Below are 101,866 nucleotides of genomic sequence, written 5' to 3'. Positions count from 1 at the left end.
GCAACTCCGGCACCATCCACTCTTGCACCTGCAGGAGTATCAAGCTGTCTGTCCCAATCGTCACATACGCCATCGTTATCAGCATCTCCTTTTTTACATACTTCGATATCCTGGTTTTTATTAGCCAATACATCCAGTTTGTAATAGATTTCCTGAAGCGGGTCATGCCACATTAAATGAGATTCATGTTTTCCAAGTTTAACAGAAAGACCTAAAGTAGCATTGAAGAAGTTGTCGGAAACCTGCTCAGAACGCTTATTGATAGCGCTGTATTTATCTCCTCCACCGTCAAATTCATCATCACCGGTTACCACATACATTAATCTACCTTCAATATCGATTCTTCTGTTCACTTTGAATTTAAGACCTGTACCAGCCTGGAAGAACATAGAACCTAATTGGAAAGGTTTGATTTCAGTCATTAATGTCTGCTTGTTACTTCCATCTTTTTGATAAGCTCTGTACGCAATGGTACCGATACCTGCATATCCGTGAAGTGCCCATCTGTAAGGAGAGTGGTTATCCACTCTTCTTAAAAGGTTTGAGAAGTTAATATCTCCTAAGATAGAGATTGCGTCATACTGAGTTCTTGCTCCTACTGCTGATGCATCTGGTGCTGCATTTTTAGTATTGAACCATCCTTGTCTGGTTTCACCTCTGTCATACTGTAAATTGATCCCAAAAGCATGAGTAATAGCTTTATCAATACTTACATACGCTGAATATCCAAAAAGGTTTTTACCATTACCATTTTTGATCGAGGTTAAATCTGCTGACTGAAGAAGTGGAACACCTGCTCCTACGGAAATAGACCAATCGTTAAATCTTTTAGATTGATTGGTGAATGGGGAAACATTAGCAGATCCCGAAGAAAATGTATTAGGATACTCTCCTTTTGAAACTGCCGTTGAGTCTTGTGCATAAGTGGCAGAAGGAATTGCCAAAGCTAATGCAACAATTGCTAAACTTAATTTCATCGTGTATTATTATTTGAGTTCTTTTTGAAAAAAGAAGTTTAAGTTTGTTTAATTATTTAACTGGACATCCGTTGTTTTCAACAGGTCCTGGTACAGTTACACACTTGTCGTAAAGGTCAATAACGCCATCCAGATCCATATCCAAAGCAACTCCGGCACCATCTACTCTTGCTCCTGCAGGAGTATCAAGCTGTCTGTCCCAGTCATCACATACTCCATCATTGTCTGCATCTCCTTTTTCACAAACAACAAGGTCAGTACTTGCGTTTTCAAGAACGCTGGTTCTGTAGTAAGCTTCCTGAAGCGGGTCATGCCATGCAAGGTGAGATTCGTGTTTACCTAATTTGAAGGATACACCTAAACTTACTGTCCATGCATTATCTGATCTTCTTGAATTCAGCATATTATATTTTGAACCTGGAGTGGAAGGATCATAATCATTAGGATCTGCCCATCCGCCACCATCGAATTCATCATCACCACTGATGATGTACATGGTTCTTGCCTCAACGTCAATAAGTTTTGAAACATTGTATTTTATTCCCAAACCTCCCTGATAGAAGATAGAGTTGATATCAATGTCTTGCTTAATAAACAAAGGTGTTCTTCTTGGAGTAGTGCTCCATCTGAATTCGTCGTTATCATGGAGTGATGTTCTGAATCCCTGAACCCCAATACCCATATACCCATGGAAAGCCCATCTGTATGGAGAGTGGTTGTCTACTCTTCTGAATAAGTTCGAGAAGTTGATATCCCCTAATAAAGAGATGTTGTCAAATTGTGTTGTAGCAGTAGCTATTCCTGATTTCACACCTGCAGCACCGGGAAGCTGGGCTGTCTGTTTCGTTTCTCCTCTCATATACATAACGCTTAGTGCGAATGTATGTGTGATTTGTTTGTCTACGCTGATGTAAGCATTGTAGCCCCAATTGGTCTTATCCTTGCGGATAGATTTTAAATCGGAGTGTACCATAAATGCAGGACCACCTCCAACAGAAATAGACCAGTCTCTGAAGCGTCTGGCTTTATTGTCAAAGGGTTGTACATTAGCGGAACCTGAAGAGAATGTATTAGGATACTCTGTGGAAGAGTTTACTGTAGTGCCGCTGTTCTGTGCAAATGCAGCAATTGGCAATGACGTAGCCAATAATAATAAACCTAATTTCATACAATATGTTTTATGTTTTAAATAAAATCTTTTAATAATATTCTGGAAAAATCCCTTTCAAAAAGATGTTTTTTATGAGGGATTTCTAACCTTTCTGATTTAAAATTTAACTCATTATACTTAATGATATCAATATCTATTATCCTGTCCGTATAACCTCCGGATACTTTTGAATCATTAATTCTTCCCATCTCAACTTCTATATTCTTAATACAATCAAGCAGTTGAATTGGTGAAAGATGTGTGAATATTATTGCTGCAATATTACAAAAAATATTGGAACTGGCAAACTCTACAGGGTCAGACATTAAAAATTCGCTGGTTTGTGAAATGTGATTTCCGGCTTCATTGATCTTCTTTAATGCAAGCTCTACATTTTTTTTTTGCTCTCCTAAGTTACTTCCCAGTAACAAAACGACCTTATGCTGCGACATATTAGAAAATTGATTGATTTATGAGAAGTTTCTTTAAAAATGTTTTGGCAAATATAGTAGCAATTATCATACTTTGCGCTCTGTTTTTCATCTTTTTCATTATGATGCTTGTGTTCAGTGCGATGGGGAATGATAAGTCGGTGGCGGTAAAAAAGAACTCCGTTCTTACGATTAATTTAAAGACCAATATCATCGATAGCCCTACTGAAGAAGAGATGGGATTATTCGGTTTAGGTGCCCAAAATAAAAGTATCCTTATATATGATGCATTGGAAGCTATCAATAAAGCAAAAACTGATGATAATATTAAAGGAATCAGTATAGAAACTGATTATTTATCTGCAGGACTTACTCAGATTGATGATCTTAGAAATGCCATTGAAGATTTCAAGAAAAGTGGAAAGTTTGTGTATGCCTATGGAAATGGAGTATCACAGTCTGCTTATTATTTAGGATCTGTTGCTGATCAATATTATCTGCATCCTGCAGGAATGGTAGAATTAAAAGGTCTTTCTACAGAAGTTACTTTCTTCAAGGATTTTGCAGATAAATACGGGATTGGAATTGAAGTAATCCGTCACGGTAAATTCAAGTCTGCGGTAGAACCTTTTTTAAGAAATGATATTTCTCCTGAAAATAAAGAACAGTTAAGTACTCTTCTGAATGACCTTTGGAAAAATACTTCCAATAAAATGGCGGCTTCAAGAAAAATTGATACTGCTCAGTTCAGAATGATTACAGATAGCTTATATGGAATGATTCCTGAACAAAGCTTAAAATATAAACTGGCAGATAAGCTGATCCAGAAATCAGAATACGAAGATCTTCTTAAGGCGAAGTTAAGTGTGAAGGATAAAGAAAAACTGAACAAGATTTCTTTAACAAGTTATATCAATTCTTATGCGGATGAAGATAGATCGGGTGAAAAGATTGCAGTACTTTATGCTTCGGGATCTATTAATAATGGAGATGACTACAATGATATCCATTCTGAGAAATATGTAAAATACATTAAAAAACTTCAGGAGGATGATAAAGTGAAAGCGGTTGTGTTCAGAATCAACTCTCCGGGAGGAAGTGCCAATGCTTCAGATGAGATCTTATTTGAATTGCAGCAGCTGAAAAAGAAAAAACCACTGATTGTTTCTTTTGGGGACTATGCGGCATCAGGCGGATATTATGTAGCAATGGCTGCAGATAAAATTTATTCAGAGCCGAATACACTCACTGGTTCTATCGGAGTGTTCGGGGTAATGCCTTACTATAAAGATATTGCTGCTAAAAACGGGATTCGCGCAGATATTGTTTCTACCAATGCCAACTCTATGTATTATTCCGGATTAAACGGAGTGACCCCTTACGGAGTCAATATGATGACAAGAAGTGTAGAAGGTACTTATAAGAGATTTGTACATTTTGTGACTCAGAACAGAAAGAAAACTTTTGAACAGATTGATAATGTAGGAGGCGGTAGAGTATGGAGTGGTGTTCGTGCCAAGCAAATTGGATTGGTAGATGAATTGGGTACGTTAACAGATGCTGTGAAGTTTGCAGCACAGAAAGCAGGATTAAAATCATACCACGTAGAAGCTTTCCCTAAGAGAATGACTCCGTTTGAACAAATTTTCAAAGACCTGAATGAAGAGGATGTTTCTGCCAGAATTATCAAGAATAAGATAGGGAAGTCCAACTATGAGATTTTACAGCAGATTACAGATAAAAAACTACAGTCTGAGGTGAAAATGGAAATGCCTTATCAGATCAGAATCAACGACTAACTAAATTTTATATTGTACACAAAAATCCCGGACCTGAAATTTCAGATCCGGGATTTTATTTTTTTATAAGCCCTAAAATCAGCTTTTCTTTGTTGCCATTCCGTAAATCCAGAGAATGATTAAAGCACCTCCGATGGAGAGAATCCAGCTTCTGGGATTCCAGAATGAAGTGACATCTCCCCAGTGTAAAACGTAAACTCCTATAGCTCCTCCTACAAATGCTCCCAGAATTCCCAGGATAATAGTGATAAGCCATCCTCCTCCCTGAGTTCCCGGCATGATCATTTTAGCGATAGCACCTGCGATAAGACCAAATAGGATCCATGTTATAATTCCCATAGTTGCAAATTTTTTTATTGTTAATATTTAAAAAATGATTTGTTGCTAATATAAGGGAAAACATGATATAAATCATCTTTTCTTGAAGAATGAGTCTACAAATTCCGTACCATTAAAAAGTTGTAAATCCTGCATTTTTTCGCCTACACCAATGTACTTCACCGGAATTTGGAATTGATCGGAGATCCCGATAACAACACCTCCTTTGGCTGTTCCATCCAATTTAGTTACTGCTAAAGCATTTACTTCTGTTGCCGCTGTAAACTGTTTTGCCTGTTCGAAAGCATTCTGTCCTGTAGAACCGTCAAGTACCAGCAGAATTTCATGAGGCGCATCAGGAATCACTTTCTGCATTACTCTTTTGATTTTCGAAAGCTCATTCATCAGGTTGATCTTGTTGTGAAGTCTTCCTGCGGTATCAATGATGACAACATCAGCATTTTGTGCAACGGCACTCTGTACAGTATCAAAGGCTACTGAAGCGGGGTCTGATCCCATTTCCTGTTTTATAATAGGAACACCCACTCTTTCGCTCCAGATAACAAGCTGGTCAACCGCAGCCGCTCTAAAGGTATCAGCTGCTCCAAGAACTACTTTTTTACCTTCCGATTTGAACTGATGAGCCAGTTTTCCGATGGTGGTTGTTTTTCCCACTCCATTTACTCCTACTACCATGATGACATATGGTTTTTTGGAAGTATCTATATTTCCCGTACCGGCATGTGGATTTTCAAGCAATAATCCCGAAATTTCCTCACGAAGAATTTTGTCAAGTTCGTTAACGCCTACATATTTATCTCTGGCAACACGTTCTTCAATTCTTTCAATAATTTTGATGGTGGTAGAGGCTCCTACATCGGAAGCAATCAGTACTTCTTCCAGATCATCCAGAACTTCATCATCTACTTTGCTTTTGCCGACTACGGCTTTTGTCATTTTTTCAAAGAATCCCTGGCTGGATTTTTCCAATCCTTTATCTAAGGTTTCTTTTTCTTCCTTTTTGAAAATATTTTTAAACCAACTCATAGTTTTAGTTTATTCTTATTTATTTTTAATCACTGCTGTGGCTTCTACTTCTATAAGCACATCATCTCTGAAAAGCCTGCTCACTTCTACAAGGCTGCTTACGGGAGAATTTTGAAGGTTGACATGCAAATCCCTTACTTTTCTGAAATCAGGTGTTTTTTTGATGTCTGTGGTATAAATTACCAGCTTGATAATGTCTTTTCCTGTGCCTCCATATTCCTTCAGGATATTATCAATATTCTTGAAAACCTGCTGCGTTTGCTCTTCAATTGTATTTCCTACAAGATGACCCTCAGAGTCCAGAGGAACCTGTCCGGATAATAAAATCATTTTAGAATTTCCACAGTCAATACTTACTGATTGCGATAATCCTTTAATGTTGAAAACTTTTGGCGAACTTTTATATTCTACAGTATTCATTGTTTTTTGACTGAATGAAAATAGAAAAGTTGCTGTGCAGGCCAGAACAAGTATCTTTTTCATACTTTACTGATTAATAATCTGGTGAGCAAAGATAGCAAAAAAACTACCCAAAAACAGGAGTTGTTTTTTTATATGTAAACAAAGTCTTATTATTTTTATTCACTGATATTCAGCATCAGGAGTTTTTATTACGGCCTGATAGATAAACTGATTACCATTATAATTCAAATTCGTCTCCCAGACGTGCGATATTAAATCCTTTTTCAATAACCTGTTTACTCTGTCTGCTATCCGGATTTAAAATTTTATTGGTATGATTAAAATGGATAAAGAAAATTCTTTTTTTATATTCAGGTGACAGGTTTTTAAACAATTCCATACTCTCCACTACAAACGGGTGTGGAATATCGTCAATATTTCTGTATCCTATTTCTTCCGAGTCATAGAATGTACCATCCAGAAATGCATAATCTACTGTTTTTATCAGATCTGTAATACTGTATTTCCACTTATTCCATTTATCTATATCCGGAATGAATAACGCTTTTTTATGAGGCCCTTTAATAATGAAACCCACTGTTTCAGAATATTCATCACGGTGGGGAACCTGTATAGGAGTAACTTCTAAATGAGAGTTCACCCCTATTGGTGTTTCATTCTGTATCTCATAGGGAATAATATTCTGCAAACGGACCAGCTGAGACCATGGTCCACTGGTTTCAAAGAACTTCTTAAGCCGTGGCATAGTATATACAGGAACAGCTTTGGAATTCATACCTTCTTTTCCCAAGAACATAAGACCTGTATAATGTCCGATATGTGCATGCGTGATAAAGATACCATCAGGTACGGCTTTCTTTGGATCTGCTGAATGCTCCATCAATAATTGCAGTTGCTGAGTGAAATCCGGGGTGGCATCGAAGATATAATTTTTCTGCAGTTCGTTGTCGATGACTCCCAAGGAAGATACTTTCCTGTCCTGCCGGGGATGTTTCCAGAGATCCATACAGCATTCTTTACGGCATCCGATCTGAGGGGAGCCGGCATCCTGTACATTTCCCAGAATAATAATTTTTACATTCGCCTGAGAACTGCTTTTCCCGTGAATTGTTTGGGAATGGCAGGGAGATCCGATAAATAATATCGCGGAAAATAAAATAAAGAATTGCTTCATAATGTGTTTTTTTATGAAACGAATATAACAAAAAAACTACTCAAAAAAATGAGTAGTTTTTTTATATTGTAAACAAAGTACTGATTATTTTTTTAAATAACCGTCTACTTCGTCAGCATTCATTACTTTTTCTTCGAAAACGTAAGCTCCTGATTTAGAAGACTTAACCATTTTCACCACTTTAGTCATCTTCTTAGACTGACCGCTTTGTAGGGTTGCTACTACTTTCTTTGCCATGGTAAGTTATTATTTATAAATTACTTAATTTCTTTGTGAAGGGTAGATCTCTTAAGAACAGGATTGTATTTTTTCAATTCCAATCTTTCTGTAGTGTTCTTTTTATTTTTTGTAGAAATGTATCTAGACATTCCTGGCATACCACTTTCTTTGTGCTCTGTACATTCAAGGATTACTTGAACTCTATTTCCTTTTTTTGCCATGATTTATTAATTCTTTTTAATCAATCCGTTTCTAGTAGCTCTTTCAATAGCTTCCTCGATTCCAATCTTGTTAATCACTCTCAATCCATGAGCTGATACTTTCAGTGTAACGTGCTTATCTTGCTCCGGAAGGTAAAACTTCTTCTCTAATAAGTTAATTTCAAAACGACGCTTCGTTTTGTTATTAGCGTGAGAAACGTTGTTACCAACCATTGCACGCTTTCCTGTTATTTGGCAAATTCTTGACATATCTCGATGTTCTTATTTGTATAATATTTGAGAGTGCAAAATAACGAAGAATTTTTTAGATAGACAAATCTTTTGGAAAATATTTGTAAATAAGTGGCTGATTAATAATATTGAATTTTTAAAATAGCAGAACCCTTGGGATACAGCAGATAATCGGTGCTGATATATTTCATACAGCCTTTTTTTTACCCGGAGAATTTAATAACTTATCTTTGTTTTTAATTAATCTAAATAAAAACAACTATGAAGAGGATCTATATTTTATTATCTATGGTACCAGTTAGTCTAATGGCTCAGAACTTTACTGAGGTGCAGACCAGTATGAATAATTTTTATTATTCTGCAGCTGATATCACAGATATAGACAACAATGGTACACTGGATATTGTGTTCAACGGAGCGATAGACTCTGACGGGGACGGAAATGTAGACAGTACCTATAATGAAGTGTATCAGAACAATGGTACAACCTTATTGCCGTTTGCAGGGTTGGGAGCAGATGTGACCCATCTTGGAGATATTAAGTTCATAGATTATAATAACGACGGTCTGATGGATATTATTTCTACAGGACTCAGCTATATGGATGTTGTTAATTATAAACAATACCGATTCAAAAATACAGGTTCCGGATTTGTAAAAGAAGCAGAATTGCCGGGTAAAATTTACGGATCTCTGGAAGTTTTTGATTTTAACCATGACGGGAAACCGGATTATGCCATTAATGGAACTCAATACGCTCACGGAGGAGGTTTTGGAAATAGTCTGGATTATTACAAAAATACGGGTGCCGGTTTTGACCTTACAGAAAATTGGGTAGATGGAACTCAGAGCGGAAGTTTTAAAGTAGTAGACCTTAATAATGACAACCTGCTGGATCTTGTGATTATCGGATCAGACATCAATGGAGATGCAGTATCCAAAGTGTACATGAACCAGGCCGGGGTTTTGACTCCTACACAGGATCTTGCATCTGTCGCGGTGGGAAAAATAGATTTTGCAGACTTTAATGCAGATGGTTTTCAGGATATTGTAGTGATTGGAAGCGATCCAAATGATGAACCTTATTTTGCTGTTTTAATGAACGATGGTACCGGGACATTAACTCCTCAGACAATTGCAGTAAACGATATTTCAGATGTGGCACTGAGTGTTGGAGATTTGAATAATGACGGCTATTACGATTTTATTATTTCAGGGAATGAAAATTACAACGCTGTTGTGAAAACCTATATCTATAATGTTTCCAATCATACATTCAATGAAGGAACGGTAACGGGGGTTACTGCCCTTGGAGGTCCGGGGCTGGTACAGCTTTTTGATTTTAATAATGATCATCATCCGGATATTTTATTGGGTGGATTTGATTGGGCTGCTTCTGATCTTCCTTCCCTGACTAAAGTATTTAAGAATAATTCTACAGCAGCGAATGCAAAACCTACAGCACCCACTCAATTGAATCTGACTAAAAATGGAAACCGTTTTAATTTTACCTGGAGTGGGGCATCGGATGATAAAACTCCGGTGAATGCTTTGCGTTATGAAATTACCGTAGGATCTACACAGGGAGCCCATGATATTGCAAAATATGTAGTAACAACACCATCATGGTTTCTTGAACTTGATCCTTCCATTCAAAATGTATACTGGAGTGTGAAATCTATTGATGCTTCAAAAGTATATTCTGATGCTTCCACACAGGGTGCGTTGGGAACGGCTGAGATCAAATCTGAAAAGCAGCTTGTTATCTATCCAAATCCAACATCAGATAAAGTATATATCAAAGGAGAAAAAATTTCGGAAGCTGAAATGTATTCGATGGAGGGGAGAAAACTGAATATCAGTGTGAATGGGGATCAGTCTATTGATGTTTCTCATTTGCCTAAAGGAGTCTATTTATTAAAACTGAAGATAAAAAACGAAATAACCACCAGAAAACTTACGATTAAGTAATTGAATCAATTCTATCTTCTATTAATGAGAAAAGCCAGGCGTCCAGCTGGCTTTTCTCTTTTTTAGTCTGAATATTTTACGTATTTAAAGCAAAGTAAAACTTCATAAAATAAAAATATGCGTAATCTGTAAATCTGCGAGAAAATATAAGGCTCGCAAATCTTGCAGATTACGCAGATCTTGTGTAATTCGTGCGTAAATTTGTGCAATTAGTGTTTAAAAACTAAGCTTTCTTTGTTTTCTTTTTAAACCATTCAATCAGATAATAAAATAATAAAAACCCTAACGCAAATATGGAAAACCTTGAAAGAAGGTCACCTGCTCTGGTATAAAATGTCATTGTGTCATAGAGGTTTACCTTTGCAAATAAAGCCGTCTGGTCACCATAGAAAGTGTCGGCCGTTATCTCACCTTTAGCATTGATGTGTGCAGAAATTCCGCTGTTGGCAGCACGTGCAATTTCTCTTCTGGTTTCAATAGCTCTCAGTTTAGCATAAGATAAAAGTTGTTTGTGCCCTTCTGTAACGCCCCACCAGGAGTCATTGGTCATAATACCTAAGAAGTTAGCTCCTTTTTTTACATAGTCTGTTACAAATTCACCATAGATACTTTCATAGCAAATGATAGGGGCCAGTTTTCCTTTATTGTAAGGATTTGAAAAGGCAACTCTTTCTTTATCCGTTCCCAAAGAAGCTACTGTTCCTCCCAGATTCAGCATAGCATCTCCAAGCAATGGTTTTAAAACATTCATATAAGGGAATATTTCAACACCTGGCACCAATTTTCCTTTGTGGTAAGCCTGTACTTTCTGATGAGGTACCAATTGAATGGCGGTGTTGTAGCTGCTCACCCAAACACCGTTATTAATCTGATACGCTTCTTTAGGTAAGTCGGAAGGATTATAAAAGAATCGGTGTGAAGAAATTCCTGTTGCAAAAACAGATCCTGGGTGACTGGACAAAAATCCTTTGATATTATTGAGAAGTAAACTCTTTTCAAAAGCTGTCTCAGAAATAGATCCTCTTCCGGGTAAAGCAGTTTCCGGGGCAATATAGTAATCAATTTTACCTGTTGAATTTTTTTCAGCAAGAGCTAGTAAATCCTGTTGTATGGTCAGACTGTCTTTTGAATACTTTTCAGCATAAGGATCAAGATCCGGTTGCAGCATCAGAACATTAACCTGTCCGATTGGTTTTTCATCAAAATTATTGTATTTGATCACAGAAATAATCATTGGTAGAGCAATTAAAACTCCAATAATAGCCGAATTTTTGATCAAATCTTTTCTCTTTCTTCCGGCTTCCCATGTTCTTACTGTGTAAAAAATAAGTACGTTAATCAGCAGAATCCAAAAGCTTCCTCCGGTTGCTCCTAAAGTGTCATACCATTGGATCAGTTTTGGGTAGTCTGAAAATACATTCCCAAGGTTCAGCCAAGGCCAGGTAAGTTCCCATCCTAAATGAAATTTTTCAAAACTCATCCAGATGGCAATCAAAAATCCTAATCCCCAATACGTTCCCTGAGCATTTTTGTACCAGTGATAACATTGGAATACCAGAGAATATAAAAAAGAATTAACCAGTACCGGAAATAAAACAGCCATCAGAGAGTGGCTTCCGTCAGGGTTTTTGGAACCATACAGCCATCCTGTAGTGACTACGTTCCAGATCACAAAACATAAGTAGGATAATCCGAAGACCACCCAGCTTTTCCTTTTATAATCTGAAAATTTTGAAATTCCATGCTCCATCATCAAAAGAGGAACAAGAGCGAAAAATATAAAAAACGGAACTCCATAAGTTGGCCATGAAACCGACAGCAGCATTGCTGAAATAAGTGTAAGTAGAACGTATTTCATTAAATTATTTTAATACACAAATTTAATGTTTTTGAAATGAATATATTAGCAGTTCGATGTTAAAGAAAATTTATAAAATCATTATTGTTCCGTATACTCTGTTTTTGCTCTATCTGATGTTCTTAGGAATGGGCAGATTTCAATATGAGGAAAATCTCATCACGGTAGAACCTGTCTTTTCTACCATAAAATTTATTCAGGGGCCTAATAAGACGATAGATATTGTGAGGATTGTTTTGGGGAATATCATGATGTTTATTCCTTTTGGATTTTTGGGTTGGGTCATTCCCGAACTGAGAAAACTGAAACCGTTATTATTTGGTTTTATCTCATGTATCGTTATTGTAGAAGCACTTCAATATTTTACCAGAATGGGAATATTTGAGGTAGACGATATCATCCTGAATACTTTTGGGGTGTATCTGGGATGGAAGATTTGCGGATTGATTGAAAAAAGATTTAACGATTAAGTTCCTTTGCACGCTTTTCGGCGTTCAGAATTCCCTGTTTCAGAATTTCTTTAAAACTGTTTTCTTCAAATGTTTTTAAAGCAGCTTCAGTAGTTCCGCCTTTGGATGCAACGTCTTTAATCAGTTCTTCAAGATTCTTTTCTGAATTATTGATGAGATGATAAGCGCCCAGCATGGTTTGTTTTACAAAAAGTTTGGAAAGATTTTCTTCAATTCCCATTTCAATACCTGCTTTAATCATAGCATCGATGATATAATAGAAATAAGCTGGCCCACTTCCTGAAAGGGCGGTTACACCATCGAGAAGTTCTTCATTCTCCAGATAAACCGATCTTCCTGTGCTGTTTAATAATCTTTCAATATTGATTAACTGGCTGAAAGAAATTCCATTGGCTGCGGTATATCCTGTGATTCCCATTCCCAGAAGGGTAGGAGAGTTAGGCATTGCTCTTACAACAAGCGGATGATTCAGTAATTTCTGGATTTTTTCAATATTGATTCCCGCCATGATGGATAAAATCATCTGGTTTTCTTTGAAAGTAAATTGAATGTTTTGGGCAACGGTTTGAAAATCCTGAGGTTTTACAGCGATAATAATCAGATCAGCATCGATATCTTTTACTTCTTCAAAAGTGGAAATTTTAGATTTGGGAAATTCTTCAGCTATTTTGGTGATTTTTTCCTGACTTCTGATAATCAGGTGAAGATGTTCAGGTTTGATCAGTTCGTACTTCAAAAATGATTTTGAAAAAGAAAGCCCCATATTTCCGGCTCCAAGAATAGCTATTTTCATCGCAAATTGTAATTTTTAAGCTAAAATAATGATTTTTTGGTGATGTATTGTAATTGAATAAGTTGAATGCTGTTAGAAAATGTAATGACGTGTAAAATTGCTGACTATGCTACTTATAAGGTTCTGTAAAGTATAATATTCTCGCCGATTTAGGAGATTATGCAGATTTTTTTCTTGGAGATCTGCGTTATCTGCGAAATCTGTGAGAAATTACATTATTAAAAAATATACATTACTTAATTTTATCACACATGAAATCCTTGCGACTTTGCGTTTATCTAACACTTACAAATAATAAGAACTAAAAAAGACTGAATTCATATGAATCAGCCTTTCTATATTTTAAAATTAAATAATATTCACTTCCCGTTCAAGTTCTATTCCGAACTTTTCTTTCACGGAATTGATGATCTCTGTAGAAAAATCAAAAATTTCTTTCCCTGTAGCGTTTCCTGTAGCATTGATAATTACCAGAGACTGCAGTTTGTGTGAAGCTACATTCCCGATCTGCTTTCCTTTCCAGCCACATTGCTCAATCAGCCATCCGGCGGGAACTTTTACCCTATCTCCATTCGGGTAACCCTGAATGTTTTCAAATTGCTGTTTTAATGCTTCAAACTGAACCAAAGGAATAGTAGGGTTCTTGAAAAAACTTCCGGCATTTCCAATTTCTTTAGGGTTTGGTAATTTGCTTTGTCTTATATTGATTACAGCTTTGGATACATCCTGAATGGTAGGATTTTTAATGCCAAGATTTTCCAGTTCAGATTTGATAGCTCCATATTCTGTCTTGATATGGTGATTTTTTTGAGTAAGCTTAAAAGTAACTTCCAGAATAACATATCTGCCTTTTCCTTCCTGTTTGAAAATAGAATCCCTGTATCCGAATCTGCATTGTTCAAGATTGAAAGTTTTCAGTTCAAGATTTTCTAAATCCAAAACCTTACAGCTTACAAAAATATCTTTGATCTCTGTTCCATAAGCTCCTATATTCTGCATAGGAGAAGTTCCTACATTTCCGGGAATTAAAGAAAGATTTTCAAGGCCGCCATAATTTTTTTGCAGGCAGAACATCACAAATTCATGCCAGTTTTCCCCAGCTTTTGCAGTTACCCATACTTCATTATCATTAATGCTCTCTTCAGAAATTCCTTTTAAATTGAGTTTAATTGCAAGTCCCTCAAAATTTTTGGTAAGAAGAATGTTACTTCCGCCTCCTAAAAAAAGAAGCTGAAGAGATTGTTTTTCCGCGAAAGTAAGTGCCTCTTTTAACTCATCAATGGTATTGACTTCAGTAAAATATTTGGCTTTGGCTTCAACACCGAATGTGTTATAGGGTTGTAATGAAAAATTTTCCTGCATGTTTTATTTATATTCTTTGGGAAGAATCTTGTCTAGTTGTTCTTTAAGTTGTTGGAGCTGTTTGTAATGTATGGTATCTGCATAAGCATTCACATAGATATGTGATTTTTTGGGAGTCCGGATCTGGAAGGTTTCATCTATTCCGTCTACAGACTGCTGGCTGGGAGAGCTTTTGATATGGTCAAGATCTGTAATATTGACGGATGATACCAGCTTTTTCCATATTTCCGGATTGATGGCAGATGCCCATGCCTTATGGGTTTTATTGGCTGTCATTCCTTTTTCTGCAAAAACAGAATCTTTTGTAGCTTTAATAATCCTGTAGTTTCCGAGATTTCCTTCAACATCAGATACACTGATGAAGGTTATTTCGTGTGGATTTTTAGGGGAAACCGGCTGTTCTGTCTTTTTGGAGTCACAGGAAAAAAATGCCGACAGCAAAAGAATCGAAAACAGGATTTTCAGATGGAGTTTTTTTGTTGTCGGCATAAGATGTATTTTACAGACTGAATTCTTCTCTGTACTTCTTTAAAGCTTCTTTAAGAATTTCAGCACTTCTTTTTAAATCTTCTTCTTTCAGAACGTAAGCAATTCTTACCTGCTTTTTACCTAATTCAGGATCGCTGTAGAATCCTCCTGCAGGCGCCACCATGATGGTTTCGTTATTCAGAGAATATTTCTCAAGCAGCCACTGAGCAAATTTTTCAGTATCGTCTACCGGAAGTTCTGCAACACAGTAGAAAGCTCCTCTCGGCTTAGGGCAGATTACTCCAGGAATAGCGTTTAAAAGATCTACCAATACATTTCTTCTGTGGGTATATTCTTCTCTTACGGCTCTGATATAAGGACCGTCATTCTGGTGTGCTGCTGTTGCTGCAATCTGTCCTAAAAGAACCGGGCTTAATCTTGCCTGTGCAAAAAGCATCGCCGCATTACGGATCTTGTTGGAACGTGTCACCATACATCCGATTCTTACGCCACACATAGAGTAACGCTTGGATTCTGAGTCAATGATGATACAGTTTTCTGCTAATTCAGGGAAATCAAGCATTGAGATCTGTTGTTTTCCATCATAAACGTACTCTCTGTATACTTCATCAGAAATGATTACGATATCATATTTCAACGCAATTTCTGCCAGTTTCTGAAGTTCCTCACGGGTATAAAGATATCCGGTAGGGTTTCCAGGGTTACAGATAATGATTGCTCTTGTTTTTTCTGTAATTTTTTTCTCGAATTCTTCAACAGGTGGCAAAGCAAAACCTGTATCAATTGTAGAAGGAACCGCTACTACATTCACATCAAATGTGCTGGTGAACCCGTTGTAATTGGCATAGTAAGGCTCAGGAATAATCACTTCATCCCCTTCGTCGCATAAAGTAGAAATGGCAAAGTTCAGGGCTTCAGAACCTCCGTTGGTAACAATAAAGTTATCAGGAGTAAGATCGGAGAAGCCTAAAGAATGGTAGTACTCTGTAAGGGCTTTTCTGTATTCAATATTCCCTTCAGAAAGCGCATATTCCAATACTTTTAAATCGATGTTTTTTAAAGCATTTAAAGCTGTTTCCGGAGTTTCAATATCAGGCTGTCCGATATTAAGGTGATATACTTTTATTCCTTTTTGTTTTGCTTGTAACGCAAAGGGAACCAGTTTTCTTACCGGCGATGGCGGCATATGCAGTGCTCTGTTTGAAATATTCGGCATTGTTCAAAAAATTTGTATGACAAAAATAGGATTTAATTTCTCAATAATAAAATTAAGAGCCAATTAAGAAGAAGTTCACTCCTTTTTTATATTCTCTTTAGAATCTGCTTATTTTAATGGTTTTTGATGTTGATATTCTATCTATTTTAAATAAATGTTGATTTTTTATTAAAAATAATAATTTTGTATTGTTATTTTTCCTAAATTTCGCCACAAATGTGATTAAAATGGTAATAAATTTATTTTCTAGAGTGGTGCCTGCCGCTGCTCTATTCTCGGCCAGTGTAATGATGGCTCAAAATTTTCAGACAATGCCGGTTTCTTCAGGGTATACGGCAGACGTAATTGCTAATGGAATAGGTTCCTCAACAGTTTCAACAAACAATGATGTAGATGGTGTTTCTTACGCTTTTGTAGCTAAAGATTTCCAGCTAACTTCCACAAGTGCAGCCATTACGTATGGTATTCCTGTTGACGGGGTTATCAATTCTGTAGTGGGAGCCACTCCGGGATTAAGCTTTCAGCTGGCAAGTTTAAATGCAAATAATTCTTTACGATTAGCTGCTATAAATGATGTCGGGACTCTGGCATTTACAACACCCAAACCTGTAACTAAACTGTATATGCTTGCTGTGAGTGGAAGTGGTACTTCTACGGTAAGTGCAGTGGTAAATTTTACAGATGGGAGTTCGCAGACGTTTTCAAGTATCAGTCTAGCGGATTGGTATGGAGGATCTAACTTTGCTATTCAGGGAATAGGAAGAATTAAAAAACCCGGGGCTACTCCAGGTGCTGGTGATGATGTTCCTTCTCCTGAGGGGGGAACGAACCCAAGGTTATATCAGATTGAGCTGGCAATAGATGCTGCCAATCAGGTAAAACCAATACAAAGTGTAACTGTTACCAAAGCTAGTGGTTCAGGTTTACCTAATATTTTTGCTTTTTCAGCAGATGTATATTCAGACTGTGCTCCGCCGGTATTGCAGGCAGTTTCAGGAATCACAGCTAATTCTGCTTTAGTTTCATGGACAGGTAGTGCTGCCAGTTATGATGTATACCACAGTACCTCAAATACAACACCATCAAATTCCGTAACTCCTACTTATCCCGGAGTAGCAGGAACAAGCACAACGATAGGCGGTCTTAATTCAAATACTACCTATTATTATTGGGTAAAATCCAACTGTAATACTGCAACGAGCCAAAGTGTATGGTCTTTTGCAGGAACATTTAAAACGGCTTGTTCTACTTTCACGGTTCCATATACAGAGAATTTTGATACAACAAGTACAGGTTCCTCATCCAATACCAATGCTCCAAGCTGCTGGGCATATCTGGAAAGTGCATCATTTGCAGGTTACGGCTATGTAGCAGCCTCCAATAGTTATTCAGCACCTAATTCTTACTATATGAATAACTCAAGTGGAACTACAGGTAGCCAAATGTTGGTTGCACCTCCTACGATCAACCTTTCAGATGGTACGAAGCGTGTGAGATTTTATGCAAAAGCGGGGGGAAGCAATTATACATTGTTAGTGGGAACACTATCAAATCCTGCTGATCCCAATTCTTTTACACAAATTGGAGCTCCTATTGCTTTAACAACCACCCACAGCCAATATACGGTTAATATTCCTGCAGGCACCGATTTGCAGTTAGCATTTAAACATGGTTTAGGAGGTTCTTCACGTTCTATTTATATTGATAATATTACCGTTCAGGAAATTCCTTCCTGCCTTGAACCAACGGCACTTACGTCATCAAACGTAACAATGAACTCAGCAACAATCGGTTGGACAGCACCAGCTTCAGTTCCTGCAAACGGATACGAAGTATATTACAGCACAACCAATACAGCTCCTGATGCTACAACGGTATTGAATGCTACCAATTCTGTAACTTCTACTACTATTTCTGCGCCATTGAGTTCATTATCTGCTGATACGAACTATTATGCATGGGTAAGATCTGTATGCAGTGCCAGCGACAAAAGTATCTGGAGTGAAGTTATTGCATTCAGAACAGGGTATTGTCTGCCTTCATCCACTTCTCAGAATTCATGGCTTTCTGATTTCAGTTCTACAGGAGGACTTGTCGACATGGCTTATTCGTCAGGTTCAAGTGTTGCAGGCGGGTATCAAAACTTAACTACAAGCAATAACAAAATAATCAATGCTCCGGGATCCAGTACTTCAGTATCTTTTACTGCCGGCGGTCCTACATGCGGAATCGGGGTTTGGGTAGACTGGAATAATAATTTGACTTTTGAAGCTTCAGAGAGAATGTTTGTTACCAACACTTATATTACAAGTACTTCGGGATCTATCACTGTACCTGCAGGAACACCTCTGGGAACTTATAGAATGAGAGTGGTGACTGATTATAACAGTACAGCACCTTCAAACCCTTGTACTGCTATTTCAAGAGGAGAATTTATTGATTTTACATTTGAAGTAGCTACTTCTTTATCAACTTCTGAAACGAATTTGAAGAAAAAAGAAGTGAGTGTATATCCTAATCCTTTCAAAGATGTGCTTCATATTGCAGACATCAAAGATGTTAAATCTGTAACAGTTACGGATGTAGCAGGAAGAGTAGTGAAAACTATTGACAATCCAACTAATGAACTTCAGTTAGGTGAATTAAATACCGGTTTATACTTAGTAACGATGAACTTTAAAGATGGTTCAAAATCAACAGTAAAAGCCATTAAAAAATAAAATTTTTTGAGTTAATAATTTCTGTAGGCAGTTGCATTCGTGTAGCTGCCTTTTTTGTGATTAGTTTAACTTGCTTTTTTTTTAATATTCCGGTTTTTAAGAGGTAAATTATTTCTTTCTTTAGAGATTTATTATTGAGAATAAGTAAATAATATTCATTACATGTTTTTTAAATGTTAATAATTTTAGTTTTTTTTCAGCTATTTTTTACAATTTAAGTCGATATGTAATTTATTGTTTTGTGAAATAGCTTTTTTATTAGTGGTTTTTTACTTTTGGACTATATAAACACAAAAACCTCTCACTATGAAAAAAAAACTATTTTTAGAAAAGCTTTCATGTCTTGCTGTATTCTCTACCGCTGTAATGCAGGCTCAGAATTATCAAACCATGCCGGTTTCTTCAGGCTTTACAACCGATGTCATCGCTAACGGGATGGGTTCTTCCATGATGAGTACAAGCAGTGATGTAGATGGAGTTTCTTACGCTTTTGTAGCTAAAGATTTTCAGTTGACACCCACAAGCCCAGCTATTACGTACGGTATTCCTGTTGATGGCATTATCAACTCTGTAGTTACAACAACTCCGGGACTTAGTTATGTTTTAGGAAACTTAAATGCGAATAATTCATTAAGACTGGCTGCTGCCAATGATAGCGGAACTCTTACGTTTACAACTCCTAAAGCTGCTTTTACATTGTATATGCTTTCAACCAGCGGTAGTGGAACATCTAAAGTGAATGTAACAGTTAATTTTACGGATGGAAGTAGCCAGGTATTTTCCAATATAAGTCTTTCTGACTGGTATGGAGGATCCAATTTTGCCATCAAGGGAATTGGAAGGATTAAAAGAACTTCAGATGGTTTAGAATCCAGTACTTCGGATCCAAGATTGTATCAAAATGCATTGGCAATAGATGCAGCCAACCAGGCGAAACCAATACAAAGTGTGATGATAACCAAAGCAAGTGGCTCGGGCTATCCTAATATTTTTGCTTTTTCAGTAAACGAAAATACGCAGCTTAGTACCGCTGAAGCAAATGGTCTTAAAACAAGAGATATTTACCCGAATCCTTTTAAAGATGTTTTTCATATTAGTGATATAAAAGGTGTTAAAACTATAACGGTTACAGATGTGGCAGGAAGAGTAGTAAAAACTATTGACAATCCAACTAATGAACTTCAGTTAGGTGAATTAAATAACGGTTTATACTTAGTAACGATGAACTTTAAAGATGGTTCAAAATCAACAGTAAAAGCCATTAAGAAATAATATTTTTTGAGTTAATAATTTCTGTAGGCAGTCGCATTCGTGTGGCTGCTTTTTTGTGATAATTTTCTAAAATAATTGTATTTTAGAAAAAAATAAAAAAATGCAGATTCAGTCAGTTTCTATAGAAGATTATATCTCAAAAATTCCTGAAGAAAGACAGGAAGCTTTTAAAAAGCTTTTTGATACCGTGAACAATAATCTCCCGAAAGGTTTTGAAGAAGCCACCAATTACGGGATGATTGGTTGGGTAGTTCCTTTGGCAACATTTCCTGCAGGATACCACTGCGCGCCCGGGACACCGCTGCCATTCATCAATCTCGCTTCCCAGAAGAATTTTATAGCATTGTACCATATGGGGCTGTATTCAACACCGGAACTTCTCGACTGGTTTGTGGCAGAATATCCTAAACACTCTAAAAAGAAACTGGATATGGGAAAATCCTGTGTACGCTTCAAAAAAGCAGAAGATATTCCTTTTGAGCTGATCGCAGAACTCAGCAAAAAAATGACTGCAGACGATTGGATTAAAATTTATGAATCACAGTATAAGAGATAAAAAAAGTCCTGAAATCTATTTGATTTCAGGGCTTTTTTTATGCTGGAGGCTTGAAGAATGAAGCTGGAAGTAATATTTGTGTTTTTAGAATTACTGATTGCCATTTGATAATTTTTTGAGTTTTTAAAAATTATTGATATTTATATACAATTTTACATTAATACTGCTACCCTCTGTCATTCTGAATGTAACGTAGTGAAATGAAGAATCTAAGATTTACATGGGATTTATCCTTCGTCAGAATGACAATGGTGTAAAATTGTATATAGTCACCAGACTAATAAAATGATTTTCATCTATCCATCGATCTCCAGAAACCTCCGTCCTCCAGCTTTTCATCTTCCAGTTAAAAACGAATATCCCAGATCCCGGCTTTCCGTTCAAGCTCAATCAAAGCAGCTGCATTGTCTGCAAGAGCCTGATAGTAATCTTTTCGAACATTATTATAGGTTCTCTGGGCATTCAGAACTTCAAGGATAGAGCTTTCTCCTCTTTTGTAGCTGTAGGTAATCCCTTCCAGAATACTTTGTGCTTCTGAAAGCATGCCGTTATGGAATTGTTTGAGCTGTTTCTGAGTGGCTGTATATTGTTGATAGGCCTGCATTACTTCAGCTTTTATACCTTGCTCAATTTGTTTGTATTCAACTTCAGCCTGCGAATGAGCCATTTCTGCTATTTTCAACCCGGCATTTCTCCTGTTAGAAAATTTTAAAGGAATACTAATACCCATTTTTACAGCATTTACAGTGGGGGAAGGAGCAATTTCGTTAGTAGCCTCGGTATGACGTTCTGCTCCGGCGCTGATGCCAAGATCTATGACCCGGTTGGCTTTTTCAAGATTGATCTGGCTTTTGGCAACTTCCGTATTTTGTTTGGCTGCCAATAGATCTGCTCTTTCATTCAATGCCTGAAGAATCAGATCATCAATGCTGAAATCTCTGTTGAAGGTATTAAAATCTCCGGCAACAGCTCTTCCCGTTATTTTGCCGTCTCCCAGGAATATTGACAAACCGGTGATCGCCTGTTGTGCTGCACTTTCTGCCTGATATACCTCATTAAGCAAAGAAGCGGCTTCCAGTTTACTCTGTTTGGAAGTGACTAACGTTATCGTTCCTAATTTGTAACGGATACTGTCAGATTTTGCGAGTTGCTGCATATTTTGATAAGAATCCTGCTGTACTTCAAGCAAAGCTTTGGATTTTAAAGCATCAATATATCCTAAACTGGCATCTGCACGGAGATTCCTGAAAAAATCCTGCAACTGTATTTTGCTTAGTTCAGATTGGTTTTTGGCCAGATTAACACGAGCTTTTCTTTTTCCACCCAGTTCAAGTGTCCAGCCGATGGAGGCTCCATAGACATACCCCATATTCTGATTCACTCCGTTATTGTTGGTTTCCATTTCCAGTTGAGGGTCAGGAAACATATTAGCAGTTTGGATAGCCGCTTCGGCCATACTTACGTTATATTTCTGCGAAGCGTAACCAAGATTCTTATTTCCCACAAGACTCAGGTATTCTTCAAATGGTAAGACCTCTTTTTCCTGTGCCTTCATGCTTGTAATACTAAACAATACTACAGATAATATGATGATTTGAACTTTAATTTTCATCTGATTCCAAATTTTGTTTTTCGCTTCGGCGTTCAGCCATAAAATAAATAGCTGGCAGCACGAATAGGGTTAAAATAGTAGAGAACATCAATCCATAGACGATTACAGTTGCCAGTGGACGTTGTACATCAGAACCGATTCCTGTGGCCAATGATGCCGGGAAAAGCCCGATTACAGCAACCGTTGCGGTCATCAGAACAGGTCTGAAACGGTCTTTTGCCCCTTTAATGGCAGCGTTTTTCAGTTCATATCCTTTTTTACGCAGGTCGTTGATGTGAGAAATCATAATGACTCCGTTCTGGATGGCAACTCCGAAGAGTGCGATGAATCCTACTGCAGAAGAAACATTCAGAGACATACCCCTTATATTGAGTGCCAGCATTCCGCCAAATAAAGCCAGTGGAACAATAGACATCAGAACCAAAGCCTGTCTGAAATCTCCAAAAGCACCATATAATAACAGGAACATAATAGCTAATGCCAATGGAACAATAAATGCCAGTCTGGAATAGGCTCTGTTTTGATTTTCAAACTGTCCACCCCATTTGATCTGGTATTTCTCGTGATCGTATTGGATCTCTTTTTCAATTTTATCCTGTGCATTTTTCAGGAAGGAAGAAAGATCAGTACCTCTAAGATTCAGCTTTACCGTAAGATGTCGTTTATTCATTTCTCGGGTAATGGTGCTTTCTCCGGTACTTAATTTCACTTCTGCGACCTGTGATAAAGGGATTTTTGCTCCTGAAGCTGAGGTCAGCATCAGGTTTCCGATTTTGTCAGGTGTGTCGCGGCTGTCTTCTGTATAACGGCATGAAATATCATAGACCTTATTGCCGATAAAGATCTGGGAAATGGCTTTTCCGCCTAATGCGACTTCAATAAGGTCGGCTACATCAGCTACATTCAAACCATACTGAGCGATTTTATCTCTGTTGGCAATAATCTGTAATTGAGGCAATGGCGGTTCCTGATCAATGGCAAGGTCTGCCGAACCCGGAATTTTATTTAAAGTAGACAATACATTATCTGCAATTCGTCTGGTTTCTTTGAAATCTTCCCCATACACCTTTACCACCAGTTCACTGTGGGCTCCGGAGATTTTGTCCATCACTCCATCAATCATAGGCTGTGAAAAACCTACAGTGAATCCCGGCATATCTTTATAATCAGCGGCGAGTTCTTTGATGAGGTCTGCTTTTGTTTTTCCTGCAGGCCATTCGCTATAAGGTTTTATTCCGACAGAAACTTCAAAATGGGAAGCCGTCCAAGGATCGGTACCGTCATCGTTACGTCCTGCCTGAACCATCATATAAGTAATTTCAGGATGTTTTAAGGTACGGGCACGTAAAGTATCACTCATTTCTTTTGATTTGGCTAAAGAAATTCCGGGAGGCAGCTGTACCTGAAGCCATATAGAACCTTCATCCAGCTCGGGAAGAAAATCTTTTCCAACATGCCAGGAGAGAATTCCGGCAGATACTAAGACAATCATAATAGGAATGATTACCTTTTTAGGAGTCTGCATTATTTTTTCAATACTTTTTCCATAGGCTGTGCTTAGCTTTTCCAGCCATTTATTATGATAGATTTTCTGTGGTTTACGATAGATCACATAAGCCAACCCGGGGATCAGAAGCAATGCTACGGCAAGTGCTCCTAATAATGCATATCCTACAGTAAAAGCCATGGGAGTGAATAATTTTTTCTCTACTCTTTCAAATGCGAACAGAGGCAGATAAGCCGTAATGATAATAATAGTGGAAAAGAAAATAGGCTTGGCCACTTCAATCACTCTTTGGGTAATGGTTTTTTCTTCCAATGTCTCTTCAGAATTTTCTTCTCGTTTCTTCAGAATGGTTTCCAGCATGACGATGGCTCCGTCTACAATGATTCCAAAATCAATAGCTCCCAATGAAAGCAGATTGGCGGGAATATCTGTGAACTGCATTAATATAAAAGCAATTAATAAAGAAAGCGGAATGGTAATAGCCACCAGTAATGCTCCGCGCCAGCTTCCAAGAAATACAATCAGTACAATAATAACCAATACAATTCCTTCGGTAAGCGTATGGGAAACGGTAGTAAGCGTTGTTTTGACAAGGTCTGTTCTGTCCAGAAAAGGATGGATCTTTACTCCGGGAGGAAGTGTTTCATTATTCAGTTCTTCAATAGCTTCATGAACCCCTTCTAATACTTGTGAAGGATTTTGGCCTCTTAATAAAAGTACGATTCCTTCTACACTTTCAGAATAATTGCGGTTTCTGTCGGTATAGCCAAGAATTCCTTTCCTTTCCAGATTTCCGTATTTCAATATTCCTACATCATTCAGGAAAACAGGAACTCCATTCTGGGTTTTGACTACAATTTTTCCAAGATCATCCAGGTCTTTTACCAAACCTATTCCGCGGATTACATACGCAAGATTTCCACGGGGAAGCATACTTCCTCCGGCACTCACATTATTTTTGGAGATTGTTTCTGTAACTTCTGACAAAGACAGTCCGTATTGTTCAAGCTTATGCGGATCAAGCTCAATCTGAAACTGAGTGGTAATTCCTCCGAAATTGGTGACATCAGCAATTCCTGAAACCTGTTTGATACGGGGAATAATCACAAATTTTTGTAAATCCGTAAGTTCCCGCAGACTATGGTTATTACTTTCGATAATATAACGGTACACTTCGCCGATAGGAGAGGTGAGAGGATCTAATCCGGGTTGTGCACCATAAGGAAGCTCCACATCTGTCAGCCTTTCCTGAATACGCTGTCGTGCCCAGTAATCGTCTATGCCATCATCAAAAACAATGGTAATAATGGAAAGGCCGAAAGTACTTTTGCTTCGCATCACATGCATTCCCGGAAGTCCGTTCAGAGATCTTTCCAACGGAATGGTAATTTGCTGTTCTACTTCTTCGGCAGCCAAACCCGGAACTTGTGTTACCACCTGAGAAGTAACATCGGCAATATCGGGATAGGCTTCAATGGATAGTCTGGTCCAGGAATAATATCCGAAGAACCCCAGCAAAAGGAAGAGAGCAAGCATCAGCCATCTCTTCTGTATAGAGATTGTTAGTAATTTCTTCATAGTTTTTCATTTACATTATTTCGCATCCAACATATAAATTCCTCCTTCAGTCATGATGGTTTCTCCGGTTTTTAATCCTGATATAATCCTTACTGTTTTCTGATCAGTTTCTCCTGTTGTCACGGGACGTTTTGCATATTGATTCTTACCTGTTTTTAACCATACATACTGGGAATCATCCTGCTGCATCAAAGCGGTTACAGGAATCATCACTGTCTTTTCCGGAGTTGTTGAAAAGTTGACTGTAGCGTACATGCCCGGCTTTAGCTTTCTGTCCGGGTTGTCACATTCAATAAGAACTTTGATACTTCGGGTATCTTCGTCTACAATTTCATTGATGTGGTATACTTTCCCGGTAATATTCCTGTCGGGATAGGCACTTACTTTTACAGAAACCTGATCTCCTTTTTTGACAAAACGGATGTCTTTTTCTTTTACATCACCGGAAATCCAGACTTTGGATAATTCTGCGATGATCATTACCGGATCTGCATCTCCTTTCAGATACTGGCCGTTGACAATTTTGTTGGAAATAATTTCTCCGTTAATGGGTGCTCTTACCACAAGAGGACTTCCTATTCCTCCTCCCTTACTGTTATAAACCTTCAAGGCAGAAGAAGCATTGGAGAGGGATGTTTTTTTATTTTTAAAATCAGTCTCTGCTTCGTCCAGTTCTTTCTGAATACCCACTCCGTGTTTTACGAGATCCTTCTGGCGTCTGTAATTTTTTTCGGCAAGCCGTACATCGTTCAGTGCATCGGTATAATCCTTTTGAACCGAAAAATAATCTGAGGAAAGGATTTCAAAAAGGGGACTTCCGGCAGAAACATTTTGTCCAAGCTGAATAAAAGATTTTGTAATTCTTCCGGAAAAAGGACTGGCAATTTCTGCATAATGATTGGGAATGGCCTGGATTGTTCCTGCTGAAACGACACCATCACTGTGCTCCTGTTCAGTAACGACCTGTGTTTTAATTTTTTTGAAAACAGGATGGGTTTCCGGAACGGTAACCTGATCATTTTTTAAGAGAAGATCCTGATCCTGCGGAGTTTCATTTTTGGAATTTTTACAAGAGGTAACAATTGTCAAAAGTACCATTGTTAAGACTGTTTTTTTCATATAAGTTATTTATAACCATTATTTATATCTATTAGATTCGCTGGCTGTAATTTTTGTTATTAAAGCCACTGCCCGAATTTTCTGATAAACCATTGCTTGACAAACTGGGTTAAAACACAATATCCTGTAAGAATTCCTATTAAATAAAGGAAATAGCTTAGAGGCAGAGGCTGCATTTTGAGATATACGGCCATTGGACTAAAGGGAATCAGAATTCCGATCAGCATGATTAAACTTGTTAATGCAACGACTGGTGTGGCGGCCCAGCTTTGGATAAATGGAATTTTTTTCGTTCTGATAATGTGAACAATCAAGGTTTGGGATAATAAACCTTCCACAAACCAGCCCGTCTGAAACAAACCTTGTTGTTCCGGAGTATTGGCTTTGAAGATAAAAAACAGAATTGCAAAAGTCACATAATCGAAGATGGAGCTCAAAGGACCTATGTACAACATGAACTTTTTAATACTTCCGGCATCCCATTTTTTGGGTTTTTCCAGAAAATCTTTATCCATTGTATCCCATGGGATGGAAGACTGTGATACATCATACAGTAAATTCTGGGTCAAAATCTGCAGCGGAAGCATGGGCAGAAACGGAAGCAATGCACTGGCCCCAATCATACTGAACATATTCCCGAAGTTGCTGCTGGCTGTCATTTTGATATACTTCACAATATTCCCGAAAGTTCTTCTTCCGTAGATTACGCCGCTTCGAAGAACCATCAGATCTTTTTCCAGCAAAATAATGTCTGCGCTTTCTTTGGCAATATCTGCTCCGGTATCTACAGAAATTCCCACATCTGCTTCCTTGATGGCTGCTGCATCATTAATGCCGTCTCCCATAAAACCAACGGTGTGACCTTTTGATCTTAATATTTTTACAATACGCTGCTTTTGTAATGGACTTACCTTTGCAAAAACAGAGTAGAGATCCATATCCTTACGAAGCTCATCATCACTCATGTGCTCCAGTTCATCCCCCAGCATAATGGTGTTGATAGGAATTCCTACATCATGACATATTTTTTTAGCCACAATATCATTATCTCCGGTCACTACTTTTACTTCTACTCCTAGTTTGTGTAAGGCCTTGATGCTAGGTTCTGCAGATGGTTTGGCAGGGTCGAGAAATCCCATGAATCCTGTAAGCGTAAGGCTATTTTCATCGGCCACAGAATAATTCAGTGGGTGATCACCATCAAATTCACGAATGGCAATCAATAATACACGAAGTCCTTCGGCATTCAATTTTTCGGACATTCTGATAATCTGCTGCTTCATAAGATCATCCAACGGAACACTATTGTCATTCTCAATATGCAGACTGCGATCTTCTCCGGGATCTAAGGCATATTGACATAAAGGAAGCATTTCTTCCACGGCACCTTTGCAGATCATGAGATGTTTTCCTTTAGAGGTATTCAGAATCACAGACATTCTTCTTCTTTCAAAGTCAAAAGGAATCTCATCCACTTTTTGATACAATTCATCAGCCCTCATCAGATTGTGAACTTCGGCATGATCCAGAACAGCCTGATCTAAGAGATTTTTGAGACCGGTTTGATGAAAACTGTTGAGGTAGCCCCATTTCAATACTTCATCGTCTTCAATACCTCGAACGTTGAGGTGGGTTTCCAGTAGAATTTTGTCCAACGTAAGGGTTCCTGTTTTATCCGTACACAGGATATCCATAGCTCCGATATTCTGGATGGCATTGAGTCTTTTAACGATCACTTTCTTTTTACTCATATTGACTGCACCTTTGGCAAGATTAGCCGTAACAATCATAGGAAGCATTTCAGGAGTCAATCCCACAGCTACAGCAATGGCGAACAATAAAGCCTGCATCCAGTCTCCTTTTACCAGTCCATTAATCAGGAAAATAATAGGAGTCATGATCAGCATAAATCTGATCAGCAGATAGCTCACTTTATTGACTCCGATATCAAATGCAGTCTCCGGTCTTTTAGAAGCCAGACTTCTGCTGATGCTTCCGAAATAAGTGAAAATACCGGTATTGGCTACAACAACTGTTGCTGATCCGCTCACGACATTCGTACCCATAAAACAGATATTCTGAAGACCGAAAGGATTACGGTATTGGGCATCTTTGATGGGAAGTGCATTTTTCTCAACCGAAAGGGCTTCTCCCGTAAGAATGGATTCGCTGATGAAAAGATCTTTGCTTTTAAGAATTCTGCAATCAGCCGGAACCATATCACCTGCGGACAGAATAATAATATCTCCGGGAACAATTTCAGTGATTTCTATTTCTTCGCTTTCATTGAATTTCCTTTTGGTGAGACAGCTTGTTTTTACCATCTTTTTTAAGGCTTCTGCCGCTTTGTTGCTTCGGAATTCCTGAATGAATCTTAAAACTGTACTGAAAAGCAGCATCACCGAAATAATAATACTGGTAGTGAAATCTTTTTCACCCACAGGGACAAGAATAGCATCAATGAATAATGAAATGATGGCAATGCAGGCCAGGATATAATTAAATGGATTGAAGAATGAATGCGCAAACTGTTTTACCCATGAGGACGCTTTTTGCGTAGCAATTTCATTCTTGCCATAAATTTTCAGACGGTCTTTTACAGTGTTTTCGCTGAGTCCTTCTTCTGAGGTTTCCAGCAGGGCATACACCATTTTTTCATTCTCGGCTGCAGCTTCTTTCAATTTTACAAGAGCTGCAGAATTGAGATTTTTGTTTGAAGATTTTTTTAACATTGCTTCAAGGGTTGTTTTTACTGTTACAAATCGTTTTCGGTACCTATAATTTCCCAGCTTACTTTGATGACTTTATCTTCAATTGTCAGTCTGCTGGCTGTTTTTTCCATGAAACTGTCCTGTGGAGTAGAAGCATGTACTTCTGCTGTAATGATGGCGTTTTCAGGCAGGCCATTGTCATCACTGGTAAGAGATTTCAGCAATACTTTATCATTTCCGCTCAGAGACTGCATAAGTTGTACACGGACGTGATTTTCCACTTCACTTTTGCACTTGATGCTGAGAAGATATTCTGTATAATGGTTTCTGCTGTTGATATTGTTCCCCAGCTTGACGCCTAAAGGTCGGAGGATGATATGGGTGAGGATAATAAATCCGCTGGTAATGGCTGCTTCCACGGGAAATCCCATAGCACTGAGAGCTCCTACAGATGCAGAACACCAGATGGTAGCTGCGGTATTGAGTCCTCTCACGGTGAGACCGTCTTTCATGATAACGCCTCCTCCTAAAAAGCCGATTCCGCTTACGATATAAGAGGCTATTCTGCCTGTAGCATCCCCTCCGATTCTGATAGAAAGAAGAACGAATGCTGCAGAGCCAAGACATACCAGGGTATTAGTACGAAGACCCGCACTTTTCTGGCGCCACTGTCTTTCAAAGCCAATGCTGGCACCAAGGGCAAATGCGGTAAGGAGACGAAGAGTAAATTCTAATGTAGTCATAACTTTTCCTTTTGTTATAAAGCTTTTCAGCTGTACGGGAAAAGTGGGTACAACTAAAGCTTTTAAGATTGATAATTACTGTAGGGATCTGAGTCCATATGCTTTATTTTTTACTGTGCAAAAGTAAAACTGACTGGTTTTTTTTACCGTTAGAAAAGCTTTAGAATGTTATTAGAAAGTCATTAGAGAAAATTTCTTTCTATTTTTTTGAAGATTCTGCAAGAAATAGGTATGTATTATATCCTATTAATATGTGTAATATGTGTAAACTGTACCCATGATAAGAGATAAAATTTCAATACATTTGGAGGCTGGTTTTTGTAGAGCGAATTTTACAATTTGCCATATGAAATAAAAGCTTGTTTAATCCCGGAGACTTCTTTCCAATATCTTTTGAATTATATATTTTAGAAATGAAAAAATCAAACTTAGCAATACCAGCTACGCTTTTAGCGATTATCTGTGTGCAGGGAGGTGCTTCCATTGCAAAGCAGCTTTTTCCTGCTATCGGAGCTATTGGTACGGTTACTTTAAGAATTGTACTTTCTGCGGTTTTGCTTACGTTGATTAACCGCCCGAAATTTTTACAATTCGACCGTCAGAAATGGAAATACTGTGCGATCTATGGAGTTGGATTGGCTGCAATGAATCTTATTTTCTATATGGCGATTCAAAGGATTCCGTTGGGATTGGCGGTTACGGTGGAATTTGCCGGACCTTTATTTCTTGCTTTGGCATTGTCCCGAAAGTTGTTAGATGTAATATGGGCATTGCTGGCTTGTGTAGGAATTCTGCTGATTGTTCCATGGAAAAGTGATCATGTAGATCTATTAGGACTAGGACTTGCCTTTCTGGCGGGGATTTTCTGGGCACTTTACATTATCATGGGTGGAAAAGTTTCCAAAATAATGGATGGAAAAGATGCGGTTACCACAGGGATGATTTTTGCAAGTCTTGTGATTATTCCTTTTACAATATGGGATGGAGCTGTTTTTAATATTACCCCGACGATTTTCATGAAAGGGCTTGGTGTAGCTATTCTTTCGAGTGCTTTACCCTTTTCATTGGAAATGATGGCCTTGAAAAAACTTCCTGCAAAGACTTTCAGTATTCTGATGAGCCTGGAACCTGCATTTGCAGCGCTTTCCGGATTGGTTTTTCTTGCTGAAGAATTATCTTTTTTACAGTGGATTTCTATTGCCTGCGTGATTACAGCGAGTATAGGGACGACTGTTTTCAATAAGAAATCTCTTTCTCATGATTGATGGAAATTTTAAACCATTAAGTTAATTAAGGTTTTAAGAAGCATTAAGATTCAAATAAATTTGAATGAAGCTTTTGATCCATTATTGGGTAATAAACTCTACCGTAAAAACCGTTTTATTCTGTTCTGATATCACAGAGATTTTTGCATGGTGAAGGTGAATAATTTTCTCAGTGAGAAATAATCCTATTCCGTGGCCCTTTTCCTGTCTGGACGTTTCGCTTCTGTAAAAAGGTTCGAAAATATGCTGTAAATCTTCTTTATCAATAGTATTTCCGGTATTGGTAAAATTGATTGTAAGAATTTTTGAATTGGTATTGACATCAATCAGGCAAGTATGTTCCGGTGAATATTTGCAGGCATTATCAATAAGATTGTTGAAGGCCACCTGAAGAAGATATTCATTTCCCTGAATGATAAGCTGATGCTCTTCTAAGGAATCTTCTATGTTCAGAGAAACTTTGTACCTTGAATTTTCTTTGGTGATTTTAGTGTAAGATTCCAGAAGAACTTCATCAAGACGTACTTCCGAAAAACTGATCTCATTGGGATCATAGCTTGCTTTGGCAAGATCCATTAAACTATTCGACAATTTTACCATATTTCGGGCATCTTCCAATGCATATTGGATGGTTTCCTGGTATTCTTCTTTGGTTTTATCTTTTTCTGAAGCCAGCTCCAACTCGGTAATAATGGCGGATAAAGGAGTTCTCAGCTCGTGGGATATATTGGAAACAAAATGTTTTTGCGAATCAAAAGAATTTTCAAGCCGTTCCAGCATTCCATTGAAATTTTGAGCAAGTTCATTCAACTCATCTTTTTCCTTTGTTGTTTTCAGACGCAATTGAAGTTTTCCGGCTGTAATTTTTTTAATCTGAATGACCATTTCACTCAACGGACTCAATGCTTTTTTGGAAAGAAATATTCCAGCCAAATAAATTAATATTAAAATAATGAAAAATGAAATAATACTGATGGTAAGAAGGTGTGTGAGATAATCATATCCGTATTGATCATAAGCTGCTGCAGTTACTGCATAAGTTTTTCCCTCATAATGGTAGGTCATCCCGATCACCTGCAAATCATTTAAAAAGAAATTGATTTTCTTTTTTTGGAATATCTGAGCAAGCATTTCCGGAGTCTCCTTTACATAATCTACCTTGGCATCATCATGATAAATCAATTGCTTATTGAAATTATAAATGGCAACCTGAACTTCATTTAATGTTCTGGTATTGTTTTTATAAAGCTTATGCATTTCCTGCTCGGGAAGTGAGCTTCGGAAAAATAAATCAGCCTTGGCAATCGCTTCGTTCTGAAGTTCGCTGTAAAAAGATTTTTCTCTGGCTTCTTTGGATGAATAATAGATCGAAATACTGTAAATACTTACAAGCATTGCAGTGATTAAGGTAAAAAGCAGGGTAAGTCTGGTTCTTATTTTCATCCCGATATTTTTAGTTTATCTCATTGATTTACTATACAGTACCTGATTCGTAATCTTTTTTCAGAATAAATCCCATCCCGGCTTTGGTGTGGATCAGTTTGGTTTCAAAATCTTTATCTATTTTCTTTCTGAGATAATTGATATACACATCAATAAAGTTAGTGCCCGTATCAAAATGGGTTTCCCATACTTTTTCCGCAATTTCAGTTCTGGAGAGAACCCTTTCGGAATTTTCCAGCATGAATTTTAAAAGATTAAATTCTTTTGGGGTTAATTTGATAGGCATTTGATCACGGCTCACGGTTTTCTGTTCCAGGTTCATTTCAATGCCTTCATATTTGAGAGCCAAAACTTTTTGATGTAACTGTTGTGAAAAACGTTTCAACAGTACTTTTATCCTTGCTACCAGTTCCCGCATTTCAAAAGGCTTGGTGAGATAATCATCTGCTCCGGCATCAAATCCTTCCAGCTTGTCATCAGTAGTTCCCAGTGCAGTAAGCATAATGACAGGAAGATTGGGTTTTAAAGTTTTGATCTCATGGCAAAATTCAAGACCATCTTTTTTGGGAAGAATAATATCGGTCACTACCAGATCAAAATTTGTCTGTAAAGCCAGTTTCAGGCCTGTGACCCCGTCATAAGCCGCAGTGACCTCAAATTCAGCTTCCTGAAATCCCTTTGCAATCAATTTTGAAAGCCTGTCGTCGTCTTCAACTAATAAAATATGGGGCATAAGATTCTTGGAATGTTTGGGTTGGTGTGAGGAATAGATCAATATTCCCACAAATGTAATGAATTCTATTTTGTAATTTTGGTATCGAAAAGTATAATAGAATGTCTGAATGTAAAACATTTTTTAGCAAAAGAATCAAAGAAATGATGGTTACTGGATGGTTGTCCTGTTTAATGGTTTTGTTGATCCAGTGTAATCATTCTTATCCAAGCAATGTTAAACTTAAAAATGGTGACCTTCTTTTTGTGACAGCCAAGGAATCGGGACTTTCCGGAGCAATTAATAATGTAACTCAAAAACAAAAGACAGCTTCATTTGATCACATAGGAATTCTGGAAAAAGAGGGCAACCGGATGTTTGTTCTGCACGCTGCTCCCAAAGGCGGTTCTCAGAAACAGGATTTGAAGGATTTTATTAAAGAGCAGAAAGAAGAAGGGCAGCAGGTGATTGTTTACCGTTTAAAACCGGAATATCAGAAAGCAATTCCTGAAGCCGTTAAAAAGGCTAATTCCATGTTGGGCAAACCATACAATTTCAATTATATTCTGGATGAACAATCCTATTACTGTTCAGATTTTGTAGAAAGATCTTTTCGGGCGGAAAATATTTTCAAACTGGAACCGATGACGTTTATTGATCCGAAAACAGGAAAAACGAATGCATTCTGGGAAGAATTTTACACCAAGAAAAATCTCAAAGTCCCTGAAGGAGAGCCGGGTTGCAACCCAAACGGACTGGCCGGTTCTGACAAATTGGAAAGAATAGGAAATTTTTAAATATAAGAAGAAGCTGAACAGGCTTCTTTTTTTTATGTTAAATTTTTAAAAATATTAGTCTACTAATTTGGTGGACTAATATTTTTTTATATTTTTGTCACAGATTTAAATGCAGAACGCAATATGATCTGACAATGTTTAACCCAAAAATGTTTAGCAATGATTACACCTAATCCCGGCCTGCAGGTTTTGCAAAATAAAATAAGCCTGCCTAAAAAAGAATTATTACTGGAAATAGAGTTGAATGGCAAAATGAAATTTGAACATTTAATGAATACCATCTATAATCAGTTTGGAATTTGCCATAGAGTGTTATCTGCTAATGTAGAGTACGTGAACGGATATAGTTTCGGTTCGGTACAGTTATATATTAATGTTAATTCAGATGATTTTCAGCAGCTTGAAGTCTATCTGAATAAAAATAAACTTATCAATACGACGGTAGAATATACCTGCAGAACCTATTTTTAAGTGAGATTCATATAGTTTTAATTACCAAAGTGTCCGGTTCTTTTACCGGGCACTTTTTATTTTTTACAAAAGAAGATGATAAATACATTAAAAAAGATCAATTGTTAACGGGGACAAAATTCCCCTCCTCTGGAGGGGTGGCGAAAATTCAAAGAATTTTTGACGGGGTGGTAAAACAAAAAAAGCGCTCAGATTATCTGAGCGCTTTTAAATGAAATTCTTTACTTATCCCTTTATTTAATACTTAAGATTAATAATTAATAAAGGTTTTCTTATTGATAACCCTTCGACAGGCTCAGGGTGACAGCCCTACTACCAACCGAAATTTTAAGTGTCGTCAGGCTGAGCCTGTCGAAGCTATTGGTAAATGGATTAGCTCAATAAAATAATTTTAAATTCTTTCGATGTCAGCACCAATAGCTCTCAGTCTTCCATCAATATTTTCATATCCTCTGTCGATCTGCTCGATATTGTGGATAATAGATTTTCCTTCTGCAGAAAGTGCTGCAATAAGAAGGGCGTTTCCAGCTCTGATATCCGGGGAAACCATCGTAGTTCCTCTTAACGGAGCTTCCTGGTTTAATCCGATTACCGTTGCTCTGTGCGGATCACATAAAATAATCTGAGCGCCCATATCGATTAATTTATCCACAAAGAATAATCTGGACTCAAACATTTTTTGGTGAACAAGGATACTTCCTTTCGCCTGAGTAGCTACTACTAAAATAATAGATAATAAATCCGGCGTAAATCCTGGCCAAGGCGCATCCGAAATCGTAAGGATAGAACCGTCAATAAATTTCTGAATTTTATAATGCTCCTGAGCAGGAATGTAGATATCATCACCGCTTTGCTCAAGCTCAATTCCTAATTTTCTGAAGGTATTCGGGATCACACCAAGTTGGTTCCAGTTTACATTTTTGATGGTGATTTCAGATTTTGTCATGGCCGCAAGACCAATCCAAGATCCGATTTCCACCATATCCGGAAGCATTGTGTGCTCTGTTCCTCTAAGGTAGTCAACCCCTTCAATCGTAAGAAGGTTGGATCCGATTCCTGAGATATTGGCCCCCATTCTGTTCAGCATTTTGCATAATTGCTGAAGATAAGGTTCGCAGGCAGCGTTGTAGATTCTTGTTTTTCCTTTTGCCAAAGCTGCTGCCATTACAATATTAGCCGTTCCGGTAACAGAAGCTTCTTCCAGCAGGATGAATTTTCCTCTTAATTCTTTAGCTTTTAAAGAATAGAAATATTCCTCTTCATCATAATTGAATTCAGCACCTAATTCAACAAGTCCCTGAAAGTGAGTGTCCAATCTTCTTCTTCCGATTTTATCACCACCCGGAGTCGGCATATACGCTTCTCCATAACGGGCAAGCATTGGTCCCATCAGCATAATGGATCCACGTAATTTTGCTCCGTCCTTTTTGAACTCGTTAGATTTAATATAATCAAAATTAACCTGGTCAGCCTTGAAAGTATAATCTCCCTGTCCGTTTTTAGTAATTTTTACCCCAAAATCTCCAAGAATTTCAATCAGTCTGTTCACATCATGAATATCCGGAATATTTTTGATTCTTACTTCCTCGTCCGTCAGAAGAACCGCACATAAAATTTGTAGAGCCTCATTCTTGGCTCCTTGTGGAGTTATTTCACCCTGCAGTCTTTTTCCTCCTCTTATTTGAAATGTTCCACTCATTATTTTCTGTTTTTATGATTGTTGTTATGCCTTCTCTTGTTAGGCTGGTTATTATTGTTTTTATTATTGTTGTTATTCCTGTTGTTATTGTTATTATTTCGGTTGTTGTTATTGCTTGTGTAATAGATTTTACTCTTTTCAAGAGAATCTATTCCGGTAAGATCCAACCTGTTTTCAGACAGTTCTTTCAGGTGGCGGAAAATTACATCATCCGTCACATGTTCTTTATTATAGACATTATAAGACTTCTTCATATTGTTGGCAATCACTTCGATAAGGGCTTCTTTTTCATCGCCCGTTTCCAGTTCGATTGCTTTTTCTATCAATTGAAGAATACTTTTTCCGTAGAACTTAAAGTCACCTTGAAGTTTTGGATATTCCATTCTTTTTGGTTTTTCTGCCAGTTCTTCCATTGTAGGGAAGGGATAAGGAGAATCTACATCCAGATCATGATTAGCAAGAATATAAAGATGGTCCCAAAGTTTATGTTTATAATTTTCCTCGTCGCGAAGTTGTGGGTTTCTCTGACCCATAAAATCGATGATTGCCATAGCCATTTCATTCCTTTCCTCTTTGGTAGGAAGTTCTTTGCAGCGCTCAACCAACTGTTGTATAATTCTGCCATATTCCGGCATATGAAGCTGAGTTTTTTGGGTATTGTATTCCATAGTATGCAAATATATGGATTAAAAGAAAAATTGTCTCGGGATTCTTAAAAATTTATGATTTTTTAATGAAAAAATTTGAATACCTTTCTTATTGATTTATTGTGGAAAATGAAAATATTTCCCTTTCATTTGAATTTGTTTTTAATAAAATCGTATCTTGTTTAATAGATTGATAATTAATTAAAGCGATGAAAAAAACAAACTTTTTCCTTTCCCTGCTGGCTTTAGCATTAGTAAGCTCATGTAGAACCAGTGATGAATTGACAACTGAACCTACCAGACAAGAAGAGGTTCACAACAAAACAGTGAATGTTACCCATCATGATGGACGCCCTTTCAGTACAGGAAACGGTTCCGGTTCTGCACAAAGTAAATTTACAGCCGGACCAGGTGGCGGAGTTCTGATGCAAGGTTTTTACTGGGATGTTCCGGAAGGGGGTAACTGGTGGAATACCGTTAAAGACAAATTAACCGCATGGTCTACCGCCGGAATTGGAGCTGTATGGTTACCTCCAGCATCAAAAGCTCAGAACGGGGCTTATTCTATGGGATATGATCCTACCGATTATTATGATTTTGGAGATTTTAATCAGAATGGAAGCACAGAAACCCGTTTCGGATCCAGAGCCGAACTGGAAGCATTGATTACCAAAGCGCATGCTGAAAATATGCAGGTGTATGCAGACATTGTAATCAATCACAACAGTGGCGGGCAGTCTGAAGCCAATCCTTTTACGGGAACGAATACCTGGACTAATTTTTCAGGAGTGGCATCAGGAAAATTTCAGAGAAATTATAATGACTTTTATAAAAATGCTTACGGAAATAATGATGAAGGGGCATTTGGCGGCTTTCCGGATTTATGTCATGCTAATCCTCATGTGCAGGACTGGCTTTGGGGAAGAGATGATTCCGTGGCAAAATATTATAAAAACGTGATGAAATTTGATGGCTGGAGATTTGATTATGTTAAAGGATTCGGGCCATGGGTAGTCAATACCTGGAATTCAAAAGTAGGAGGGTTTTCAGTGGGAGAATTATGGGATTCCAACGTCAATACATTAGAGTGGTGGGCAAATAATGCGAACAGTTCCGTATTTGACTTTGCTGCTTATTATAAAATGGATGAAGCCTTTGATAACGGAAACTTAAACGTTCTGAATGATGATATGATGTGGAAAAGAAATCCATACAAAGCAGTTACTTTTGTAGCCAATCATGATACCGATATTATTTACAATAAAATGCCGGCCTATGCCTATATCCTAACCCATGAAGGTTATCCGACCATTTTTTACAGAGATTATGAAGAATGGTTAAACAAAGAAAGACTGAATAATCTGATCTGGATTCATAATAATAAAGCTACCGGAACCACTTCCATTCTGTATACTGATAATGATGAATATATTGCAAGACGTAACGGCTATAACGGTAATCCCGGACTTGTTGTCTATATCAACACCTCTTCAAATTGGCAGGAAAGATGGATAGAAACAAACTGGAGCAGTCAGCAGATCAAAGATTTCACAGGAAACTCAAGCTGGTATCCAACCACTCAGGGAGATAAATGGGTGAAAATCCAATGTCCGCCAAATTCATATTCTGTGTGGTCGCTGAATTTATGAGTAATGAGCAATCGGTAATGAGTAATGGTAAATGATGAATGATAAAGCTGATAAGCGACTTTTATTTAGATTGTTTTTTATTAAACATTAAACATTAAACAAGAAAAACTATATGTCTTATTTATCATTCCGTAGAAATCTCTACAATGTATTATTTTTAATACTGCTCGTTGGAAATTTTTACGGAATGATATTTTTATATAAAGTTGAAAGAAAACTACACCTGAATAAACTTTTTCTTCTGATGCTGATCCGGTAAATAACATTTCTGATTGGCCAGTTTCATCCTGTTTCTTGAAATGACATCATACATCTTATCCCTTAAAAATGCAGGCATTATTTTCCCAATAAACGAAAGTTTATAAACTCCTCCCAGTAAATTGGCAATTTCCAGCACTGCTCTTGATTTGATCTGATAATACCGTCCGGGTTTCCAAAGATACATCGTATTGAAGACATTGGTTTCCAGCCCTCTTTCTGATAAAAACTGCTGTCCGAAATCAGATTGAAGAGAAGCAAACATGAATTGGTCTTTTTTGTCTCTCTCCAAAATCCATTGCACCCAGAAATTACAAACTCCGCAATCTCCGTCAAAAAAAACAATATGCTTATTTTTCCAATTTTCCATGACATTATTTATTAAACATGATTCCTCTTTCTGTATCTTCTTTCACTTTTTTGAAATATTGTACAAGATCTGTACGCTGCTCATCCGACAGTTTGGCATCCTGATGACCTAAATAATAAGATTCCAGCGGCATTTCTTTTTTCTCTACCATTTCTATACATTCCTCCAGTTTATGAAGCTGTCTTTTAGGTTCATATACTGCAAAGGTAGAAAAATTAAGATGTTTCCTGCCTTCATCAATATGATTTTTTACCCACCACGAAGTTGGGGAAATACTGCTATACCATGGATACGTGGTTTCATTGGAATGGCAGTCATAGCAAGACGTTCTGAGGGTACGGGCAATTTTTTCCGGCGTATTTTTAATTTTTATAAAGTCCATTCCCGGAGTAAGCGGTGGATTTGTTTTATCAATAGGGAAAAACTGGATGATGATAAAGGCAACAAGAATCACAACAATTATTTTTTTCATAGCAGATGTTCATATTTGGTCCATATAAAGGTAGTTAATTTATTTTTAGTGGGAGAAAGATGGAAGCTGAGAGAGGGAAGAGGGAAGTGCTTTTAGAAATTGCTGGAATAGCGTGGTTTTTCAGAAATGATCAAATTGTTTTTCATGAGGCGATTAAACTTCCTTCTTCCAGTCTCCAACTTTCTTTCCCCTTTAAAATTCTTACGTTGAGTAATTCTAAATTGGGCTATATACTGCTGTTTTTATTTAAGTTAATTTGAAAAATGACTAACTTAATACCACAATTATGTCTTGGTACTGTGCCGTTGAAAATATCAATATATAGTTTTTGACTATCATTGAAATAAAAATTAATAGATTGTATTTATCGATCAAACGTTGTAGGTTTGTCATGTTCTTACAACAGAAAATTGAAACTGTATTAATCAACATAAAAAATAAAATAAACGACAATGGAAAAAGATTTGAATGACATCAGTAAATGCCCGTTTCATAACGGAACAATGAAGAAGAGTGTAGCAGGCGGTGGAACCCAGAATTCTGATTGGTGGCCGGATCAGCTCAGAGTAGATCTTCTGCGTCAGCATTCTTCCCTTTCAGATCCTATGGACAAGGATTTTGATTATGCCAAAGCATTTGAAAGCCTTGATCTGGAGGCTGTAAAAAAAGACCTTCATGCATTGATGACAGATTCTCAGGATTGGTGGCCGGCAGACTTTGGTCATTACGGACCTCTGTTTATCCGTATGGCGTGGCATAGTGCCGGAACCTACCGTGTAGGCGATGGAAGAGGTGGAGCCGGAGCAGGACAACAGCGTTTTGCACCCTTAAACAGCTGGCCGGATAACGTAAGTCTTGATAAAGCAAGAAGATTATTGTGGCCCATCAAACAAAAATATGGAAGAAACATTTCATGGGCAGACCTTTTGATCCTTACCGGAAATATTGCTCTTGAATCCATGGGCTTCAAGACATTCGGATTTGCGGGAGGACGTGCAGATGTCTGGGAACCGGATTCTGATGTATATTGGGGATCAGAAAAAACATGGCTGGGAGGAGATTTACGTTATGCGCACGGCTCGGAAGGAGTTGTAGAAGGAAAATCAGCAGTTCTTCCTACCGATGATAATGCAGATGGAGACATTCATTCCAGAAATCTTGAAAATCCATTAGCTGCGGTACAGATGGGACTTATTTATGTAAACCCTGAAGGTCCGGACGGAAATCCAGATCCTATTGCAGCCGCTAAAGATATCCGTGATACTTTCGGACGTATGGCGATGAATGATGAAGAAACCGTTGCTTTGATTGCCGGCGGACATACTTTTGGTAAAACCCATGGAGCAGGTCCTGCAGATCACGTAGGAAAAGAACCTGAAGGAGCTGGAATTGAACAGCAGGGACTTGGATGGGCGAGTACTTATAAATCAGGAAGCGGAAGAGACGCTATTTCCAGCGGGCTGGAAGTAACCTGGACAGAAACTCCTACCCAATGGAGTAATTATTTCTTTAAAAATCTTTTTGAAAATGAATGGGAATTGACAAAAAGTCCTGCCGGAGCTCACCAATGGGTAGCTAAGGATGGAGCTGATATTATTCCTGACGCATTTGATGCTGACAAAAAGCATAAACCAACCATGCTTACCACGGATCTTTCCTTGAGACTGGATCCTGTTTACGAAAAAATTTCAAGACATTTTTATGAAAACCCGGATGCGTTTGCTGATGCTTTTTCAAGAGCGTGGTTTAAACTGACGCACAGAGATATGGGACCACGTGCCCGTTATTTAGGTCCGGATGTACCACAGGAAGAACTGATCTGGCAGGATCCTATTCCGGAAGTAAATCATGAACTGGTTGACGGAAATGATGTGGAAGCATTGAAATCAAAAGTTTTAAATTCAGGATTAAGCAATGCTGAATTGATTTCTACAGCCTGGGCTTCCGCTTCTACATTCAGAGGAAGTGATAAGCGTGGCGGGGCCAACGGAGCCAGAATCAGACTGGAGCCTCAAAGAAACTGGGAAGTCAACAATCCTTCACAATTGAATAAAGTATTAAACGTACTGGAAGGAATTCAAAAAGAATTCAACGATTCTCAGAGCGGAGGTAAAAAAATATCATTGGCAGATCTGATTGTTTTGGCAGGTAATGCGGCAGTAGAAGTGGCTGCCAGAAATGCTGGTCAGGACGTAAAAGTTCCTTTTGCTCCGGGAAGAATGGATGCTTCTCAGGAACAGACCGATGTAGAATCTATGGGATACCTTGAGCCTGCAGCGGATGGATTCCGAAATTATTTGAAAAGAAAATATACGGTCTCTACGGAATCTTTACTGATTGATAAAGCACAGCTATTAACCCTTACTGCCCCTGAATTGACTGTATTGATAGGAGGTATGCGTGCTTTGGATACGAACTTTGACGGTTCAAAACATGGCGTATTCACCAGCCGTCCGGGTGTTCTTACCAATGATTTCTTTGTGAATCTTCTGGATATGGGAACTCAGTGGAAAGCAATGTCAGACGATAGAGAATTGTATATCGGAACTGATCGGAAAACCGGTCAGCCAAAATGGACAGCAACCCGTGCCGATCTAGTTTTCGGATCCAATTCTGAATTGAGAGCCGTGGCTGAAGTATATGGAAGTGCAGATGCACAAGGTAAGTTTGTGAAAGACTTTGTGGCAGCATGGACGAAAGTGATGAATCTGGACAGGTTTGATCTGATCTAATAAGTGAAAATGAAAATAAGCAAAGGCAGCATTTATGGCTGCCTTTTTTATTGATCTCAATGTCGATAATACAAAGATTTTACTCTAAATGTCTTAATCATTATATCTACGAATGAGGTTGTTTCTTTCTAGAGTTTGTAAATTTGAGTGCCATTAATGAAAGAGACTAAAAGAGATGAAAACAAAAGAGCTTATCAATAATGTTGTTTCAATTACCCTAAAAAATAAAAAATAATTTGAGGGTATATTGGTAGATATATCAGATGATTGGTGTTATATAAAATATATTCCTGTTGATTATGTGGTGGATGGTTTTGTACTGATAAGCCGAAGGTATATTAAAAACATTCAAAGATCAGATGAGTATGACTTTAAAGAAAATATACTGAGATTAAAAGGAGCGATCACTGAAAAAAGTGTTGAGCTAAATATTGTTGATAATATAAATTTGTTATTGGATTTACAGTCTAAAATTGAACGTATTCAAATTGAGCTGAAATATCCTCATACATGTTATATTGGTAAAATTGATCTTGTTAAAGATCATTCATTTAAAGCGAGATTATTAAGTCCAAAAGCAAACTGGTTGTTAATAGAATCTTTTCTGTATAAAGAAATACGGGCTATTTATTTTAATAACGACTATGTTAATTCTTTACAACTGGTGTTACCTCCCATTTCCTCTGCTGGCGCGAGCGTCTCGCTCGTGTCCACAAATAATAAATAGCCCCAAGTGGTTATTGTTTTTATAAACAGTTCAAATAATGCCGACAAGCTGAGAATAAGGCTAACACTTTAGTAGAATATGTAAAAGAAAAACAAAAAACCACCCTTAAAAAAGGATGGTTTGTAGACCCACAGGGATTCGAACCCCAGATGACTGAACCAAAATCAGTAGTGTTACCGCTACACCATGGGTCTGTTTCTATGCCGCGAAATTATAGAATTTATTTTAAATATGAAAATCTAAATTAAAGATTAATTAACATAATAGGTGGGCGGATCGCTTTATGTATTGATATCCAAATAATTATTTTTCAATAAAATTTTTTAAAAAAATCTTCTTCTACCCATAAACAGTAGATTTGTGGATATATTTGTTAGATTGAAAAAGCAGGGTTTACATTAATTTATCCGATGGATAATAACATCAAGCCTCCTTCTCCCAGCTTCCATCTGTTAAATAATAAAACCCTATCTTTGCAAAAAATTGGGCTCCAAAAGTTGGAGTAACCCATTAATAACATATCCTGAGCAAAGCAAAAGGATTATTAAACATTTTTTATGTCAAATATTGTCGCGATCGTTGGACGTCCCAACGTTGGAAAATCCACGCTTTTTAATCGTTTATTAGAAAGAAGAGAGGCTATTGTAGATTCTACAGCTGGTGTTACCAGAGACCGTCACTACGGAAAATCAGACTGGAACGGAGTAGATTTTACGGTAATTGATACCGGAGGTTATGATGTAGGTACAGATGATATCTTTGAAGAGGAAATCCGTAAGCAGGTACAATTAGCGGTGGATGAAGCCACTTCTATTATCTTTATGATGAACGTAGAAGAAGGGCTTACCGATACAGATCACGAAATCTACAGACTTCTTAGAAGATCCAACAAACCAATTTATATCGTTATCAATAAAGTAGACTCTGCGAAGGAAGAACTTCCTGCAACAGAATTCTATCAGTTAGGAATTGATAAATATTACACACTTTCTTCTGCAACAGGTTCCGGAACAGGAGACTTGTTAGATGATGTTGTGAAAGATTTCCCTACTACAGAATATAAAGATCCTTTCGAAGGTCTTCCTAAAATTACCATTGCAGGTCGTCCAAACGTAGGAAAGTCTACCATGACCAATGCTTTATTGGATGTTGAAAGAAATATCGTAACCGATATTGCAGGAACTACCAGAGACAGTATCCAGACTTTATACAACAAATTCGGACACGAGTTTGTATTAGTAGATACAGCAGGGATGAGAAGAAAGTCTAAGGTAAACGAAGACCTTGAATTCTACTCTGTAATGAGATCGATCCGTTCTATCGAATATTCTGACGTCGTGATCATCATGGTAGATGCTACACAGGGATGGGAATCTCAGGATATGAACATCTTTGGTTTAGCTCAGAAAAACAGAAAAGGAATTGTAATCCTTGTGAATAAGTGGGATTTGATCGAAGACAAGCAAACCAATACAATGCGTGATTTCGAAAAATCAATCAAAGATAAAATTGGTCAGTTCCAGGATATTCCAATCCTATTTGTTTCAGCTTTAACGAAGCAGAGAATTTTAAAAGCTGTAGAAGTGGCCATGGAGGTTTATGAAGACCGTAAGAAGAAAATTAAAACTTCAAAACTGAATGAAGTAATGCTTCCGATCTTCGAAAATACACCGCCGCCGGCATTGAAAGGAAAATATATCAAAATCAAATATTGTGTTCAGCTTCCTACGCCGTCACCACAGTTTGTATTCTTCTGCAACCTTCCACAGTATGTGAAGGAACCGTATAAAAGATTTACTGAAAATCAGTTGAGAAAACAATTCGGGTTTACCGGAGTTCCGATTGAAGTGTATTTCAGACAAAAATAATAAGAACTACTGTTCACAAAAACTCCGGCAAGCTTCGCTTGCCGGAGTTTTTTATATCATCAGAGCAGACTTTCTCTTTCTGCCCGATCTTTCAATTCGTTTTTTAGTTGTAATTTTGCAGCAATTAATATCAATTAACTGAAATTAAAAATAAATTTTTCATGCTTACTATTTTATCGCAACACTTTTCTCTGGTCAACGAATGGATTAACGAACTTAGAAACGTTACGATCCAACATGACCGAATGAGATTCAGAAGGAATATGGAAAGAATCGGGGAGATTGCCGCTTTTGAAATCAGTAAAGGACTGGAGTATAGAGAAGTTGAAATTCAAACTCCTTTAGATACAATAAAAAGCAGAGAAATTGCTGTGCAACCGGTTATTACAACCATTTTAAGAGCAGGAGTTCCGTTATTCGAAGGAATTCTTAACTATTTGGACAGAGCAGACTGTGGTTTTGTAGCGGCATACAGAAAACACGATGCCAACGATTATTTCTCAATCAAACAGGATTATCTTACCTGTCCAAACATTGAAGGTAGACCTTTGATCGTAGCAGATCCCATGTTGGCAACCGGAGCTTCTCTGATTGAAGCGATCAAAGACTTGCTAACCAACGGAAATCCAACCCAGCTTCATATCGTAGCAGCCATTGCTTCAAAACAAGGCGTTGAAACAGTTCAGAATGCTTATCCTGAAGCACATATCTGGGTAGGAGCCATTGATGAACATCTGACTTCAAAAGGATATATCACTCCTGGATTAGGTGATGCCGGAGATTTGAGCTACGGAGAAAAACTTCAAAGATAATTTAAGAAAGATTCCAGAAATCTTTTAGTAAATTCAATAATAAATCAGGTCGTACTTTATCCATAGGATGCTTTGTATCCGGGAGTACGGCCAGTTTTGCGTTGGAAAGGCTTCTGTAAACTCTCATACTCTCTTCCAGCGTTACCATATGATCTTTATCACCCACCATGATTTGAACCGGAGTGCTAATTGTAGCAAAATTATGTTCCAGAGGAGGATTTTTACCTAAATCAACCATTAAATCAGCAATAGCCGGAAGAAGTTGTTTCCACTTTGCTCCGTGTTGTGATTCTAAAAGCTGGGCATACTGCGGAATTTTTTCAAGAATAACATCCGGATTAAGCATTTTGCTTTCTTTTAAAGCCTGTTCTTCAGTCCAGTCGAACTTTGTGCCCAGTGTTATCACAGAATTTATATTGTCAGGATTTTCCATGGCGTAGCAAAGTGCAACATAACCACCCATGCTGTGCCCGAAAATTGATACATCAGTTAAGTTATTCACTTTACAATAATCGGATAATTCCTGAGTATATTTTTCAATAGTAATACCGTCTGCGGGAAGTTCCTGATTTCCATGTCCTGAAAATAAAGGGGTGTGTAAGGTGAAATATTGGGACAATGCACTCAGATAAGGTTTGAAAATGTCGCTGTGACCTAAAGCTCCGTGCAGTAAAAGCAGATTTGACATAGTTGTGTAGTTTCCGGAAAATTAGGAAAAAGAATTGAATCATGAAAATGGATTGAGTAAGAGAGTGAGAGTGTTTTAGAGTGGGAGAGTTGTAGATTTTGAGAATATTTTTGAAGATGATCTCCACACCTCGCATCCTGCATCTCACCAGCCCGGAACTCGGACCTCGCTCCCTGAAACTTGTATCAAACATCTTCAGCCATTACCAAAACACTCACTTTATTATTCCCTGCATTTAAAATCTCCCAGGCAATTGATGAAACCGTATTTCCTGTGGTGAAAACATCGTCAATCAGTAGAATATGCTTCCCGGTAATAGATTGGGTAATGGAGAACATATGAGTAGATTCCAATCTATGCTTCTTATCTTTTAATGCCTGAGCTTTGGAATAATGATTTCTTTTGACTAATTCATGATCAAACGGGATATCATAAAATTCTGATAATGTTTCTGTGAATAAATGAAGTTGATTATATCCTCGCTCGCGGAGTTTCCTTGGATGAAGCGGAACACTTACTAAAAGATCAGGATTCTCATCTCTGAAATCAAGGCGATCTGTAGTCCAGTCTGCCAGAATTTTGCCTGTTTTTTCCCGGTTCCTGTATTTAAGATCGTGAATAATCTTTCTGCTTAAACCTTCCTTTTCAAATTGTATTAAAGCAAACGCGTTTTCAACCGGAAATAATAAACTGCATTTTTCCTTAACAGGGTTATTTTCAAAATAATTGTAATGGGTAAAATGAATCTGGCTGAAGCAAAGATCGCATACCAAAAGTTCAGGATCGATGATTCTGTTGCAGTGAATGCAACGGTTCGGAAACAAGACCTCTAATATCATAGTGTGTTTTTACTAAGATATGAAAATAATTGTCAATTTTTGCTTCGGAAAGTCAATAGTGAATTATTATTAATGATGACGTTCGCAAAGGTTTGTCAGTTTATCTCGTATATCGTTCACAAAGACATTTCATTGAGCAGAGAAAGGATTTTTTTGTTGCTGAGTGAAACGCCATAGCGATCGGAAAAGTTATAAATAGTATAGAAACTTTGCAAACTCCGCGTTTAGAAAAATAAGCTACCCGTAAATATCAGAAGCAAATCGATTATTCACAAACCCGGATCCCGCACCTCGCACCTTACATAAAAATTCACAAGCGAAGCGTATTGACAATTCACCATTCACGTTTAAACATCTTCAAACGTCTTTCTAATCTTCTCTACAGAATTTTTCATACTCAGATTAAAATGTTCCTTTTCCAATCTTACGGGCGGTGCCTGCCTCACTTCACAATCCGCAATACTGCAGGATTCGCAGGTAACCCCTACATTAATGGTTTTTAAAGAAGGAGATTTGATAAACCCAATTTTTTTAATGGTTTGAGAATTCAGTAAAATGCCCAGGCAGTAACTTCTGTTGCTTCCATCTGAGAAAGGATTTTTTTGTGAGGTAGAAATTACCAGATAGCTTATTCCCTGATCTTTATAGTGAGAAATCTGAGCATCTGTCAGGGTTTCATTTTCTTTTAAATCACCAAGATTTTTTACCGCAATCCATCTTCTGCAGTAATGTTCGTTCATTGCATTGGCGTGAGGAGCCTGTTGATGGTTAAGATGCAGCTCTTTTAAAATCTGAATTTTATCTGAATTTTTCTTTTTTACCAGGCATAAGTAAAAAAGATCCTTGATTCCCATCTCAGCCGAAAGGATGTTTGTAAGGCGGTAATAGAAGGTTTCAGGTGAATGGGTGAAGCTATTAATCAGACTTTCGAAATTTTTAGGATCCCATTTATTTTGCTGGAAGAATTCCGAAGTCTTTTCAATAACAGGTTCTTTTGAAATAAGTAAAGCTCCTGCAAAATAAGAGGCATAAAAATTATTCAGAATTTCCTCAAAACTTCCAAAATCCAGCCATGAATACGTATTGGGACGATTTTTTAATTCCAAAACATTAAACCCTATTTCTTTCGCAAGGATAAAAGTTTTCTGATCCTTTTCCAGTTTTTGATTCAGAAGTAAAAGTTTTTTCTCCGGAATAAAAAGAGAACGCAGGTTATCCAGGGTTCCATATTTTTCAAAATCTTCAGACTGAATGATGTAACTGAATTTTTCTGCAAGAATTTTCTCCAGAATGTCAGACTTCAGGCTTTTCCCGATTTTTAAGTGATTTTCCTTGGTAAACAGACCAACTTTTTCCTCAATTTCCGGAAAATAATTATCGTACAATTCCTGAAATGACCTTAATACGGCAAAATAAAATCTCTCTTTTCCAAGGTTATAATTCTGAGAAATTTCGATCAGAGCATTGATGAAAGCCGTTACTTTTTTTGGAGCATCGCTGATAATGCTGATAAGGTTATTCTTATTGATCCCAAACAGCTCCAAAGGAACTTCTTTGAAAAAATCAGACTGAAGAATTTCGTTGAAGGGAGCCAGGCTTTTATCCAGCTTGGTAGAAACCAGATCATCGAAAGTACAGCTGAGTGCTTCAGAAAGTTGAATAATTTTATCGTGCTTGGGATATTTTTTTCCGTTCTCAATTTCGTTGAGGTAAGATTTTGATAATCCTGTCTTTACAGCAAGGTCCTGCAGAGACCAGTTTTTCTTTTGTCTCTGCTGCTTCAGTTTTAGCCCGAAAACTGTTTTGATAAAGTCGCTTTCTGAATTCATTACTCAAATATAAATAATTAGATGCGATTATTCGCATAATAATTTTTAAATAAATTTAGCGAACGTTCGCTATTTGTGAAAATTTTTATTTATGTTTGTAATATCAAATCACAAAATCAATATGTTATGGAAACCAAGACTCAGTTAGAAATAAAGTCGCAGAAGCAGTTTGAGGAAATATTTACTACCGATTTGACAGATTTTCTGATTTCGCTTCATCAGAACTTTAATCATAAAAGACTTGAACTTTTAGAAGAAAGAAAAAAGACACAGCAAAATTTTGATAGAGGTAATCTTCCTGAGTTCTTGAAAGAAACAGCAGAGATCCGAAAAGGAAATTGGGTATGTGCTCCACTTCCTGAAGATATGTTGGATAGAAGAGTAGAAATTACCGGCCCTGTTGATCGCAAAATGATTATCAATGCCCTGAATTCCGGTGCTTCTACGTTTATGGCCGATTTTGAAGACAGCAGTTCGCCGGTTTGGGAAAACTGTATCCAGGGACAGATTAATCTTTCTGATGCTATTAACCGAAAGATAGATTTTGTTAACGAAAAAGGAAAAGCGTACACTCTTAATGAAAAAACGGCTGTTTTACAGGTTCGTCCAAGAGGGCTTCATCTTCCGGAAAAACATATTGAAATCAACGGAGAAAAAGCTTCCGGATCACTGACTGATTTTGGAATCTATTTTTTCAGAAATGCAAAACAGCTTTTGGAAAACGGGAGTGGCCCTTATTTTTACCTTCCGAAATTAGAACACTATAAAGAAGCCCGCTGGTGGAATGAGGTTTTTGTTTTTGCACAAAACTACCTTGGAATTTCGGAGGGAACTATTAAAGCTACTGTTTTAATAGAAACCATTACCGCATCATTTCAGATTGATGAAATTTTATTTGAATTAAAAGAACACAGCGCAGGATTGAATTGCGGAAGATGGGATTATATTTTCTCCTACATTAAAAAATTCAGAAACCTTCCCGAATTTATTGTTCCGGACAGAGATCAGGTGACCATGACCTCTCCTTTTATGAGTGCTTATTCAAAAAGAGTGATCGAAATCTGTCATAAAAGAAATGTACATGCAATCGGTGGAATGGCAGCTCAGATTCCTGTAAAAGACGATGACGAAGCCAATAGAAAGGCTTTTGAAAAAGTAAGAAATGACAAAGAAAGGGAAGTGAAAAACGGTCATGATGGAACCTGGGTAGCACATCCGGCATTGGTACCTGTAGCAAAAGAAATTTTTGACCAGTATATGACTTCTAAAAACCAGGTCGATAAAAAATTTGAATACCATATAACAGAAAGCCAGCTGCTGGAAATCCCCAAAGGAGATATTACCGAAAAAGGAGTCCGAAAAAATATCAATGTAGGAATTCTTTACCTGGAAAGCTGGCTGATGGGAACTGGCGCAGCCGCCATTTATAATCTGATGGAAGATGCAGCTACTGCGGAGATTTCAAGAACACAAATCTGGCAATGGCTGAAGAACGAAGCTGTATTGAGTGATGATAGAACATTAACCCGAAGTATGGTGTTGCAGTGGGAAAAAGAAGAAATGGACAATATTGAAAAGTATGTAGGAGAAACCCGTTTCCAGAATGGAAAATTCAATCTTGCCAAAGAACTTTTCAATGAATTGATTTTCTGTGAAAATTTTGAAGAATTTCTAACCCTTAAAGCATACCCTTTTATCTAGTTGGAGAGTGAGAGAGTAGAAGTGTCCGAAAGTTTGAGAATCATATCTCGTACCTCCGAACCTCCGAACCTCGTAACCCGAACCCCAAAATCTAATCAAACAAAATCCAAATATTATGAAAACAAGACAAGAACAGATCCAGGCTATTGAACAAGATTGGCTGACGAATCCACGTTGGAACGGTGTAAAAAGACCTTATACAGCAGAAGAAGTTTTAAAACTTCGAGGTTCTTATACCATTGACTACACTATTGCGACAGAAATGTCAAAAAAATTCTGGGATAAACTGAATACTCAGGATTATGTGGCAGGACTTGGTGCATTAACGGGTAATCAGGCGGTACAGGAAGTGGATGCCGGGCTGGAAGCCATATATCTTTCAGGATGGCAGGTGGCTGCAGATGCCAATCTATCTGGGGAGATGTATCCTGATCAGTCATTGTATCCGGCCAATTCAGTGCCTGCTGTGGTAAAGAAAATTAATAATGCCTTATTGAGAGCGGATCAGGTGCAGTCTGTAAGCGGCACAGGAAATAAAGAATATCTTGTGCCTATCATTGCAGACGCTGAAGCGGGCTTTGGAGGTAATCTGAATGCTTTTGAACTGATGAAACAGATGATTGAAGCAGGAGCAGCTGGTGTCCATTTTGAAGATCAGCTTTCTTCTGCCAAAAAATGTGGACATTTAGGCGGAAAAGTATTGGTGCCTACTCAGGAAGCAGTAAATAAACTGATTGCAGCACGTCTGGCTGCCGATGTATTAGGTGTTCCAAGCCTTATAATTGCAAGAACAGATGCGGATGCAGCAGATTTACTGACTTCTGATATTGATGACAGAGACAAGAAGTTCGTGACAGGAGAAAGAACTTCCGAAGGATTTTACGTGGTAAGAAATGGAGTAGAACAAGGCATCGACAGAGGTCTGTCTTATGCACCCTACGCAGACCTGATCTGGATGGAAACCTCGAATCCTGATCTGGAGCAGGCCAGAAGATTTGCAGAAGGAATTCATGCGAAATTCCCGGGAAAAATGCTGGCTTATAACTGTTCGCCTTCGTTCAATTGGGCAGCAAAGCTGAGTGTGGAAGAAATGTCGACTTTCCGCGAGGAGCTGGCTAAAATGGGATACAAATTCCAGTTTATTACCCTTGCAGGATTCCATGCATTAAATACGGCTATGTTTGAACTGGCATTAGCTTATAAAGAAAGAGGAATGGCCGGATATTCTGAACTTCAGGAGCGTGAGTTTGCATTGCAGCAGAAAGGATTCAGAGCGGTAAAACATCAGTCTTTTGTAGGAACTGGTTATTTTGATGAGGTGCAGAATATTGTTACCAACGGCTCTTCAGCTACAGTGGCAATGAAAGATTCTACAGAAACGGCACAATTCCATTAGTTATTTTCCATATTTTTTTGATGTGAAACCTTCTCGTCTGTGGGGAGGTTTTTCTTTTGTTTAAAGCTGTTTTGGCCTCTTTTTGTGCTGTAAATATTTCAAAATACTAAAGAAATAAATACGACATGATAAGTAATTGAAATTTGAATTATATTTGGGGCTGAAAAAATATTATTACAAATGAATTTAATTAAAGTACTTTTTATTACATTAGGATTAACCCTTACAGCAAATGCTGCAAAAGCCCAACAAAAGATTGGAAGTGTGAATACTGATGATATTTTTGCAAGTTTACCTGAAGTAAAAACAATAAGTGCAACTGTGGATAACCTGACAAAAACCAAACAGACTGAAATTGAAAAGTTAATCGGTGATTATCAGACCAAACTGAAAGCAGCACAGGATAAAGAAAAAACTCTTAGTGAAGCTAACAAAGAAGCAGTAACTAAAGAACTTATTGCAGCACAAACAGAATTACAGACTCTGGGTAAAAAAATTGAAGAATCGAGAACACAGGCTGCTAAAGATATTTCTGCAAAACAAAATGAATTGTTTACTCCGCTTCAGCAAAAAGTAAAAGCTGCTATTTCTGCGGCTGCTAAAGAAAGAAGTATCAATTATGTTTTTGATATTGCATCCCAGGAAGCTAATAATCTTGTGTACAACGATGGAAGTGAAGATATCACAGCACTTGTAAAAACTAAATTAGGAGCTACAGCAACGCCTGCAAAATCTGCTGGAAAATCTAAATAAGAAATTCAATATACTGAATATTGTAACGGAATCAGAACTTATGATTCCGTTTTTTTATGCATAAAAGTGTGGGATTGAGTGAAGAAAGTTTTGTTTTAAAATGATACATTTGAGTAAACTTTCAGCAGAATGAATTTAATGTACGAAAAACAGATCAAAGTAACAGAAGATCATATTGATCAGAACAACCATGTAAACAATGTACAATATGTGCATTGGGTGGAAGAAGCAGCTGCAGAGCATTGGGATCTTCTGAAACAACAAACAGAATATGTAAACGATGCCTGGATGCTTCTGGATCATCATATCCGATATAAAAAACAGGTTTATCTGGGTGATATCATTACGGTAAGAACCTATCCTCTGACTCCCGAAGGAGCCAAGCAGCCAAGAAAAGTTGAATTCTATTGCAATGACGAACTTGTGGTAGACTCAAGTACGCTTTGGATTCTGTTTGATCCTGAAACCAAAAAAATAAAACGCCTGGAAAACGACTGGCTGGAGAAGTTTTTTAATTAGAACAAGGTGTAGAGTAAAACAATTTTAACTTGTTAAAAATGGAATTTGAGTATAAAAAGAATAAAATTGTAGGCAATTTGATATTGGGGTATTTTTATCTGTGTTTTACTGTTTTTATTTCTGGTGCTATTGTACGTAAAATGATTCTGGACTGGAATGAACTTTCATTATCAAAAATATTTTCATTTGCTGTTCCGGTTTTACTGTTTTCTTTTCTTACTTATCTCTTTTTGGGAACAGCAATAATCAGAAAAAAATATTATTTGCGAAATTTAAGGGAAGAAGTTAAAATTGATCCTTTAGAAAAGCAAATCATCGTATTGGATAAACAGAGCCAAAAAGAGAGAAAAATAGATTTTGATAAAATTAAAGCCGTTGAATTGTATTATTCATGGAACTCAAATGCCTTTTCATCAGATCTGGGATATTCTAAAATTGTAATTGAGGATAATGCTGAACCTATTTTGATTACTCAGAATAATATCAACCAATACTATATTTATAAAGCTTTTAAGAATAAAGTAACTGTAAATAAATCAAAATTTGCAAATAATTTATAAAGAAATGATTTGAGCCAGGCCTCTTAGGCTGTTGGCTCTGAATTTGTAGCTTATCGGATGACAATTATCAATCAAAAACTAAATATACATGAAACTCCCTTATTCACTGGCTTTACTCTTGTTAAGCATAATAGGCTATGGCCAGGAAAACCCTTACTGGTTTACAGATGATATCAAAAAAAAGATGGCAGATTCCACCCAAGGTCAATCCTGGAGAAGCCAGATGGCAGCAACATACTACTCAATAAGCGGACAATATAAACCGGCATTGGAAAGTTGGGATGAGACTTTTGGACGTGTAAAAAAGTTGAGTACTGCAGATAGCCTGAGATACACAAAATTAATCCCTGTCAATGCAAAAGATTATATCTTGGAAAGAGCTGTTAATGAGCAGATTATCATTATTAACGAAGCTCATCATAATGCCAGTCATAGAAATTTTGCCTCTTCCTTACTTCAAGGGTTGTATGACAAAGGCTACAGATATTTGGGACTCGAAACTTTAGCAAGTGATTCTTTAAATACTGCAAAATTTGCTACTCTCAGTAGCGGATATTACTCCAAAGAACCGGAATTCGGAAATTTTATCTACCATGCTTTGAAAATTGGATTTACACTTTTCCCCTACGAAGCAGAAGGAAATAACAAAGAAAGAGAAATTGGAGAAGCAAAAAATATCTTCGATTTTATGCAGAAAAATAAAGGAGGCAAATATCTCATCTACTGCGGTTACCAGCACGCTTATGAAGGTGTTCATAAATCCTGGGAGAAAACAATGGCGGGAAGATTATCAGACTTAACAGGTGTGAATCCGTTTACCATTGATCAGACTCAGTTTTCTGAAAAAAGTAACCTGAAGTATAATGAACCGCTTTTAAGATTGACAAATAATAAGGTTCCTGTTGTTTTAAAAGATGAAAATCAGGGAATATACAATGGGGAAGACAAAGAGTTGTATACTGATATTAAAATCATTCATCCTGTTACAAAATATATCAAAGGCAGACCAGATTGGATGTTGAGTGAAAACCGAAAGTTTTATAAAATTCCAGATTCTAAAGTTTCCAGTTATCCGGTTTTGGTTTTTGCTTATAGAAAAGGTGAATTTAAAAAAGAAGGAATTCCTGCTGATATCATTGAACTCAATACTTCCCAAGACAGTCGTTTTTTAATCCTGGATAAGGGAAATTATGAAATTGTTATCAAAGACAAAAAGTACAAAGTCATTAACAGATTTGAAAAAACGGTGAAATAATGTTTGAAGTAACAATTTTTCCTTAATGTAATTCAATAAGAGCCACAGCTGTTTTTACTAAGGAAACATCAAACAAACATCTCCATGAAGCTTTCTATTTCAACAATATTATTTTCAGGTTTTTTTCTAAAAAGAATATTTTAAAATCGCTGTAATAGAAACAGTCTTTTCTGTATTAAGCTGTTTTATCCTATCTTTGTACTATGATACGTATTACAAAAATTTTTACATTCGAAACGGCTCACGTGCTTTACAACTACGATGGGAAGTGTAAAAATATGCATGGACATTCCTATAAGCTGTTTGTAACAGTGAAGGGAAAACCGATTAATGATATTGAAAATCCTAAAAATGGAATGGTGGTAGATTTCGGAGATATCAAAAGTATCGTAAAATCTGAGATCGTGGACGTATGGGACCATGCGGTTCTTGTGAATGCGCTGTCTCCACATAAAGAATTGGGAGATGACCTTGAGCAGAAAGGACATAAAGTAATCTATTGCAGTTTCCAGCCGACTTGCGAAAACATGTTGTATGCTATTGCAGCTAAAGTAAAATCAAGACTTCCCGAAGGAATTTCTTTAGCTTATCTTAAACTTCATGAGACAGAAAACTCTTATGGAGAATGGTTTGCAGAAGATAATCAATAATTTTTCACAAAACTCAGAAGGTGTTAAAAACAACAATTAATTTAGAACCTGGAAAAAAAGTATACTTTGCTTCAGATCAGCATTTTGGGGCTCCTACACCCAAGGAAAGCAAGGTGCGTGAAGAGAGATTTATACGGTGGATGGATGAGATCAAGGAAGATGCTCAGGTTTTGTTTTTAATGGGAGATCTTTTTGACTTCTGGCATGAATGGAAGCATGTTATTCCTAAAGGATACGTTCGTGTACTTGGGAAAATTGCAGAATTGAAAGACAGAGGAATTCATATTTATTTCTTTGTCGGGAATCATGATCTCTGGATGAAAGATTATCTGGAAGAAGAAATCGGATGTACCGTATTCTATCAGAAACAATATTTTGAAATGGGAGGGAAGCAGTTTCTGCTGGCTCATGGAGATGGCCTGGGACCTGGAGACAAAGGATACAAAAGAATGAAGAAACTATTCACCAATCCGGTAGCACAATGGTTTTTCAAATGGCTTCATCCTGATATCGCGATGAAAATTGCATTATACCTTTCCCAAAAAAATAAAATGATCTCCGGAGAAGAAGACAAAGCTTTTCTGGGAGAAGATAAAGAGTTTCTGATTATTTATTCCAAAGAAAAGCTGAAAACTCAGAAAATCGATTATTTCATCTATGGTCACAGGCACCTGCCAATGGTACTGGATCTGGAACAAAATGCAAAATATATCAACCTTGGAGACTGGATTTCCTATTTCACTTACGGGGTTTTTGAAAAGGATTTTGAACTCAGAACTTTTGAGAAATAAAGCAAAAAAAATTACCCCTAAAAAGAGGTAACTTTCGAACGGGTGGAAAAACCCACTCTTGTTTTTAATCCATATTCCGGATAAGTCATTGCAATAAGTCTACCAAAATAGGTCTTATGCATTAAAAAATTATTAAAAAAATATTCTATCTCTATAATTGCCCTGCAGCCGGGGATTAAGAAACTCAAAAAATTATGGAACTGAAAAATATATTCAACATACAGACTGAACAGGATTTCCTGAATGCATCATTGAAAACATTTCGTTATCAATATGAAAATGTTGAAATATACCGGAAGTTCGTTGATTTTCTGAAGGTGAATCCCGATGAGGTCGATAGCCTGGTGAAAATTCCGTTTCTTCCTATCGAAATGTTTAAAAATCATCAGATTCTGGATAAAAATGTCGCTGCCGATCTTTTCTTTCAAAGCTCAGGAACAACCCAGATGAATCTTTCCAAACATTTCATCGCAGATCCGGAACTTTATGAAGAAAGTATTTATAAAAGTTTTGAACAATTTATCGGAAAACCGGAAGACTTTATATTTCTGGGCCTGCTTCCAAGCTATCTTGAGAGACAAAACTCATCACTGATCTACATGGTAGATTATCTGATGAAGAAGTCTGCCAAACCGGAAAACGGATATTTTCTTTATAATCATGCTGAGCTTTTTGAGTTATTAAATACACTGCAGAATAAAAAAGTTATCCTTTTTGGAGTTTCCTTTGCCTTATTAGACTTTCTTGATTACTGCCATGCTGAGCAAAACGATGAATCCCTGAATTTCCCTGAAAACTTAATCGTAATTGAAACCGGAGGGATGAAAGGACGAAAGGAAGAAATGACCAAGGATGAATTGTTGAAAATCTTGCAGGAAGGTCTTAAAACAAACAAAATATATTCAGAATATTCCATGACAGAACTGCTTTCACAGGCTTATTCTCTTGGAAATAATGAATACGAATGTCCAAACTGGATGAGAATCATGGTTCGGAATGCTGAAGATCCGTTGGCTTACGAAAAAGAAGGCCGCACAGGAGCTATTAATATTATTGACCTTGCCAATACGCATTCCTGCTCATTTATAGCCACACAGGATTTAGGAAAAATAATCGGGGATAAATTTCAGGTACTGGGAAGAATAGATCATTCCGATATCAGAGGATGCAGCCTGTTGGTGAGTTGATGATTTTGGACATAAGAGGACAATTGTGAATGGTCAATTCGCTTGTCAATTTTTGTATAATCACAATAAATAAAATAGTTTGCGACTTTAGCTTAGTGAAACGCCTTTGCGAACAGTAAACAGGAAGTATTTGCGTTTACAATATTACCCATGATCAAAATAGAAGAACTTATACATGCCTATATCCATTCACACTGCGATTTTGAAAAAGAAATCGTGCTGACGAATTATTTTCAGGCTGACTGGGAAGCGGACATCTTAATCATAGATTCGGAAGGTGGAAGTCATGAAATCGAGATCAAGTTTTCAAAAAGTGATTTTAAAAATGATTTCAAAAAATCTTATCTGAACAAAGATACCGGGGAAAAATTTCTGAAACATGATAAAATTTCCTGTGGAGATTATGTCTGCAATTCTTTTAGTTTTTTACTTCCGATGGGAATGGTAGACGCAGCTCTTATCCCTGAACATTGTGGAATTATAGAATTCTATCATAATGCAGATACCTGGAAAACTGAATTTTATCTGATCCGCCAACCTAAAAAACTTCATGAAGATTCTTACTGGAAATTAAATGACAAGGATCTTTTTATCAGAAAAATGGCGCTTAATCTTCTTCAGCGTAAAATGGAAATCAAAGGAAAACATGAAGAGCTCATCTTTAAAAATCCTTTTGAAATCAAAAAACTGAAATAAGATCAAAAAATTCTTTTTTAACGCAAAGTTTAATTTCTTATTGATATGTCTTAAGGATGCAAAGAAGGAATCAATTTCATTGATTCTGACTAAGCAAACATTACAATTTCCTTCATCAGCGACGTAGCCGCGACCACTTTGCTCCCTTCAATAAAAATTCATCTTCATAAAGACTTTGCGTCTTCAAAAAATTCTAAAACAGTTTATTCGAAATCAGAAAATAAAAAAATCCTGCCGCCTGACAGGATTTTATCATTAAATATTGTTTAAAATTAATCTGCAATTTCAGCAGTATCTCTCTGAAGTAAGAACTTGTAGATCAATCCGCCTACAACTCCTCCCAAAATAGGGGCTACCCAGAACAACCAAAGCTGTGACATCGCAATTCCTCCCATAAAGACTGCCTGAGAAAGGGACCTCGCAGGGTTTACAGACGTATTGGTAATCGGAATAGAGATCAGGTGGATCAAAGTAAGCGCAAGACCGATGGCTAGACCGGCAAACTTACCGTTAGCCCACTTATCTGTAGCTCCCATGATGACAATAAGGAAAAATGCAGTTAAGAGAAACTCTGCAAGAAATGCTGCTCCCATACTGAACGCTTTTCCATTGTAAACGGCTTCACCGTAAAAGTTCGTGGCAAAATCTCCGGGTTTTGAGAATTCTACCGCTCCCGCACCGTTAAGGATTGTATACAGGCATCCCGCTGCTACAATCGCTCCCAAACATTGGGCTACAATGTAAGGAATAAGGTCTTTTGCAGGAAATCTTCCTCCCGCTAAAAGTCCGAAAGAAACTGCCGGGTTAAAGTGCCCTCCTGAGATATGGCCTACAGCGTAAGCCATCGTAAGAACAGTAAGACCGAAGGCTAAAGCAACGCCTAAAAGTCCGATGCCGATGTCTGGAACACCCGCTGCGAAAACAGCGCTTCCACACCCTCCGAAAACAAGCCAAAATGTGCCGAAAAATTCAGCGAAAAGTTTTTTTATCATGTTGTTTAATGTTTATGTATCTCAAATGTAAAATTTAAATCTTAAAGTAAAAAGTTAAAACTGAAAAAATATATCAAAAAAGAGGGAACAAAAATTGCAAAATCTGTAATTTGGTGTAATGTTTGTTTGGGATTTATTGAGAGAGTATTATCGTCAGTCTTGAAAGATCTAACATAAATGTTTTATCTTTCATTTGTAATTTAAAAGGAAGGTGAATGAGAAAGTTTTTTTGTGTGGTCTTTGTACCTTTTATTTATAGTTTACATTATTCGCAGGCAGCCAAAAAAGCTTTTCCCTGCTATGATCTTGCCACTGTATTGAAGGTTGAACCTACACCGCTTTATAAATCTCATCTTGATGCTTCCAAAGGTTTTGGAGTACAGTTATTGAAAGATTCCAAAACCATACAGAAATATATCAGCAACGGAAAATTCCACAAAATAAAAAAATCAGGTAAAGGATATCAGGTCCAGAGACTTGATTACAGCAGAGCTTATATGGTATCCAAGGCAAAAACCACTCTGGAAAAAATAGGGTCAAAGTTCAGTAAGGATACAAAAGGAGGTACATTTACGGTTTCATCCATTACCAGAACGCTTGAAGACCAATGCAGGCTGAGAAGAGTGAATTCTAATGCTTCTCTGGGGATTAGCTCTCACAATTATGGTAATTCTTTTGATATTTCCTATATAAGATTCAACAATGTTCTGAAATACAATCCGAAAATGGAAGTGGCTCTGGAGAAAGTTTTAAAGTATTATGAGCGAGCCGGTAGAATATATTACATCAAAGAGAAGCAGCAGAGCTGTTATCATATTACTGTGAAAAATTATTAATTAAAATCCTCTTGCATAGCATGTTTAGTTTGTATATTTTTATACGACTAAAAACTATGCTTATGTCAACATTAAACATTGTAGACTACATGCTGCCTGTAGAAGAATGTAGAGCAGCATCAAACCAGTGGAAAGCATGTCTTTCTGACTTTTCCAAAATTCAAAAGCTTATCCCAACCAACTATGTTTTTAATATTTCCAGAGAACACCTTGAATGGATGAAGGGGTTTAAGGATTATAAAGACTTCTGTGCTGCAGTGGGAATTTACAGAGACCGATTGATTCTTATCTTTTATCCTATGAACAATGATGGGGTAAAAATAGATGTAAAGGAATATCCATACAGTTTCCTTACCGAACTTGAAAAAGATCTGAGATTGCAGGAAATTCAGGAGTATACACTTATCAGAAACGCCGTTCTTTCCAAAGATCTTGAAAGCATGGAAAAAAATGCCAATATGGGATTACCTGTTTCCAATACACCCATTCTTGAACAGGACAAGGCTGTAGATGCTATTGAACGTTGGAGAAATCAGGGTATGGATTGGTTCTATAAAGAAACCAGAGAAAATCAGGGAAGTGGAATCTTCAGAAAATTCTATGTTCCTACAGCAGACCTTTGCCTTTCAGATGAAGGATTAGCAGGCATTACCTGTTCTTTTGGAATCAGATACAATGATATTTACGGGAAAATGTTGGTAACGCTTATCTTTATCTCTTTCCGTGAAAACCTTAGGAATGCAGAACTGGGAGCAGAATCAATTTCCAACACTTACGACTGGGCAAAACCATGTCCTCCTATCTGCCGTATTCCGGATGTAGATGTAGGAAGTGAATTTTAAAAACGATATACTGAGGAATGGCTGAACTTTATAAGGCAATTTTATTCCTGAATTATGCACTGCTCCTGTCCGTTATACTGTTGGGAGCAGCGAAATACCGCATATTAAATCATAAAGAAAAGCAATATTTTCATTGTATTGCTTTTCTTTTTTTTATTGAATTGCTGAATCTGGCGCTGCCTTATCTCTTCAGACTGAATGACACCTCATTCCTTTATCCCTTATACATTGCAGGAGAGTTTTTCCTGCTTACAGGTTTGTTCATCAGAAAGCTGGACTGGCCAAGATATGCTTTGTGGATTGTAGGTGTATTGGCAGCAGGCTTTATGATCTCGAAATACGGATTTGATTATCCTGCCAATGCTGATATTGCGAAAGTGGTTTCCAATATTATCATCATCTGTCTTTCCGGATTTACCCTGATCCGGGAGATTAAGAATACCTCTGCTCAGAACCGCTTTCTTCTTGTAGATGCCAGTATTTTTTTCTATTACTCGGTCTCAGTATTTATTTTTATCATCCAGCACCAGATCGCCAATCTGTCCGAAAACGATTATTATACGATTCTCAGTGCCAATAATATTCTTTCGAGTATTTTGTACTGTTCATTTTTATATACTTTTTTCAGATTAAAGAAGTAACACTAAATATCAATCTGCTGATCCTGATAATTGTTACCATAACGGTTATCGTATCCTTTATTCTGCTAGCTTACAGAGCTTTTATTACCAGAATTATTAAGGAAAAAAATGTCCAGCATGAAGCAGAAGTTCTTCATCAGAAAAAATTAGTGCTGGAAAACATCAAGGCCCAGGAAGAAGAAAGAAAAAGAATTGCAGTGATGATTCATGATGATATCGGAAACCGCCTCAATATTCTTTCTTTATGGTTGAATAACCTCGATACTCAGGGTGACGAACTCATCAAAAAAAATATCTACGGCCAGATGTCTTCCCTGATTGATGCTGCCAGAAGTATTTCCCATTCATTATATCCTGTAAATCTGGAATCTGTGGGGCTGGTTTTATATGTTGAAGAATTAATAGCCAACCTTTCCCATAAAATCAATATTTCCCTGCAGGTAATGTCGGGATATGAAAAGAAAGATCTTTTCGTGGAAGTACAGCTGTACAGGATTATTCAGGAATTTACCACCAATGTGATCAAGCATTCCGATGCAACGGATATTTGGATTTACATTAAAGATTATCCTGAAAATATGGCCGTTGTGATTTCTGATAACGGACAGGGATTTGAATATGAAGAAGTGAAAAAAGGAATGGGAATCAAAAATATTGAATCCCGTATCAAATCAATGAATGCCACACACAAATGGAAAAAAACATTTTCAAAAAAAGGAAGTCGTTTAATCATAAAAATTCCAAAATATCATGAGTTCCCAAATCAAACTAGCACTGATTGATGATGAACAGCTGATCCTCGAAGGGGTAAAAATGTTGCTGTCCAATGAAAAAAATATATCGGTTTGCCTTACAGCAGATAATGGCCCCGATTTTATAGAAGACCTCGGAAAACTTTCAAAAGATGAATTTCCTGATATTGCTCTCGTAGATGTTCAGATGAAACCTATGAACGGTTTTGAACTGGTAGAAATCCTGAAAGAAAAATATCCGGATCTTAAAATTATTATCCTGTCATCCCATTATAAAACCTCTATTCTCGGATATATGGTGAAGCTGGGAGTATCGGCGTTTCTTCCCAAAAACTCGAATAAAAAAACCTTTATTGATGCCATCACCATGGTAGATAAAAATGGTGTCTTTTTTACGGCCGAAGATCATCAGATGCTGTTTACTTATATGAACAGCTCTGCCAAGAAGAATTCTCTTTTTGAAACAGAAGATGAGCTATCAGAAAGGGAAAAAGATGTGGTAAAACTGATCTGTCAGGAAATGACCAACAATGAGATCGGAGAAAAACTTTTTATCAGCCCGAGAACTGTAGAAAGTCACAGACAACGTATCCTGGAGAAAATAGGAGCAAAGAATACTGTGGGGATAGTGATCTATGCCATTGTCAATAATATTTACTCCCTTGAAAAAATGTAAATGGATTCCGTAGAAATACGGATTTTTTTATTTGGTACTTTCCACTCTAGTGAACCTTATTTTTCTTCTGTTATTTTGGAATGTCTCTTTTAGGGATGTCAGTTGAAAAAAACACAAACAGGATCTGTAATAAAAAATTAAAGTAAAAACATGAATGGCAGCAGAGTGATTTCCGTCGGGATTTTCTTTGACGGAACAGGAAATAATGGGGTAAATATTCTTTCACCGGATAAACCGCTGAATACTAATGAAAGTTATTATGGTACCTTCAGCAATATCTATAAATTATACAGTTTATTCGTTGGAGATGAAAAAATATATATTGAAGGAATTGGTACTGTAACAGGCAGTGAAGATAATAATTTTGCCATGGCAACCTGTGCAAATCCACCTTATGGAAGCGGATATTCCTCTGATGATAAACTTCAGAAAGCCGGAGATTTTGTACATAAAATAACCCATGATGAGACCAAGGAATACCATTTTTATATCTACGGATTCGGGAGAGGAGGTATGCTGGCAAGAACTTTCTGTAATCAGCTTCTGACTTTTTATGCAGTAGGAAATTGCAGGATAAAATTTTTAGGACTTTTTGATACGGTAGAGTCTAAGCCTTTTAATACTTATAATATGAAAATCTCTGCACAGGTAGAGAATGCTTTGCATTTCTGTGCGGTTAATGAAGGCAGGTTTTTCTTTCCACTGACAGGTGTTTTCGAGAATTCGAAAACAATGAAGGATCAGAAATCAGAAAATCAGTCTTCAGTTTGGAAAGAAATATTTGTTCCTGGCGATCATGCTGATATTGGAGGAGGATATCTGGAAGGTCCACAATCTGTTTATATTTCTACGGATTTCATTAATGTTGATGATCTGCACAACTACGTTTCAGATATCAGAAATGCAAAAACCAATGCTGATGGAAATAAAATATGGGATGCTTTACTCTCGAAATATAAAGTGGAAACGGTGGATGGCCTTTCACAGGCCTATGTCTGCCGGGATAAAGTATACAATGATTTGTCAAAAGTATATGGAAGACTGATGATGGATGAAACCAATACCATATTATCAGTATTTAGTACCGAGAATGAGGCGTATTTTGGAACAGACTATAATCAACATGCTTTTCTTCATCGGTTTTATATCAAAATGAAAGAATATGTAAAGGATCTTTCTGTAAACAAAAAACCTATATACGATTTCCAAAGATTTGCAGATTATACTCATATTTCTTCAAATTTCGGATTGTACCATGAAAGTTTTCAGTACAGAACTCAGCGTGAAATTAATATTGAGTTGATTAATAATGGATTAAATGTATCAAGCCGTACCTCCGTTGACGAAACAAGCCGGACAAAAAGGCTTTCCGTAGAACTTCATCTTCCGGAAGACAGCTTTGTTGCAGATTTTCTCTATGGAACCAACGTTCCCAATAATGATTTATGGGTTCGTTCTATTATAAAAGCACCGGCAGCTACGATATTAAATGAATGAATCAGTGAAAAAACTTCTCAGTTTTAAATTTAGGTTAGGGGACATCTCATGGTGTCTCCTTTTTCTCGGTTTAATGTATTACATACAAGGAAAAACTGTTGAATCCTGACCACTTTTTTTATTTCTCGGCTATTCATTTCTTTTTCCGTATTTTTGCACCCGAAAATTCATTATTCATTACTAATTATTAATTAAGATGCTTTCGGTTCAAAGTTTAGGATTACACCATTCAGGAAATTATTTATTTCAAAATGTCAATTTCACCATTAAAAAGGATGATAAAGTAGGTCTCGTTGGTAAAAATGGAGCAGGAAAATCCACTTTATTAAAAATGCTTTCCGGAGAAATTAATTTCTACGAAGGAGAAGTAGTGACTGAAGGAAGTGTTACCATTGGTTTCCTTAAACAGGATCTTGATTTTGTAAAAGGAAGAACGGTGTGGGCAGAAACCATGCAGGCTTTCGAACAGATCAATGCCTGGAAAAATGAGCTTGAAGAAGTGAATCACCAAATGACGGTCAGAACAGACTACGAAAGTGATTCCTATACAGATCTGATTAATAAAATGACCGAACTGAATGACCTTTTGATGAACCATGATGCCTACAATCTTGAAGGCGACATGGAAAAAGTATTATTTGGTTTAGGGTTTAAAGCAGATGATTTCCAAAAGATCACCGATGAGTTTTCCGGAGGATGGAGAATGAGAATCGAATTGGCAAAATTACTTCTTCAGAAGAACGACATTATGCTTCTCGATGAGCCTACCAACCACCTGGATATGGAATCTATCATCTGGCTGGAGAACTTCCTGAAAGACTATCCGGGAGCTATTGTTCTGGTAAGCCACGATAAACAGTTTATGACAGCGGTGTGTAACCGTACTTTTGATATCAACAATAAAAAAGTTGATGATTATAAAGCGAATTACTCGAAATATCTTGTCATGAGAGAAGATCGCCGTGAGAAACTGATTCAGGCTAAAAAGAATCAGGATGCGGAGATCAAACAAATGGAGGATAATATTAATAAGTTCCGTGCAAGTGCTACAAAAGCATCTTTCGCGCAGTCCCTTATTAAAAAATTAGATAAAATCGAACGTATCGAAGTGGATAACGAGGACGTTTCGAAATTCAATATCCGTTTCGTACAGTCTATGGTTCCGGGGAAAGTGATCTTCGAAGCCATCAATCTTGGAAAAGCTTATGGACAGAAGCAGATTTTTGATGATGTTGACTTTATCGTTCAGAGAGGAGACAGAATTGCCCTTCTGGGACAGAACGGACAAGGAAAAACAACATTGGCTAAAATTTTAGCCGGAGATATTAAAGATTATTCCGGAGTCTGGAATCTTGGACATAATGTTAACATCGGATATTTTGCTCAGAATCAGGAAGAGGTTTTAACACCAAATAAAACCGTTCTGGAAGAAGCTGAAGATGCAGCCACAGAAGAAACAAGACCAAGAGTAAGAGACTTATTAGGATCTTTCCTTTTCCAGGGAGATGCGGTTACCAAAAAGACAAAAGTACTTTCCGGAGGAGAAAGAAACCGTCTGGCACTTTGTAAACTGCTGCTTCGTCCTTTCAACACGCTGATCATGGACGAACCTACCAACCACTTGGATATCCAATCTAAGGAAATTATCAAGCTGGCACTGCAGAATTTTGAAGGAACTTTAATTGTCATCTCGCACGACAGGGAATTCCTTCAGGGACTTTGTGATAAGATCTACGAATTCCGTGACGGGAAAATGAAAGAATTCCTTGGTGATATCAATGAATACCTTGAGTACAGACAAAAGGAAACCATCAGAGAGATTTCTGCAGAAAAAGCGAAACTTCACAGCGAAGTAAAGGTAGAACCTAAGAAAGTAGAAGAAAAACCTGTAGTAACCAGCAGTCAATCTTCAAATATTGTAAGTAAAGAACAGAAAAATATTCAGAATAAAATCAAAAAAGTAGAAGAGAAAATTTCCGAGCTTGAAACAAAAGTAGAGCAAATGGAAGCTTCTTTTGCCAAAGAAAATCCTTCAGAAGAAACCTTAGAACAATACAATAAAGCTAAGGAAGAGCTGGATACAGCTTTACAGGAGTGGGAATATCTTGGAACACAACTGGATTAAACTTAAAATATAAATGCTTCATCAAATCAATAAGATGAAGCATTTTTTTTGTAACAAAATTGTATTCATTTCTACCTATTGTCAACAATCATAAAGTAATTTAATAAAAGTTTAAGGAAACAATTAAATTATTTTCATAATTTTGAACCATGATTTTTAAAGAAAGCAGAAACCTAAAGAGTTTTATCTCCAAGCTGTTGTTTGGAGTATATTTCCTCGCGCTGCTTTCTCAAAGCTTTCACCATCACGATTCGGTAGATTATTTTAAGGCTTTTCATTTTAAAAAAGTTGAGAATACGATGACGAAAGCTGTTACTAAAGAGAAAGCTGGCGACTGTCTGGCCTGCCACTTTTTGGTTACCGGACATACATTAGCTCCTGAAGAATTCAGTTTTACTTGTGAGCATTACAGCCATGAAGTAAAACAAATCATCGCCATCCAGGAGAAAATCTGGTCACAGACCAAATTCACCTTCCAGCTTCGGGGACCGCCCGCACTTGCATAATTCATAGATTCTATAGGGTTTAAAGTTTTGTACTTTAAAGTTCAATGTTTACTGCTTCAAATTCAATGTTTGAAGTTTAAGGTTTAAAGTTGTTGGGAAAAACACCTGATAATATGTAATTGATATTTAAATAATATTCAGTTGCTGTTTTCTAGCTCCTAACTTCTTACCAGGAATACATTGTACCATCAAAACTAACCCTTCCCACAAATTTTAACGAAAATGTACCCTGTTGAAAAGGGTGCGCAATCAATCTATTTACAATGAAATTGATATATTGCCTGCTGCTGATCTTTTGCGGATCAGTATTTACAAGTGCACAAAAAACTTATACTGTAGAGGGAACCGTTCAGGATTTCCATGATAAAACATTGCTGGAAAATGCAGTGATTAAAATCGGGAACTTTACAGCCAAAACCAATAAGAAAGGTAAATTTTCTTTTGATAAAATTCCTGCAGGAAAGTATACACTCATTGCTCAACATCCTGATTGCAATGATTATACTGAAAATATAGGAGTTAATCAGGATGTTCAGCTCGTTATCACGCTGGAACACCACGTTAAAGATATTGAAACTGTGACTATTCATGGTAGTCATAAGAACAATGGTTCATTGGTCGTCAAAACCCTTAATAAATCTGAAATTGAGAAAAATTCTACAGATAATCTTGGAAACTTATTATCTAAAATTTCAGGGGTAACTGCTTTGAAGACCGGAAATAATATTTCAAAACCTGTTATTCACGGGCTTTATGGAAGCCGTATAAGCATTCTGAATAATGGAGTACGTCTTGCTGAGCAGGAATGGGGAGTAGAGCATGCTCCTAATGTTGATATTAATAATTTTCAACATATCGATGTCATCAAAGGAGCTTCTGCTTTGAAATATGGAAGTGATGCTATTGGTGGAGTTGTTGTAATGGAACCGGAAATTTTCCCTAAAAAAGATACCATCAAAGGTTCAGTCGGGCTTACCGGAATTTCCAACGGAAGAGGTCTTGGATTAGATGCTGATGTAGCTAAAGTCTGGAAGAACGGATGGGCGGTGAAATCTGGTGGAAGCATCAAAAAACTTGGTGATCAGAGTGCTCCCAACTATAATTTGAAAAATACAGGAATGGATTTTTCTTCCTTCAATTTTACAGTTCAGAATAATACTTATGAAAGAGGAATCTCTTTTGATTATTACCTGACAAATCAGAATATTGGGATATTAAGAGACTCACACGTTTCAACTTCTGAAGATTACGACAGGGCAATGAATGCCAACCCTCCAATATATTCAGGTAAATTCAGTTATGATATTGATAATCCAAGACAGGTGATTGAACATCATATTGCAAAAGTTTCAGCTTTCAAAAGGTTTGAAAATATAGGAAAAGTATCTGCAACATATAGCTATCAATACAACCACAGGCAGGAATATGATATCAGAAGAGGTGAGTTGAGTGATACGCCTTCACTGGATTTGGAACTGATGACGCATCAGTTTAATCTTAATGATTTATTAGAGAGGGAAAAATGGTCTTTAGAAACAGGAATTGATGCTGCCTTTCAAAACAACTACTCAGATCCGGCAACCAAAGCAAGACGTCTAATTCCAAATTATGATAAATATTCTGCAGGTGCTTATTCTGTTTTCAAATATAAAATTTCTCCTGAATTCAATTTTGAAGCAGGAGCGAGATATGATTTCACCCGTTATGATGTAACCAAATGGTATGATAAAAGTGACTGGGAAAAATTATATGCAGATGCTTATCCACAATTTTATGTGAAAACAGATCAGAACAGAGTTTTAACGCGCCCTCAGCTTAATTATAATAACGTTTCTTTCAATGCTGGTCTGGAATACCGTCCCAATGCTAATTTTGATTTGAAATTTAATTATGCAAAAGTAGGAAGGTCTCCTAATGTTGCAGAATTATTTTCAGACGGGCTGCACCATTCTGCAGGTATCATTGAAACCGGATACATGGGGTTGAAAAATGAACAGGGACATCAGTTTAATTTGAATGTTGACTCGAAGTTTAATGTTCTGAAAGGGTTAAATGTTTCAGTAAATCCATATTTTTTCATCACTAAAAATTTCATTAACGAAATTCCGGTAGGAATTAAGGGAACAATCAGAGGGGTATTCCCGGAATGGGTGTATCAGCAGATTGATGCGAAAATGTACGGAGTGGATCTGGATATCAACTGGAAACTTACAGAAGATCTTACCTATGTAGGAAAAGGAAGTTATGTATATGGGCAGGATGATACCCACAACGAACCACTGATCTTAATGATGCCACCAAATTTTTCCAATGCATTGCAGTTCAAAAAATCAAAATGGAATAATTTCTATTTCACTGTTGAAAATCAGACGTTTTTAAAACAAACCAGATTCCCTATCCGAAATGCACCATTGGAGCTTTATGTGAATGGTGAATTGGTGGATAAGGAAATAGATTTCAGTACTCCGCCAAACGGGTATTCACTTTGGAATATCCAAACTGGAATCAACATCAGCAAAAATCTTTCTGCGGGACTTATTGTAAACAATCTTTTCAATACTTCATACAGAGAGTATCTGAACCGTTTAAGGTTCTTTGCAGATGAGGCGGGACGAAACTTTATTTTAAACTTTAGATACCGATTCTAAAGATTTCAAAAAAAAATTCAATCAAAATTTTACAATTTTAAAATTCTTAAAAAATGAAAAATCTATTCAATACTAAAAATATTATCAAATTATTAGCTGTTTTATTCATCACTGTTACTGCCGTTACTTCTTGTCAGAGAAACGGTTCTGCGGAAGAAGACGATCTTCCTCAGGAAGAACTTACCAACATCCTTTTGTTGGTGACAGATGATGCGGCCGGAACTACTCAGACCTATGATTACAGTATAGGGGCGGGGGGAACACCTACAATACCGCTTACAAATGGAAAAACCTATACTGTTCAGGCAAAATTCAAAAACGGAAATGAAGATGCTACTCAGGAAATTATTGATGCTAAAAATGAACATTTTTTAATTTTTGATTTTCCAAAGTCTGATATTACCGTGGAAAGAGTGGATGGCAGTGATCTTAGAAGCGATGGGAAAAGAGTCGGACTGAGAACAAAATGGACTGTTGTAAAAGCTGTTGATGGAACAGACCCATTTTTAAAATTAACTCTAATTCACTCTCCACAAAGCGTAAATGATGCCAAATCAGGAACTGCCTGGGGAAGCGTAGTAGGAGGAGAAACAGATGCTGAGGCAAAATACAACCTAAGTAATTAGGACAATTAATCTTGTTTGGACCACCGGAATTCTCCGGTGGTTTTTTATTTAACAATATTTGGCTTTATAAGTTGATTTTAAATGGGTATTTTTCATAAAAAATTCCTATTTTTGCAACCTAAAATTTTAATCAATAATGAAGGTTACCGCACAAAACCATGATGATGTAAGTGCATTGCTTACAGTAACATTGGAAAAATCTGACTACAAAGAAAAAGTAGAGAAGCAGTTGATTAATTATGCTAAAAATGCGCAAGTTCCTGGATTCAGAAAAGGGAAAGTGCCTTTGAGTATGGTTAAAAAACAATATGAAGCAGGTATTGCATTTGAAGAAATCAACAGACAAGTTTCTGATGCTTTAAACAACTATGTTAATGACAACAAACTAAGATTAGTTGGTCAGCCTGTTCCTCAGCCAGTAAACGAATTCGATTACAATGCTGATCAATTAGAAGTTGCTTTCGAAGTAGGATTTGAGCCTGAATTCACTATAGATTTAGCTAAATATGAAGCTCCTCATTACAAAGTAGAAGCTTCTGATAAAGAAATCGGTAAGAGCATTGAAAACATGCAGAAGCGTTTCGCTGAGCAGGTTCCTCAAGATAAAATCACTAAAGATTCTTACATTGCTTTAGAAGTTTCTCAGGTTGTGGAAGAAGATGCTGAAGGAGAGCACCACCACCACCCAAAAAACCTTACGATTACTGCTGAAAACAAAGAAGCTTTCAAATTGGTAAAAGGTTTGAAAATGGAAGGTTCTGTAAAAGTAACGAAAGAAACTCTTGCAGGTGACGAAGAATTAGCTAAAGAATTAGGATTCAGCAAAGAAGAAGTTGAGCACCTACACCACAATGAATTAGAAGTTAAAGTAAAAGATTTCTATTCATTAAATTTAGCTGAGCTTAACCAGGATCTTTTCGACAAAGTATACGGAGAAGGAAACATTAAGTCTGAAGATGAGCTTAAAGATAAAGTGAAAACTGAATTAGACGAGTATTTCCAACAGAATGCTGATGTTCACTTCGTGAATAAAGTATTAGAGCAGGTAACAGAGAAGGAAGAAGTAAAACTTCCTGAATCTTTCCTTGTGAAGTGGTTATTATTCTCTAACCAGAATATCCAGTCTGAAGATCAGGCTAAAGAAATTCTTGAAGCTGAGAAAAACCAATTGAAGTATCAGATCATCGAAGGTAAATTGATGACTGAGAACGAAATCAACCTGGACTATGCTGATGTATTGGCTCAGGCTGAGCAGTTGGTGAAAAATCAATTGGCGATTTACGGAATCCACCACTTAGGGGATGAAGAAATCCAGAAATATGCTGTTGAAATGTTGAAAGACCAGGAGCAGGTAAGACAAATTTCTTCTGAAGTAGCAATGGCTAAATTGAAAGATGTAATTCTTGAAAAAGCGACTAAAAAAGAAACTAAAATTTCTCACGACGAATTTTTAGAAGAACTTAAGAAATAATTATACTCAGATATAAATATTTGAAAACCGTCAATTCTTTGGCGGTTTTTTTTGTTGTAAATCTTTTCTAAAAATTACGTCACATGTATTCGGTAAACTAATGGCCGGGTTTTTGTTTTCAAAGTTCATATAGAGCATTCATCAACTATCAACTATCAATTATCAATTATCAATTATCAATTATCAATTATCAATCATCAATTATCAATTATCAATTATCAATTATCAATCATTACTAATTACTAATTGCTCATTACTCATTATTTATTCGTATGTCCGCCAATATTCCTATATTTACTCTTTAAACTTTATTTATAATATGAAAAAGATCATCATTCCGTTTTTCTGCGCTGTACTTTTCTCAGTGCCTGCAGCAGCTCAGAAAAAAGGGGCTGCATCTGCTAAAACAGAAGCCGTACAATCAAAACTTACCCCTAAAGAAGTTCTTGATAATTATTTCAAAGCGCTAGGTGGAAAAGATAAACTGGACGCTGTAAAATCTACCATTACTGATAACACAGTGGCTGTGCAGGGAATGGAAATCCAAATGACAACCAAGAAATTAGGAAATAAATTCAAATCTGTACAATCTTTCATGGGGAAAGAAATGGTGCAGCTTTTTGACGGTGAGAAAGGATATTTTGATCAGATGGGAACCAAAACAGATATTCCTGCTGACAAAATTGCCGACCTGAAAAAAGGAAAACCAATGGATGCCTTAGCATTTGATGCTTCTAATTTCAAGACCGTATCTGCAGAAAAGCTTGACGGAAAAGACTATAATGTATTGTCTTCAGACAAAGGAAAGTTCTATTTCGATGCTGCAACAGGTCTTTTGTACAAGACGGATGCGGGAGAAGGTAAAGCAACCATTAAAAGCTATATGGCAGTAGAGGGAATACAGTTCCCGGCTGAAGTAGATGCTGAAGGTGGAGGTCAGAAAATGACCATTAAGACCACAAAAGTAGTCATCAACTCCGGAGTTTCGGATGCTGATTTTAAATAAGAAAATATTTTTTAAGCAATCAAAACCGGGAATTCCCGGTTTTTTTATAGAAAATATGCCCGAAATCAAATAAAATTTCTTCATGCGATATTGCCGCGTTCAGAAATCAGGGCTAGGGTTTGTAACTGAAATTTTTTAATCAAAATAATAAGACCGCTGTGTTTCACAACGGTTTTTTTTGTCTAGAAAGGATGATATACTAACGGCTTAAACAATAATTTTAGGCTCAATTAGGAAAATGTGCTTATTTTTAATTAGTCTATTTTAATTAAATAATGAATGTTTTTAATTAAAAATCATTTTAAATAATATAAAACAAACAATTTGCTTTCATTTTATAATATTTAAATTTTTTAACTTCAATTTAACCCTTTACTAAAAGGCCAATTGAAAAGAGAATTGATATTTTTGAGGGGTCAAAAAATAATGTAGATGAAAAAAATGTTATCCTCGTTTTCAGCCATCTTCCTGATGTCTCTAAATGTCTATGGACAGAACATCCCTGTGGATCCGTCCTTAAGAATCGGTACTCTTTCCAACGGAATGAAGTATTATATCAAAAAAAATGTTTTACCTGAGAAAAAAGTAGAATTCCGTCTGGCAATCAATGCCGGATCTATCCTTGAAGACGAAAATCAAAGAGGACTGGCTCACTTTATGGAGCACATGAACTTCAACGGAACCAAAAACTTTCCTGATAATAAATTAGTAGACTTTTTGCAATCTATCGGAGTGAAATTCGGACAGCACCTGAATGCGTATACCGGTTTTGACGAAACGGTTTATATGCTTCCTGTTCCATTAGATAAACCGGGAAATCTGGATGCCGGACTGAAAGTAATGGAAGACTGGGCATTTAATGCAACGCTTTCCGATGAACAAATCAATAAAGAAAGAGGAGTGGTACTGGAAGAGCTGAGATTAGGCCTTGGACCCGATAAGAGAATGATGGATAAATACCTTCCGAAACTTTTATACCAATCTCAATATGCAGAAAGACTTCCAATTGGCAAAAAAGAAGTATTGGAGAACTTCAAACCCGATCTTATCCGAAAATTCCACCAGGATTGGTACAGACCGGATCTGATGGCAATTGTTGTGGTAGGAGATATCAATGTAGATGAAATAGAAAAAAAGATTAAGAATAACTTCAGTCGATATAAAAATCCTTCAAAACCCAGAGAAAGAAAATCTTTTGATCTTCCGAATCATAAAGAAGCACTGGTAGCCATTGAGACTGATCCCGATGCAACAGGTTCCGGAGTACAATTCGTCATCAAAGATTCTGAAGCGTACCAACCGGATGTCACGGTTCAGCAATATGATCAAACTGTCGCAGAAGGTCTTGTAAATATAATGCTGAACAGCAGATTGGCAGAGCTGATTAACTCTACGAATCCTCCTTTTACCTATGGTTCAGTTTATCATGGAGGAACTTTTGCAAGAAGCAAAGAGGCATTTCAGGGATCAGCAGCGACAAAAGACGGAGACCAGCTCAATGCGCTGAAAGTTCTTTTGGAAGAAGTGGAAAGAGCCAAAAGATTCGGATTTGCCCAATCTGAATTGGACAGAGCAAAAGATCAGATGCTTTCTTCTTATGAATGGGCTTACAACAACCGGGATAAAAACCAAAGCGGTGAGCTTATCGATGGTTATGTGAACAATTTCCTGAGACACGAGCCCATACCTGGAATTATCTGGGGATATGAACATATTAAAGAAATCCTTCCAGCCATAGCACTGGAACAGACCAATGGAATTATCAAAAAGCGGGTAAAAGATGACAGCAGAATCATTGTTATTACAGGTCCAAAAAAGGATAATATAATCATGCCGACGGAAGCCATGGTTCTGAAGACATTTGATGATGTGAAAATGGCTGATCTTAAACCTTATGCAGAAAAAACGAAAACTGAAAGTTTAATAAAACCTTTTAAATCCGAAGGGAAAATTGCTAAAACAGAAGCAGATGCCAAATTAGGAACCACTACATGGTCTTTGAGCAACGGAGCTAAAGTTACTTTCAAAAAGACAGATTTTAAAGATGATGAAATTGTTTTTGCGGCAATAAGCCTGGGAGGAGTGTCTGTCATTCCCGATGCTGATTACAATAAGACAAAATACGCATTCGATGCCTTGCTGGAAGCTGGACTAGCCGGGCTTTCCAAGACAGATCTTGCACACTATCTTGCAGGAAAACAGGTGAGTGCAAGCGCTTATGTGGGTGGCCTTACAGAAGGTGTTTCCGGGACAAGTTCAAAGAAAGACCTGAAGACCGCGATGGAGTTGATCTATGCCTGTTTTACAGACTTAAACTATGACCCCGAAGCATTCAACGCTTATAAAACAAAAAAGTCTGCAATGCTGACGAATGTAGATTCGGATCCGGGATATTATTTTTCTAATGAATACGCCAAATTTATCAATCAGAAAAACCCAAGATTTACCGGCCTTGAGCCTACAGAAAAAGATTGGGCGAATACAGATTATAGAAAAGCATATGATATTTATAAAGAGAAATTTGCCAATGCAGGTAATTTTCATTTCTATTTTGTAGGAAATATAGATGAAGAGCAGCTTAAAAAAGAAGTTCTGCAATATATCGCTTCACTTCCCGCAACAGGAAAATCCTCTACATTTAAAGATACAGGTTACAGACCGGTGAAAGGAGGGTATACTAAGGTTTATAAAAAAGGAAAAGAACCGAAGAGTCTGGTAACGATCTCTTACAGCGGAGAAGTTCCTTATAATGAGAAGGAAGCTATGGCATTATCTGCACTTGGAGAAGTCGCTACCATTAAAGTTCTGGAAAAGCTAAGAGAAGATGAAAGCGGCATTTATGGAGGTGGTGCAAGTGGTAGCTTCAGTAAGATCCCATACAGTGCTTATGATTTTAGTGTTAATTTCCCTTGTGGTCCTGAAAATGCAGAGAAGCTTACAAAAAGTGCTATGGCAGAATTACAAAAATTGATAGATAAAGGACCAGAGCAAAAGGATCTTGATAAATACAAAGAAGGAGAATATAACGAATATAATACGAGTCTTAAGGACAATGGATTCTGGCTGCAGGGTATTGCCCAGAATCAATTGGATGGAAGCGATCAATACGATATTCTGAATTACCCGGATAAAGTAAAAGCACTTACGGTTAAAGATCTTCAGGGTGTTGCCAAAAAATACCTTACAAAAGAGAAAAATATAGCAACGTTAATGCCGGAAGATGGTTGGGAAACGGCTAAAAAAGAGGAAGCTAAAAAAGCAGGAACATCCAATTAAACTACTTTTGGGAAGCTTTAATAAATAAGAAAACCGCAGAGAGATCTGCGGTTTTTAATATTTCATTCAAATACGTATCAGTTAAGAACCATATTCTTTTTTCCATTCTTCAGCAGCTTCGCTCAGAACAGTGTAAAATTCTTCACCGTACTTTCTCGTCAGTGGAGTTTTTAAAAACTTATAAACAGGCACCTGAAGCTCTTTTCCAAGGGTACAGGCATCACTGCATACATTCCACTCGTGATAATTCAATGCCGTAAATGCCGAATATTCCGTAACACGGATCGGGTAAAGGTGGCAGGAGATAGGTTTCTGCCAGTCCACGGCACCATCTTCATACGCTTTTTCAATACCACATTTCGTAATTCCTTTTTCATCAAAGGTTACATAAGCACATTCGCGGTTCTCCACCATTGGAGTAACATACATTCCGTCGTGTGGATCAGTAGTCCATGTCCCTTGTTCTTCAAGGGCTTTTATTCCTTCCTGAGTAAGGTAAGGTTTTATCTGATCAAAAATACTGTCCAATATCTCAAGCTCGTTTTTATCCAACGGAGCTCCCACATCTCCTTCCACACAACATGCACCTTTACATTTTGTAAGGTTGCAAACAAATTCTTCGGAAAAAATTTCCTCTGAAATCAATTTATCGTCTATCTGAATCATAATTTTCTAAAATAAATCAAAAACTGTACCTGCTTTAAAGGTCAGTAAACTAATAATAATAACCCATACACTGGCTTCACGCATCCAGTATTTCGGTAAAAATCTCATCATTCTGCTCAGAATAATACTAGAAGGAAATGCCAGAAGAAGCAGATATTCATAGCTTTTATTCATATATAAAATGATGGAAACAAGCTGTGCCACAGAAAAAACCAATAAGAAAGTGTATTTATACCTGCTTATCGGGCTTTTCTTGTTATAGTTTTTAAAATGGTCATATACTGCATAAATAAGCATCAGAACCACAGGAACCAAAGGCAAAAGTTCTGTGTAATCCGTTACCGGTTTCATTCTTCCAAACGGAAAATAATCAATATTCCATGACGTGAACTGAATGAAATACATGACAGAAAAATAACTGAATGTAATCAAAACAATTCCCAAAAGAAACCTGAAGAGGTTCAGGGTAATTTTGGCAGAAGTTGCGATCACGTGGATGATGACAAAAACAGCCATCGGCCATGTCGTTGGAAGAAAAATAAAGTTCAGGGCCACAATAGATCCCACCAATACATAGGACTTTTTCCTGATGTCTTCATCCGCACTGGTCAGAAGCAGCATAAGAAAAGAGTTGGTAAGCAGCGAAACTGCAATTCCTATATCCAGATTTCCGGGATACAGCCCGAAAATAAAAAAGGTATATAAAAATAACGGCAGATGGGTCTGATAATTAAGGGCAATACTGTGAAAACAAAAATAAGCCAAAGCAATTCCCAGAAAAGTTATTCCGGCAACTATAGCTTCGTAAGTGTTGAAATTCAGTATGTTAAATATTATGACTACTAAAAGAAGAAAACCAATATAGACAGGAATTGAAAAAATATTGCTTTCTTTTGAAAGTAATTTAAACATTTTTTATAAATTTGTACAAAGTTAATTTAAAAAAGGAAAATAATGACGTCTTTCTTTCTATTCTTAAGCAAAGTTTTCAAATGGACTTTCGGTTTCTTTGATGCGTTTGGAAATGTTTTAAACTGGATTCTATTTATAGTTTGCTGTGTACTATTTACTTATTGGTGCTACGTACTGGTGGTTACACTGGGAGGTGACAAAGATAAAGACTATTATTCTCCAACGGAAGGTAAGCACCCTTACTACGATCCGAATATCTACAAAAAAGAAGGTTAATTAATTGGTTATATAGTAAAAAACCGATCAAACATTATGCTTTGATCGGTTTTTTTATTACTAACGATTAAAATTTCTTTTTCTTAGTCGTGAATCGGAAGTACCAGCACAGGAATACTTGAACTTTTCGTAATTCCTTTTGTTAAGCTTCCCACGAATACATCATAAATTCCGCTTCTGCCATGTGATCCCATCACAATATAGTCTGCATTTTTTGCCTTTGCATGTTCCAGAATAATATCTTTGGCAAGTCCTTGTTTTAAAAGGTGCTCGCAATCGATATCATGACTGATGATTCTTTGCTCAATTTTATTAAGCTGCACCAGCTCTTCTCTGATTTCATTGGCTTCCACTTCCGGAAAATATTGAAATCCCATATCGCCAATGGCAAAGCCGATATCTGATGGCGCTACGTGGATCAGGTAAATTCTGCCGTTAAGCTGTTTTGCAAATTTTATGGCACCCTCCACCAATTGGTCTGTCTTGTCCCCAAAATCTACGGGCAATACAATATTTATCATAACCTCTAGTTTTGTTACCTAAAGATAGGAAAAATTTGTCAGACTTTGATATTAAATACTTATAATATTCGGATATCAAGGATTTTTTCCTCTTCAAGGTAAGCTTCCAGAATATCATTTTCTTCTACCTTTCCAACCCCTTTTGGAGTTCCTGTGAAAATAAGATCACCTACTCTTAATGTAAAATACTGAGACGCAAAAGCTACAATATCGTCAAATTTGAACATCATATCTTTCGTATTGCCATCCTGTACCTTCTCTTTGTTTTTTAATAATGAAAACTGAAGGTTCTCAAGGCTGAAGTTCTCTTTTTTAAAGAAGCTGCTTACCACAGCCGAACCATCGAAACCTTTGGCAAGCTCCCATGGAAGCCCTTTTGATTTCAGTTCGCTCTGAAGATCTCTGGCTGTAAAATCGATTCCAAGACCAATTTCTTCATAATGCTTATGCGCTGTTTCTTTCTGAATATATTTTCCTCCTTTTGAAATTTTTAATACCACTTCAAGCTCGTAGTGAATATCATTGGAAAATTCAGGGATATAAAAATCATTTCCTTTTAAAACAGCAGTATCCGGTTTCATAAAGATAACTGGATTCTCAGGAATTTCATTTCCTAATTCTTTTGCATGCTCACTGTAGTTTCTTCCTATGCAGATTATTTTCATAACTTAATTAATTTACTTTACCTTTAAAATATCCTTTTCCTTCTACTATGTATTTTCCAGGACCGTATCCTTCTTGAATTTTAAGTTCGGTATAGCCGAAGATACTGTCTCCTTTTTCATAAGATTCTTTATTTAGAATAAGTTTACTGTCCAGAACTTTATAATATTCTCCCGTATTCAGAAAATCAAGAGGCTTGATATTATCCGTATAAGAATAGGGTGAAACTTTATATCGGTTCTGCAAAATATCAATTTGATAGCCGCCGCCGCTAAAACCATCTCCAACAGAAAATGTAATATTCAGTGCTGGATTTCTGTTAATATAACAACTATAATACTCAAAACTTGTGCTATCTGATGTTATTTTGAAATCATTGGTTTTAGCATCTTCACCTTCCTGGCTCCAGATAGTGGCCTGTTTTTGTTTATTAAATGCTTTAAAAAGAGGTTTTTGACTCAAACTGTGATCCACTTCAACACTTTTCCATTCTAAGAAGAACTTTCCCGTTATGAAAACAAGAAAGCCAAGAATAATGATGAGTGCAATTTTTCCAGTCTTTTTGATCATAGTTTTTAATGCGTAAACTCATTTCCGCAATAGTAACATTTGAATTTGTGACTCGTCAGAAATGAAATTCCAAAGAAGCTCGTTGTACTGTCATCCCTGTAAATGTGATTAGAGCCACATTTCGGACATACAAAATCAAACTCAGGATCTTCAATGGTATGTTCTACTTCCAGCGAATACTGCTCGTTGTCTTTATAGTCCTGCAGGATTTGATTAGCTTTTTCCACATCTTCTTCAAATACCTGAAGCTGTATACCTCCTACAGCCTGTGACAGAAGCCAATCCGACTGGATAAGCTGCTCATTCGCAATGAAACTGTTTATGCCGTTTTCAGCCAATATTTGCTTGTCCCTGTTAGCTTCAAGGGCAGTTTCATAAAATTTAAAACGAACCAGGTCGGACATATTTAAAATCTACTTGATAATTGAATCTTTGTAAAAACCTTCTTAGTATATAATGGAAAATCAGCATTCTGAAGCCATCCGAAATATCCTAAATCTTTTTGGAATACTGCTTTCACGCCCTGACCTTTATATTTTCCAAAGTTGAAAACCTCTTCCATTTTCTCGTTATATCCGATAAATCCGGCAAGATCTGCATTCTTGTTATGGAATGTAAATTCACTTAGCGGTGCTATTTCATTCGGAATATCATCATATTTTCCAACCTGCGCATCCAGAACTTCAAAGGTAGCCCACACATCAGCTTCTGCAGAGTGTGCATTTTCCAATGTTTTTCCACAGTAGAACTGGTAAGCAGCCCCTAAGTTTCTGGGTTCTTTTTTATGGAAAATAGTCTGTGCATCTACCAGTCTGAATTTACTCAGATCAAAATCCATTCCTACTCTTAAAAGTTCTTCTGCTAAAAGCGGAACATCAAATCGGTTAGAGTTAAATCCTCCCAAATCACTGCCGGTAATCATTTCCATTACTTTAGAAGCAATGTCTCTGAAGGTAGGAGCATCTTTTACATCTTCATCATAAATCCCGTGGATCTCGCTGCTTTCTTTAGGAATAAGCATTTCCGGGTTTACACGCCATGTTTTGCTTTCTCTGGAAGCATCCGGATTTACTTTTAAAATACAGATTTCAACAATTCTGTCTTTTCCAATATTAGTCCCTGTGGTTTCCAGGTCAAAAATACAAAGTGGTTTATGGAGTTTTAAATTCATGTTGAGTATTAATAATTTGAAACGTGTTTTATTTAAATGAGTTTATTTTAATTGTGCCTGAAAAATAAGAGACACCAATATATAATAAATAACAAGCATTGGAATTCCAATAACCTGGAATATCGCAAGAATAGCAATTCCTCCCACCAGTAATACAACTTTAGGGTAATTATCTTTTAATTGTTTTGATTTGAATTTCATCGCCATCATCTTGATCGGGCTGATCAGAAGCCATGACGTAAGAAGAGTCAACAGGATCAATAACAATTCATTATCAAACAGAAAACTAAACGTTCCGGTTTCCTTAAACGCATAATAAAGACCAAAAAGTAAAACGGTGTTGGTAGGCGTATTCAATCCTTTGAAATAATAACGCTGTTCTTCATCAAGGTTAAAGATAGCAAGTCTCAGACACGAAAATACCGTGACAATGAGACCCAGATATTTGATCTCAAACGGAAAATGAATTCCAAGAAGCTCAGCTCCAAAAGGTTCAAGAGCTTTGTACATTGTAAGTCCCGGGATTACGCCAAAACTTACCATATCTGCAAGAGAATCCAGCTGAAGCCCAAGATTAGAGTTTGATTTTAAAGCTCTGGCTACAAAGCCATCGAAAAAATCGAAAATCGAAGAGAGGATAAGACAGATTGCTGTTGTCTGATAATCTCCTAAAATTAAATGTATTGCACCTATACAGCCTGCAAATAAATTAGCCAGGGTTAAGGCATTGGCCAGATTATTCTTTATAAAATCCATAAACACAAAATTACAGTTTTTAAAAATTCTAACTCAAAATAATATGAACTAAAAAATGCATTACAGTGATTTTGATGTAAATTTGCTCCATGAAATTTTTAAAAGGATTTAGAAAACAGGAAGTTCTGGCATTGGTTTACAGGATTTTTTTAGCCTATGTTTTTTATCAGATTGCCAGACTTTTATTCTGGTATTTTAATAAAGATCTGATTAAAGTTGACTCCGTTTCAGAATATATAAAGCTGGCTTTCCATGGTACAGCTTTCGATACCACAGCTATTTTATATGTCAACGCATTATTTATACTCCTGAGTTTATTGCCGCTGGTTATTAATACCAAGAAAATCTTTCAGAAAGTTCTATTCTGGGTGTATTTCATTACCAACGGGATTGCCTATGCAATGAATTTCGGAGATTTTATTTACTATAAATTTTCGCAGGCAAGACTTACTTCAGCCGTATTTCAGGTGGCAGAACATGAGTCTAATGTTTCCAAAACATTGATGATCTCTGTGGGGGAGCATCCTTTTGTACTGATTTGGTTCATTGTGTTGATGATTTTATGGGTTTTCCTTTACAAAAGGGTGAAAGTAGAAGAGGTGAAACCAGAGAAACTGCTTCCTTACTTTATCACTTCCATTCTTACGCTGTGTATTACAGCGGTGCTGGTTGTGGGAGGAATCCGAGGTGATTTTAAACATAGCACAAGACCGATTAATATGGTGGATGCTACCCGTTTTGTAACTAATCCTCTGCAGGGTAATATGGTGCTCAATAGTACATTTTCCTTTTTCAGGACTTTAAATACCAATAATTTTAAGGAAGTTCATTTTGTAGATGAAAAATATATTGAAGATTATGTACAACCATATAAAGTATACGACAGAAAAGTAGAGAACCGCCCCAATATTGTTATTTTCATTGTAGAATCTTTCGGGAGAGAATATTCGGGAGCTTTCAATAAAGATAAAAATATCAAGGATTACGTTTCTTACACTCCGTTTATGGATAGCCTGGCTACCCAAAGTCTTATTTTTCCGAATACTTTTGCCAACGGAAGACAGTCTATTCACGGGATGAGCAGTGTGTTGGCCGGAATTCCGAGTCTTACCGATGCATTTACAGGATCTCCGTATTCCAATCAGAAAATTCAGTCTATTGTTTCCGTGTGTAATGATCTTGGCTATGATACATCTTTCTATCATGGAGCGCCTAATGGTTCCATGGGATTCCTTGGATTCGGAAATATTTTAGGATTTAAACATTATTTCGGAAAAACAGAATACAATCATGATGAAGATTTTGACGGAATGTGGGCGATCTGGGACGAGCCTTTCCTTCAGTATTTCGCAAAGAATGTAGGAAAGAAACAACCTTTTATGACGACTGTATTTACCGCATCATCCCATCATCCTTTTAAAATCCCTGAAAAATATAACGGGAAATTTAAAAAAGGAAAAATAGAAATCCATGAGCCGATGCAGTATACGGATTATGCGATCAAAAAATATTTTGAAACGGCTAAAAAGCAACCTTGGTACAACAATACCATCTTTGTTTTCACGGGAGATCATACCAATCAGGTCTATTATCCGGAATATGAAAGAGCGATGAACCGTTACGCTGTTCCGTTGGTATTCTATTCTCCGAATCCTGCGTATCAGTTAAAAGGTGTTAGTGAGGAAATTGCACAGCAGGCGGATATCTATCCTACACTGGCAGATCTTATCGGGTATAACAAACCTATCCGAAGCTGGGGAAGAAGCTTGGTGAGTGACAAAAAATATCCCTTCATCGTCGTAAACTCAGATGGAAGTACAGATCAGTTTATGATCGGAAATTATATTTACCGCTTTGATGGAAAAGAGATCATCGGAGTCTATGATAAATCTGATCTGAGCCTCGAAAAAAATATCATGAACGAAGTTAGAAACCCAGAAATCGAACAAGGAAAGAAAACTGCAAAGGCCTGGTATCAGGATTATATGGATAGGGTGATTAACAGGAAGCTTTACTAATAAGACAAAGAAACCATTTTGGATTGATTTTTTTACTTTTCTTTGTCTCTTTATGCTTTGTATAATAAAAGTTTTTGTTCGTTGAAAATTAATTTATATTTTTATCAATACGTAGATAAGAATATTGTATTAAAATTAAAACTATAAAAAATATGAAAAAAATATTGTTAACGTTTGCACTTTCTTTATGTGGTGTACTTACATTTGCTCAGATAGAAGGTAAGTGGAAAACGATAGATGATGAGACAAAACAGGCAAAATCTATTGTGGAGGTCTACAAAAAATCAGACGGGAAATACTATGGAAAAGTTTCTCAGTTGTTGATAAAACCGGCTGATCCAAACTGTACAGCTTGTAAAGATGACAGAAAAGGAAAACCAATTTTAGGATTGGAGATCATCAGAGGATTGAAAAAAGACGGTGATGAATTTACCGGAGGAACTATTACAGACCCTAAAACAGGAAAAACATACAAATGTACCATTACAAGAAGCGGTGATAAACTGAACGTAAGAGGGTACTTAGGATTATCTTTATTAGGAAGAACCCAGGTTTGGGAGAAAGCTAATTAGTATAAGTTTAAATAGAATTTTAAATGACATTTCAGAAATGAGATGTCATTTTTTTGTGGATAAAAGGATTATGAGGAATTTCTTCGTGACTTTAGGAAAACTGCAAATAAAAGAGCTATCACGAAGAAAAGCCCTTTTAAATAAAATTAATATTAAAATTTTCCATTCAAATGAGATGGCTTTTTATGATGTGTATAATAAAAAAACACTACTTTTGTAGTCTAAATTTTTCAAGAAAATATGGCAGAATATACTTTTCGTGAGGTAATTGCACAGGCAATGAGCGAGGAAATGCGTAAAGACGAATCCATCTATCTGATGGGTGAGGAAGTTGCAGAATATAATGGTGCATATAAAGCTTCAAAAGGAATGCTGGATGAATTTGGTCCGAAAAGAGTAATCGATACACCGATTGCAGAACTTGGATTTACTGGAATCTCTGTAGGAGCAGCAATGAATGGTAACAGACCCATCGTAGAATTTATGACATTCAATTTCTCGTTGGTAGGAATTGATCAGATTATCAATAACGCAGCGAAAATCCGTCAGATGAGTGGAGGACAGTGGAATTGCCCAATTGTTTTCCGTGGTCCTACTGCTTCTGCAGGACAATTAGGAGCTACTCACTCTCAGGCTTTCGAAGGTTGGTTTGCCAACTGTCCGGGACTTAAAGTGGTAGTACCATCTAACCCATACGATGCAAAAGGATTATTGAAAACTGCAATCCAGGATAATGACCCTGTAATTTTCATGGAATCTGAACAGATGTACGGTGATAAAATGGAAATTCCTGAAGAAGAATACTACTTACCAATAGGAAAAGCAGATATCAAGAGAAAAGGTACAGACGTTACTTTGGTTTCTTTCGGAAAGATCATGAAACTGGCTCTGCAGGCTGCTGAAGATATGGTTAAAGAAGGAATCTCTGTAGAAGTTATTGACCTTAGAACTGTTCGTCCTCTTGATTTCGATACCATTTTGGAATCTGTAAAGAAAACAAACAGACTGGTTATTTTAGAAGAAGCCTGGCCATTTGGTTCAATCTCTTCAGAAATTACTTATATGGTACAGCAAAAAGCATTCGATTATTTAGATGCCCCTATCAAGAGAATTACTACTCCTGATGCACCTGCACCTTACTCTGCAGCATTATTTGCAGAATGGTTCCCAAAACTTGAAAAAGTAAAAGAGGAAATCAAAAAAGCGATGTACGTAAAATAGTTATAGAAAAAAACTTCCGAAAGGAAGTTTTTTCATTTATTATATTCATGAAGAAAAATTCTTGACGTCATAAAATTAGTATAAATTTGCGCCTTTAAAATAAATTAAGCTGATATGGCAGAAGTTACAGAAGATGGCTACCACTTCGACATAAAGAAACTTTCCTTCATAGGAGTTTTAGTGTCTCTAGGAATTGTTTTTGGAGATATTGGTACCTCTCCGCTTTACGTAATGAAAGCAATTGTGAATGCAAGATCCCAGGGGAGCAATATGCCTTTCAATGAATACATAGAAGGAGCTCTTTCCTGTATTATCTGGACCCTTACTTTGCAGACCACAATCAAATATGTGATCATTGCTTTGAGAGCAGATAACAAAGGTGAAGGAGGTATTCTTGCTTTGTTTTCACTGGTAAGAAACCTTAAGAAAGGATGGTTGTACCTCATTGCAATCATCGGTGCCGCAGCCCTTATTGCGGATGGAGTTATTACCCCGTCACTGACGGTTATGTCAGCCATTGAAGGTCTTGAAATTTATAACCCGCACACTCCTGTGGTACCTATCACCATTGGAATTCTGATTGCCATTTTTGTAGTGCAGCAATTCGGAACCAGCTTTATCGGAAAGTTTTTTGGTCCGGTAATGGTAGTTTGGTTCTTAGTATTGGGAGGTTTGGGTGTAATGCATTTAAGCGAAAACTTTGAGATTTTAAGATCTTTCAATCCTTATTACGCTTATAAACTTATTGTCAACTCTCCGAGTGCTATTGTGATCTTAGGAGCTGTTTTCCTTTGTACAACCGGAGCAGAAGCCTTGTATTCCGATTTAGGACACTGTGGAGCCAAAAACATCAGAGTAAGCTGGGCATTCGTTAAAATTATGCTTATTCTGAACTATCTTGGTCAGGGAGCATGGCTTTTAACCAATTATAACAAACCTGGGTTTTCTGTAGTGAATCCTTTCTTTGGAATCATGGAAGAATGGATGATCATCCCGGGAGTAATTTTAGCAACAGCAGCGGCCATTATTGCCAGCCAGGCGTTAATTACCGGTTCTTTCACCATATTTTCAGAAGCAATGTCTCTTAACCTTTGGCCGAATCAGAAAATTGATTATCCTTCAGGGGTGAAAGGACAGATGTATATTCCAAGAATCAACTGGGGACTTCTTATCCTGTGTATCATTGTTGTTCTTCACTTCAGAGAATCCGGAAAAATGGAAGCCGCTTACGGACTTTCCATTACCGTAACGATGTTAATGACCACAGTTTTATTGGTATTCTGGCTATTGAAACACAGAGTAAGCAAGGTCTTGATTCTGGTGTTCGCAATGGTTTATATGGCTATCGAATTAGGTTTCTTCAGTGCCAACATCATCAAATTCATGGAAGGTGGATGGATCACTGTTGTATTAGCAGGTTCTATCGGAGTTTCTATGTATGCATGGTATAACGGAAGACTGATCAAAACAAGATTTATCCAGTTTGTGAAAATAGAAAAATATGTGTCTATTCTTAAAGACATGAAACTGGACGAAACCATTCCGAAATATGCTACCAATCTGGCTTACCTGAGCAGGGCAAAAAGAAATGATGAAGTGGAATCCAAAATTATCTATTCCATCATCAAAAAACAGCCGAAGAGAGCAGATCATTATTTCATCCTGAGCATCGTAAACCAGGAAGATCCATATACTTTCAGATATACTGTAGACGAGATTCTTCCGGGAACTGTCTATAAAATCAACTTCCTTTTAGGATTTAAAGTAGACCGAAGAATCAACGACTATTTTAATATGGTCCTTAAAGATTTAATGGCGGACGGAACCATTCCTTCAAGAAGCAGCCACCCATCTTTAAGAGCTCATGATATACCGCCGGATCTTAAGTATGTCATCATAGATAACACCTATATCAACGATATTCTTTTAACTGTTAAACAGAAGATTACTCTTAACATTTACAACTTTGTGAAATATATCGGAAGTGACGACTTTAAGGCTTGGGGAGTATCTTCACATAATGTAGAGGTAGAATCTGCACCGATCACAGAATTAACAGTTTATGATAATAAGATCGAGCAGTCCGGGTATTTCCGTCACAACTCGTAGCCACTCGTATTTAACCATACTATCTATTTAAATAAAATTCAATAAATTTGTAGATAATTTTTTTAATGGATACAATACAAAAAGAAAAAAATATAGCTTTGATCAAGGATGTTTTGAGAAACTACTTATTAGAAAAAGGTTTCAGAAACACACCTGAGAGATATACGATATTGGAAGAGATTTATAATATGGATCATCACTTTAATGTTGATGATCTGTATCTTCTGATGATGCAGAAAAAATATCATGTTTCCAAAGCAACTATTTACAACACGATTGAAATTTTCCTTGATGCAGGCTTAATCCGTAAGCATCAGTTCGGAGAAAAGACATTGACTTCTTCGTCTTATGAAAAGTCTTATTTTGACAAACAGCATGACCACCTGGTGATCTACAAAAAAGACTCTGATAAAGAGATTGAAGAAATTATTGAATTCTGTGACCCAAGAATCCAAGGAATCAAAGAAGCCATTGAAGAAGCATTTGGCGTAAAAATTGATTCTCATTCGCTATATTTCTATGGCACTAAGAATGACTAATTAATGAGAATAGCCCTTTTTCTGTTACTCTTTATTTCTACGCTCAACTTTGCGCAGGATAAAACTCCTGTGAAGAGAGATCCTTATTTGCAGGCTCCTTCACCGGCTCAGCCTAAACAGGTAAGACCTGAAGATAAAGTAAAGATCATCCACGCGGACGAAATCAAGAAAGATCCTGAAAAATACGACGGAAATCAATATTTTACCGGCCATGTTCAGATAGAACATCAGGGATCTATTCTTACTGCGGACGAAGTAGTGCTGTATAATGAAGAGAACTTTGTAAAAGCAATAGGCAATACAAGACTTCAAAATACAGACGGCTCTGTAATCACAGCAGGAGAAATGGAATATGATGCCAATACCCAGAAAGGTGTTGCCAGAAAAAATGTGGTTTTAACAGATCCAAAGCAAACCATAAAAACAGATATTCTGTATTATGACAGGCTGGCTAATCAGGCTTATTTTAATACGGGTGGAACAATTTCGGACGGCCAGAATGTAACCTACGCCAAAGTAGGAACCTATTTCCTCAATACAAGAGTGGTGGATCTTACTGGAAATGTAAAAATTGAAACCCCTCAGTATACCATAGAAGGACCCAATATCAAGCAGAATCAGAATACAAAAATTGCTGATTTTCTAGGTCCTACAACCATTACCAGCAAAACCAATCCAAGAAACAGAATCTATACCGAAAAAGGAACCTATAAAATGGATTCCAAGGAGGCTTTTCTAACCAAAAACTCCAGAATCTTTTACAATGAGAAAATTCTTACCGGTGATGATATGTATTATAATCAGATCTCAGGATTCGGTAAAGCAACAGGAAATGTAACCCTTGATGATCCTATAGAAAAAAGATATATAAAAGGAGGTTATGGAGAAATCTTTGAGAAAAAAGATTCTGCCATGATGACGAAAAATCCTTATGCTGTAAAAGTAATGGAAAAAGACTCCATTTATTTTGCCGCAGAAAAAATTATCTCTTATCAAAGACCGGATACATTAGATATCAAAGTGAAGAAAAGCTATCTGAGAGCTTTCAAAAAAGCCCGTATCTATAAATCCAATGCACAGGGTAGAGCAGATTCCATTGCCTTCAATGAAACAGACGGAATCATGCATATGTATACCAACCCGATTCTTTGGAGTGGTGAAAAGCAGGTTACCGGAGATAAAGTGGAAGCTTACTTCAATACCAAGACAGAAGATATTGACTCCTTAAAAGTAATAGGAAATGCTTTTGCGATCAGTAAAGTAGATTCACTTACCCTGAAAGATGAGTTCAACCAGGTGAAAGGAAAATTCATGACGGTGTACTACGAGAAAAATGCGATTAAAGAAGCAAGAGTCGTTGGAAACGCTCAGTCTATTGTGTATGTTGATGATACTGATCAGGAAACCAAAAAACCGGAAAGAATAGGAATTACGCTTTCTACCTGTGGAATTATCGGAGCATTGTTTGAAGAAAGAGCTTTACAGATTATTTCATGCAGTATCGGTGCTGCTTCAGATACTTATCCGATGAGCATGATAGAACCTTCGAAAAGGAAATTCCCGGATTTCAACTGGAATACCAAAGACAGGATCCGAAAATGGCAGGATATCCTTGTAGACAGTCCAAACAACGAAGAAATACAATATACAGCGGATAGCGAATTGTTTGATAAAGCGCAGAAAGCAATTGATGACGAAAAGGCTAAAGAAGAAGCTAAAAAACCTAAACGTACCAGAAAATAATAGAAAAGACCAGTAATCACTGGTCTTTTTTGTGGATTAATTTTAACGTTTAATGAATCTTTTATAGCTTTGCTGAAATTTTTGGAGACAATGGAAATGCATAAAGATTTTTTTATATATCAGGCTCAAACCACCAAATTTGCTGCCGGCTTTGAAGTGGAGAAAGCAGTAGGAAGCTACATTTATGGAACAGACGGAAAAAGATATCTTGACTTTGTAGCAGGAGTTTCTGCCAATACGCTGGGACATTCACATCCTAAAGTTGTGGATGCTATCAAAGAGCAGACGGATAAATACCTTCACGTAATGGTGTATGGTGAATATGCACAGGAAAAGCCTGTAGCACTATGCAAATTGCTTGCTGAAGCTACTCCGGATCCACTGGAAGTTACTTACCTTGTGAATAGCGGGGCAGAAGCTATTGACGGAAGCTTAAAGCTGGCTAAAAGATATACCGGAAGAGAAGAAATAGTTTCCTTTAAAAATTCTTACCATGGAAATACTCATGGGGCTTTGAGTGTTTCAGGAAATGAAACTCACAAGAGAGAATTCCGTCCCTTATTACCAATGGTTTCTTTTATTGAATTTAACAATGAAGAAGACTTTGATAAAATAACAGAGAAGACGGCTTGTGTTATCCTTGAGACCATTCAGGGAGCAGCAGGCTTTCTGGTTCCAAATAACGACTATCTGATCAAATTAAAAAGAAGATGTGAAGAAGTAGGAGCACTTTTAATTCTGGACGAAATACAGCCCGGATTTGGAAGAACAGGAAAGTTATTCTCTTTTGAACATTTTGGGATTGTTCCGGATATTCTTGTGATGGGTAAAGGAATGGGAGGTGGAGTTCCGGTAGGAGCTTTTATGAGTTCCAGAGAAATTATGGAAACGCTTTCACACTCACCAAAACTTGGTCATATTACTACTTTTGGAGGAAATCCACTCATTGCAGCGGCAAGTTATGCTACATTGAAAGAAGTGCTGGAAAGCGGTTTAATGAAAGAAGTAGAAGAAAAGGAGAAGTTATTCAGAGAACTTTTGGTTCATCCTAAAATCAAAAATATCAACGGTAAAGGGTTGATGCTTGCTGTGAACTTAGGAACGCCCGGATATACGCTGGAAGTTGCCAAAAAATGTATGGAAAGAGGGCTTATTGTTTTCTGGCAGCTGTACAGAAATGAATACCTGAGAATCTCTCCACCGCTTACATTATCTCTGGAAGAAATCAGAGAAGGATGTCAGATTATTCTTGATATATTAAATGAAAATTAAAGATAAAATCTCTCCCGAAAGGAGAGATTTTTTTATGTTTTGCATGGTAGTTTTTAGCTTTAAAACATAACATCACGGAGATTTAAATCCAGTGATAAATATCATGCAGATTCTATAAAAAAGTAATTGTTTTTTTGCGTAATAAAAAAATTAATTTATATATTGCGGGACGATAAAACAAAGATTATATGGCGAAACATAAAGTCCATTACGAATTTCCAATGCACTGTTTATCAGAGATTTTATATGAATATCTGGCGACTGCAGAGGGATTGTCTGAATGGTTTGCGGATGAGGTAACAGAGAAAGGCGATGATTTCTTTTTTAGCTGGGGTGGAGGACCTGCTGAGAAGGCCACTTTGATCAGATATAAGCCTGAAGGTTTCGTGCGTTTCAGATGGGAAGAAGATGAAGGAACAAAAAATTTCTTTGAAATGACAATCACAATTGATGATATTACAGAAGATCTTGCTTTAAATATTACAGATTTCTGTGAAGAAGGTGATGAAGAGGAAAATGCAATGTATTGGGAAAATCTTATCGAAAACCTGAGAATAAAACTAGGTGCGGCATAATACCGGGCTATATGAAATGATAAAACTGATGAACGATTTATCGTTCATTATTTTTTTGTAAATAAATCACATCAAAAATTGGAAAATCAATATTTTACATCAGACGAGTTAAATGTAAAGAACAGAGCTTTTCTTTGGGGAGACTCAGTAAAAGTATCTTTCTTTGTAAGAAATGGTGGATTGATCATGGACGAAGAATGCTATTTTTTCCTGATGGCTTCCATGAGAAAGATGAGACTGAATATTCCTTTGACTTACACCCTGGAGTTTTTCCAGACCCTTTTTCACAAAGAAATCATTGAAGGTAAAGGAGTAAAGAACGGAATTATCAATTTCCAGGTGTTCAGAAATAATGATGGAGTAACATTGGCAAAATCTTCCGTTTCCTATTTTTACGAAGTAAAGGAAATGGCAGATGTGCTAGCAGTTCATCAAAGACCTTTGGAATTGGATTTGATTAAAGAAATTAACGTCAATAACAACCTTTTGAGCAATATCAGGGTTCACTGTCCGGAAAATATTTATGGAGTGATCTATGCCCAGGAAAATGACCTTGATGATGTGATTCTTCTGAATCCCAACAAAAGAATAGCGCGTACCACTGCCGGAAATCTTCTTTTTTTAGAAGGTGACGTGATCAAAGTACCCAAACAGACAGAAGGAGCTTACATTTCTCCTTTGATGGAAAACTTTGTTACTTTTTTACATAAAAATAATCTTGCTGATATCCAGGAACACGAGATTATCGCATTTGAATCCCAGAAAGCTGAAGAAATTTTAATGATTTCTGACGAGAAAGGTATATTTTCTGTAGGTAAGATAAGAAACAAGACTTTTGAAACTTCCCGTTTCTCCGAACTGGTAGAAAGCTGGAAAAAAAGTTTTAATTCATAAAAATTGACAAACCCGGTAAACAACAAAGTTCCAGAAGTCCTTTACCGGGTTTTATTCTGAGTAAATCAGAAATTGTTTTTTTTATATTTAGTATTCGTTGATAATCTCAACAAATTTCTGTGCGATTTCTTTCTGTCCCTTTTCACTGGTAATATAATTCCTGTTGTCAGAATTATTAATGAAGCCAAGTTCTACCAATACAGCAGGAGCTTTAGTTTCTCTTAGCATGTGAAGATTGCTCTCTGATATTTTACGGGCATGGAATTTCTTATAAATTTTTCCGGCCAGTTCCTTTGAAACATCAGAATTCTGAACGTATACTTCAAATCCGTTATCAGATCTTTCTTTTTCAGGTGAACTGTTCACGTGAAGGGAAATCACCATTTCAGGACTCAGCTTATTAATCTGCTCTGTTCTTTCGGCAAGAGTTGGATAGCTGTCGGAGTCCCTCGTTAAAATAACTTCATATTTGTCCTGGCTTTCATTGATCTTCCGGATTTCCTTAGCAATACTCAATGCAATATTTTTTTCCAGAATTTCACCATAAGTGGCCCCAAAATCATTTCCGCCATGTCCGGCATCGATGACAATATATTTTTTGTTGACAGGAGTAAATGATAAAAAAGCTGTAGAAAATATTGATAAAGCAAGTAATGTAATACCTTTCATATCAGTGATTTTAGTTTTCCAAAGAACGGAAAAACTTTCTTTAAAATTGGTTAAGAGAATCTTAAAGTTTGTTAATTATCAGGATGATACGAGAAATATACTTTTAGTTCAGTGAAATATCTTCAGGAGAATTGGCCCAGAGAAGAAATTCTCCACCAAGATTCTGCATGATAGACTTCCAAAGGGTCTGATCATTGGGAAGCGTATAGTCAAGATTATAAACATCCACTACCGTCCACATTTTTCTCTGAACCTCGGTATCCAGCTGATTGGAAGACCATCCGGAATATCCTGAAAATATTTTGATATGGTTAATGTCCAGTTCACTGCTTAAAACTGCATTAATAATACGTTCTATGTCTTCTGTAAGATAGTATTCATCAGTGATGTCTGTATAGATCTCTGTAACTCTTTTGCCCTTTACAATGAAAAATACCTTGTCGTTTTCTACAGGCCCTCCATCATATACCTCAATTTTAAAGTCAAAAAAATCTTTGAATTTGCTACTCATCTGGCTGTTCTTTTTATTCAATATCAAACCAAATGCACCACTTTCATTATGTTCAATAACCAATACTACCGATCTGGAAAAAATATCGCCGGAAATGTCAGGTGTCGAGATTAATATTTTACCTTTGTATGAGTGATTCATACTCAAATTTAATAAAAAATATTTATGGAAAACCTGCACGACAAAAGAAAAGTGTACGAGAAATCCCAACTTATTGAAAGTGAGATAAAACAAAATCCAATTGAGCAGTTTAGAGACTGGTTTCTGGAGGCAAGTGAAAGCCCGATGATCTCAGAAGCTAATGCTATGGCGGTTTCTACAGTAGAAGAAGATGGGTGTCCAAGAACAAGAATGGTGCTTCTTAAAGCATATACCCATGAAGGATTTATTTTTTATACCAATTATAACAGCAGAAAAGGAAAAGCAATAGAAAGCAATCATAAAGCCTGTCTGCATTTTTTCTGGCCTAATCTTGAAAGGCAGATCATTATCAAAGCAGATCTTGAAAAGGTAGCAGAAAACCTTAGTGACGGCTATTTTCATTCAAGACCGAAAGGTAGCCAGCTGGGTGCCGTAGTTTCTCCGCAAAGCCAGGTGATCCCCAACAAAGAGTTTTTGGAAGAAAAATTGAAAGAACTGGAAAAGAAGTATGAAAATACGGAAGTCCCAAGACCTGCCAATTGGGGCGGATACCTGGCAAAACCTTATGAAATTGAATTCTGGCAGGGAAGACCCAACCGTCTTCATGACAGGATTATTTATCAGTTAGAAGATCTTGACTGGAAAATTTCAAGACTGGCTCCGTAATGGGATAATGAGGAGTTAGAAGTGGCGGTTTTTACTATGAGACAAACCACTTGAAAATATAAATTTGTAATATCAATAGAAGCGGGCTTTAGCCCGCTTATTTTTATGATGCATAATGATAGAGGCTTCAGCCAAAACTTATTCAGTTTAAGCAGAATAATGACAACATATGCTGTATTGTATTAACTTTTAAGTTTTGGCTGAAGCCGTGGGAATTGATATTTATTTTTAAACGGGCTAAAGCCCGTTCCTATTGAATAATGTCTTTTTTCAAATGTAATAGATTCTTTTTATGGCTGGATTTATCAATAGAGGCGGGTTTTAACCCGCTTATTTTATGATGGAGGCTTCAGCCAAAACTTAATAATTCTTACCTGCTTAAAACTTCTTAATGGTTTAATTCTCTATCATCTTTAAAATAAAAAAAGGGCGGTTTCTAAGAAACAGCCCTGAATTTTTGTAATCTGAATGATTATTTTTTCTTAGCACCTGAAACTGCATTTGATAAATCAGCTCCAGCTTTGAATTTAGCAACTTTTTTAGCAGCAATTTTGATTGGTTTTTTAGTTGCAGGGTTAATACCTTGTCTAGCCGCTCTCTCAGCTACTGAGAAAGTACCGAAACCTACTAAAGAAACTTTTCCATCTTTTTTCTTTAAAGTAGTTGTAACGTTACCAATGAAAGATTCTAAAGCAGCTTTTGCTGCAACTTTAGTGATACCTGCATCTTTTGCGATTGCGTCGATTAATTCAGACTTGTTCATAATTTTTAATATTAAAGTTAGTTCGTAATTATAGCAAATATAGTACTATTTTCTAATTGTGCAATTTTTTTATTAAAACTTGTAAAAATTTTTTACTTTTCACTGAAATCAGTTAAAATATGATAATTCCACTTTTCACAGAAAATCTACGTTACAGGTTACTAAAATCATGCCAAATGCTTATGTGTATTGACTTTAGCAAAAAGTTAATATTATTTTTCGTATTTATTAAATCCTAAATTGTGTACAAACAATTAATTTTTTTGACCATATGATTGTTAAATCTCTAAGTAATTTTTAAATTTCTTATGTTTTGTGAAATTAAACCCCTGTGTTTGTGGGAGTTTTAAAATGTTAATAAAGAACTGTTTTATTAATTTTTATTAATAAATTTGCAGCATGTTAATAGAAGTTTTCAAGTCTAAGATTCATAGGGTGAGAGTAACTGCCTCTGACCTTAATTATATAGGGAGTATAACGATCGATGAAGATCTTATAGAAGCTGCCGGTCTGGTAGTGGGAGAAAGGGTCTATATCGTGAATGTGAACAACGGAGAACGTTTTGATACCTACGTGATCAAAGGGAAAAGAAAATCAGGGGAAGTATGTCTGAATGGTCCTGCAGCAAGAAAAGTACAGAAAGATGATATCATCATTATCATTGCTTATGCTCAGATGACTCCGGAGGAAGCAAAAGACTTCCAGCCGAAGATCGTTTTCCCGGATGAAAAAACAAACCTTCTTACGTAGTACATGGAGAAAACATCAAAAAGTCCCGTAAAATCAATACTTACAATAGTAATATCGCTTGCTTTTGCAGGCTTTTTTTTATGGCTTGCTTTAAGGGGGTTAGATTTTAAAGTCATTCAGAAGTCACTGGCAAAAGCGAATTATATCTGGGTATTGTTTGCTTCTGTATTTGGTCTTCTGGCTTACTGGTTCAGGGCGATCCGATGGAATCTGATGCTGGAACCAATGGAACACAGAATTTCAAATTCCAATGCACTTTGGTCCATATCATTCGGATATCTGATGAATCTTACCATCCCGAGAAGTGGAGAAGTAGCGAGAGCGACAGCTTTATATGGTGTAGAAAAAGTACCGGTGGACAAATCCTTCGGGACAATCATTTTAGAAAGGGTGGTGGATCTTATTTGTATGATGGGATTTTTAGGGCTGACATTATTGTTTAAATATGATGCAATTCTGTCATTCTATAAAAATTCTGGAGTCAATATCAACCCTACTAAAATAATATTGATCCTTTCCATTCTGATAATAGGAACAGTCTTATTTTTTGTATTTAGAAAGAAACTGGCAGAAGTTCCGTTTTTAGGGAAAGTAGTCAACTTTATTGATGGTATTTTTCAAGGGATCACTTCCATTTTTAAATTAAAAGAAAAAGGAAAATTCATCCTTTATACGTTAGGAATCTGGATTTGCTATTATTTAGCTGCCTATCTTGTGTGCTTTGCACTTCCTGAAACTTCAGCATTTACCTTTGCAGATGGTTTCTTCATTATTGTAGTAGGAACTTTAGGAATGATTATTCCTGCCAGTGGAGGAATCGGTGCGTATAACCTTGCCATGAAGTATGGTTTTATGGCGCTATTCATTTCAGTAGGAAAAAGTGCAGATTTCGGAGGTGAAATGGGGCTTACCTATTCCTTTATTTCTTTACCGCTGCAGATTGTCATTATGCTGGTGATGGGATTAATTTCCATTCCTATGCTCGCAAAAGCAAGAAACAGTGCTGTTTCGGATAAAGAATTTGAAAATTAATTCAACATATACTTATACTATGCAAGGTTCAATTTTTTAATTGGACCTTTTTTATGACCTTTTTTGACTTAAATAGTTTTAATTAAGCGGTATAGGGCATTTTTTTATCAAATAAATTTGGTCAATTCGTAAATCACTTCTATCTTAATGCGAAAAATAATTCATAATATAAAACACTATGGCAATTAATCTACAGAAAGGACAAAAGATCGAGATAGGATTAACGAAAATGACGATTGGATTAGGCTGGGATCCGAATGAAGGAACCGGCTATGATTTTGACCTGGATGCTTCTGCAATCATGATTGATTCTGACAGAAAATTGGTAAGCGAAGAATACTTCGTTTTTTACAATAACCTGAATTCTCCGGATGGAGCGCTTACCCATACAGGAGATGACCCGAGTGGTAAAAACAGTGATGGTGACGATGATGAAGCTATTATTATAGATCTTGATAAAGTAGACTCAAGAGTAGAAGAGATTCTTTTCGTGGTCACCATTGAAGACTTTGAAAGAAGAAGACAGAATTTCGGACAGGTAAGAAACTCTTATATCAGGGTTGTGGATAATCATTCCAACCAGGAAATTGCAAAATATGAACTGGATGAAGATTTCTCTATTGAAACAGGAGTGGAGTTCGGAAGACTGTACAAAAGAAACGGAAGCTGGAAATTTGAAGCTTCAGGAATAGGATACAGAGCAGATTTAGGCTTCTTCCTTGAAAAATACTACAAAGGACAAATCATCAAATAAAATCATCAAATACACAAAAAAACTATAACTATGGCAATTAATTTACAGAAAGGACAAACGATAGATTTAAGAAAGAATGACCGTGGAGAAAGCGTTTATGATCTTTCAAAAGTAACCATCGGTTTAGGATGGGATGTAAGAAAACAAAGCAGTGGATTCTTTGGGAAACTGTTCAGCAAGGAAGCAGAATATGATCTTGACGCTGTCGCATTTCTTTTAGATGGCAACGGAAAAGTAGCCAATCTGGGAAGAACGGTACAGACCAATGACGGAAGACAGATGGGACTTTACCAGGGAGATGTGGTTTTCTTCAACTCCATGCAGCATCCAAGCGGAAATGTATGGCTTACCGGAGACAACAGAACCGGAGCAGGAGATGGAGATGATGAACAGATCATTGTAAGACTGGATCAGCTGGATCAGAGCTACCAGAAGATTGTGTTCATTGTTACCATTTATCAGGGAAGAACCAATAATCAGCACTTCGGAATGATCGAAAATGCATTTATCCGTGCGGTAGATGCTTCAGGAAAAGAAATTACAAAATACAGCCTTTCCGGTGATTCAAGTATGAATGGTAAATGTGCAATGGTTTTTGCAGAAGCATACCGTCACAATGGCGACTGGAAATTCCGTGCTGTAGGTGAGCCGCATAATACAGATAACTTTATCGATATTCTGAGACAGCAGTACGCTTATTCCAACTAAAATTTAAATTTTTTTCAACTCAAATATAAGCCGGCTTGGAAGTCTCCGACTCCCTCCGCCGGCTTCAGAATTAATACTTGTCTATAATGAGCAGGAGATTATTAGCTTATTTTTTATTAGATACTTCGGGGTCTATGAACGGAGAACCTATTCAGGCTCTGAACAATGGTTTCAATGGCCTTATCAGTATGCTTCGTGCGGATCCGCAGGCGATGGACAGCTTGCATTTAAGTGTTATTACCTTTGATAGAGAAGTTAAGAATATTATACCCTTAAGAGATCTTGCAAGCTTTTATCCCATGGAGATTACTTGTCCGGACAGTGGCCCTACGCATACAGGAGCTGCGTTGGAAATGGTTTCGGAACTGGTTCAGAGGGAAATTGTAAAAGAATCGGCCGATGCAAAAGGAGACTGGCAGCCGTTACTGTTTATATTTACTGATGGAAAACCTTCGGATATTCAGAAGTACAGGCAGATGATCCCTGTGATCAGAGGACTGGAATTTGGGGCTATCGTAGGATGTGCAGCAGGATCGAAAGCAGATGAGCAGTTTTTGAAAGAACTGACCGATCATGTGGTAAAACTGGATACTACAGATGCCATTACCCTTTCTTCCTTTTTCAAATGGGTGAGCTCCTCCATTACACAAGGAGGACAATCTCAGAATACAGGAGAAAATATCACATTACCTCCGCCACCATCGGAGCTAAATATTATTATTTAAAAAATTGTCTTTATACCATGAGAAGACTGCCTATTTATTTTTTAGTAGATATCTCCGAATCTATGGTAGGAGAGCCTATTGAGCAGGTACAGGAAGGTATCGCCAATATCATCAGGGATTTAAAAAAAGATCCTTATTCACTGGAAACCGTTTACATTTCTGTGATAGGTTTTGCAGGAGAAGCGGAAGTGATTACTCCGATGCAGGATATTATCAGTTTTTATCCGCCAAAAATCCCGATCGGAAGCGGAACGTCACTGTCCCAGGGATTAATCAAAGTAATGGATTGTATCGACAGGGATATTGTGAAAACAACGTATGAAAGAAAAGGCGACTGGAAACCTATCGTCTTCCTTTTTACAGATGGTGTTCCCACTGATGATGCCACCAAAGCCATTGAAAGATGGAATACCAAATACAACGGGAAATCCAATACGATTGCTGTGTCTATTGGAGAAAATACCAATTATAAACTTCTCGGATCTCTGGCAGATAATGTTTTACTGTTCAATAATTCTGATGAAAATTCTTACAAAGAGTTTTTCAAATGGGTAACGGATTCTATTAAAACTACCAGCCAGAGTGTCACAGAAGCAAAAAAAGAAGGAATTAATTTGTCTAAAATTGATTCCATGATTCTTGAGAAAGTAGATCCTGAAATGGAACAGAGATTTCCTGATAATAACTTTGTCGTACTGAATGGAAAATGTCAGGAAACGGAAAAGCTTTATCTGATGAAATTCAAAAAAACATTTGCCGAATCCAGTATACCGGGAATGGCTACAAGATATTACAGATTGGACGGAGCGTATAAAATTGATGAAAAAGCCTACTACAGACTTTCCTCCAATCAGAAAACGCACCTTAAAATCAATATCGAAGAACTGGACGGAGGAACTTCATGCCCGCACTGTGCCAATCCCATTGCATTAGCTACCTGCTCGTGTGGAGGAATTCACTGCCTGAGAGGAGAAGGATACAGCAAATGTCCTTGGTGTGGAACTTCCGATTATTATGGATTCTCCGGGGGAGGATTTGATATTAACAGAACTTTGGGATAATGATGGGGAAATTTTTCAGGAAATCAAGGGATGAATCCAAACCGAAAACTATGGAACAAGATCTTATCTTTAAAGAAAAAGAAGAATTCAAAGACGTTCATTGGGTGTTGAAAAATGCCAGTGCCAGACAGTTCTATGAGTTCAGTTTCGATATGGAAGAGTTTCCCAATATTAAGATTCAGAAAATCGGAAACCTGGAAGAAACAGGACTCACTTTTGAAAATGATACCATTTCAGGAATTCCGGTAACGAATAATATGTATCATCTGGATGTTCAGTTTTATCACATTCACGATCAGAATCAGACGGAAACCAAGAAAATACAGCTTTTCGTCAACGCAGATCCCAAAGACTTATGGAAGAATATTCCAAGTGATACAAACGCTGCTTTTTATAAATCGGAAGAAGACTCATACAAAGGTTCTTTTTCAGACAAAAAAATTGTTGTAGCTTCCAAAAGAGGACGTTCTCACGCGCATGAAGGCAAATTTCGTGAAGATGATTTCGCAGTAAATACGCTTCCTGAAGGTTGGAATATTATTTCTGTTTCAGATGGAGCAGGTTCAGCAAAGGCAGCCAGAGAAGGTTCAAGACTGGCAACCACAACGATCAACCAGTTTTTTAACTCACAGGAGATTTTAGACCAGATTGAAAATAACATCAATGTTTTATATATCAATCAGTTTTCTGATGAAGAACAATTGAAAGCCAAGCAGGATATCATCAATATCTTATCGGAAAGTGTCTTACATGTTTATCACACATTAGAAAAAACAGCGGCAGAAAATGCCCTTTCTATCAATGATCTGCATACAACACTTATTTTTACTTTGCTTAAAAAGTTCAGTTTCGGATATATTATTCTGAGCTTTGGAGTGGGAGACTGTCCGATCAATCTGATTAATACAGACTTTTCTGAAGTAAAATTGTTAAACCGGATGGATGTGGGAGAGTTTGGCGG

Annotated in this window: 95 protein-coding genes, 1 tRNA gene and 1 pseudogene (1 of these 97 only partly in view); 55 read left to right on the top strand and 42 right to left on the bottom strand. The window is 36.9% G+C overall.

The window, feature by feature from the left end:
* The 3 genes and pseudogenes from DDF69_RS08895 to folK form a co-directional block, all read right to left on the bottom strand.
* Window positions 1-977, bottom strand: a pseudogene (locus tag DDF69_RS08895) (OmpA family protein); the annotation flags it as partial.
* A 52-nt stretch (window positions 978-1,029) separates the two neighbouring features.
* Window positions 1,030-2,145 (bottom strand): OmpA family protein, encoded by a 1,116-nt coding sequence (locus tag DDF69_RS08890; protein WP_114820466.1) that lies wholly within the window; start codon window positions 2,143-2,145, stop codon window positions 1,030-1,032.
* Between the two features lie 17 nt (window positions 2,146-2,162).
* Window positions 2,163-2,579: a 2-amino-4-hydroxy-6-hydroxymethyldihydropteridine diphosphokinase gene (folK, locus tag DDF69_RS08885; RefSeq protein WP_047434928.1), complete on the bottom strand. Its 417-nt coding sequence runs from the start codon at window positions 2,577-2,579 to the stop codon at window positions 2,163-2,165.
* 20 nt (window positions 2,580-2,599) lie between these two features.
* On the opposite strand from folK, the gene sppA reads away from it, so the two are divergent.
* Window positions 2,600-4,357, top strand: coding sequence for a signal peptide peptidase SppA (gene sppA / locus DDF69_RS08880; RefSeq protein ID WP_114820465.1), 1,758 nt, complete (start codon window positions 2,600-2,602; stop codon window positions 4,355-4,357).
* A gap of 78 nt (window positions 4,358-4,435) precedes the next feature.
* Here sppA and DDF69_RS08875 read toward each other — a convergent pair whose 3' ends face one another.
* The 7 genes from DDF69_RS08875 to rpmB all read right to left on the bottom strand — a co-directional run bounded on the left by DDF69_RS08875 (window position 4,436) and on the right by rpmB (window position 8,008).
* A complete protein-coding gene (locus tag DDF69_RS08875) occupies window positions 4,436-4,696 on the bottom strand; it encodes a GlsB/YeaQ/YmgE family stress response membrane protein (protein ID WP_034694983.1) in 261 nt (86 codons plus the stop codon).
* A 72-nt stretch (window positions 4,697-4,768) separates the two neighbouring features.
* Window positions 4,769-5,722 carry a signal recognition particle-docking protein FtsY gene (gene ftsY, locus DDF69_RS08870; protein WP_076595870.1) on the bottom strand — a complete coding sequence of 318 codons (954 nt, stop codon included), beginning with the start codon at window positions 5,720-5,722 and terminating at the stop codon, window positions 4,769-4,771.
* Between the two features lie 15 nt (window positions 5,723-5,737).
* A complete protein-coding gene (locus DDF69_RS08865; protein WP_114820464.1) occupies window positions 5,738-6,205 on the bottom strand; it encodes a RidA family protein in 468 nt (155 codons plus the stop codon).
* A gap of 157 nt (window positions 6,206-6,362) precedes the next feature.
* A complete protein-coding gene (locus DDF69_RS08860) occupies window positions 6,363-7,319 on the bottom strand; it encodes an MBL fold metallo-hydrolase (RefSeq protein ID WP_114820463.1) in 957 nt (318 codons plus the stop codon).
* 84 nt (window positions 7,320-7,403) lie between these two features.
* Window positions 7,404-7,556 carry a DUF4295 domain-containing protein gene (locus tag DDF69_RS08855; RefSeq protein WP_002976755.1) on the bottom strand — a complete coding sequence of 51 codons (153 nt, stop codon included), beginning with the start codon at window positions 7,554-7,556 and terminating at the stop codon, window positions 7,404-7,406.
* Between the two features lie 20 nt (window positions 7,557-7,576).
* Window positions 7,577-7,759 (bottom strand): 50S ribosomal protein L33, encoded by a 183-nt coding sequence (gene rpmG, locus DDF69_RS08850; protein WP_027373683.1) that lies wholly within the window; start codon window positions 7,757-7,759, stop codon window positions 7,577-7,579.
* Between the two features lie 6 nt (window positions 7,760-7,765).
* Window positions 7,766-8,008, bottom strand: a complete 243-nt coding sequence (gene rpmB, locus DDF69_RS08845; RefSeq protein ID WP_002976757.1) for a 50S ribosomal protein L28 — start codon at window positions 8,006-8,008, stop codon at window positions 7,766-7,768.
* Window positions 8,009-8,251: 243 nt separating this feature from the next.
* Here rpmB and DDF69_RS08840 point away from each other — a divergent pair, with 243 nt between their 5' ends.
* Window positions 8,252-9,961 (top strand): T9SS type A sorting domain-containing protein, encoded by a 1,710-nt coding sequence (locus DDF69_RS08840; RefSeq protein ID WP_228411951.1) that lies wholly within the window; start codon window positions 8,252-8,254, stop codon window positions 9,959-9,961.
* A 223-nt stretch (window positions 9,962-10,184) separates the two neighbouring features.
* Here the strand turns inward: DDF69_RS08840 and lnt are convergent, their stop codons facing one another.
* Window positions 10,185-11,819 carry an apolipoprotein N-acyltransferase gene (gene lnt, locus DDF69_RS08835; protein WP_114820462.1) on the bottom strand — a complete coding sequence of 545 codons (1,635 nt, stop codon included), beginning with the start codon at window positions 11,817-11,819 and terminating at the stop codon, window positions 10,185-10,187.
* A gap of 56 nt (window positions 11,820-11,875) precedes the next feature.
* Between lnt and DDF69_RS08830 the strand changes: the two genes are divergently transcribed.
* Window positions 11,876-12,289 (top strand): VanZ family protein, encoded by a 414-nt coding sequence (locus DDF69_RS08830; protein ID WP_114820461.1) that lies wholly within the window; start codon window positions 11,876-11,878, stop codon window positions 12,287-12,289.
* Here DDF69_RS08830 and proC read toward each other — a convergent pair.
* The 4 genes from proC to DDF69_RS08810 form a co-directional block, all read right to left on the bottom strand.
* Window positions 12,279-13,082 (bottom strand): pyrroline-5-carboxylate reductase, encoded by an 804-nt coding sequence (gene proC, locus DDF69_RS08825; protein ID WP_114820460.1) that lies wholly within the window; start codon window positions 13,080-13,082, stop codon window positions 12,279-12,281. The genes DDF69_RS08830 and proC overlap by 11 nt on opposite strands.
* A gap of 348 nt (window positions 13,083-13,430) precedes the next feature.
* Window positions 13,431-14,444 carry a UDP-N-acetylmuramate dehydrogenase gene (murB, locus tag DDF69_RS08820; RefSeq protein WP_114820459.1) on the bottom strand — a complete coding sequence of 338 codons (1,014 nt, stop codon included), beginning with the start codon at window positions 14,442-14,444 and terminating at the stop codon, window positions 13,431-13,433.
* 3 nt (window positions 14,445-14,447) lie between these two features.
* Window positions 14,448-14,933, bottom strand: coding sequence for a hypothetical protein (locus DDF69_RS08815; RefSeq protein ID WP_114820458.1), 486 nt, complete (start codon window positions 14,931-14,933; stop codon window positions 14,448-14,450).
* Between the two features lie 10 nt (window positions 14,934-14,943).
* Window positions 14,944-16,149, bottom strand: coding sequence for a pyridoxal phosphate-dependent aminotransferase (locus tag DDF69_RS08810; protein WP_110008033.1), 1,206 nt, complete (start codon window positions 16,147-16,149; stop codon window positions 14,944-14,946).
* Between the two features lie 227 nt (window positions 16,150-16,376).
* Here DDF69_RS08810 and DDF69_RS08805 point away from each other — a divergent pair, with 227 nt between their 5' ends.
* The 3 genes from DDF69_RS08805 to DDF69_RS08795 all read left to right on the top strand — a co-directional run bounded on the left by DDF69_RS08805 (window position 16,377) and on the right by DDF69_RS08795 (window position 20,697).
* The gene (locus tag DDF69_RS08805) at window positions 16,377-18,869 is read left to right on the top strand and encodes a GEVED domain-containing protein (RefSeq protein WP_114820457.1); all 2,493 of its coding nucleotides are present in this window, start codon (window positions 16,377-16,379) and stop codon (window positions 18,867-18,869) included.
* A 306-nt stretch (window positions 18,870-19,175) separates the two neighbouring features.
* Window positions 19,176-20,141: a T9SS type A sorting domain-containing protein gene (locus tag DDF69_RS08800; RefSeq protein ID WP_114820456.1), complete on the top strand. Its 966-nt coding sequence runs from the start codon at window positions 19,176-19,178 to the stop codon at window positions 20,139-20,141.
* 100 nt (window positions 20,142-20,241) lie between these two features.
* Entirely contained in the window at window positions 20,242-20,697 is a 456-nt protein-coding gene (locus tag DDF69_RS08795; RefSeq protein WP_114820455.1) for a DUF1801 domain-containing protein, read from the top strand.
* Between the two features lie 346 nt (window positions 20,698-21,043).
* Here the strand turns inward: DDF69_RS08795 and DDF69_RS08790 are convergent, their stop codons facing one another.
* From DDF69_RS08790 to DDF69_RS08770, 5 genes are read right to left on the bottom strand one after another with little or no spacing between them, the layout of a single operon-like run.
* Window positions 21,044-22,309, bottom strand: a complete 1,266-nt coding sequence (locus tag DDF69_RS08790) for a TolC family protein (RefSeq protein ID WP_114820454.1) — start codon at window positions 22,307-22,309, stop codon at window positions 21,044-21,046.
* Entirely contained in the window at window positions 22,299-25,394 is a 3,096-nt protein-coding gene (locus tag DDF69_RS08785) for an efflux RND transporter permease subunit (RefSeq protein ID WP_114820453.1), read from the bottom strand. Before DDF69_RS08785 ends, DDF69_RS08790 begins: the two co-directional genes overlap by 11 nt.
* A gap of 15 nt (window positions 25,395-25,409) precedes the next feature.
* Window positions 25,410-26,513: an efflux RND transporter periplasmic adaptor subunit gene (locus DDF69_RS08780; protein WP_114820452.1), complete on the bottom strand. Its 1,104-nt coding sequence runs from the start codon at window positions 26,511-26,513 to the stop codon at window positions 25,410-25,412.
* A gap of 59 nt (window positions 26,514-26,572) precedes the next feature.
* Complete coding sequence (gene mgtA, locus DDF69_RS08775; RefSeq protein ID WP_114820451.1) at window positions 26,573-29,245, bottom strand: magnesium-translocating P-type ATPase; 2,673 nt, start codon at window positions 29,243-29,245, stop codon at window positions 26,573-26,575.
* A 23-nt stretch (window positions 29,246-29,268) separates the two neighbouring features.
* Complete coding sequence (locus tag DDF69_RS08770) at window positions 29,269-29,967, bottom strand: MgtC/SapB family protein (RefSeq protein WP_114820450.1); 699 nt, start codon at window positions 29,965-29,967, stop codon at window positions 29,269-29,271.
* A 413-nt stretch (window positions 29,968-30,380) separates the two neighbouring features.
* On the opposite strand from DDF69_RS08770, the gene DDF69_RS08765 reads away from it, so the two are divergent.
* Complete coding sequence (locus DDF69_RS08765) at window positions 30,381-31,232, top strand: EamA family transporter (protein ID WP_114820449.1); 852 nt, start codon at window positions 30,381-30,383, stop codon at window positions 31,230-31,232.
* A gap of 81 nt (window positions 31,233-31,313) precedes the next feature.
* Here the strand turns inward: DDF69_RS08765 and DDF69_RS08760 are convergent, their stop codons facing one another.
* Window positions 31,314-32,675, bottom strand: coding sequence for an ATP-binding protein (locus DDF69_RS08760; RefSeq protein ID WP_114820448.1), 1,362 nt, complete (start codon window positions 32,673-32,675; stop codon window positions 31,314-31,316).
* Between the two features lie 31 nt (window positions 32,676-32,706).
* Complete coding sequence (locus DDF69_RS08755; protein ID WP_114820447.1) at window positions 32,707-33,408, bottom strand: response regulator transcription factor; 702 nt, start codon at window positions 33,406-33,408, stop codon at window positions 32,707-32,709.
* Window positions 33,409-33,551: 143 nt separating this feature from the next.
* Here DDF69_RS08755 and DDF69_RS08750 point away from each other — a divergent pair, with 143 nt between their 5' ends.
* Window positions 33,552-34,184, top strand: coding sequence for a YiiX/YebB-like N1pC/P60 family cysteine hydrolase (locus DDF69_RS08750; protein WP_228411950.1), 633 nt, complete (start codon window positions 33,552-33,554; stop codon window positions 34,182-34,184).
* 159 nt (window positions 34,185-34,343) lie between these two features.
* Entirely contained in the window at window positions 34,344-34,655 is a 312-nt protein-coding gene (locus DDF69_RS08745) for an NIL domain-containing protein (RefSeq protein ID WP_034695009.1), read from the top strand.
* 391 nt (window positions 34,656-35,046) lie between these two features.
* Here the strand turns inward: DDF69_RS08745 and murA are convergent, their stop codons facing one another.
* On the bottom strand, window positions 35,047-36,354 hold the full coding sequence (murA, locus tag DDF69_RS08735; protein WP_034695010.1) for a UDP-N-acetylglucosamine 1-carboxyvinyltransferase: 1,308 nt from the start codon (window positions 36,352-36,354) through the stop codon (window positions 35,047-35,049).
* A complete protein-coding gene (locus DDF69_RS08730; RefSeq protein WP_034695011.1) occupies window positions 36,354-37,022 on the bottom strand; it encodes a DUF4290 domain-containing protein in 669 nt (222 codons plus the stop codon). The genes murA and DDF69_RS08730 overlap by 1 nt, the downstream gene beginning before the upstream one ends.
* Before the next feature lie 188 nt (window positions 37,023-37,210).
* On the opposite strand from DDF69_RS08730, the gene DDF69_RS08725 reads away from it, so the two are divergent.
* The gene (locus DDF69_RS08725) at window positions 37,211-38,650 is read left to right on the top strand and encodes an alpha-amylase (RefSeq protein ID WP_114820444.1); all 1,440 of its coding nucleotides are present in this window, start codon (window positions 37,211-37,213) and stop codon (window positions 38,648-38,650) included.
* A 217-nt stretch (window positions 38,651-38,867) separates the two neighbouring features.
* Here the strand turns inward: DDF69_RS08725 and DDF69_RS08720 are convergent, their stop codons facing one another.
* Together DDF69_RS08720 and DDF69_RS08715 are read right to left on the bottom strand one after the other, a co-directional pair.
* The gene (locus tag DDF69_RS08720; protein ID WP_114820443.1) at window positions 38,868-39,278 is read right to left on the bottom strand and encodes a thiol-disulfide oxidoreductase DCC family protein; all 411 of its coding nucleotides are present in this window, start codon (window positions 39,276-39,278) and stop codon (window positions 38,868-38,870) included.
* 4 nt (window positions 39,279-39,282) lie between these two features.
* Window positions 39,283-39,750: a heme-binding domain-containing protein gene (locus DDF69_RS08715; RefSeq protein ID WP_114820442.1), complete on the bottom strand. Its 468-nt coding sequence runs from the start codon at window positions 39,748-39,750 to the stop codon at window positions 39,283-39,285.
* 452 nt (window positions 39,751-40,202) lie between these two features.
* Here DDF69_RS08715 and katG point away from each other — a divergent pair, with 452 nt between their 5' ends.
* Together katG and DDF69_RS08700 are read left to right on the top strand one after the other, a co-directional pair.
* Window positions 40,203-42,482 carry a catalase/peroxidase HPI gene (gene katG / locus DDF69_RS08705; RefSeq protein ID WP_114820440.1) on the top strand — a complete coding sequence of 760 codons (2,280 nt, stop codon included), beginning with the start codon at window positions 40,203-40,205 and terminating at the stop codon, window positions 42,480-42,482.
* Window positions 42,483-42,729: 247 nt separating this feature from the next.
* Complete coding sequence (locus tag DDF69_RS08700; protein ID WP_114820439.1) at window positions 42,730-43,209, top strand: hypothetical protein; 480 nt, start codon at window positions 42,730-42,732, stop codon at window positions 43,207-43,209.
* Between the two features lie 123 nt (window positions 43,210-43,332).
* Here DDF69_RS08700 and DDF69_RS08695 read toward each other — a convergent pair.
* Window positions 43,333-43,403: transfer RNA gene (locus DDF69_RS08695), tRNA-Gln, on the bottom strand.
* A gap of 363 nt (window positions 43,404-43,766) precedes the next feature.
* Here DDF69_RS08695 and der point away from each other — a divergent pair.
* Together der and upp are read left to right on the top strand one after the other, a co-directional pair.
* Window positions 43,767-45,077, top strand: a complete 1,311-nt coding sequence (gene der / locus DDF69_RS08690) for a ribosome biogenesis GTPase Der (protein ID WP_114820438.1) — start codon at window positions 43,767-43,769, stop codon at window positions 45,075-45,077.
* 161 nt (window positions 45,078-45,238) lie between these two features.
* Window positions 45,239-45,889, top strand: coding sequence for a uracil phosphoribosyltransferase (gene upp / locus DDF69_RS08685; protein WP_114820437.1), 651 nt, complete (start codon window positions 45,239-45,241; stop codon window positions 45,887-45,889).
* A gap of 1 nt (window position 45,890) precedes the next feature.
* Here upp and DDF69_RS08680 read toward each other — a convergent pair whose 3' ends face one another.
* From DDF69_RS08680 to DDF69_RS08670, 3 genes are all read right to left on the bottom strand, one after another.
* Window positions 45,891-46,577 carry an alpha/beta fold hydrolase gene (locus DDF69_RS08680; RefSeq protein ID WP_114820436.1) on the bottom strand — a complete coding sequence of 229 codons (687 nt, stop codon included), beginning with the start codon at window positions 46,575-46,577 and terminating at the stop codon, window positions 45,891-45,893.
* 185 nt (window positions 46,578-46,762) lie between these two features.
* Complete coding sequence (locus DDF69_RS08675) at window positions 46,763-47,416, bottom strand: ComF family protein (protein WP_114820435.1); 654 nt, start codon at window positions 47,414-47,416, stop codon at window positions 46,763-46,765.
* A 347-nt stretch (window positions 47,417-47,763) separates the two neighbouring features.
* Window positions 47,764-49,245: a helix-turn-helix domain-containing protein gene (locus DDF69_RS08670; RefSeq protein WP_114820434.1), complete on the bottom strand. Its 1,482-nt coding sequence runs from the start codon at window positions 49,243-49,245 to the stop codon at window positions 47,764-47,766.
* Window positions 49,246-49,371: 126 nt separating this feature from the next.
* On the opposite strand from DDF69_RS08670, the gene aceB reads away from it, so the two are divergent.
* The 10 genes from aceB to DDF69_RS08620 all read left to right on the top strand — a co-directional run bounded on the left by aceB (window position 49,372) and on the right by DDF69_RS08620 (window position 58,753).
* A complete protein-coding gene (aceB, locus tag DDF69_RS08665; protein WP_114820433.1) occupies window positions 49,372-50,946 on the top strand; it encodes a malate synthase A in 1,575 nt (524 codons plus the stop codon).
* Window positions 50,947-51,058: 112 nt separating this feature from the next.
* Window positions 51,059-52,342, top strand: a complete 1,284-nt coding sequence (gene aceA / locus DDF69_RS08660) for an isocitrate lyase (protein WP_373427979.1) — start codon at window positions 51,059-51,061, stop codon at window positions 52,340-52,342.
* Window positions 52,343-52,522: 180 nt separating this feature from the next.
* Window positions 52,523-53,095 carry an OmpH family outer membrane protein gene (locus DDF69_RS08655; RefSeq protein ID WP_114820431.1) on the top strand — a complete coding sequence of 191 codons (573 nt, stop codon included), beginning with the start codon at window positions 52,523-52,525 and terminating at the stop codon, window positions 53,093-53,095.
* A 129-nt stretch (window positions 53,096-53,224) separates the two neighbouring features.
* Window positions 53,225-53,614, top strand: a complete 390-nt coding sequence (locus tag DDF69_RS08650; RefSeq protein ID WP_114820430.1) for an acyl-CoA thioesterase — start codon at window positions 53,225-53,227, stop codon at window positions 53,612-53,614.
* 38 nt (window positions 53,615-53,652) lie between these two features.
* Window positions 53,653-54,174, top strand: coding sequence for a hypothetical protein (locus DDF69_RS08645; protein WP_114820429.1), 522 nt, complete (start codon window positions 53,653-53,655; stop codon window positions 54,172-54,174).
* Between the two features lie 88 nt (window positions 54,175-54,262).
* The gene (locus DDF69_RS08640) at window positions 54,263-55,429 is read left to right on the top strand and encodes a hypothetical protein (protein WP_114820428.1); all 1,167 of its coding nucleotides are present in this window, start codon (window positions 54,263-54,265) and stop codon (window positions 55,427-55,429) included.
* Window positions 55,430-55,632: 203 nt separating this feature from the next.
* Window positions 55,633-56,079: a 6-pyruvoyl trahydropterin synthase family protein gene (locus DDF69_RS08635; protein WP_034696824.1), complete on the top strand. Its 447-nt coding sequence runs from the start codon at window positions 55,633-55,635 to the stop codon at window positions 56,077-56,079.
* 20 nt (window positions 56,080-56,099) lie between these two features.
* On the top strand, window positions 56,100-56,870 hold the full coding sequence (locus tag DDF69_RS08630; protein WP_114820427.1) for a UDP-2,3-diacylglucosamine diphosphatase: 771 nt from the start codon (window positions 56,100-56,102) through the stop codon (window positions 56,868-56,870).
* 194 nt (window positions 56,871-57,064) lie between these two features.
* The gene (locus DDF69_RS08625; RefSeq protein ID WP_185144330.1) at window positions 57,065-58,057 is read left to right on the top strand and encodes an acyl transferase; all 993 of its coding nucleotides are present in this window, start codon (window positions 57,065-57,067) and stop codon (window positions 58,055-58,057) included.
* A 150-nt stretch (window positions 58,058-58,207) separates the two neighbouring features.
* On the top strand, window positions 58,208-58,753 hold the full coding sequence (locus DDF69_RS08620) for a hypothetical protein (RefSeq protein ID WP_114820426.1): 546 nt from the start codon (window positions 58,208-58,210) through the stop codon (window positions 58,751-58,753).
* A 272-nt stretch (window positions 58,754-59,025) separates the two neighbouring features.
* Here DDF69_RS08620 and aqpZ read toward each other — a convergent pair whose 3' ends face one another.
* On the bottom strand, window positions 59,026-59,742 hold the full coding sequence (aqpZ, locus tag DDF69_RS08615) for an aquaporin Z (RefSeq protein ID WP_034696881.1): 717 nt from the start codon (window positions 59,740-59,742) through the stop codon (window positions 59,026-59,028).
* A 218-nt stretch (window positions 59,743-59,960) separates the two neighbouring features.
* Between aqpZ and DDF69_RS08605 the strand changes: the two genes are divergently transcribed.
* The 13 genes from DDF69_RS08605 to DDF69_RS08545 all read left to right on the top strand — a co-directional run bounded on the left by DDF69_RS08605 (window position 59,961) and on the right by DDF69_RS08545 (window position 76,647).
* The gene (locus DDF69_RS08605) at window positions 59,961-60,581 is read left to right on the top strand and encodes a DUF5715 family protein (protein WP_162800892.1); all 621 of its coding nucleotides are present in this window, start codon (window positions 59,961-59,963) and stop codon (window positions 60,579-60,581) included.
* A gap of 62 nt (window positions 60,582-60,643) precedes the next feature.
* Complete coding sequence (locus tag DDF69_RS08600) at window positions 60,644-61,423, top strand: hypothetical protein (RefSeq protein ID WP_228411949.1); 780 nt, start codon at window positions 60,644-60,646, stop codon at window positions 61,421-61,423.
* 17 nt (window positions 61,424-61,440) lie between these two features.
* Window positions 61,441-62,064, top strand: coding sequence for a hypothetical protein (locus tag DDF69_RS08595; RefSeq protein WP_114820423.1), 624 nt, complete (start codon window positions 61,441-61,443; stop codon window positions 62,062-62,064).
* A 149-nt stretch (window positions 62,065-62,213) separates the two neighbouring features.
* On the top strand, window positions 62,214-62,846 hold the full coding sequence (locus DDF69_RS08590) for a sensor histidine kinase (protein WP_228411948.1): 633 nt from the start codon (window positions 62,214-62,216) through the stop codon (window positions 62,844-62,846).
* Window positions 62,815-63,492 carry a response regulator gene (locus DDF69_RS08585; protein ID WP_114820421.1) on the top strand — a complete coding sequence of 226 codons (678 nt, stop codon included), beginning with the start codon at window positions 62,815-62,817 and terminating at the stop codon, window positions 63,490-63,492. Before DDF69_RS08590 ends, DDF69_RS08585 begins: the two co-directional genes overlap by 32 nt.
* 150 nt (window positions 63,493-63,642) lie before the next feature.
* Complete coding sequence (locus DDF69_RS08580; protein ID WP_114820420.1) at window positions 63,643-64,989, top strand: T6SS phospholipase effector Tle1-like catalytic domain-containing protein; 1,347 nt, start codon at window positions 63,643-63,645, stop codon at window positions 64,987-64,989.
* Between the two features lie 196 nt (window positions 64,990-65,185).
* The gene (locus tag DDF69_RS08575; RefSeq protein WP_114820419.1) at window positions 65,186-67,114 is read left to right on the top strand and encodes an ABC-F family ATP-binding cassette domain-containing protein; all 1,929 of its coding nucleotides are present in this window, start codon (window positions 65,186-65,188) and stop codon (window positions 67,112-67,114) included.
* A gap of 149 nt (window positions 67,115-67,263) precedes the next feature.
* Window positions 67,264-67,620 (top strand): hypothetical protein, encoded by a 357-nt coding sequence (locus tag DDF69_RS08570; protein ID WP_228411947.1) that lies wholly within the window; start codon window positions 67,264-67,266, stop codon window positions 67,618-67,620.
* Window positions 67,621-67,883: 263 nt separating this feature from the next.
* Window positions 67,884-70,268, top strand: coding sequence for a TonB-dependent receptor (locus DDF69_RS08565; RefSeq protein WP_114820418.1), 2,385 nt, complete (start codon window positions 67,884-67,886; stop codon window positions 70,266-70,268).
* Between the two features lie 53 nt (window positions 70,269-70,321).
* The gene (locus DDF69_RS08560; RefSeq protein WP_114820417.1) at window positions 70,322-70,894 is read left to right on the top strand and encodes a hypothetical protein; all 573 of its coding nucleotides are present in this window, start codon (window positions 70,322-70,324) and stop codon (window positions 70,892-70,894) included.
* A 136-nt stretch (window positions 70,895-71,030) separates the two neighbouring features.
* The gene (locus DDF69_RS08555) at window positions 71,031-72,365 is read left to right on the top strand and encodes a trigger factor (protein WP_114820416.1); all 1,335 of its coding nucleotides are present in this window, start codon (window positions 71,031-71,033) and stop codon (window positions 72,363-72,365) included.
* 319 nt (window positions 72,366-72,684) lie between these two features.
* Window positions 72,685-73,371, top strand: coding sequence for a hypothetical protein (locus DDF69_RS08550; protein WP_114820415.1), 687 nt, complete (start codon window positions 72,685-72,687; stop codon window positions 73,369-73,371).
* 432 nt (window positions 73,372-73,803) lie between these two features.
* On the top strand, window positions 73,804-76,647 hold the full coding sequence (locus tag DDF69_RS08545) for a M16 family metallopeptidase (RefSeq protein WP_114820414.1): 2,844 nt from the start codon (window positions 73,804-73,806) through the stop codon (window positions 76,645-76,647).
* An 81-nt stretch (window positions 76,648-76,728) separates the two neighbouring features.
* Here DDF69_RS08545 and DDF69_RS08540 read toward each other — a convergent pair whose 3' ends face one another.
* Together DDF69_RS08540 and DDF69_RS08535 are read right to left on the bottom strand one after the other, a co-directional pair.
* Window positions 76,729-77,313, bottom strand: a complete 585-nt coding sequence (locus tag DDF69_RS08540; protein WP_114820413.1) for a DUF3109 family protein — start codon at window positions 77,311-77,313, stop codon at window positions 76,729-76,731.
* Between the two features lie 6 nt (window positions 77,314-77,319).
* Window positions 77,320-78,225, bottom strand: coding sequence for a DUF6427 family protein (locus DDF69_RS08535; protein WP_114820412.1), 906 nt, complete (start codon window positions 78,223-78,225; stop codon window positions 77,320-77,322).
* A 42-nt stretch (window positions 78,226-78,267) separates the two neighbouring features.
* On the opposite strand from DDF69_RS08535, the gene DDF69_RS08530 reads away from it, so the two are divergent.
* A complete protein-coding gene (locus DDF69_RS08530) occupies window positions 78,268-78,501 on the top strand; it encodes a DUF6341 family protein (protein ID WP_047434770.1) in 234 nt (77 codons plus the stop codon).
* An 83-nt stretch (window positions 78,502-78,584) separates the two neighbouring features.
* Here DDF69_RS08530 and DDF69_RS08525 read toward each other — a convergent pair whose 3' ends face one another.
* Genes DDF69_RS08525 through DDF69_RS08500 form a run of 6 tightly spaced genes read right to left on the bottom strand, consistent with a single transcriptional unit; the run spans window position 78,585 to window position 82,182 of the window.
* Complete coding sequence (locus tag DDF69_RS08525; RefSeq protein WP_047434768.1) at window positions 78,585-79,022, bottom strand: universal stress protein; 438 nt, start codon at window positions 79,020-79,022, stop codon at window positions 78,585-78,587.
* Between the two features lie 59 nt (window positions 79,023-79,081).
* The gene (locus tag DDF69_RS08520; RefSeq protein ID WP_114820411.1) at window positions 79,082-79,687 is read right to left on the bottom strand and encodes a fumarylacetoacetate hydrolase family protein; all 606 of its coding nucleotides are present in this window, start codon (window positions 79,685-79,687) and stop codon (window positions 79,082-79,084) included.
* A gap of 7 nt (window positions 79,688-79,694) precedes the next feature.
* Entirely contained in the window at window positions 79,695-80,255 is a 561-nt protein-coding gene (locus tag DDF69_RS08515) for a hypothetical protein (RefSeq protein ID WP_114820410.1), read from the bottom strand.
* Window positions 80,256-80,260: 5 nt separating this feature from the next.
* Window positions 80,261-80,659 carry a DUF2007 domain-containing protein gene (locus DDF69_RS08510; RefSeq protein WP_114820409.1) on the bottom strand — a complete coding sequence of 133 codons (399 nt, stop codon included), beginning with the start codon at window positions 80,657-80,659 and terminating at the stop codon, window positions 80,261-80,263.
* A gap of 2 nt (window positions 80,660-80,661) precedes the next feature.
* Window positions 80,662-81,426, bottom strand: a complete 765-nt coding sequence (locus tag DDF69_RS08505) for a 3'-5' exonuclease (protein WP_114820408.1) — start codon at window positions 81,424-81,426, stop codon at window positions 80,662-80,664.
* A 42-nt stretch (window positions 81,427-81,468) separates the two neighbouring features.
* Window positions 81,469-82,182: a CDP-alcohol phosphatidyltransferase family protein gene (locus tag DDF69_RS08500; RefSeq protein WP_114820407.1), complete on the bottom strand. Its 714-nt coding sequence runs from the start codon at window positions 82,180-82,182 to the stop codon at window positions 81,469-81,471.
* A gap of 89 nt (window positions 82,183-82,271) precedes the next feature.
* Here DDF69_RS08500 and DDF69_RS08495 point away from each other — a divergent pair, with 89 nt between their 5' ends.
* The 9 genes from DDF69_RS08495 (at window position 82,272) to DDF69_RS08450 (ending at window position 93,125) form a co-directional block, all read left to right on the top strand.
* Window positions 82,272-84,200, top strand: coding sequence for an LTA synthase family protein (locus tag DDF69_RS08495; protein ID WP_114820406.1), 1,929 nt, complete (start codon window positions 82,272-82,274; stop codon window positions 84,198-84,200).
* Between the two features lie 152 nt (window positions 84,201-84,352).
* The gene (locus DDF69_RS08490) at window positions 84,353-84,772 is read left to right on the top strand and encodes a DUF2147 domain-containing protein (RefSeq protein WP_114820405.1); all 420 of its coding nucleotides are present in this window, start codon (window positions 84,353-84,355) and stop codon (window positions 84,770-84,772) included.
* A gap of 240 nt (window positions 84,773-85,012) precedes the next feature.
* Complete coding sequence (locus DDF69_RS08480) at window positions 85,013-85,993, top strand: pyruvate dehydrogenase complex E1 component subunit beta (RefSeq protein WP_114820403.1); 981 nt, start codon at window positions 85,013-85,015, stop codon at window positions 85,991-85,993.
* Between the two features lie 114 nt (window positions 85,994-86,107).
* A complete protein-coding gene (locus tag DDF69_RS08475) occupies window positions 86,108-88,102 on the top strand; it encodes a KUP/HAK/KT family potassium transporter (RefSeq protein WP_114820402.1) in 1,995 nt (664 codons plus the stop codon).
* A gap of 65 nt (window positions 88,103-88,167) precedes the next feature.
* Window positions 88,168-88,641 (top strand): Fur family transcriptional regulator, encoded by a 474-nt coding sequence (locus DDF69_RS08470; RefSeq protein ID WP_002976876.1) that lies wholly within the window; start codon window positions 88,168-88,170, stop codon window positions 88,639-88,641.
* A 3-nt stretch (window positions 88,642-88,644) separates the two neighbouring features.
* Window positions 88,645-90,384, top strand: a complete 1,740-nt coding sequence (locus tag DDF69_RS08465; protein WP_114820401.1) for an OstA-like protein — start codon at window positions 88,645-88,647, stop codon at window positions 90,382-90,384.
* Between the two features lie 96 nt (window positions 90,385-90,480).
* The gene (locus DDF69_RS08460) at window positions 90,481-91,656 is read left to right on the top strand and encodes an aspartate aminotransferase family protein (RefSeq protein WP_114820474.1); all 1,176 of its coding nucleotides are present in this window, start codon (window positions 90,481-90,483) and stop codon (window positions 91,654-91,656) included.
* A gap of 188 nt (window positions 91,657-91,844) precedes the next feature.
* Entirely contained in the window at window positions 91,845-92,231 is a 387-nt protein-coding gene (locus DDF69_RS08455; protein ID WP_034696870.1) for an START-like domain-containing protein, read from the top strand.
* A gap of 78 nt (window positions 92,232-92,309) precedes the next feature.
* Window positions 92,310-93,125, top strand: coding sequence for an aminotransferase class IV (locus DDF69_RS08450; RefSeq protein ID WP_114820400.1), 816 nt, complete (start codon window positions 92,310-92,312; stop codon window positions 93,123-93,125).
* 87 nt (window positions 93,126-93,212) lie between these two features.
* Here the strand turns inward: DDF69_RS08450 and DDF69_RS08445 are convergent, their stop codons facing one another.
* Entirely contained in the window at window positions 93,213-93,794 is a 582-nt protein-coding gene (locus DDF69_RS08445; RefSeq protein WP_114820399.1) for an N-acetylmuramoyl-L-alanine amidase, read from the bottom strand.
* A gap of 103 nt (window positions 93,795-93,897) precedes the next feature.
* Window positions 93,898-94,446 carry a YqgE/AlgH family protein gene (locus DDF69_RS08440; RefSeq protein ID WP_114820398.1) on the bottom strand — a complete coding sequence of 183 codons (549 nt, stop codon included), beginning with the start codon at window positions 94,444-94,446 and terminating at the stop codon, window positions 93,898-93,900.
* 24 nt (window positions 94,447-94,470) lie between these two features.
* On the opposite strand from DDF69_RS08440, the gene pdxH reads away from it, so the two are divergent.
* On the top strand, window positions 94,471-95,112 hold the full coding sequence (gene pdxH, locus DDF69_RS08435; RefSeq protein ID WP_114820397.1) for a pyridoxamine 5'-phosphate oxidase: 642 nt from the start codon (window positions 94,471-94,473) through the stop codon (window positions 95,110-95,112).
* 472 nt (window positions 95,113-95,584) lie between these two features.
* Here the strand turns inward: pdxH and DDF69_RS08430 are convergent, their stop codons facing one another.
* Window positions 95,585-95,875, bottom strand: coding sequence for an HU family DNA-binding protein (locus tag DDF69_RS08430; protein WP_002976900.1), 291 nt, complete (start codon window positions 95,873-95,875; stop codon window positions 95,585-95,587).
* A gap of 399 nt (window positions 95,876-96,274) precedes the next feature.
* On the opposite strand from DDF69_RS08430, the gene panD reads away from it, so the two are divergent.
* The 7 genes from panD to DDF69_RS08395 form a co-directional block, all read left to right on the top strand.
* Complete coding sequence (panD, locus tag DDF69_RS08425) at window positions 96,275-96,625, top strand: aspartate 1-decarboxylase (RefSeq protein WP_002976902.1); 351 nt, start codon at window positions 96,275-96,277, stop codon at window positions 96,623-96,625.
* A gap of 3 nt (window positions 96,626-96,628) precedes the next feature.
* Complete coding sequence (locus DDF69_RS08420; protein WP_114820396.1) at window positions 96,629-97,657, top strand: lysylphosphatidylglycerol synthase transmembrane domain-containing protein; 1,029 nt, start codon at window positions 96,629-96,631, stop codon at window positions 97,655-97,657.
* Between the two features lie 178 nt (window positions 97,658-97,835).
* Entirely contained in the window at window positions 97,836-98,411 is a 576-nt protein-coding gene (locus tag DDF69_RS08415; RefSeq protein WP_034698933.1) for a TerD family protein, read from the top strand.
* A gap of 30 nt (window positions 98,412-98,441) precedes the next feature.
* Complete coding sequence (locus DDF69_RS08410; protein WP_034698935.1) at window positions 98,442-99,119, top strand: TerD family protein; 678 nt, start codon at window positions 98,442-98,444, stop codon at window positions 99,117-99,119.
* A gap of 86 nt (window positions 99,120-99,205) precedes the next feature.
* Window positions 99,206-99,844, top strand: coding sequence for a vWA domain-containing protein (locus DDF69_RS08405; protein WP_114820395.1), 639 nt, complete (start codon window positions 99,206-99,208; stop codon window positions 99,842-99,844).
* A gap of 17 nt (window positions 99,845-99,861) precedes the next feature.
* Window positions 99,862-100,905, top strand: a complete 1,044-nt coding sequence (locus DDF69_RS08400; RefSeq protein ID WP_114820394.1) for a TerY-C metal binding domain-containing protein — start codon at window positions 99,862-99,864, stop codon at window positions 100,903-100,905.
* Between the two features lie 50 nt (window positions 100,906-100,955).
* A protein-coding gene (locus DDF69_RS08395) for a PP2C family serine/threonine-protein phosphatase (protein ID WP_162800891.1) crosses the window boundary here: on the top strand, window positions 100,956-101,866 show its 5' portion. 316 nt of this gene lie beyond the right edge of the window; 911 of the gene's 1,227 nt are visible here — the first part of the coding sequence; the start codon lies at window positions 100,956-100,958; its stop codon lies off the right edge, out of view.

Origin of the sequence: Chryseobacterium sp. KLBC 52 (assembly GCF_003347605.1) — a bacterium.
GTDB lineage: Bacteria > Bacteroidota > Bacteroidia > Flavobacteriales > Weeksellaceae > Chryseobacterium.
Note: the sequence above shows the minus strand (reverse complement) of the source record. Positions and strands in the feature narration are given on the sequence as shown.

Coding starts and splice junctions, on each gene's coding strand:
- DDF69_RS08675 (WP_114820435.1), bottom strand. CDS start 47,416: ATGATATTAGAGGTCTTGTTTCCGAACCGTTGCATTCACTGCAACAGA.
- DDF69_RS08875 (WP_034694983.1), bottom strand. CDS start 4,696: ATGGGAATTATAACATGGATCCTATTTGGTCTTATCGCAGGTGCTATC.
- der (WP_114820438.1), top strand. CDS start 43,767: ATGTCAAATATTGTCGCGATCGTTGGACGTCCCAACGTTGGAAAATCC.
- DDF69_RS08515 (WP_114820410.1), bottom strand. CDS start 80,255: ATGATCAAAAAGACTGGAAAAATTGCACTCATCATTATTCTTGGCTTT.
- DDF69_RS08750 (WP_228411950.1), top strand. CDS start 33,552: ATGATGGTTACTGGATGGTTGTCCTGTTTAATGGTTTTGTTGATCCAG.
- ftsY (WP_076595870.1), bottom strand. CDS start 5,722: ATGAGTTGGTTTAAAAATATTTTCAAAAAGGAAGAAAAAGAAACCTTA.
- DDF69_RS08780 (WP_114820452.1), bottom strand. CDS start 26,513: ATGAAAAAAACAGTCTTAACAATGGTACTTTTGACAATTGTTACCTCT.
- DDF69_RS08715 (WP_114820442.1), bottom strand. CDS start 39,750: ATGAAAAAAATAATTGTTGTGATTCTTGTTGCCTTTATCATCATCCAG.
- DDF69_RS08670 (WP_114820434.1), bottom strand. CDS start 49,245: ATGAATTCAGAAAGCGACTTTATCAAAACAGTTTTCGGGCTAAAACTG.
- DDF69_RS08650 (WP_114820430.1), top strand. CDS start 53,225: ATGAATTTAATGTACGAAAAACAGATCAAAGTAACAGAAGATCATATT.
- DDF69_RS08640 (WP_114820428.1), top strand. CDS start 54,263: ATGAAACTCCCTTATTCACTGGCTTTACTCTTGTTAAGCATAATAGGC.
- DDF69_RS08815 (WP_114820458.1), bottom strand. CDS start 14,933: ATGCCGACAACAAAAAAACTCCATCTGAAAATCCTGTTTTCGATTCTT.
- DDF69_RS08420 (WP_114820396.1), top strand. CDS start 96,629: ATGGAGAAAACATCAAAAAGTCCCGTAAAATCAATACTTACAATAGTA.
- DDF69_RS08445 (WP_114820399.1), bottom strand. CDS start 93,794: ATGAAAGGTATTACATTACTTGCTTTATCAATATTTTCTACAGCTTTT.
- DDF69_RS08535 (WP_114820412.1), bottom strand. CDS start 78,225: ATGTTTAAATTACTTTCAAAAGAAAGCAATATTTTTTCAATTCCTGTC.
- DDF69_RS08480 (WP_114820403.1), top strand. CDS start 85,013: ATGGCAGAATATACTTTTCGTGAGGTAATTGCACAGGCAATGAGCGAG.
- DDF69_RS08840 (WP_228411951.1), top strand. CDS start 8,252: ATGAAGAGGATCTATATTTTATTATCTATGGTACCAGTTAGTCTAATG.
- proC (WP_114820460.1), bottom strand. CDS start 13,082: ATGAAAATAGCTATTCTTGGAGCCGGAAATATGGGGCTTTCTTTTTCA.
- DDF69_RS08405 (WP_114820395.1), top strand. CDS start 99,206: ATGAGCAGGAGATTATTAGCTTATTTTTTATTAGATACTTCGGGGTCT.
- DDF69_RS08490 (WP_114820405.1), top strand. CDS start 84,353: ATGAAAAAAATATTGTTAACGTTTGCACTTTCTTTATGTGGTGTACTT.
- DDF69_RS08495 (WP_114820406.1), top strand. CDS start 82,272: ATGAAATTTTTAAAAGGATTTAGAAAACAGGAAGTTCTGGCATTGGTT.
- DDF69_RS08785 (WP_114820453.1), bottom strand. CDS start 25,394: ATGAAGAAATTACTAACAATCTCTATACAGAAGAGATGGCTGATGCTT.
- DDF69_RS08765 (WP_114820449.1), top strand. CDS start 30,381: ATGAAAAAATCAAACTTAGCAATACCAGCTACGCTTTTAGCGATTATC.
- DDF69_RS08545 (WP_114820414.1), top strand. CDS start 73,804: ATGAAAAAAATGTTATCCTCGTTTTCAGCCATCTTCCTGATGTCTCTA.
- DDF69_RS08620 (WP_114820426.1), top strand. CDS start 58,208: ATGATCAAAATAGAAGAACTTATACATGCCTATATCCATTCACACTGC.
- DDF69_RS08790 (WP_114820454.1), bottom strand. CDS start 22,309: ATGAAAATTAAAGTTCAAATCATCATATTATCTGTAGTATTGTTTAGT.
- DDF69_RS08440 (WP_114820398.1), bottom strand. CDS start 94,446: ATGAATCACTCATACAAAGGTAAAATATTAATCTCGACACCTGACATT.
- DDF69_RS08540 (WP_114820413.1), bottom strand. CDS start 77,313: ATGATTCAGATAGACGATAAATTGATTTCAGAGGAAATTTTTTCCGAA.
- DDF69_RS08680 (WP_114820436.1), bottom strand. CDS start 46,577: ATGTCAAATCTGCTTTTACTGCACGGAGCTTTAGGTCACAGCGACATT.
- DDF69_RS08470 (WP_002976876.1), top strand. CDS start 88,168: ATGGATACAATACAAAAAGAAAAAAATATAGCTTTGATCAAGGATGTT.
- DDF69_RS08655 (WP_114820431.1), top strand. CDS start 52,523: ATGAATTTAATTAAAGTACTTTTTATTACATTAGGATTAACCCTTACA.
- DDF69_RS08800 (WP_114820456.1), top strand. CDS start 19,176: ATGAAAAAAAAACTATTTTTAGAAAAGCTTTCATGTCTTGCTGTATTC.
- folK (WP_047434928.1), bottom strand. CDS start 2,579: ATGTCGCAGCATAAGGTCGTTTTGTTACTGGGAAGTAACTTAGGAGAG.
- DDF69_RS08810 (WP_110008033.1), bottom strand. CDS start 16,149: ATGCCGAATATTTCAAACAGAGCACTGCATATGCCGCCATCGCCGGTA.
- DDF69_RS08725 (WP_114820444.1), top strand. CDS start 37,211: ATGAAAAAAACAAACTTTTTCCTTTCCCTGCTGGCTTTAGCATTAGTA.
- DDF69_RS08585 (WP_114820421.1), top strand. CDS start 62,815: ATGAGTTCCCAAATCAAACTAGCACTGATTGATGATGAACAGCTGATC.
- DDF69_RS08465 (WP_114820401.1), top strand. CDS start 88,645: ATGAGAATAGCCCTTTTTCTGTTACTCTTTATTTCTACGCTCAACTTT.
- DDF69_RS08770 (WP_114820450.1), bottom strand. CDS start 29,967: ATGACTACATTAGAATTTACTCTTCGTCTCCTTACCGCATTTGCCCTT.
- mgtA (WP_114820451.1), bottom strand. CDS start 29,245: ATGTTAAAAAAATCTTCAAACAAAAATCTCAATTCTGCAGCTCTTGTA.
- lnt (WP_114820462.1), bottom strand. CDS start 11,819: ATGAAATACGTTCTACTTACACTTATTTCAGCAATGCTGCTGTCGGTT.
- DDF69_RS08415 (WP_034698933.1), top strand. CDS start 97,836: ATGGCAATTAATCTACAGAAAGGACAAAAGATCGAGATAGGATTAACG.
- DDF69_RS08475 (WP_114820402.1), top strand. CDS start 86,108: ATGGCAGAAGTTACAGAAGATGGCTACCACTTCGACATAAAGAAACTT.
- DDF69_RS08510 (WP_114820409.1), bottom strand. CDS start 80,659: ATGTCCGACCTGGTTCGTTTTAAATTTTATGAAACTGCCCTTGAAGCT.
- DDF69_RS08460 (WP_114820474.1), top strand. CDS start 90,481: ATGCATAAAGATTTTTTTATATATCAGGCTCAAACCACCAAATTTGCT.
- DDF69_RS08730 (WP_034695011.1), bottom strand. CDS start 37,022: ATGGAATACAATACCCAAAAAACTCAGCTTCATATGCCGGAATATGGC.
- DDF69_RS08580 (WP_114820420.1), top strand. CDS start 63,643: ATGAATGGCAGCAGAGTGATTTCCGTCGGGATTTTCTTTGACGGAACA.
- DDF69_RS08865 (WP_114820464.1), bottom strand. CDS start 6,205: ATGAAAAAGATACTTGTTCTGGCCTGCACAGCAACTTTTCTATTTTCA.
- DDF69_RS08525 (WP_047434768.1), bottom strand. CDS start 79,022: ATGATAAATATTGTATTGCCCGTAGATTTTGGGGACAAGACAGACCAA.
- DDF69_RS08500 (WP_114820407.1), bottom strand. CDS start 82,182: ATGGATTTTATAAAGAATAATCTGGCCAATGCCTTAACCCTGGCTAAT.
- DDF69_RS08530 (WP_047434770.1), top strand. CDS start 78,268: ATGACGTCTTTCTTTCTATTCTTAAGCAAAGTTTTCAAATGGACTTTC.
- DDF69_RS08550 (WP_114820415.1), top strand. CDS start 72,685: ATGAAAAAGATCATCATTCCGTTTTTCTGCGCTGTACTTTTCTCAGTG.
- aceB (WP_114820433.1), top strand. CDS start 49,372: ATGGAAACCAAGACTCAGTTAGAAATAAAGTCGCAGAAGCAGTTTGAG.
- DDF69_RS08645 (WP_114820429.1), top strand. CDS start 53,653: ATGGAATTTGAGTATAAAAAGAATAAAATTGTAGGCAATTTGATATTG.
- DDF69_RS08745 (WP_034695009.1), top strand. CDS start 34,344: ATGATTACACCTAATCCCGGCCTGCAGGTTTTGCAAAATAAAATAAGC.
- murA (WP_034695010.1), bottom strand. CDS start 36,354: ATGAGTGGAACATTTCAAATAAGAGGAGGAAAAAGACTGCAGGGTGAA.
- DDF69_RS08505 (WP_114820408.1), bottom strand. CDS start 81,426: ATGAATTTAAAACTCCATAAACCACTTTGTATTTTTGACCTGGAAACC.
- rpmB (WP_002976757.1), bottom strand. CDS start 8,008: ATGTCAAGAATTTGCCAAATAACAGGAAAGCGTGCAATGGTTGGTAAC.
- katG (WP_114820440.1), top strand. CDS start 40,203: ATGGAAAAAGATTTGAATGACATCAGTAAATGCCCGTTTCATAACGGA.
- DDF69_RS08635 (WP_034696824.1), top strand. CDS start 55,633: ATGATACGTATTACAAAAATTTTTACATTCGAAACGGCTCACGTGCTT.
- DDF69_RS08890 (WP_114820466.1), bottom strand. CDS start 2,145: ATGAAATTAGGTTTATTATTATTGGCTACGTCATTGCCAATTGCTGCA.
- DDF69_RS08600 (WP_228411949.1), top strand. CDS start 60,644: ATGTCAACATTAAACATTGTAGACTACATGCTGCCTGTAGAAGAATGT.
- DDF69_RS08400 (WP_114820394.1), top strand. CDS start 99,862: ATGAGAAGACTGCCTATTTATTTTTTAGTAGATATCTCCGAATCTATG.
- DDF69_RS08455 (WP_034696870.1), top strand. CDS start 91,845: ATGGCGAAACATAAAGTCCATTACGAATTTCCAATGCACTGTTTATCA.
- upp (WP_114820437.1), top strand. CDS start 45,239: ATGCTTACTATTTTATCGCAACACTTTTCTCTGGTCAACGAATGGATT.
- DDF69_RS08570 (WP_228411947.1), top strand. CDS start 67,264: ATGATTTTTAAAGAAAGCAGAAACCTAAAGAGTTTTATCTCCAAGCTG.
- DDF69_RS08430 (WP_002976900.1), bottom strand. CDS start 95,875: ATGAACAAGTCTGAATTAATCGACGCAATCGCAAAAGATGCAGGTATC.
- DDF69_RS08555 (WP_114820416.1), top strand. CDS start 71,031: ATGAAGGTTACCGCACAAAACCATGATGATGTAAGTGCATTGCTTACA.
- DDF69_RS08795 (WP_114820455.1), top strand. CDS start 20,242: ATGCAGATTCAGTCAGTTTCTATAGAAGATTATATCTCAAAAATTCCT.
- rpmG (WP_027373683.1), bottom strand. CDS start 7,759: ATGGCAAAAAAAGGAAATAGAGTTCAAGTAATCCTTGAATGTACAGAG.
- DDF69_RS08805 (WP_114820457.1), top strand. CDS start 16,377: ATGGTAATAAATTTATTTTCTAGAGTGGTGCCTGCCGCTGCTCTATTC.
- DDF69_RS08625 (WP_185144330.1), top strand. CDS start 57,065: ATGGAACTGAAAAATATATTCAACATACAGACTGAACAGGATTTCCTG.
- DDF69_RS08830 (WP_114820461.1), top strand. CDS start 11,876: ATGTTAAAGAAAATTTATAAAATCATTATTGTTCCGTATACTCTGTTT.
- DDF69_RS08860 (WP_114820463.1), bottom strand. CDS start 7,319: ATGAAGCAATTCTTTATTTTATTTTCCGCGATATTATTTATCGGATCT.
- pdxH (WP_114820397.1), top strand. CDS start 94,471: ATGGAAAACCTGCACGACAAAAGAAAAGTGTACGAGAAATCCCAACTT.
- panD (WP_002976902.1), top strand. CDS start 96,275: ATGTTAATAGAAGTTTTCAAGTCTAAGATTCATAGGGTGAGAGTAACT.
- DDF69_RS08520 (WP_114820411.1), bottom strand. CDS start 79,687: ATGAAAATAATCTGCATAGGAAGAAACTACAGTGAGCATGCAAAAGAA.
- DDF69_RS08855 (WP_002976755.1), bottom strand. CDS start 7,556: ATGGCAAAGAAAGTAGTAGCAACCCTACAAAGCGGTCAGTCTAAGAAG.
- DDF69_RS08755 (WP_114820447.1), bottom strand. CDS start 33,408: ATGCCCCATATTTTATTAGTTGAAGACGACGACAGGCTTTCAAAATTG.
- murB (WP_114820459.1), bottom strand. CDS start 14,444: ATGCAGGAAAATTTTTCATTACAACCCTATAACACATTCGGTGTTGAA.
- DDF69_RS08595 (WP_114820423.1), top strand. CDS start 61,441: ATGGCTGAACTTTATAAGGCAATTTTATTCCTGAATTATGCACTGCTC.
- DDF69_RS08605 (WP_162800892.1), top strand. CDS start 59,961: ATGAGAAAGTTTTTTTGTGTGGTCTTTGTACCTTTTATTTATAGTTTA.
- DDF69_RS08575 (WP_114820419.1), top strand. CDS start 65,186: ATGCTTTCGGTTCAAAGTTTAGGATTACACCATTCAGGAAATTATTTA.
- DDF69_RS08410 (WP_034698935.1), top strand. CDS start 98,442: ATGGCAATTAATTTACAGAAAGGACAAACGATAGATTTAAGAAAGAAT.
- sppA (WP_114820465.1), top strand. CDS start 2,600: ATGAGAAGTTTCTTTAAAAATGTTTTGGCAAATATAGTAGCAATTATC.
- DDF69_RS08760 (WP_114820448.1), bottom strand. CDS start 32,675: ATGAAAATAAGAACCAGACTTACCCTGCTTTTTACCTTAATCACTGCA.
- DDF69_RS08560 (WP_114820417.1), top strand. CDS start 70,322: ATGAAAAATCTATTCAATACTAAAAATATTATCAAATTATTAGCTGTT.
- DDF69_RS08565 (WP_114820418.1), top strand. CDS start 67,884: ATGAAATTGATATATTGCCTGCTGCTGATCTTTTGCGGATCAGTATTT.
- DDF69_RS08720 (WP_114820443.1), bottom strand. CDS start 39,278: ATGGAAAATTGGAAAAATAAGCATATTGTTTTTTTTGACGGAGATTGC.